This is a genomic window from Corynebacterium sp. LK26, assembly GCF_014335085.1.
GTDB classification, from domain to species: domain Bacteria; phylum Actinomycetota; class Actinomycetes; order Mycobacteriales; family Mycobacteriaceae; genus Corynebacterium; species Corynebacterium jeikeium_D.
Window position 1 is genome coordinate 1 of the sequence record NZ_PDHB01000004.1, and the last position, 115,343, is coordinate 115,343.

Sequence of the window (115,343 nt, forward strand, 5' to 3'; positions counted from 1 at the left end):
AAACCCCCGCCCCGCATCCCCACCAACGGCCCCTACAAAAAAATCACCGCGAGAAAGTTCTCGCGGTGATTTCACTGTGCCAGATGATGGATTCGAACCAACGAAGGCAATGCCGACGGATTTACAATCCGCTCCCTTTGGCCGCTCGGGCAATCTGGCGTGCACTCTTAAACGGTGCGAATGGAATGCTACCCACTACTCTGTCATTTACACAAATCGGCAGGTCGAGAGGATATTTCCCTACCTGGATTCACCCCTCAGCAGAGCTCAGCCCAGAGGAGAGCTCACCTCAGAGCAGTGCTCGCCCCTAGGCCCATCTCGCCGATGGAGCTCAATCCACTACCCCACGCGCTCCACGGTGTAGCGAGCAACGTGACGCAGGGCCTCCTTGGCCGCGCAGTCAGGAAGGTCAGCGATGACGCGGTCGGACTCATCCAGCAGTTCATTGACCTTCTCCATCGCGCGAGCCACACCGTTGGTCTGAGCCAGGAGCTCGAGGGCCTCGTCGACAAGCGCGTCGTCGGAGACTGGGCCGACGAGAATCTCACGGAGGCGGTCAGCGGCTGGGGTGTCCTCCTGCAGCGCGTAGAGAACCGGCAGCGTGAAGACGCCCTCGCGCAAGTCAGTGCCCGGAGTCTTGCCGGACTGATCGGTATTGGAGGAGATGTCGATAATGTCGTCGACAATCTGGAAAACGATACCGATTAGTTCGCCATAGCGGCGCAGTGCGTTGGAAATCTCGGCCGACGCACCGGCGTGATAGGCGCCGAGATAACCGGCCGATGCGATGAGCACACCGGTCTTTTCGGCAATGACCTTCAGGTAGCGCTCGATGCGCTCTTCTATCGGCAGGTCCAAGTCGTTGAGGCACTCTCGCATCTGACCTGTGACAAGAACACCGAAGGTCTCAGCGAAGTGAGCCACGCTCTCGGAGCCGAGCTCTGCCAGCAGGCGGGACGCAGCAGCGAAGAGGTAGTCACCGGCCAGAATGGCGACGGTGTTGTCCCAGCGCGAGTTTGCGGAGGGCACGCCGCGGCGCTTATCCGCTTCATCCATGACGTCGTCGTGGTAGAGCGTCGCCAGGTGCGTCAGCTCCAGCACCGTCGCGGCGGTGATGACCTTATCGCTCTCCGGGTTCTCCCCGAACTGCGCGGCCAGCATGGTAAACATCGGGCGGAAGCGCTTACCACCAGCGTGAGCTAGGTGGGAAACCCGTTCGACTAGGAAGTCCTCGCCGCGCCCCAGCTCGGTAATCAGGAGGTCCTCGCTCTTGCGCATTCCCTCGGTGATTGTTGCTTCCAGCGCCTCATCAACGAAGTGAGAACTAGTGGCGGTGTGCTCACCAGTGCCCTGAGCACTTCCGGAACTAAGCCCGGAGTAGTCTCCAGTACGCATTCGAGACCTGCCTAACTGACGATAAAAGATAAGAAACTGCTAAATAAACTACCTTACGAGCATAGTGGCTAGCAGACCAGTTCCCATATTTGTTTCAACGTCGTTATACGCTGGGGCAATGACCTCAAGCCCGATTTCGCGAGTTTCCCCCACGTTCGACGGCACCGTCGCTCTACCCAGCAGCACTGACGTGCTCATTGTTGGCGCAGGCCCCACCGGCTCCGCAGCCGCAATTCACGCCGCCCGCGCCGGTTTTTCGGTCACTGTGGTCGACTCCCAGCGCTTCCCGCGCGACAAAACTTGTGGCGACGGGCTCACTCCTCGTGCCATCGCTGAGCTACGTCGTCTAGGGCTTGACGACGAGCTCCTGCGCCGCAACCGCAACCGCGGACTCAAGCTGCACGGCTTCGGCGGCTCCATCACCGCACCTTGGCCAGATGATGCCTCCGGCACTTTTCCCGCTGTCGGATCCGCGATGCCGCGAGTTGAGCTCGACACCTTCTTGCTCAATGCCGCCGCCGATGCCGGTGCACAGGTCTTCGATGGGGTCGCTGCGCGGAAGGTAATTCTCGGAGCGCTGAACACTGGCGGCACGCGAGGGCACGGTGTGCGCGCGGTGGAGCTTTCCGACCGCGAGGGCAAGCCTCACACCATCTCGGCCCGTTGGTTGCTCGTGGCCGATGGGGTCCGAAGTACCGTCGGCAAGCAGCTGGGGCGCGCGTGGCATCGGGATAGCGTCTTTGGCGTGGCCGCACGGTCGTATGTCAGCTTCGACAGCGCAGACGTAGCGGATGACTGGATTCACTCGCACCTGGAACTGCGCGACTCCGATGGCCAGACGCACCCGGGCTATGGCTGGATCTTCCCCCTGGGCGAGGGCCGGGCGAATGTGGGGTGTGGGGCGCTGGCGACGTCGGCACGCCCGGCGCGCACGAATGTGAAGAAGTTGCTGCGCGAGTACCACGGACAGGTGCGCGATCAATGGCAGATGAGCGAGCCGGAGCACGTGACGTCGGCGCTGCTGCCGATGGGCGGTGCTGTATCGAATGTGGCGGGGCCCAACTGGGCGTTGCTCGGTGATGCTGCGTGCTTAGTCAACCCGCTCAACGGTGAGGGCATTGACTACGGCATGGAGTCGGCGCGACTGGCAGTGGAGCTGATTAGTTCGATTGGTGCGGGCCGCGATGGGCTGACGCACTCCTGGCCCGCCCTACTTCGCGAGCACTACGGCACCGGCTTCTCGCTGGCTCGCAAGTTGGCGCTGACGCTGACGTACCCGAACTTCCTTCCCACGGTCGGCCCGCTGACCATCGGCGCCCCGTGGGGAAGCCAGCTCATGGGTGTTGCCGCACGCCTGATGGGAAACCTGGTCACGGAACACGACCGCGACGTAGTGGCGCGACTCTGGCGCGCTTCGGGGAGAGCAGCGCTGGCCTCCGATAAGTGCTTCGGACGCCAGCCCTGGCAGTAGGAATCGCTTTACGACGGGCCCTGCGACCCAGCCCGATTGCGAGCTAGCGAGCTACTCCACGGGCTTGGTTGCCGAGTGCAGCGCTGCGATACCGAAGGTGAGATTCTGCCAACCGGCATCCTCCCAGCCAAAGGCATTGATGTCGCGGGCAAGCTGCGGCTGGTTTGGCCAGGCGCGAATCGACTCCGCCAAGTACACGTAGGCCTCCGGGTTCGAGGAGACAACCTTGGCGATCTGCGGCAGTGCCCGCATCAGGTATTCCTTGTAGAAGGTGCTGAACACCGGCATCACGGGGGTGGAGAACTCACAGACTGTTAGCTGGCCTCCGGGCTTGGTCACGCGAGCTAGCTCAGCGAGGCCCGCCTTGTAGTCCACGATGTTGCGCAGACCGAAGCTGATGGTCACCGCGTCGAAGGTGTTGTCCGGGAATGGCAGCTTCATGCCGTCACCGCAGACCTTGGGAACATCGCGGTGTGCACCGGCCTTGAGCATGCCTCGGGAGAAATCACAGGCAACGACGTATGCGCCAGACTTTGCCAACTCCACTGATGAAACAGCCGTACCGGCGGCCAGGTCGAGGACTTTCTGGCCAGGCTGCAGGTTCAGGCGCTTTGCCGTGCGCACGCGCCAGTAGTGGTCAATGCCACCGGTGAGCACGGTATTAGTGATGTCGTAATTCTTCCCCACGCCGTCGAACATCGAGGCGACTTCGCTGGGATTTTTCGTTAAATCAGCCCTAGACACGATGTCCAGATTACGCGACCGACTTCTGACGCGTAGCAGCACCTGCATGGGAGGCATCAATCGCATCTGCTGCGACCTTGCTTGACGTCTCGGCCGCGGAAACCCCAGAAACCTCCTCATAGTGGCGAACCAGGTCTGCACACAGTGCTTCCCAGGTGCGTTCGGTCACGGTGTCGCGGCAGCGGTTGCGCAGCTGCTTGCGTGCCAGCTCATCGTCGACGAGCAGTAGCTTGTCGACCGCCTCAGACAGATCGCGGGTGAAAGTCTTGGGTTCCAGCAGGTAGCCGTTGACGTCGTTGGTAATCAGGTCGCGCGGGCCGCCTGCGTTCGGAGCGATGGCCGGCACACCGGAGGCGTGGGCTTCCTGTACCGCCTGGCAGAAGGTTTCAAAGTCACCGGTGTGGACGAACACGTCCAGACTGGCGAATGCCGCTGCCAACTTATCGCCGGTGAGCTGTCCGGTAAAGACGGCATTCGGCATCTGCTTCTGCAGCTTCTGCAGCTCCGGGCCATTGCCGACAATGACCACCTGGATATCATCGCGGCCGTTCAGCGCTGCCAGCCGCTCCACAGACTTCTCCGCCGCGAGCCTGCCGACATAACCAACAATCGGCTTGCCCTCCGGGCTCCACTGCTTCCTGAGCTCTTCACTACGCTTTGTCGGAGTAAAGCGAACCGCATCAACACCGCGGCCCCAGCGGTAGACATCACGAATCTTGTGATCCTGCAGGTCCTCAATAGTCGGCGACGACGGCGCCAGCGTTCGGGCGCAGGAGTTGTGAATCACGCGCGTCCACAACCATGCGGCCGTGGAGAGCCCCGCCAACTTGTAGTTCTTGGCAAAACCCGCAACGTCCGTCTGATAGATGGCCACAGCCGGGATGCCCAGTGCCTTGGCAGTCAGCGCGCCCGCACCACCGAGCACAAATGGCGAAGCCAAGTGGACAACATCCGGCTTAAACTGCGTCAGCGCCGACGCTACCCGACGGTTCGGCACACCAATCGGTAGCGAATCAATCAACGGCACCATCACAGTGGGCACACGCTCAATGCGGTAGTCGCAGTAGAACTCTGCCTCTTCCTGCCAGTCCCGAGCACCCGGCGCAATCACCAGCGCCTCGTGTCCTTCACGGCGTAAGTGTTCCAACACCCGCAGCACGGAGTTTGTCACTCCATTGATGTTGGGCAAGAAGCTTTCAGCAATGATGGCAACGCGCATGGTGCTAGTTTTCCATCTCGTCGGAAAGCGAAAGTGACCCTCTGTTTACCTTTTGGGGATCTCTTTGTAAACGACGGGTTGCGCGCAACGACAACCACCACAACGGCGCGACGACGAGAAATGCAACCACAGCGATACTGGTCGCCGGGAGAAGTGACAGCGTCCATGTGCGTCCGGCGACGCGGACGACATTGGGATCAGTGCGGTCGTATTCGACGCGGACGCGCTGCCCCTCTTCCAGACCAACGGGATAGAGCAAACCGGTTGGCGGCGACTGAAAATCACCATTCTCGTCGACGAAATCAACCGTGGTGCGAAGGAGCTCGACCGAGCGCACGTTGGCTACGGACTGCCCCATGTTCGACTCGATATTGCGGTCATTAATGAAGCAGCCAACCACCATGGCCAGGCACGACAGCAACAGGCAAATCATTACAAAGAGCAGTACCTGACGAAGGAAGCGCGGCCAATTGGCCAGGGCAGTTTTCCACTGCATGGCGGTCGCGACCTCCTATTTTTCTGTCTCTGCTTGTTTCCAGCTCTGATCGGATGCTGCCGGCCGGCTAGTACTTGTCCAGCACCCCAATCTCCGCATTGTATGCCAGCTTGTGATGCAACTGCCGACGCGTCGCACGCGTGGTCGCCACCTCAATGACGCGGATGCCATCGACGTCGGTATCCGGGTGCAACTGCGCGAGCAGATCTGGGAGGCGGTCAACACGCACGTGCTCGACCCCGTAAGCCTGGCAGATGCCCTCAAAGTCCACGTCCTGCGGCGTGCCGAAGATGCGCTCAAAGCTTCCCCGCAGGGTCGGGCTGCCCGCCTCCAGCGTCTCGAAAATACCGCCACCGGCATCATTGGCCACCACGATGGTGAGGTTTTCCGGCCTCGGCTCCAACGGCCCAATCGCCAGCGCTGCAGAGTCGTGCTGGAACGTCAGGTCACCCATGAGCGCAATCGTCCGCGGCGGGCGAATCTCGTCGGCATGTTCGCGGTCGGATGCCAGCGCAATACCGATTGCCGTCGCCACCGTGCCGTCGATACCCGCGGCACCTCGCCCCGCATACGTGTTCACGCCCGGGAAAGGCAGGCCCGTGTACGACGCATCGCGCACCGGGTTCGACGCGCCCAGCACCACGTTGTCACCCGTGCGCAGGCTGTCCGTCAGAGCCGCCGCCACATGAAATCCGGTCAGCGGTTCCTCCGCTTCAATCGACTCGGTAAGCGTCTCTCGCACGGACTTCACCGCCAACTCGCTGGCGGCCTCACAGATTTTCGTCCACTGCGGGTCCTGCTCCCCCACAGTCTGCACATGCCTAACGACGGCCCTTGCGTTCGCCGTCACATCCGGGAACTCCACCCCAAAACCGTGGTTTTCCGCTTCGGAGACAACGGTCAGCTCGATATCCGGATTGGCCAGCAGCTTAGAGATACCTCGGTGCAGCGTCGGCCTGCCGACCAACACAATCTGCTCCGGCGGAATCTGCGCGAAAGTGCCCGCCGCGAGCGGGTGCACCGGGTGCGCCGGCGCATACGCATTCGGCTCAGCGATGGTTGGCAGATCCTCCAGTTCTGGCAGGTGCGAGGCATTCGAACCCGCAATCACGAGTGTGCGGCGGCTGATGTCAATTGTGGCTGTGCTAGCCGCGTTGGCCGGGCCGGTTGCGGTGGCGGCCACGCCGACGTTGTTGCTGTTGGTAGGCGCAATCGTGGTCCAGGGGCCGCCATCGGCGCGGCCCTCGGGGATGTCGGTGACGGAGTCGTCGTCAGGCACGAGCGGTTCGACAAAACGGACGTTAAGGTGGCCGGCGCCGGATGCCATGGCGGCGACAACGCGATCAATGCGAGCGCGGATCTGCGCGGCGGTGGCCTTCGTGACCGGGGCGGTGCCGTCCAGATCGAACTCGACGACGGAGGCATCAGCGAACAGGCGGTCCTGGACGATGGTCTGGTTCGCGCCAGTGCCGCGATAATGCGCGGGGCGGTCGGCGGTCAGTGCCAGCAGCGGAATGCCCGACGCGGTGGCTTCCACCATGGCGGGCACGAGGTTCGCCACTGCTGTACCGGACGTTGTAATTACCGGGGTCACCTTGCGGGTGCGCGAGGCCAGGCCGAGGGCGAGGAAGGCGGCGGAGCGTTCATCGATACGTACGTGGAGGCGAACCTTCGCCGCGTCGGCGGCCTGGACCAGAGCGCGGGCGAGCGGGGCGGACCGGGAACCCGGGCACACCACGGCATCGACCATGCCGAGACGCAGCAGCTCATCGACGATGAGGCCCGCTACCACTGCGGATGGGGCTTGTGTGGACTGGACGGCGTGAGTGGTTTCGACCGCGCCGGTGTCCGGGTCTTGAGAGGTGTCCTGGTTATTGTTCACACTCAATAGGCTACTTGCCGGGAGTTACTGACTAGGTTTATGTCAGTTTGGAAGCCGTTTTTCGGGCTCAAAGTGTCATAAACCTAGTCACTTTCTTGGCGTTATAGATGGGCATACGCCGCGCGGAGGCGGTCGAACCACCAATCGCGGCGGGGGCCCGGCGCGGCGAGCTCGGCCAGGCGGGAAGGGTCGGGAGCGGGGTTGGTGACGGGCAGTCGGCCATCGATAAGTGGCCGGGGCTCGATGACGTCCTCGATAAACAGCGAGGACGTGGCCAAACCTGCCGCGTTCGGCTCCGGCTGCAGCTCGGTAGCAGGCAGGGCCGCCGCCGTGAACAAACCGGCGGCCATACCAACGCCGGTGTCCAAGGCGCTGGCGACGGTCACCTTCATCTCCAGTTCCTCGGCCAACCGAAGCAAACGGCTTGGCCCGCCAAGCGGCGCAACCTTCATTACGCCCACGTCAGCAGCCTGCTCGCGCGCAACCAAATACGGATCCTCGGCCTTGCGGATCGACTCATCGGCAGCAATCGGGCAAAACTCCCCCACTGTGTCGCGGACCGCGCGGAGCTCGGCGACAGTCGCAACGGGCTGCTCCATGTACTCCAGCGGACCCAACTCATGAGCGGCGCGGATGGCCTGCTCCACCGACCAGCCACGATTCGCATCCACCCGCACCACAGGTTCATAGCCATAGGCTTCCGCCACCGCGGTGCGGACGGCGGCTCCGCGCTCGATGTCGTCGTTAAGCGATTGGCCGCTCTCTGCGACCTTGACCTTAAACGTGCGGCACCCGGGGTAGCGCGCCACGACCTCCGGCACCTGGTCGGGTGCGACGGCGGGGATGGTGGCGTTGACCTCGACAAACTCGCGCTTCGGGGTGGGCAGGCCGACGTATGCGCATTCGATGGCCGAGCGCAACCACGCAGCGGCCTCGGGTGCCTCGTACTCCAGGAAGGGCGCGAACTCTCCCCAGGTGGCGGGGCCGTCGATGAGGAGTGCCTCGCGGGTAGTGACGCCACGGAATTTCACTGCCATGGGCAGCGCGACGACGTGGGCGCGGTTGAGGATGTCGTCGATTGGCGGAAGCTTGATGTTGGGCGCAGCGGACACAGACATACCCCTCATGCTAGAGACCTTTATGCTGGAAGCCATGACTGATACCGCGAAGTACTCGACCGATACCCCTTTCCGCCCCGAGCAGTGGAAGACGGTTGATGGTTTTGAGGATTTGACCGACATCACCTACCACCGGCACGTCGGCGAGGGCCGCGAGAACGGTATTGTGCGTATTGCGTTTGATCGCCCGGAGGTTCGTAACGCATTCCGCCCGCATACCGTCGATGAGCTCTACCGCGCGCTCGACCACGCGCGCCGCACCCCGGATGTCGGCGTAGTGCTGCTGACCGGTAACGGCCCGAGCACCAAGGACGGTGGCTGGGCATTCTGTTCGGGCGGTGACCAGCGCATTCGCGGTCGTTCCGGCTACCAGTACGCAACGTCCCACGAGCATGACGACGCTACCGCGGACGCATCCACCATCGATACCGCGCGCGCCAAGGTCGAGGGAGGTCGCCTGCACATCCTGGAGGTGCAGCGCCTAATTCGCACTATGCCGAAGGTTGTCATTGCCGTGGTCAATGGCTGGGCCGCAGGTGGCGGACACTCCCTGCACGTGGTGTGTGACCTGACGCTGGCATCACGCCAGGAGGCTCGCTTTAAGCAGACCGACGCTGACGTGGGATCTTTCGATGCCGGCTATGGCTCGGCCTACCTGGCGAAGCAGGTTGGTCAGAAGTTTGCCCGCGAAATTTTCTTCCTCGGCCGCTCCTACGACGCTGAGACCATGCACCGCATGGGTGCTGTCAACGAGGTCGCGGACCACGCTGAGCTGGAAGATGTCGCGGTCGAGTGGGGTCGCATGATCAACGGTAAGTCCCCGACAGCGCAGCGCATGCTGAAGTTCGCCTTCAACCTGACCGATGATGGCCTGATGGGTCAGCAGGTCTTCGCGGGTGAGGCTACTCGCCTGGCGTACATGACCGACGAGGCCGTCGAGGGCAAGGAAGCGTTCCTGGAAAAGCGCGACCCGAACTGGGACGAGTTCCCGTTCTATTACTAGGCCTGTTGGGACACTGCTAGGGCTGGCTTAGCGGCGTGAGCCCCCAGCCCTACTGCACCCCAGCCCTACTGAACCTTCGTAACCTCAAAACGCTGCTCCGGGTGAACGTAGGCCTCCTGCGCGCGCACGAGCTCCAGCTCGCCAGAGCCGGACTCGTGCGTGACCTTCAGCAGCTCAAAGATGCTGGCCGCGGTGTTGCCCAACGCGACCGACAGGTCACCGTCAATACCGCGACCGCGCAGCAGGTTGCCCGCAAACAGCGCAGCCGTGACATCGCCGGAGCCGTTGCGCTTTAGCGGCAAGTATGGCGTCGCCACCAGCCATGCGCCCGAGCCGTTGACGGCGAGCATCTCAATCTCGCCCTCCTTGCGCTCCGGACGCAGCACGCTGGTGACCAGCACGGCCTCCGGGCCCATCTCACGAGCAGCATGGGCTGCCGCAATGGTGGACTCCAGGTCGTTGACCTCGCGGCCCGTCAGGTATCCCAGCTCAAACTGGTTCGGCGTAATCACGTCTGCCACCGGCACAACCTTGTCGCGCAGCAGCGGCGGAATGTCATCCGAGACGTGGCAGCCGCTCTTGGCATTTCCCATCACCGGGTCACACGAGTAAATGGCCTTCGGGTTGCGCTGCTTGGCCATCGCCACGGCCTCGATGATGACATCCGCAATATCGCTACCGCCCTGGTAACCGGAGATAATCGCATCGACGTCGTCAAGCTTGCCCAGCTCATCGATACCCTTGATAACCTCGCGCACATCCGTGGCCGGAATCATCGGGCCGCGCCACTGGCCGTAGCCGGTGTGGTTGGAGAAATCGACGGTGTGGACCGGCCACACTTCAAAACCTGCGCGCTGCAGCGGGAAAACGGCAGCGGAGTTACCCACATGGCCGTAGCTCACATGCGACTGGATGGACAGGATCGAGGGCACGCGGTTGAACTCCGCGACGGCTTCAGCTGCCTTTTCGGTAGGGACCTGATTTTCGTTCATTCCTCTATATTGCAACGGATGCGCGAAAATCCCATATTCCCTAGTAGGCGCTGGGGCGACGTCGGCTGGCTTTGAGCTCGGATCTGCGCTGCTTCTGTGCTTTACGACGGGCAACCGAGGCTCGACTCGGTCGAGTCCGCCGGCGCCTCGGAGGCGGTGGCTGCACGGCTTCCCGGATGAGATCGGCCAGGCGACGCCGGGCTTCCGCACGGTTGCGTACCTGGGAGCGCTGCGTGGTGACGGACACGGTGAGTGTCGTGCCATCGAGTCGGTGGCTGAGGTTCTGGAGAGCGCGGCGGCGGTGGACGTCGGAAAGCATGCTGAGCTCGGCAATATCGACCGATAGCTGCACCTTGGAGTCCGTGGTGTTAACGCCCTGACCGCCCGGCCCTCCGGAGCGCGCGAAGCGTTCGGTGAGCTCCGCCGCGGGGATGACGAGGCCCTTGGGGATGCCGGGACCTGGTGGGATGTTCAGGGGTTGCATGGTGGCCAGTGTAGCCAGGGCGCGTTTGTAATCGGGGCGCGTTTTCTCTAATCCGCGGTTAAACAACAAATACTCACCTAAGCTGGCAAATAACATTTATCCACTTATAAAAACAGCAAGAAAAGGCAGGATTGAGACACCATGGCCACTTCTGATTCCCCGTCCATTTTCATCTCCGGCGGCGCGCAGGGCATTGGCCGCGCGGTGGCCGAGAAGTTCCTGGCTGCAGGCTGGACCGTCGGCGTCTACGACATCAATGAGGATGCCCTGGCGAAGCTCAAGGCTGAGCGCCCGGAGGTAATCGTCGGCAAGCTGGACGTGACGGACTTTAAGCAGTGGGAGGACGCGCTTGCGGACTTCACCTCCCACACCGGCGGCAAGCTGACGGTGCTGGACAATAACGCGGGCATCATCGGCGATGGCGATATCACTGACCAGTCACCGGAGATTATCCGCGCGCAGGTGGACATCAACTGCACCGGCCTGACACTGGGCGCGAAGGCGGCGCACCCGTACCTGAAGCGCACTAAGGGGTCTCACCTGGTCAACATGGGTTCGGCTTCGGGCATTTACGGCCAGCCGCACATCGCGCCGTACTCCGCGTCGAAGTTCTACGTCTCTGGTCTGACGCAGGCTCTGGATCTGGAGTGGCGCAAGGACAAGATCCGCGTCGTCGCAATCATGCCGCTGTGGGCGAAGACCAAGCTGGCGGACGTTTCCGCCGGTTCCACCCGTCGTCTTGGCGTGCGCATTACGCCGGACCAGGTTGCGGATGCCGTGTGGAAGGCAACGCACCCGCAGAACTTCATTGAGCGCCAGCGTCACTTCTACTCGGTGTCGGCAGCGGACTTTATCCTGCGCTACCTGGGCAAGATTGGTCCGCAGTTCCTTTCACGCCCGGTTAACGCAATCATCGCGGGTTAAGAGGCAAACTAGACCTATGCTCTTTGATCAACTCCCGCGCGACGATGCCCGCATCACGCCGGGAGTTGTTCATTTGCCGGGGTGGCTTACGCTGGAGCGGCAGGCGGGCATCATCACGCAACTCCGCGACATCGCCCGCGACGTTGCCGGCACTCCCCTGGCCATGACTCGCCCGCAGCTCAAAAGTGGTCAGATGCAGGTCTTTATGCTGCATCTCGGCCGCATGTGGGCCACAAATCCCTACCGCTACGTCACGCACGCAGGCGGCGTTCGCGTCCCGCCCGTGCCTGACAATCTGCTACAGCTCGCCACCGAAGCACTTCGTGCCGCCGCGCTTTACGACGAATCCCTCAACCAGTGGCCCACCACTTTTCGGCCCGACATGGCGTTGGTCAACTACTACCCACCCGGGGCCACCATGGGGATGCACCAGGACCGAAACGAAAACTCCCCTGCCCCGATTGTGTCACTCTCTATCGGCGATGAGGCCCTGTTCCGCATTGGCGGGACTGAAAACCGCAACAAACCCTGGGATGACGTGACTCTCACCAGCGGAGATGTGATTGTGTTTGGTGGTCCGAAGCGGCTTGCGTTTCATGGTGTGCCCAAGACTCGTCGCGGCACTTTGCCGGAGGGGTGCGGGCTTAAAGAAGGCCGCATCAATATCACATTCCGGCAAGTGGAAAACTCACACTAAACCGCGCAAGCCACCGACCGCTAGCCTAGACACATGCAGCGCACCGCTTCCTCCATGCACGCACAGCCTGCCACCGCGCAGACCCCTGCCCCACTCGACTGGCGCAGCCGGGTACGTTTCTTTGTCGGCTCGTTCCCAACTGCCGATCTCGCTATTGCGACTGCTTTCCTGCTGTGCTGCTGGTTGAGCATGACGCCGCTACTTACTTATGGCCCGAGCTTTACTTATGTCACCAATGTGATTCTGTCCGCGATGATTGCCGGGGCCGCAGCGTTTCGTCGTAAAGCAGTGCGCGCATCGTTTGTGGTTACGTACAGTGCCCTAGCGGGTCTCGCCCTGCTGGTGTGGCTATCCCCAGTGAACCTTGGGCTAGACCCCATTATTGTTGCTGCCCCACTATCTCTATGGGCTGTGACCAGGTGGGAACCGAATCGCACCTGGGGCATCGTTGGGCTGTTTTTAGGGTTGATTGGCAGCTTCCTCAACCCGGCAGTTCCTGCCTTCGGCTTTACCCCGGAACGACTGTTGGTCTTCGGTCTGCCGGCGGTGCTCATTACGGCGAGCGCGTACGCAGTGCCCCTGTGGCTCCGAATCAACGCCGAGGAACATGCCGCGGAGTTGGAAAACGTCGTAGCGCGCAACAAACTGGAGTTGTCCCGGGAGCTTCACGACGTCGTGGGGCACGGACTCACCTCTATCAAGGTTCAGGCCCAAACCGCGCTGTACCTGGCGGAGATGGATGACTCCCGAGCGAAATCCGCCGCTGAAAAGACCACGCTGGAAGGTATTGCCCAGACCGCAGAACAATCGTTGCGGGATGTGCATGCGCTTGTCGATGCATTACGTGAAGGCGGCGAGATTAGCGCTGACCCGAATGAGATTCCGCGTCTAGTTTCGGCTGTTTGTCCGCCGGGTCGCGATGTTTCGGTGACTCTGCCGGAGTCTTATGGGGACCTGGCGGATTGGCCACTCGCGAAGCGTTTGACTTTGGTGCGGGCAGTGACGGAGTTGGCCGCGAATATGGCCAAGCACTCATCGGGCGCTGGTCAGCTGGCACTGACAATCGATCCACCTGCCGATGCTGATGACAGCCCGGCGCGGGTTCATTTGGTGACTGCAAACCGGGCTGAGAGCGAAACTTTGGAACCCAGGAAGCGAGCTGGCGCTGGCCTGATTGGTCTGGAAGAACGCGTGGCTCAGCTCGGTGGCGAGATGACTTATGGTGAAAGCGACGGCATGTTCCGCGTCAGTATTCGGCTGTAAGCGGTTCGACCGAAGCAGGGCTGACTGTCAATCCTGTTGAGAAAGACGAGCAATGGATGTAATTCGAGTATTAGTGGCTGAAGATCAGGCTTTGATTCGGCAGTCTTTCGCGCAGCTTATTGATGCCCACCCGCAGATGAAAGTCATTGGTGCCGTGGGCGACGGCGCCGAGGCTGTGCGTCGTGCCTCCGGAGCCGATGTGGTCGTCATGGACATTCGAATGCCCGTGATGGACGGTATCGAGGCCACACGACAGATTGTGCAAGGCGTGCCGTCCGGAGGTGCGGCTCGCGCTTCCACTCCAAAAGTCTTGGTACTGACCACTTTCCGCGAAGAAGACCTGGTGCTCGGCGCTTTAGAAGCTGGGGCCGCAGGCTTTTTGCTCAAAGACTCCAATCCCCGTGAGCTGCTTTCGGCCATCATGCGTATCCACCGTGGTGAAGGAGTCATCGATCCGAAGGTGACGCCGATGGTGTTGCGGCATGTTTCACCGCGCGCACCGCACTCAGGACAGCCAGCGAGAGCGTTCTCGACACATGGCGCTGACTCAGACCCCACTCACACAGGAACCCAATTCACACCCCGCGAACAGGAGATTTTGAACCTCGTCTGCCAAGGGCTTTCCAATGACGAAATTGCTCGCAGGTTGGTTGTCGCCACGACGACAGTGAAAACCCATGTGAAATCCCTGTTGACCAAGACAGGCTCACGCAGTCGCGTGGATCTTGTCATTTGGGCTGCGAAAAACGGGCTGCTGTAGCTTCTCCTCGCTGGTACCGTCATCCTCGCTATCGCCTCCTCCCTAGGGAGGATATTTCCGCCACCTCATCCTCAGGGAGGGCGCGAACCGTGCCAAACACTCCTATTACTTAAGGCATGAACGCACCAACCCCCACCTCAGGCCCTTCCGCAGACGCCGCCGCTCCCCTCCTCCAGCTGCGCGGCATCACTGTCTCCTACGGCAAGAACGAACCTGTCCTGAACGGCCTCGATATGAACGTCCGCGCCGGCGAGGTCTACGGGCTATTGGGACTCAACGGCGCAGGTAAATCCACGTTGATGAGCACGGTGCTTGGGCTAATTCCCTACTCCGGTGAAATCAGCATCGCGGGACACCCGTGGTCCGTTGTCGACCTGGACCGCATCGGCGCCTCCATCAATGGCCCGGCGTTCTACCCACAGCTCTCAGCCACCGACAATCTCAAAGTGCACGCACGTCTGACCGGCACGGACAAGAGCCGTATCGCCGAAGTCCTCGACTTGGTCGGGCTTCATGCTGGTAACAAGCGTGGCCGCGCTTTCTCAACGGGCATGAAGGTTCGTCTTTCCCTGGCGATGGCGCTGCTCACCGACCCCGACATTGTGCTTCTCGACGAGCCCACCAACGGCCTCGACCCCGAAGCTATCGTGGGCCTGCGCACCTTGTTGCGAAATCTTGCCGCTAGCGGCAAGGCCGTCGTGGTGTCCTCCCATCAACTCGGAGAGGTTGAAAAGAGCGTTGACCACCTTGGCGTCCTTGCTGGTGGCCGACTGGTCTACGAAGGCCCGCTGGCTGACTTTGCGGCAGCTGGTCAATCCCTCGAGCAGGCTTTCTTCACCGCAGTAGGTGTTGCCCGATGAGCACTCAACCGCACACTCGCCCCCTGTACACGCGCACTGTTCCTTCTCGCCGCTACTTGCGAGCCGAGCTACTGCGGGCAAAGTGGTCGCTCACCATGTTTCTGCCCATCATCATGGTGGCAATCGCGCTGGTCAGCATGGTCTTTTCTACAGGTGTTGACGCCACCGCCATGGCGAGCGCCCACATCTACTCGCTTATCCTGCTTCCTCCCCTGGCTGCTGTTACGGCCGTCGTCGGCCAAAACCGTGAAGAAAAGCTCCGCCAAGGCGGCCTAATCTGGCGCAATATCTCGAGCACTCGAGTGCTCCTCGCGCGCGCCGCTACTGTCATCGCCTCCGCGGCCCTCGGTCACGCATTGATGGCTGCACTCCTTGCCCGGAGCGTGAGCACCGCATCGCAATTCACGCTCTTTAGCACGTTGTCATTCTTCGTCTTCTGGGCATTCGGCCTTGCCCTATGGCGCCTTGTGCCACGCGCAGCTCTCTTCCTCGCTCCGCTCGCTTCCATCGCTTGGGCCATCGCAGGAACACTGGACGCCATGAGCCCAAACTGGAAAGTTCTCCCGTGGACCTGGGCAATCCGCCCAACGTTACCTATCCACGGAGTGCAGGCTAATTCCATCTCGGCTCCCGCCGACAGCGAGATCTGGAACATCGCCATCCTGCCGCCCGCGTTGCTGCATTTACTCCTCGGGCTAGGTCTATTTGCCATCGCATTGCTTGCGCACGGAAAATCTCTCAGCTTGCCGACGGGCCGGGAACGCAGCACTTCGTCGTTAAGCCATGGCATGAGCGCGACCCTTCCCTGGCGCACCTGGTGGAGTCTCGCAGCGCTGATGCTTGCCGGACTTGCGGTCGTGCGTGTGGTGTGGAACCCGGAGTATGCGCTGGGGCTGCTGAGTTTCGTCTGCGTGCCGACGGCCGCAACCGTGGTGGCCATCATGACATGGACTTCGCAAGCCGATGCCTGGCCAGCACTGATGTATCGGCGTGCGCGACGCAGCATCACGCTCCGACTGTTTGCCTTGGATATGGCGTTTCTCCTGCCGGTGCTGGTGGTTGCGGTGGTTATCAGTGGTGCAGGCGGCGAGACCAATAGCCAGACGGGCATTAACCCCTGGCCGTACCAGGCGATAATCGCGTCTCTTGTGGCCGCGATGATTGTGGCCGTGACCGGCTTAATTGCGCGTCGAAGTGTGGCGGCCGCAATCTTTGTCTCGGTCGCGCTCGGCGGTTGGGCGGTGATGGTTGGCGGTGATGTCCTCAGCGCCTCACCGCTGTGGTGGACCTCGGAATGGGGATGGACCTGGGTGGTACGTGATTACCCCGAGCGGTGGCCGTCGATGGTTCTCGTATCCGCCATTGTGATCGTGGCTTTCGCGGCTTGGGCTCGGGCGACATCGCTAAAGGCCATCCGATCCCAAGATTGACAGCGGTGCCGCGAGCACCCCACCTACTCCTCGATCGCCTCGCGGACCTCTTCGACACTGAGGTTGGAGTCTTCAATCTCCTCGCGGGCCTCCTTGTTCCGGCCACGGCGGACCAGGCGGAAGATGCGCTTGCGGCGGGAAGTCTCTTCACTGATGCGCTCGCGGCCGCGCAACCAGGCAACAAGCATGACAGTAATGAGCAGCAGACCGATGTAGCCCAGGATTGGGTAGACCCAACCGATTAGGTTCTGGAAGCCCATGAAGCTCAAGGCGAAACCGAGCAAGACCAGCGCGACGTAGACAATCTTGAATTTTTCCGGGTGATTTGCGGTGACGCGACGCCCCAGTGCGTAGAACATGCCAAGTGCCGTGTTGAAGATCATGCCAAGGATTACCACGGCCATGGCCTGGCCTAGCCACGGGTGCAGTCGATTAATGACGGTGAGCATTGGCACGGCATCGGTGGCGACGGTACCAACAGTGTGGAACAACGTGATGGTGGTGATCAGCAGCATCGCGGAGTAGATCAAACCACCGGTAAACCCACCGGCTCCAGCGGCGCGGGGATTGAACAGGCTACCGCCAATAACAATCGCCATGGAAACCGCAACCATCAGGTTAAAACCGACATAGTTCACTGCGGCGACAACCCAGTTCGGCAGAGTGGTCGGGACTTCCGCAACGGCAGCTGCCTGCTCCGCGGCTGGGGTGGCATCGGTGAACGCCAGCGTATAAACACTGGCCAGCAGAATAAAGCCGACGATAAACGGCGTGATGGAACCGATCACTGTGGTCACTCGGTCAACATCGAGGAAACCGGCTGCAATGGTAACCAGCACCATGATTACGGCACCGATCCACACGGGGATGCCCCACTGCTGCTCCATGTTGGCACCGGCACCGGCGAACATGACGAACCCTGTGGCGAAGAGCGTGATAATCACGCCAATGTCCAGTACTCGCGAGAAGATGGGGTGCGATACGCGTCGGAAAACTTCGCCGTGCTCGCTGGCCTGAAAGTAGCTTCCCAGCTGCAAAATGATCATCGCCATCAGGCTCATGATCACCGCTGAGAGAACGGCACCCCAGACACCATTGATGCCAAAGGCGACGAAGTATTGCATGATTTCCTGACCCGTCGCAAAGCCCGCGCCGACGACCACGCCGACGAAGGCAAATGCAACGCGCAGTACTTGCTTCACCACAAGGGTTCACTCCTATTCGACTATCTGATTGATATAACCACCTTACTTTTCTCAGTGAGTTTTACTAATCGCGACTGACCGTTCTAAAAAGCTTCGCCTTTAAATTCCGCAGGCCACGCCGGTCGAATGCACTGGGCAGTAGCCGTTCGGATTCTTAAACAAGTACTGCTGATGCTCATCCTCGGCTCGGTAGTACTCCCCTGCCGGAGTCTCCGCGAGTGGCTTAATCTCCGTGGTGATGGCCCCCAGGCCAGCGTCGGCAAGCTTCGGCGCGTAGGCATCGGCGATCTCCTGTGCCCGGCGCGCTTGCTCGGGCGTCGTCGTGTAGATCGCGGAACGGTACTGCGTGCCGACATCATTACCCTGGCGGTAGCCCTGCGTGGGATCGTGGGCTTCGAAGGCCTTGGCGATCAGCTGGTCGAAGCTAATCTGCTCCGGGTCGTAGACGACCTCCACAATCTCGGTGTGGTTGGTGCGTCCGGTGCAGGACTCGCGGTAGGTGGGATTTGGCGTCACGCCACCGGCGAACCCGACCGATGTGCTGAGCACGCCCGGTGTTTCCCAAAACAGCTTCTCAGCGCCCCAGTAACAGCCAATCCCGATGTAGACGACCTCCTGGCCTTCCTCCCATGGGCCGGTGATCGGCGTGCCGAGCACCGCATGCGGCTTCGGATTTTCCAACACCGGGTGCGAGCCGCCCTTGAGCGCCTCATCTTCCGGCACCAGCTCTGCGGACCTGCCAAAAATCCAACCCATCTTCTACGCCTTTCTATCTATGACTGTCTTTGGTCTGCGCAACGCGCCCGAGGCCACGATTGTTCCGACCTCGCCACCAGAAACTACGGCACAACACGGGCTATGGTTTGGGTTGTGCGTACGCTCAGCCTGCTTTCCGTCAATCCCCACGACCCGACCGCCATCCTGCCCGACCTCCGCGCCGCGCTGGACGGTGAGGTCTCTCTTCTTCCCGTTCCGCTTCACGACGGCACGCGCGCCTCAATCTTGCGGAACTCGCAACGCGCAGGTGAGCCGATTGATGAGTCCATCGCGCTTGTTGTCGGCACTTCCGGTTCCACCGGCACACCGAAGGGTGCACAGCTGACGGTGGATAACTTGGTCTCCTCTGCTACCGCTACACATCAGTGGCTCGGCGGTGAAGGACAGTGGATGCTGGCGATGCCGGCCTACCATATCGCTGGCCTGCAGGTTCTCATTCGTTCGCTGCTCGCTGGCACGGATCCGGTGTGTGTGGATGTGACCGACGGTTTTGATGTTGCCGCATTCGCCGACGGCGCCGAGACCCTCACCAGCGATCGCGCCTACACGTCGCTGGCTCCGATGCAGCTGGCCAAGGCTATGGAAGAACCCTTTGGTGCGGCAGCCCTGCGCCTGTTTGATGCCGTCCTTGTCGGCGGCGCAGCTTTGAACCCGCAGGTGGCAGCGCGGGCCGAAGAGCTCGGCATCAACGTCGTAACCACCTATGGTTCCTCCGAGACAGCCGGCGGCTGCGTCTACGACGGACAGCCCATCGAGGGTGCACAGGTCGCCATCGAAAATGGTCGTGTTTGGCTGGGCGGGCCGATGATTGCACACGGTTACCGCAACGCGCCCGGTCACGAGGCTTTCCATAAACCAGGTTGGTTCGCCACCTCCGATGCGGGCGAGATCCGCGATGGCCGACTGGTCATCACGGGCCGCTTGGACACCATCATCGACTCCGGCGGGTTGAAACTGCACCCGGAAGTTCTCGAACGTGAACTGCTCGCCATCGACGGAGTAACAGGTGCCTGCGTGGTGGGCGTGCCGCACCCACGGCTCGGCCAAGCCATCGTCGCAGCGTATGAAGGCACGGCTGAGCTCGGCGATATTATGGACGAGCTCGGCGATGCTGAAGACGCCGGGCGAATCAATCACTGGATGATTCCGAAGGACCTGCGTCGTGTGGAGGCTCTGCCACTGATTGGTCCGGGCAAGGTCGACCGGAAGAAAGTCGCGGCGCTCTTTTAGCTCATTCAGACACGCATTAGTTCAAGGCATTTGGTGTCACGTCCTATTATTAATTCATGTCTGAAGCACCAAAGAGTCCTGCAACGGCGTCGTTAAGCGATTGGCTGGAAGGCGCGCGCCCCCATACCTGGGCGAATGCGTTTGCGCCGGTCATCGTCGGTGTCGGAGCGGCATCGACGCACGCGCCGATTATCTGGGGACGTGCGGTGCTCGCGCTGGTTGTCGCGTGGGCGTTGATTGTGGGCGTGAACTTCGCCAACGACTACTCCGATGGCATCCGCGGCACTGACGATGACCGCTCGGGCCCGCTGCGCCTGACGGGTTCTGGTCTGGTCGAGCCGAAGGTTGTGAAGTACGCGGCGTTCGGTTCCTTTGGTGTCGCCGGTCTTGCCGGTGTGGCGCTGTCCCTGATGAGCGCGTGGTGGCTCATTCTGGTCGGTGCACTGTGCATCGCGGCTGCGTGGTTCTACACCGGCGGTAAAAATCCCTACGGTTATCGCGGACTTGGCGAGGTCTCGGTCTTCGTCTTCTTCGGTCTCGTCGCGGTGCTCGGCACGGAATTCACCCAGACGGGCTCGCTGTCTTGGGTCGGCCTGGCCTGCGCAATCGGTATTGGTTCGGTGTCTTCTGCCGTGAACCTGGCGAACAACTTGCGCGACATCCCCACCGACGCCGCCACCGGCAAGATCACGTTGGCAGTTCGCCTGGGCGACTTCCGCACCCGCATCGTCTGGCAGATTCTCTCACTCATGCCCGCGCTGGCCAGCATCTTTATCGCTTTCTGGCGCCCATGGGCGCTGGTGGGTCTGCTCATCGTGCCGCTGTGGGTGAAGGCCTCCGAGCCAATTCGCATGCATCAGAAGGGCAAGGAGCTCATCCCGGTACTGGGGCTTACCGGCAAGATGATGCTTGTCTGGTCCGTCATCACGGCACTCGCGCTCGCTCTCAGCTAAGGGGCACCGATGGATTTCCGCACACTGATGCACAAGGCGCTTGACGACGTCCAGGAGGCCGCAACCCGAGTTGGCGACACAGCAGCCAAGGCTCCAGCTTTCGCCCGCAGCGCTGCTCTGCGTTTGACCAAATCGGGACGCCGCCGACTGGCGCTGGAGCACGGTGCGCTGCATTCGCAGACCCGTGAACCGGGACTCACCGATCTCACGTCAACCGGCGTGGTGCATATCAAGACCGCACCGGTCACGGCCGAGATTGCGGCCAAGGACGACGAGCGGAAGGCCAGCGACAAGCCGGATGCTGTCACCACCGATATTCCGGTGCACTGGTACGAGGTTGAACCTAGCGAACCCGCCAAAGAACCCGTGACCATCGTCTTCGTCCACGGCTTCACCCTGGCTGGTGAGTCCTGGTACCGGCAGTTCAACGCGCTGCGCAAGTCGCACCCGGAAGCACGCCTGTTGACTATGGATCTGCGCGGCCACGGCCAGACCGGAGCGGTTCCGGCTTCACTCTGCACGGTCGAAGGTGCTGCGGCCGATGCGCTGGCCGTGATCGCCGAGCGTGCCACGACCGGAAAACTCATCGTGGTTGGGCATTCGCTAGGCGGTTTGATTGCACTGCACATGGTGCGGGCTGCCGAGGAGAGCATTCGCCGTCGGATAGCAGGCGTAGTGTTGATTTCCACGTCTATCGACAAGCTGGCCGCCCAGGGTGTGCCGCAGATTCTGGCGTCCCCGGTGGCGGATGCGGCGCGCAATGCGATTGAGTCCTCACCGAAGGAGATTCGCAAGTTCCGCGAGGCAATCGCGTCACTGATGGCGCCGTCGTTGGCAGTTGCGGTGTTCGCCCGGCGCACGGACTACGAGATCATCGAGTTCCACGCGGCCATGATTAATGAAACACCGCTGGAAACTTTCGTGGGATATCTCGACGACCTGCAGGATCACGACGAGTTCGCAGCCGGGCCTTACTTGGAGGGCTTGCCAGGAGCGGTACTGGTGGGCACGAAGGACGATGTCACTCCGCGCAAGCAAGCAGACCTAATTATGGAAAAGTGGCCGGACGCCGAACTGGTTGAAGTCGACGGGGCCGGCCACATGTTGCCGCTCGAGGCTCCGGAAGCGGTAAACCGGGCAATCGAGCGAGTGTTAGAGAAGGTGCGCTAGTTTTCCTCGCGGTCCTTAATCTGCTGCGCAATGTATTCCTTGTGCGCGCGGCGGTTCTCCGACCACACTGCAACCGACTCATTGGCCTGGACGCGCAGCTTCGGAAACACAAAAACCGACAGCGGCATCGCAATAATCAACGCAAACACAGCCGTAATTGCGGCCGGAATCTGCACATTAACGAGGTAGATAATCACGAGCAGAATGAAGAACAGCACCAGGAACAGCAGCAGACGCGCAAGGCCGTACCAGAACAGACCCTTCATGGCATTGCCGCGACCAGCATTCTTGGAGCTAGGAGCTGACTGCTTCGGAGCTGCTGAAGCCGGAGCCTGAGTCGACTCCACTTCAGCCTCAGAAGCCAACTTGTCCTGCTCTGCTGGATTGGTCATTAAACCCTCACCTCTACGTGTTACGCCTGTACTGCGCCCCGGGCGTTGTTAGCGTCCATGGCTGTTCGTGTCCAACGTTCCTTTGTACCCTAACGAACTCTGTACGCCGTACCGCATGCAGTGCGATACCCCTCGTGGGCACTACGGGACTCGTTGCGTATTCTAGTCGGTAAATCCAGGAGGTTAGCTATTACATGGGTCGGCTCATTCTGCTGCTGTTCATCATCCTTGTCGTAGTCATGCTGTGGAAGGCATTTGGCCCCGGCAGTCGCGGCAACGGCATGCGACGTATTTCCGCTCCGCAACCGGAACCCCGTCCGCTCGCTCCCGACGATGATCCGGAGTTTCTCTGGAAGCTCAAGAAGGCCGAATTCGATCGCCGTAAACGTGAGCAGGAGCTGCAGGAGCGGCGCGAACGGGAGCAGGACGACAACCCCGATAATCCCGGCGAAACTGACTAAACGTCCTTGCCACGCAGCAACAACTGCTGTAGATATTCCCCGTAGCCACTGGCGCTGAGGGCGTCGGCACGCGCGCTAAGCGCAGCATCGTCAATGAATCCCATGCGCCACGCCACCTCTTCCGGCGAGCCAATCTTTAGCCCCTGCCGCTGCTCAATCGTGCGCACGAAATCACCCGCGGCCATCAGATTGTCCACCGTGCCCGTGTCCAGCCATGCCGTGCCGCGCGGCAGCACCTCTACCTGCAGTTTCCCGCGCTCCAAGTAGGCGCGGTTAACATCCGTGATTTCCAATTCGCCGCGTGACGACGGTTGCAGCGAGCGAGCTATTTCTACAACCTCGGCATCATAGAAGTACAAACCAGGCACCGCGAAATGGCTGCGTGGTTTCTTCGGTTTCTCCTGGATCGCCACGGCTTTGCCGCTTTGGTCGAAGTCCACGACTCCATAGGCTGTGGGATCTGCGACCCAGTAGGCGAAGATCGCTCCGCCATCGACGTTATGGAAGCGGCGCAGCTGCGTGCCCAAGCCAGCACCGTAAAAGATGTTGTCGCCGAGGATGAGGGCAACGGAGTCATCGCCGATGTGGTCCGCACCGATGATGAACGCTTCAGCGAGACCACGGGGCTCGTCTTGGGTGGCAAAGGTGAGGGTGAGGCCCCACTGCGAGCCGTCGCCAAGCAAGCGTTCAAACTGCGGGGCATCATGTGGCGTGGTGATGACGAGGATGTCCCTGATTCCCGCTAGCATCAGCGTGCTCAGCGGGTAGTAGATCATCGGCTTGTCATAGACGGGAACCAGCTGCTTGCTTACGCCAAGTGTGATGGGAAACAGCCGAGAGCCCGTACCACCTGCGAGGATGATGCCCTTCATAGTGCTCGCGCCTTTCTGCCTTACTGCCCGGCCGCTTCGTTGGCGATTGCCCACTCGTCGCGAGCCATGTTCTCAAGATCCTTGCAGTCAAACTCACTGGGGAGCTTATTGCCCTCGGCCTCGAACTGCTCGATAGTCGGAGCCTTCTGATCGCGCTCGGAGAGAATCATGTCCGCGTCGGTGAGACCACCCTTGGCCAGCAGCGCAGCCAGGTCAATTCCGAGAGTCGGGTCCTGGATGCTAACAGCACGCTCTGCCTCCGGGTTGTAACCGGTGGAAGTGAGGTAAGTGAGCACAGAGTCGTCGGCAAGCGAGACGAAGCCATGTCCGATGCCGTTGGGCAGATAGACCACTCGGCGGGTCTTGCTGTCGAGCTCGAAAACCTCGACCTTGCCGAAGGTATCGGAGCCGCGACGCAGGTCAACCGCAATGTCGAGGATGTGGCCCGCGGGACAAGTAACCAGCTTCGCCTGGCCGGGGTGGCCATCTGGCGCGGTGCTGACGTCAGCGAAGTGCAGGCCACGGACAACGCCTGCGGCGGAGACACTCATGTTGGCCTGCTCCGGGAAGAACGGGTAGCCCGTGGCCTCGGCGAATGCGTCGAGGCGATACCACTCGTGGAAACTACCGCGGCTGTCGCCGTGGATGACCGGTTCGAAGGTGAAAACGCCGTCGATAGAAGTGGGCTGGAATGTGCTCTTAGGGCTCATGGGTAACAAGTGTAGACGGGGCGCCCGGGCTGAGGCTGTGGCACGCGTTGAGTGTGCACTGAGTGTGCGTTGAGGGTTCGCTAGGCATGCCCCAGCAGCGAACTACAACTCCTGCTCGCGCTCCGCGTAGCCAGCCTCAGCGGCATCGTAGGCCGCCGCCCACCAGGACTCGTTGGCGCGATACCAGTCGATGGTCTCGGCGAGCCCCGCGGAAAAGTCTTGGTAGCGCGGCTGCCAGCCAAGGCTGCGGATGGATGCGGGGTCAATCGCATAACGACGGTCATGCCCCGGGCGGTCAGTGACATGGACAAAGTCGGACCGCTCACGACCGAAGCCCTCCAGGATGTCTCCGACCACGTCGAGGTTGGAACGCTCGCCATCGGCACCAATCAGGTAGGTCTCCCCCACCTCGCCAGAATCCAAGATTGCCCAGACCGCGTCGTTGTGGTCATCGACGTGAATCCAGTCCCGAACATTCTCGCCAGTGCCGTACACGCGAGGGCTACGACCGCGCAACAGACCACAGATCTGGCGGGGAATCAGCTTCTCCGGATGCTGCCTCGGCCCGTAGTTGTTCGAGCAGTTACTAATCGTCGCAACCAACCCGAAGCTGCGCACCCACGCCCGGACAAAGTGATCCGCTGAAGCCTTGGAGGCCGAGTAGGGGCTGGAGGGTTTGTACGCGGTGGCCGTCGTAAAGCGTGCTGGATCGTCGAGAGCGAGATCGCCGAAGACCTCGTCGGTGGAGATGTGGTGAAGGCGGACGTCGTGGGTGGCGCAAGCCTTGGCCAGATTCACGGTGCCCATGACATTAGTGGTGACGAAGGGATCGGCATCCACCAGCGAATTGTCGTTATGGCTCTCTGCGGCGAAGTGGACGACCACGTCGAAGCGGGGCACGAGGCGATCGATCAGCTCCGCGTCACGAACATCGCCGCGGATGATTTCACAGTCCGCGCCATCCAAGCTCGCAGGGTTCGCGGCATAGGTGAAAGCGTCCAGCACCGTGACATTCACATCGGGCCGTGTAGCCAGAGTGCGGAGAACGAAGTTGGAACCAATAAAGCCGGCACCACCGGTGACGAGAACGCGCATGGAAGCGATTCTAGTTCACCCGGCGATGCCGGCTTTGTACAAGTGTGAAGACTTAGTTCAGACCAGCGTAGGAGTGCAGGCCCGAAACCACCTGGTTGATGAAGAAGAGGTTGAACACCATGGTGGCAAAACCGAAGATGTTGATCCACGCGGCCTTGGTATTACGCCAACCCGAAGTCGCGCGAGCGTGCAGGTACAGGGCGTAGATAATCCAGGTAATCAGCGCCGTGGTCTCCTTCGGGTCCCAGCCCCAGTAACGACCCCATGCGGACTCGGCCCAGATAGCGCCCAGCACAATGCCCAGACCGAACAGTGGGAAGGACCAAATAGCGGTGCGGTAAGCAATCGCATCCAGCTTTTGAGCATCCGGCAGCGGCGCGACCAGTTTGCCCAGGAAGCCCTTTTCCTTGCCCTCGCGGTTGTACATCCGCAGCATGTAGAGAATCGAGGCAACACCGGAAATCAGTGCGATACTGCACCCGATAGAAATAATCGAGACGTGAACCGGAATCCAAATCGACTGCAGTGCCGGCACCACCGGAGCAGCCTCAACATATAGGTTCTTACCACCGTAAAACATCAGCGCCAGAATCGGAGCCAACAGCCACGGCCAGAACACACGCATGGTTTCACGATGCAGTACGCCAGCTGCAATTGCCATAGCAAAGAGGATTGAAACTGATACGTACTCGTAGAGGTTGCCCCACGGGAAACGCTGCACGGCCAGGCCACGCAGCAGCACCGATGCAAAGTGCACGGCCACCCCGACGTAAATCAGCATTTCCGTCACAACGCCGAGTCGGTTCGTCAGCACCTGGTTCTTAGGCTCGCTTGCCGACGACTTCGTCGCCGACTCCCCCGAGTCAGCAACACTAGCGGTGGTAGCTCCCTCACCCGCACCGGCGGCTACCAGCTCGCGTTCCGCAACCTGGCTTTTCGCTTCAGCGGCCGCGATACGACGACTGTAGTAGGCAATGGAAATAACAAAGGCCACAAGATAAAAGGCGAAGGCCGTGAAGTACGACCAGTCCGAAAACTGCGCCAGTGTCTTATTGACGAGCATGTACTTGGCTCCAAAGTGTGGAATTAGCGGAATACTTCTTCAAACCCTAGTCCTAAAGTGGGGCTAAGCAAAAGGGGGCCAGACACGAGGGACGCAAAAAAGTTGCGCGGAGGCGAAATTTTCGCCCCCTCGCGTTCACCCTGTGGCAGGGATGGGCCGGACTTAGTGGTCAGTTAGCTTTTGGTCTCATTGTCCGTGCTGTCCTTATCGGCATTGTCATCCTTGGCAGCATCGTTTCCTTCGCTGTCCTCGTCATCACTGTCGCGCTCCAGGATGTCGTCAACGATGTACTGGAACTCCTCGCCCCAACCTGCCTTGTCTGTGCGGGCAAGGCCACCGAACTCAACGCGAGTGCGGCCATCCTCCAGCGGGAACATGCGCACCCAAACACGCCGGCGCTTAATACCCAGCGACATCACCATGCCCGCCAGTGCGGCCACAGTAGCCACCAGCACCCAGAACTGCGTGGGATCGTGCGAAACCTGCAAGTTGACGAATTCCTTCGCACCGAGGAATTCAATCTTGGTGCCGTCGGCAAGCTCTGTGGATTCGCCCTGCTTGAGGTTGACGCGGGCCTCCTTTTCCAGCTGACCCGAGTGCATCAGGTCGCGGTCGAGCGAGAACAGGCCCTGCGAACGGCCAGTGTCCAAGCCAGCGTCGCCTCGGTAGACGTCGACGGCCACAGCCGGGTCTTGCATCGCCGGGTAAGAGGACTGCAACAGGGCACCCCCTTCACCAGTGAACTCGGCGGTCGGGGCGAACAGGCCCTCAATCGCAATCTGGTTCTGGCGGCGCTCGAACAGGTCCGGGTACATGCCTGCAGGCGGGTCAAAACGCAGAGCACCCGAAGACAGGAAGTACGTCAGGTCATCTGGTCGGAACTGAACAATCGAGGTACGCGACTCACCATTCGGCCAGGTCACCTTGAACGCCGGGGCAAAGCCGTGGCCCTGTAGGTACACGCGGTCACCTGCGATGCGCAGTGGGTGGTTGACCTGCAGCGTGGTCTTCTCCCACTCATCGACAGGCTTGCGCATGTCCTTCTCTTCCGCATAACGGATACGAGAGGTAAACATCTTGGCCTGGCCATTCGGCAGGTAGTCGGCGAAGAAGTCATCGACCTGAATACAGAACGGGTTCAACGTCGTACCGTCAAAGGTGTTGCCAGCGCGCAGCGAGTCAAAGTTCGCCGCAGCAGTATTACAGAACGGAACGCCCACCGCGCTGTTGACGTTGTCGTCAGAAATTTCGGTGCCGGTGTTGGTCAGCAAAATGACCTGACCTTCGTAATAAGTCATGCGACCCCAACCGACGACAATAATCAGCACCGCAATGCCCAGGTGAAACACCAAGTTGCCGAACTCACGCAAGTAACCCTTCTCCGCGGAAAAGGAGCGCGCCCCAGCGCGATCTTCATCTGCTGGAGTCTCGGTCAACGCCCACTTGTTCAGGCGCTCACGCACCCGCTCAGAAACCTCGTCCGCGGAAGCATCGACCACAGCTTCGTCGTGAAGCGGAAGACGCGCTAACCGTTTCGGCGCCTTGGCCGGTGGCGTCTTCATGGCCTTGTAGTGGTCGATAGTGCGCGGAATAATGCAGCCGATCAGGGAAATCAGCAGCAAGGCCACGATGGCGACGAACCAGACGGACGAGAAGACATCGAAAAGCTGCAGCTTATCCATGATCTCGGCGGTCTTGCCATTGGCGGCAAGATACTGGTCGACCTTGTCCTTATTCAGCGAGCGCTGTGGCAACAGGGCGCCCGGAACCGCTGCGAAAGCGAGGATGAACAGCAGAATCAGCGCCGTGCGCATGCTGGTCAACCAGTTCCAGACCTGCTGGAAGGGCTGTCGTACCTTATTCCAATTCACCGACATTGAAAAAATCTTTCATTAAATTGGCGTTACCGTATCAGTAATAAAAGCGGCCTGAACCCAGGCAACAAAAACATCCCACAGTCCCGTGACCAGGGCAATTCCGACCAGCACCAGCGCCACACCACCGATGATCTGAATGGTTCGCGAGTGCTTGCGCAGGAATTCCACTCCGCGCATCGCGCGTGCCGACCCCAGCGCCACCAAAATGAACGGCAGCCCCAGCCCCAGGCAGTAAGCAATAATCAGCGCTACTCCCCTAGCCGCGGTCATTCCCTGTGTACCTGCGGACACCGAAATAATTGCAGTCAGCGTCGGACCCAGACACGGCGTCCACCCCAGCGCGAACACCGCGCCAAGCAGTGGCGCTCCCAGCCACGTGGTCCAGCGCTTCGGCGCCATGCGGGTGTCCTTCTGCAGCGCCGGCACCATGCCCATGAAGGCGAGTCCCATCACGATGGTCACCACGCCACCGACAATCGTCAGCGTGCGCGCCTGCAGACGCAGCGTGGACACGAGCCCGAAAATTGAGGCCGACCCCAGCACGAAAATGACAGTGAAGCCCAGCACGAACAGCAACGCAGCCAGGCCGACGCGGGCAGTTGCGGAACGCTTGCCACGCCCTCCATCGCCGTCACGCTTATCGACGGCGGTTGCGTCCGCAGTGCCCGTCGTCAAGCCCTGGCCCTGCGCCCCCGATGCTCCGGAAATACCGGTGAGATACGAGACGTAACCGGGCACGAGCGGAATGACGCACGGGCTGGCAAACGAGACGAGACCAGCCAGCGCAGCAGCGAGCAGGCCTAATAGGATGGGACCGCCGGTGGCGGCGTCGGCGAACTGCTGGCCGATGCCATCGGCAAGATAAATCGTGTCCATGGCAAGAGTTCCCATGCTGGGGCCTAGCCCTCCGCCTTCACTTCATTAACAGCCTTCATCAGCATGGTGTGATCGACCTCGCGGAGGAAGACCTTGGCCGGGCGGTGCTGCTTGTCCAGAATGATGGTTGTCGGAATCACCGAAGCCGGGATGCCGCCGAGTGCGCTGGCGTTGACGAAGGCCGGGTCATAGATGGACGGGTAGGTGATGCCGTTGTCCTTCACAAAGTCGATGGGAGCCTGGCGGACATTGTCGCGGACGTTGATGCCGAGAACGGTGCCGATACCTTGCTCTTCCATCTGTTCCTGGACATACTGCAGGTCATCCGATTCGGATCGGCACGGTGCGCACCACTGCCCCCAGGCGTTTAGGACCACAATCTGGTCCTTGAAGTCATCGAGGGAGATTTTCTTGTCGTCGTCCTCTAGAGAAGGACCGAACACCTTGCCGACCGGTTTGCGCTCCTCGGGTGCGTAGTCAATGATCTGCTGACCCCCTGGAGAAACAAACTCGAACTGACCGCCGACGGCAACGGCATCGTGTCCCACTGAATCTCCGGGGTTACATGCTGCGAGCGACAGAGACAGAGTTGCTGCCGCTAGCGTTGCTGCAATTCGGGACGATGAGACCTTGGCCACTTGGGGTGCCACCTTCCGGGGGTCAGTGAAACTTCAACAAAACTATCTATTCACCTTACAGGTGACCGGCCGGTTCACTGTAGCGCACGTCGACAATGGTGTCGCCGACGAAGACCAAGGAGGTCACGCTGGCCAGATCGCACTGCCTAGTTGCCGGGTTGTGGGCGAGCTTCAAGTACCGCGCACGACGCTGAGCTGCAATGATGCACAGCTGGTGCGTCACCAGCACCGCTTCCGCTCCTTCGGCGGCCTCGCGGGCTCGCTCGATGGCGTGGAACATACGGTCCGCGATCTCCTCGTAGGGCTCGCCCCAACTGGGCACGCTCGGACGACGCAGCCGTGGCCAGTACTTCGGATTCCACAGTGCGGAGTCAATGCCCTTGATGTGCAAACCCTCAAAGGAGTTGCCAGCCTCCAGCAAATCTTCATCCAGGGTCGGCTTCATGCCGATTATCTCGGTGAAGGGCCGTGAGGTTTCCTGCGTGCGCTGTAGCGGGGAACAGGCGAAGTAGCGGATGTCGTGGCCTTCGAAGGACGAGGCCGTGGCCGCTGCCTGACGCTGACCGCGCTCAGACAAGTGCCAGCCGGGCAGGCGACCGTAGAGAATCTTATCCGGGTTATAAACCTCGCCGTGGCGGACGAGATGTACGACCGTGGTCTTGGCGTGCTTTGTTGCACGCTTAGACGCCTGGTTTTCCGGCTGTGTCGGCTGCGATTCCTGCTGTGCTGCCTGCGAATTGGTCTTGTTCGGCACGTGTCACCTACTCCGGCTTGGCGGTTGCCGCCGCCTCGGCCGCGCGGGCTGCTGCACGCTCGATAATCTCGAAGTCGGCGTCGGTCAGCGCAGCGGAGACGAACCAGGTCTCGTAGCAAGAAGCCGGCGGGTAGACACCATTGGCCAGTAGGGCGTGGAAGAAAGCCGGGTAGCGGAAAGTATCCGCTGCCTGCATCTGCTCAAAGTTATGGCCCTCGCCCTCAGCGAAGCGTGGCGAGAGCATCGTGCCCGCACGCTGAATGTGGTGGGCCACGCCCTGCTTGGTCAGGGCGTCGGACAGAATCGTGGCCAGGCGATCTGCATTGGCTGCGACGGTGTCATAGACATCCTTCGTGGCATTCTCCAGGTTGGCCAGGCCAGCTGCCATAGCGACCGGATTACCGGAGAGTGTGCCTGCCTGGTACACCGGACCGTTCGGAGCCAAGTACTCCATGACGTCGCGGCGACCACCGAAGGCAGCTGCCGGCAGACCACCGGAGACGACCTTGCCGAAGGTGGTCAGGTCACCGGCCACACCATCAATGCCGTACCAGCCGTTGTAGGAAGCGCGGAAGCCAGTCATGACCTCATCGAGAATCAGCAGTGCGCCGTCTGCGTGGCAGACTTCCTTCAACTTCGCGTTGAAGTTGTCCTGCGGTGCGACGGTACCCATGTTGCCCGCTGCCGCCTCAGTGATGACACAGGCAATCTCGCCCGGGTTCTCAGCGAATGCGGCCTTGACGGCCTCAATGTCGTTATAAGGAACAACAATGGTGTCGGCAGCCGATGCACCGGTGACACCCGGCGAATCCGGCAGACCAAAAGTAGCGACACCGGAACCGGCCGATGCCAGCAGCGCGTCCACGTGACCGTGGTAGCAGCCGGCGAACTTGATGATCTTGGAACGGCCAGTGAAACCGCGAGCCAGGCGTACTGCGGACATAGTGGCCTCAGTGCCGGAGTTGATCAGACGCACCTCATCTACCGACGTGCGCTCAACGATGTGACGAGCCAGGTCGGTCTCAGCCGTCGTCGGAGCGCCGAAAGACAAACCGCGAGTGGCGGCGCTCTGAACGGCCTCCACCACTGCCGGGTGCGCGTGGCCCAGAATCATTGGACCCCACGAGCAGACCAAGTCCACATATTCGTTACCATCAACATCCACGAGACGAGAGCCCGCGGCGTGGTCAATGAAACGTGGGGTGCCACCGACGGAACCGAAGGCGCGGACCGGCGAGTTCACGCCACCCGGCGTCACTGCCTGAGCCTGCGTAAAGAACTCTGCCGAACGATCGGTGAGCTCAACGTTTTCTGGGACATGAGGAGCATTAATGTCTTGAGTCACGGTGACCATCGTAGACGGCCACTCGGATGAAGGGCTACCCTGCCCTACCAACGTCCCAGCTTCACCCTGAATAGATGCTTGCGGCGAGAGGACACTCGACGGGATCGCCAGTCGATCCACAAGCTGGAGAAAATCATCAAAAGCGATGCCAGCAGCGGGTGAATCATACCGGTCATACCCAGCAGGATGACCGCAACGTTGTAGAACCACGCAAAGTAGATGTTGGAGTCCATCATCCGCACCACAGCACGTGCGATTTCAATGGCCTCCGGAATCGACAACACGTTGTTCCGCAGTGCCACGACATCGGCGTAATCAACATCAAGATTCTGATTGCCTTCGGTGTTGTCCATCAAAACACCCACGTCAGCGGCACGCAGAGAGTCCCGGATGTCCTTGTCGCCAACCATCACGACAGTCTCGCCGTCACTGTGGACCGAACGCACCGCAATGGCCTTGCGGGAGGCAATGATGCCCGCGAATACTCGTGAGATATTCAGCCGGTCAGCAAAACGACGGGCTACTGGATACGGATCTCGCGTGATCATCATGGTGTCCACGCCCATATCCTCAAGCTGGTCAATGCTCTCGACCGCATCGGGCTTAATGTCCTCACCAATGGTGATGACACCACGGACCTTGCCACGCCACGACACCACCATCGGAGTACCGCCACTGAGCGCAGCCACGGCCATTTTCTCGCTGAGTGCAGTGAGATCACGCGGACGCCAAACACGCCCCTCAACAAAGCGCATCTCCAACTTGTCGTCCGAGTCCTTCACCGGGATCTCTACCTGGCCAACGAACGCACCGTCTTCCGCAATTGCGACGTGTACAGTCTCAATCCAGTGCGGCACCTCGCCACCGCCGGAACCGGCGTCGCGGGATACACGGCACGCGCGCACGATTGCCGCTGATGCCGGGTGGTTGCTCTCCATCATGAGAGCGCCCGCCACACGCAGAACCAGATCCGGATTTTCATTGCGCTCAGCGGCGACACCGAGCACGTGGGTGTCACCCTCGGTCAGCGTTCCAACTCGGTTAAAAATCACCACATCGGCAGCGGCCAGCTTTCGGAAAGTCTCATTGCCACGAATCAAGATTCCGTTACTAGCACCGGCCAGAATCCCGATGCGCTGCACGGTCGACGTAGACATTGCCAATGCCACCGGCGCGATGCCCGAGAGCATAGCCAGCGCCACCGCGAGGGCACCGCTCATCGTGCCAGTCGCCAGCCACCAGCCGCAAAAAGCCACGCCCGCCAACGACAGCGTCCATGGCACCAGCTCTGATGCCGAGTGCACTGCGGTCTGGTGCATCACCGTTTCTTCTCGAACCGCTTGACGAAGCCAGCGCGCTATCGATGACGCCCGGGTCTTGAAACCGGTGCGTTCCACGCGCACCTTGAGCTCCGAATCCAGGTTGATTGCACCGGCCCAAACCTTGGAATTGACCTTGACCTTCTGCGGTTCAACGCCGATACCGAGTAGCTGCGCATCCATCGTGGACGCACCACCGATGACTGAGCCATCAACCGGAATCACCGAGTGCGGTGGAACCACGATGTCATCACCGATATTGAGCTCCGCGACCGTCACCTCCACCCGTTTCGGCTCCGCGGATTTAGCGCTCTTGCGCACGACTGTCACGTTTCGCTCAGCTGGAATGCGCAGGTTGCGCAAGATTTGTCCAGTACGCACCTTGTTGTAGCGCGTAAACATGCGACCTGTTAGCAACAGCACAGTCAGGCCGCACGCAACGTCGAAAAACACCTCTGCCGAGGCGCTTTCCCGGTAGTTGAAAGCAAACCAAGTGGGCGCAGTGGTATATCCAATCTGTCCCGCGGGACCAAAGATAAGCTGCGCTAGCGACCACAGCCACGCCAGCAGGATGGCAATGGAGCTCGCCCCATCCAGCGCCGACATCCGCCGACGCAGGGACGCCGCCATTGCCCGGTGGAACGGCCAACCACCCCACCACACCACAATCGTGGTCAGCACAAGACACATCCACTGCCAACCCGGGAACTGCCAGTTGACGTTCAACGACGTCACCAGCACCGGAATCGATAGGAACAGGCTTCCCCAAAAGCGTTGCTTGGTCACCAGTTCACGCGCCGTGAACAGTACTTCCGCGCCACCGCCGCTTCGGCGCAAGGCCGCTTCACGACGGCGAATGCGCTCCTCCTCATTCTGTTGAGCGGCAGCCGGAACAGCGGGACGGCGATGTTGTGACACATCCAGCCGAGTTGCACGACGCCGAAGCGTGCTGCGCGTGAGGTACGACTCGACCCCAATTTCGCGGAGAGCTTCGATGAACTGATTCGGATCGATGGTATCGGGCGCTGTAATCCACGCGCGTCCGGGCTTGTAGACCACAGAGGCCGTCACATCTGGAAAGGATTCCAAAACATGCTCAGCACGCTCAGCACTCTCGGCGTTTTCCAAGTTTTCCAGGATGAGTGCGAAAGCTGTGTTGGACTGGCCTCTGCGGTGTGCAAGCCGCTGATGGGCACTTTCTTCGTCGATGTCCTGACGGCTTCGTGGCAATGCCTTACGAGCAGCGACCTTGGCATCCACAATCGCTTGTTCAACGCGATTGTCCAGAGAGAAATCAAACTCACCGGTGTCACTCATAGCCTTTGAAACTTTCCGTCTAATCCTGTGGCTGGTTGGCGCGCGTGAGCGCTAATTCACGATAGAGCAACAGTAGTCCACACGCCATCGCCAGGCTGGGCGCGATAACCCATACAGTCAGCGCTCCAGCCATAATGGCAAAGAACATGGCGAGAGCCGTGATAATCACCATGATGAGCAGGCAGTTCCGGGAGAGTTTGAACTCAGTGGCCGTCGGCAAGCAGCCGCTACCAATAAGCGAGCAGACCAGCGTCACACCGGCGACGATGTAGATATCGCGGCCAACGGCGGCGGGAGCCTGCGAATAGTCGCCGGTGACCAGTATCAAGCTCAGGACAATCTGGGCGATGAGCGCGACAAAAAGCACCCACTGCCAGGGCCGACTCGGCAGGGACATCATCGCTTGGACTCCTCAGGCTGCTTGGATTGCTTGGGCTGTGACTGGCCCAGCTGCTGTTGCCGCTTTGGATCAGCGCCATGCTTCGACGCTCTCGGCAGATGCGATTCCGGAGCGGACGGCGTCCACGGTTTCGACGGGCGCTGATGATCGAAGTAGTCCTTGGATTCCTTCGAAGCGGCGAGCACTAGACCCGCTACCGCGGCAGTGGCCGAGGCGATTCGCACAATTCCGCTGATAAGAACGAGGGATGCCGGCACTCCCGATTCTGAAGCCGTAGAAGAGAAGAAGGACATCAGCGCCGACAGTGCCAGGTAAAGCGAGCCGATAACCAGCACGGTGCGAGCACCTTCGCTCCCCTTGCGCATTCGCTCGATAATGGCGAAGAACGCGATGCAAAGCCCCACTGCGAAAAAGAACGCGATAACGATAGTCGCCTTCATGGCAGCATCAATCTGGCCCTCGCTGAAACCCGGGAAATTCTCCTTAGCGGTTGAGGGGCTCATCAGCATTTCCGGATGCAGCCAGTAGGTCACCGTAGCTACCGCAGCGACGAGCAGCTGCAACACGGCCGTAACCCGCCACGCCTGCCTAGCTCCCTCGACCTGCTCGGGAATTGCGGGCTTCTTCTCTTCTTTAGTCATCCGTCCACTTCTCGATATTTACTACTGCACGTTCACCCGAGCGAATTAGAACTGGGCGCGCAGCTTCTTCGCCAAGTCCACCGCTGCGTAGGTCAAAATCTGCTCCGCACCGGCACGGCGAATGCTCAGAACTGCCTCCATCATCGCAGCATCCAGGTCAATCCACCCGTTGGCGGCAGCGGCGTGAATCATCGCGTACTCACCAGAGACCTGGTAAGCGGCAACCGGCACCGGCGACATATCCGCGACCTCGCGCAGAATGTCCAGGTAGCTCATGGCCGGCTTGACCATCACCATGTCCGCACCTTCGTCAACATCGAGCTGCACTTCAAGCAGGGACTCACGACGGTTTGCAGGATCCTGCTGGTAGGTACGGCGATCACCCTGCAGCGAGCTGCCCACAGCTTCACGGAATGGACCGTAGAAGGCGGAGGCGTACTTTGCCGAGTACGCCATGATGGAGACATCCTCATGGCCAGCGGCATCCAAGCCCTCGCGAATGGCGGCAATCTGGCCGTCCATCATGCCCGAAGGGGACACGATATGTGCACCGGCGTCGGCCTGCGCAACGGCCATCTTGACGTAGTTAATCAGCGTGCGGTCATTCTCAACGACCGTGTTGCCGAAGCGATCCGTGCCCAGCACGCCACAGTGGCCGTGGTCAGTGAACTCATCCAGGCAAGTGTCGGCCATGATCAAAATGTCATTCCCGAACTCGTCGCGGAGACGACGCAGAGCGCGGTTGAGAACGCCCTCCGGATTCCAGGACTCAGAGCCCTCGCCGTCCTTGTCCGCATCCAGCGGGACACCGAAGAGGTCAACTGCCGAGATACCTGCCTCAACAGCCTCGCGCACAGCTTCTACCAGGGAGTCCTCGGTATGCTGCACTACCCCGGGCAGGGAGCTGATTGGCTTCGGCTCATCAATCCCATCTGCAACAAACATGGGCAGGATGAGATTCTTCGGAGTCAGTGTCGTCTCCGCCGTCATCGCACGCATCACCGGGTTGGTGCGCAGCCTGCGTGGGCGACGAATCGGGAGAGGAAATCCAAACTGTTCGAGATCGATTTCGCGGGATGATTCAGAAGCTCCAGATGTAGTCATAAAGACAACCTTAATCAAAACGCGAACTCGCTCCGGTACGCCCCTGCTCAGTCCTTGGTTTTACGCGAACGACGACGCTTCTTGCGCGGTGGTGGCAGCTGCCCTGCCGCCCGCAGTTGCGCAACATGCTCTGCCAGCGCATCCACCAGCTCCGGGATGCTTGCGCGCTCCGGCACGACATCTACCCGCAGGCCGTACTCGCGAGCCGTGGCTGCGGCCATCGGCCCGATGCAGGCAATGATGGTGCGAGCATGCGGCTTACCCGCGATGCCGACCAGGTTCTTCACCGTCGACCCCGAGGTAAAGCACACTGCGTCGAAGCCACCGGACTTAATCATGTCGCGGATATCCGCACTCGGTGGCGCTGCCCGCACGGTACGGTAAGCGACCACATCATCAACTTCCCAGCCCAGATCAATCAGACCGTCGACAAGCACGTCAGTGCCGATATCGGCGCGCGGCAGCAGCACGCGGTTGACCGGATCGAGATCCTCGATGTACTCCGGGAACACGTCGACAATGCCCGCGGCATTTTGACGAGTGTCATCCGGAAGCAGCTCCGGAGTGATGCCGAGATCGCGGATGGCAGCGGCGGTGCGATGGCCGACTGCTGCGATGCGGACCCCGGCGAAGGAGCGCGCGTCCAAGCCGAATTCCTGGAACTTCTCCCACACTGCGGTGACGGCGTTGACGGAAGTGAAGACAACCCACTGGTAACGGCCGTCGACAAGCCCCTTGATGGCGCGTTCCATCTGCGCCGGGCTGCGCGGTGGCTCGATTGAGATGGTCGGGACCTCAATCGGGATGGCGCCGTGCCCAACGAGACGGGCACTCATCGGCCCTGCCTGAGCCTTGGCGCGTGGGACCAGCACCTTCCATCCGTAGAGAGCGCGGTTTTCCCACCATGAGTACTTCGAGCGATTGTCCACGCCTTTGCCAAGCGTGACCACCAGCGGACCGGTCAGGTCACCTGAGAGCTGCGCCAAGGTGCCCAGCGTGACGTCGTAGGTGCGCTGCAGACGAGTCGTACCGTTGACAGTCACCGACACCGGCAACGACGACGGCAGGCCGCGTTCGCCGAGCTCAGTTGCAATGGCGGACAGGTCGTCCTGCACGGCCTGCAGCACCAACGGCTGCGGTGCCTGGGCCAGCTCGTCCCAGTCCACATCGGCGCGATCGAGATCGGTCTCCGTGTACGTCGAGCCCAACGCGATACCGGCAAATGCCGGGACGGTGGAGGGCACGGACATGCCAGGGACGATCTGGAACTCAACATCGGCGTGCGAGACCTCGTTGATTTCGGCCAGCAGCGAATCGTTGGTCAGCGGATTGCCTGCCACCAAACGCACCACGTCATTGCCTTTAGCGGCTTCCTCGACGAGCAATTCTGCCATCTTCTTGGGATCGTCGATAGGCGTGCGCAGATCTGCGGCGGTCGGTGGTGCCGGACGCGGCGGCTTACGACGAGATCCCTTGGCCTTGGCTGCGGCGCACATGCGCTCGTACTCTTCCTCGGCTTCCTTCAGCAGCTCGGGAGGAACAGGCACATCGGTTGCGACGAGCTCTCGAACCCCCGGCATGACATCGGCGTCGACGTAGGCGATAGCGGTGTCTGCGAGAATCTCACGGGCGCGAAGCGTCAGCAGGTCGGGATTTCCAGGACCAGCGCCGACGAACAGGATGCGTCCCGTTGCTGAGGGGAGGGAGGTGTTCATCGTTGCGGAGTGATTTCTTTTCTATTGGTTGTTCACTTTTCGTGCCGATGAGTCTCTAAGGAAGAAAGCGGACATGCGCCAACGCATGTGAGGGGCAGGTAGATACCTGAATCTCACATGCGAGCACACGAAGGAAACCCTTATCCCAACGGCATGCATACAGGCCTATTAGCATAAAGGGTTTGAGCCAAATTAACTAACCGGCTACTTTTGAGATTCCCGCAGGGTATCGCCCATTACCTCATGAGCACCCCGTTCGAGCAGGGCCGCCGCAACCTTCCGGCCAAGCTCATCGGCCTTATCCACGTTTGCGGTAGCGGTCTCGAGCAACTGACGCGAACCGTCGAGTGCGAACACCCCCGCCTGCAGGGTGAGTTCACCACTGTCGCTCACGGTTGAGTAGGCCGCGACCGGAGCGGTGCAGCCCGCTTCCAGCTCATTGAGTACCGCGCGCTCAGCGACAGCCCGGGCATGGGACACCGGGTGGTCAATCTTGCGCAGAATATCCACAATTTCGCGGTCAGCAGTGCGGCACTCCAGCGCCAGGGCGCCCTGAGCCGGGGCTGGCATGAGGACATCCACATCCAGGGATTCCGCAATCTCTCCGAGGCGACCCGTGCGCTCCAGCCCAGCGCGAGCCAGAATGACAGCGTCCAAGTCCTCAGAGACGCGCCCCATGCGGGTTTCGATGTTTCCACGCAATGGTACAAGTTCCAGATCGGAGCGCAGCGCACGCAGCTGAGAGACACGACGCGGCGCGGAGGTACCCACACGAGCCCCCTCAGGCAGGTCCATCAGCGGCGTGGCATCGCGGGAAATCAGCGCTTCTCGCGGATCGACGCGCTCCGGCACGGCTGCGACCATCATGTCGTCTTCCGGCAGGGTCGGCAGGTCCTTAAACGAGTGCACGATAATGTCGCACACCCCCTCGCGGAGTGCATGACGCAGCGCCTGGGTGAAGACACCGATGCCAATCTTTTCCACCGGGTCGTGGCGGTTATGGTCACCGGCGGTCTTTACAATCACCAGCTCTGCAGGCTGTCCCAGCTCAATCAGTGCATCACGGACGTGACCGGCCTGTGTCGTGGCCAGTTCCGAGCCCCTGGTACCGATACGAATAGTCGCTGGGTCAGGCATGTTTCCCTCCGGGTGTTAATTTTTGGTGGTTTCAGCAACGCCTTCAATGATGGCACTACTGTCAAGACCATACTGCTCAAATCCCTGCATCCGCCCAATTCGGCCCTCTACCATGAGATCTGCGGGGATATCGGTGTCAGCATACAGGCCAGAGGGGGTGGATAGGGGCAGGTCGAAGAGCTTCTGCAGGGCAAGCGCGTAGTTGCCACCACCCTGCTGGCTAGAAAGCTTCTTGACCTGCACCGTTGGCGCGTGCAAGAGCTTATCGACGACGCGGCGAACCGTGGACTCGACCTCGCGACGTTCCTTTTGAGTAAGACCCGGTGTCTTCGCCTCCAGGCGAGCGAGCTCAGCCGCCGCCACATCCGCCGCGCGCTCACGCAGAGCGCGAACAGTCGGTGCTACCTCGCTTGCGCGCTGCGCCGTGAGGTAGGACTCCAATTCTTCGGCCACAATGTCGCGCGCTGCAGCCTCATCATCACGACCCGGAACCTCCGTGCGAGTCATCTGCAGCAATTCGATGTTGAAGAGTGCGATCCCCTCAAGCCCGGAGACATCCTCCGCGACGTCGCGAGGCATAGACAAATCGACGATGGCGAGCGGGCCGTGGTCGACAACATCTGCAGCTGAGACCACTGGCGTCATGGCTCCGGTGGCACTGACGAGAATGTCCACATCATCGAGGACATCAGCGAAATCATGCAACGCAATAGCAGTAGCGGGGATGCCCGCTTCGATCGAGTGGTTAGCCAGGTTCTGCGCCCGGTCAACGGTGCGGTTGGCAATAATCAGACGATCAATGCCGCAGCGCCCCAGGTAACTGGCGGCCAGCGAACTCATCGCACCGGCGCCGAGGACAAGGGCCGAACGTCCGGCCAGAATATCGGTACCCTCAGCGACGTCAACACCAGAGTTGAACCCAGGATGCAGCGCAGCAATCGCCTCGTCGATGGCCACGGAGACCATCGATGCGCCCGCATTATCGATCAGTGTTTCGCTGTGGACTCGCTTGCCTGTGTGCAGCGCCTTCTGCGCCAAGTCATGCAGCATGCGACCGACGGTGCCGGCTTCGTCCGCTTCCTGGTAAGCATTGCGAAGCTGACCGATAATCTGCTGTTCCCCCAGCACCATCGAGTCAAGACCAGCACACACCGAGAAGGCATGCTCCGCTGCGGCCTGTGCGTACCGCACATAGAGGTGCGGTGTCAGTTCATCGAGTTCGAGCCCAGTACGACCGACAATTTCACGGACCACGGCCGATAGGCCAGAGTGGAAGCCGTTGGCCACCACGTAGTACTCAACGCGGTTACAGGTCGACAACAGCATCGCTTCGCTGATCGCTTCATCCGCGACCAGCCGAGCCAAAATGGCCTCTCGCTCAGTTTCACCGACGGAGACCTTTTCAAGAAGGGTCACCGGTGCAGACCGGTACGACATTCCGACGAGAAGCACACTCACCGCTCAATCACCGCTCTATTGCTCCTTCACAGGCCCCGCTACGGGCTTTTTCACACAGCTATGACTGTTAACGCTAGACAACTCCGCCATCTCGTCACAACAAAGGCATACTTTACTTAGTCTCTACCTCGATGTTCGCAGCACTCCCCTACTTCTTTGCCGCTACTCCACATTCTGCCATGTCTCCGCAGCTCCTAGCAGTTCGGCAGAGTTGTCTCCCGAACTTATTCGGCCTCCGCTATCGCTTCCAGGAGTTCATCATCATCGATTTCCCAGCAAGCGATCTCCTCATCATTGACCAAAATCACCGGCACGCGATCGCCAAATTCCATGGCCAAGTTCGGATCGGTATCGACATCTTCCACCTGGAACTGCGCATTTTGGTCCCGAACTAGCGGCTCAATCTGCGCAATCACTCGGGCGCACGAACCGCACGTCTTCCTACTCATCACCGTCACAGTCACCATAACGGCCAGTCTAAAGGTCGACTGTTTCGCTTTACGACGTCCCCCTCCCCACACTTCCCCTGCAAAAGTGAGTCTTCTTATCCTCGCCCCATCCGCTCCTTGAATCTCAGCGCGCAGCTTTGCCTAAAGAGCGGATACTATTCAACAAGAGCTTCCGATAACGGATGTCGGTTGCATACACCGTGGAAAGAGATTTTCGTGCCGTGAGTGAGTTCAGTGCCGACAACCGCTCCCCCTTCCCCATCGACATGCTGGGTGACCTTGCGTCCTCGCAGGGTAACGTCCGCAACTTCCTCGAGCAGGTAGTTCTCGCTCCGCTCAATGACGAAGCACAGGAGGAAGCTGGTGCTGCAGCGGCTGCCAATGCACTGGAAGCTCTCGGCGAGGTCTACGACGTCGGCGGCGAAGAACTGGCTACGGGATTTCGCAGTGTAGCTGGTGCCGAAGATGCCGCTGGCGGTGCACGTGTGCTCTCGCAGCCCATTCCAGGTGTCGAACGCGATCAGGGCGCAGCCGCTTTCTTCGATGTGGACAACACGCTTGTCCAAGGCGCATCAATCTTCCTCTTTGCCATGGGTTTGGTCGAGCGCGGCTTCATCAAGAAGCGTGATTTGGCCGGCATGATTTGGAAGCAGCTGAAATTCCGAATCTCAGGCGCGGAAAACGCTGCCGACGTAGCTAAGGCCCGTGAACAGGCATTGGAGTTTTTCGCCGGCCACGATGTGGATGAAATGGTCAAACTCGGCGAAGAAATCTTTGAAGAAAAGATCAGCGACCGCGTTTACCAGGGCACCCGCGATCTTGCGGAATTACATATCCAGGCTGGCCAAGAGGTCTGGCTGGTCACCGCTACCCCGGTGCAGCTGGCCCAGGTTATCGCTAAGCACATCGGACTGACCGGCGCCCTTGGCACGGTCGCCGAGGTCAAAGATGGCAAGTTCACTGGCCGCCTGGTAGGCGATATTCTCCACGGCCCGGGCAAGAAGCACGCGGTGGCAGCTCTGGCGGCCTCTTCCGGGTTGGATATGTCTCGCTGCACGGCATACTCAGATTCCGCCAACGATATCCCCATGCTGTCCATGGTAGGCACCGCCGTGGCCATCAACCCGGACCGCAAATTGCGGAATTACGCCCAAAAGATGGGGTGGACTGTCTACGACTACCGTCACTTCCGCTCCGCAACCTTCGCCACGATGCGGTGGCTCTCGATCGGAGCACTGCTGGCAGGAGCTGTCGGGGGCGCGGGACTCGTCGGCAAGCGACTGTGGGACGCGAACAAGGAAAGTTAAACGCTGCTAGGCGCACTCGAGAGTTAGTGACTGCGTTTATGACAAAAATGGCTCGAAAAATGGCATGAAAGTGTCATAAACTCCTACAGTTTCACATTTGCAGCCCGTAATCGGCAGCCCGTGATTAGCCCCCAACGACAAAACCCGCCCTATCTCAACGAGACCGGGCGGGTTCTGCTTTTAAAACGTGTACGCGACGCAGCACGCGCGCTCCTGCGATAACGGCAGGAATGCTGGCTTACTTGCCGAGCTTACGACGCTGCACGCGGGTACGGCGAAGCATCTTGCGGTGCTTCTTCTTCGACATGCGCTTGCGACGCTTCTTAATGACGGAACCCATCGGCTCGACCTCGCTATTCGTTGACGGAAATTTCTTTTCTTGCACAATGGCGGCGTACTCAATGCGGCCTTACAACCGCCGAGATGTCACGCCCTTTTTCCTTCCGCCTTCACAGCTAGATACTTCATGACTTGAAGACGATAGGAAACAGGGGCGCAGCACAGCACCATGTACTAATCGGATTAATCATAGCGGGGACATATGCGTTCAGGTCAAACAGCCCCACTTAAAGGCAGAAAAAATTAACCCGCGTTGTAGAAGGAGGAGTCCAGGTATTCCTTGACTGCGGACTCATGGACGCGGAAAGAACGGCCAACGCGCACTGCCGGCAGCTCGCCAGCGTGAACCAGGCGGTAGACGGTCATCTTGGATACGCGCATGATGTCAGCAACTTCTGCAACGGTCAGAAAGGTGCCTTTATCTGCATTCTGCATTAGTAAATATTCCCTTCAGCGCACGCGACGCGCTGCAGGCTTCCCCTCCTGCAGAAAATCGTGACACGCACGTGCTTTTCATATCCTACCGGTAGGCAAGGTGCCGGTGCGATTTTTGATAAAAAATAGGGGCATTGGCGAATGGTGTGACAGTTGTGACTAACCCATCGTCCCTGCGTATCGGATTAGCTACTGCCGCTGACCATTTCCAATGCCCCAAATATTGGGGTTACTTGTACACCCGCCTCTACTCGGCGAAATGCTTATTTACCCATCTCGTTGGCCTTGTCATAGCAAGCCTGCAGCGCACGATGCACCGCGCGACGAATGCCTTCTTCCTCGAAAACTCGGGTGGCCGCAGCGGTTGTACCGCCCGGAGAGGTGACATCGGCACGCAACGCAGTCGGGTCCGCGCCTTCCTGCATCATCATCTCGGCTGCACCAGCAGCCGTAGCCGACGCCAGACGCTTAGCCTGATCACGCTTGAGGCCCAGATTCACACCCGCGTCGGTCATCGCCTCGACGAACTGGAAGAAGTAAGCCGGACCGGAGCCCGAGACTGCAGTGACTGCAGACATCAGCGACTCATCGACAACCTCAACGCTGCCGACCTTCTTCAACAGTTCGACAACCTCGTCGGTCTGGCTCTCCGTGACAAAGCGGCCCGGCGCGACTGCACAGACCCCCTTGCCCACCAGCATCGGGGTATTCGGCATGACGCGGATCACCGGAGTACCGACAGCACAGACGCTTTCCATCTTGTCCAGCGTGATGCCAGCCGCCATCGACACCACAATGGTGTCGACCTCAGAGTCATCGAGCACGTCGGCAATCTGCTCGAGCATGTCGATAATCAAGTACGGTTTTACGCACAAGAACACCACGTCGGCACCGTCGACGGCCCCTACTGGGTCGTCGGCATCGACAATGCCGTAGGTCTCCTTCAGACCGGCCAGGCTCTCCTTGGTGCGCCCCACCACATAAATCGAGGAGGGCGAGACACCACCGTCGATGAGACCACCGACGAGTGCGCTACCAATCTTTCCGCCACCAATTACAGCAATTCTTGTCATGGACGCTAAGTGTGCCAAAACTGGCCCACACATGCGAATGCAGGGACCGGAAAACTACGCTTCCGACCCCTGCATCAGGTGATGATTATTCTGTTGACCCCACTACAACTGGAAGAGAATCCAGGGGCCAAATGTCAGCGCCAAACCGACAAGTCCTGCGAGAATCGGTGTCAGTTTGTCCTTCTCACGGCGCAGGTAGTTCGCCATTCCCGCGAAGCCACCAGCGACCACGAGAGCCATGATGACAACCACAATCTTTGGCAGCGACGACCAGGCCATGGTGAAGCCCAGGAACACCAATGCACCAGCAATCAGACCCACGAAGACCTGGATTAGCAGCAACGGCACCGAGAGGGAATTGTCCTCGGCGTAGCCATCGCGCGCGACGGCCTTGCCCTTGGAGCTCTTGGATTCTTCACGCTTAACGACGTCCCGGGGCTCCGCCTGCTTCTCGTCAGCTGCGGCCTGGGTCGGTGTGGTCTCGACCTGTGCAGCCTCAGTGGGGGCGTCCTCGGCCTGCTCGATATCGGCCTGTGCGTCTTCTGCCTGTGCAACTTCAGGAGCGACAGCGGCTGCCACTGCCGCCTTGGAAGCGGCACCGGTATCGGCGTCAGCGTCGGCAGCCTCGAAGGTAGCGGTTTCCTGAGCAGCTTCAGCCTCAGCAAATTGTTCACCGTCGACGTCATCCGATTCAGCGGATGCCTCGGACTCTTCGTCGACATTGTCCTGGACAACCGGAATGGAGGCAGTCGGACGGTCGTCGTAAGCGTTGGAACCGGTGAGTACCGCACGAGCGACTGGCCCCGGCTCCCCAAGCTGCTGCGACTCGTCTGCCATGTCACGCAGTTCGGTGAAGGTGTAGGTAATCTCCGAACGCTCGGAGTTGACCATGACCGGACGGGGTTCCATCGGAATTGCCAATGGCACCGCAGGGGCTGCTGGCTGCGCAGTTGGTGTGCTCTGCGCGGCTTGCTCCTGCTGCGGAGCTGCCGGTGCAACCGGTGCAACCGGTTCTTCAGCAACTTCGGCAACCTCGTCAGCTTCGGCCTCAGCGACCTCGGCGTCAGCTACTTCGGCGTCAGCCTCAGCTAATTCCGACTCCTCTTCTTCCTGATCAGCAGCTTCAGCCTCGGCCTCAGCTTGAACCTCATGCTCCGACGAATCCGCCCCTTCAGCAACTACCACTGGCTCAGCGACAGCCTCCGAGTGCTCCGGAGCTTCTACCTCCGGTTCGGTTGCCTGCGCTTCTTCGGCGGCGTTGGCCGCAGCTTCGTCGGCAAGCAAATCACTCGTAGTCGTCTGATCGTCGTCTGCGTTGGAAAGAGCGTGAGCACCACGTCGCGGTTCGTCGGCCTTTACACGAGGGATTGAGCCGGTGAGCTCCTGAACAGACACACCGCCTTCTTCAAGGCTGCGTCGACGGCGGCGCCGCGGTGGTTCAGAGGGGGCTCCCTCCTTCTGCCGCCGCGCCAGCAGTTCGGCAACGGTGAGCTTTTCCTCGCTCATCTCAACCCTTTCCGTATAGGTCACTGTCCAGTCGTCGGAAGATAATGCCCTCACGCAGCGCCCAAGGACAAATCTCGACCTTCTCTAATCCCAATGCTCGCATACTAGCCTCTGCAACGAGAGCACCTGCGACAATTTGGTGAGAACGATTCGCACTAACACCCTCAAGTTCAGCACGGTCAGCCGCCGTCATGCGGGAAATAAACGCAATCAACTGGCGCAAACCAGCGGCAGTCAGAGTGCGCTTAACCCGGGGACCAGCAGCGGAAGGCGCCGCACCGGTCAGGCGAGCGAGAGTGCGGAAAGTCTTCGAGGTGGCGACAGCCAAGTCCGGCTCACCAAGCGTACGCAGATGACGAGCTGGCTCAGCGAGCTCAGCATCAATGTAATCGCGCAGCAGGTCAATCTTCTTGCGCTCCGGCGGATCGGTCTCGAACCACTCGTGGGTCAACCGTCCCGCACCGAGCAGCAGCGAGTACGCGGCCTCCGGATCTTCATCAGTACCCGACGTCAGCTCAAGAGAACCGCCACCGATATCCAGGTTGATTAGACGACCAGCAGACCAGCCGTACCAGCGCCGTACTGCCAAAAAGGTCAGACGAGCCTCATCCTCACCGGAGAGAATCTGCAGCTTAATGCCAGTTTCTTTCTCAACGTGGGCGAGAACCTCGTCCGCATTCGTGGCATCGCGAACAGCTGAAGTGGCGAAGCTAATCATCTCTTCGCACTTCATCTGCTCAACCAATTCCTTGGATTCAGCGACGTAGCCCGTCAGCTTGTCAATGCCCTTCTTGGACAGGTTGTTGTCCTTATCCAGGTACTCGACCAGCTTCATCGTCGACTTGGAATCGCTCATCGGAGTCGGATGTCCGCCCCGGCGGGCGTCCACCATCACCAAGTGGACGGTATTACTACCTACATCTAATACACCTAATCTCACTCTTAGTAGGTTAGACGGTCTACGGTGTATTGGTGTGAATCAACCCCACCCCCGCCCCGGTCGTGGACCGCAACCGTCTCCCGCTGAAGTCGCCTATGACTTTCCCCGCGAGTGGTTCGAGTTCGCCCACCCGGAGGACCCAGAACATATCATCACCTGCGACCTAACCTGGTTGATGAGCTCCTATCAATGCGCTTTCGGCACCTCCGCTTGCCAGGGCATCGACTCCGCGAACGCGGATGTCGGATGCTGTGGCCATGGCGCCTTTATCACCGACGAAGAAGACCGCGAGAGGGTTATTGACGTCGTAAAGCGAATGGAAGGCGACTCCGCAGAGCCCCAGTGGTGGCAGAACCGCCCCGAACAAACTCTGAAGTGGCTTGAAACCTACGAAACCGACCCCTCCGAACCGTTGGAACCGTGGTTAGTGTGGGACGAGCTTGACGACGAAAACGGAGAGCCTGAGCCTGCTCTGAAAACGAAGGTCGTGAAGAATGCCTGCATTTTTGCCAACCGTGACGGATGGCGCAATGGTGCGGGCTGTGCCATCCACCAATGGGCGATGGCCAACGACATTGACCCCGTAAAGGTCAAGCCGGATGTGTGTTGGCAGGTGCCGCTGCGCCGACTGGAGGACTGGGAGGAACGCCCGGACGGCCAGGAGATTCTGCGCACGACCATTACCGAATACGATCGTCGTGCCTGGGGCGATGGCGGCGAGGACTTTGAATGGTTCTGCACGGGCGCGCCGGCCACACATACCGGTGGCGAGCCGGTGTGGCGCACGCACAAGTCCGAGCTAATAGAGCTCATCGGCGAAGAGTGCTACGAAATTCTGGCGGAGCACTGCCGTGCCCGAGAAATAGCGGGCGCGGCCAAGGCTTTCGGGCCGAGTGGCTACCCACTGCTGGCGATTCACCCGGCCACACGCGCAGCGGCCGAGGGGCTGGCGCCGGACGAGGTTTAAGTCGGGGTTTCTCAGACCGACGGCGGAGATTGTCGGCAGCAGTCTGCTGAGCTAGTCCTCGAACTTGTAACCCAAGCCGCGAACGGTGACCAGGAACTCCGGCGAGGAAGGATTGCGCTCGATCTTGGAGCGCAGGCGCTTGATGTGTACGTCCAGCGTCTTGGTGTCGCCGACGTAGTCGGAGCCCCAGACGCGGTCGATGAGCTGGCCACGGGTTAGCACACGACCACGGTTGCGCAGCAAGTACTCCAGCAGGTCGAATTCCTTGAGCGGCATTGCGACATCATCGCCGTCAACGGTGACTACATGGCGCTCGACGTCCAGCACGACCGGGCCGCCGCGCAAGACCTCCTCGTAGATATCCTCGACATCGTCGGAGTCGTCGTGGCGACCGCGGCGCAGCACAGCCCGGATACGGGCAATAAGTTCCCGAGAGGAATACGGCTTGGTCACATAGTCATCCGCACCAATTTCGAGGCCGACGACCTTGTCAATCTCAGTGTCACGGGCGGTCACCATAATCACTGGGACAGAGGACTTTAAGCGGATGTTTTTGCAGACCTCGGTGCCACTCATACCTGGCAGCATGAGGTCCAGCAGCACAATGTCCGGTTCTGCCTTGGAGAATTCTGCAAGTGCTTCCTGGCCGTCAGCGGCCATCCGCACCTCGAATCCTTCGCGCTGCAGCAGAAACGCAAGCGGCTCCGCCAAAGCCGTCTCGTCTTCGACAATAAGTACCTCAGTCACGGATTACTTCATTCCTTCCTTGGAATCCTTGTTCTGGGAATCCTTATCCTTGCCACGGGTTTTGCCCGTACCGCGCTGCGCGTTTTTCTTAGCCGCAATTTTACCCGCAGGCTGGGTGTGGCCGATTGGCAAACGTGCAGATACATCGCCATCATTCGACGCGGAACCGTTCTTTTCCATCAGCGGGAGCTCAATGGTGAAGGTCGATCCTGTGCCCAGCCGACTCCACAGCTTCACGGTTCCCTTGTGATTCGCTGCGACGTGCTTAACAATTGCCAAGCCCAGACCGGTACCGCCTGTCGCCCGCGAGCGTGCCTTATCCGCACGGAAGAAGCGCTCGAAGATACGCTTCTGATTCGCCTGGGAAATGCCGATACCGCGGTCAGTGACGCGGATAGCGACGGTGTCGTTATCCTCCTTGACCGCAGTCACAGATACAGGCGTGGCCTCTGGCGAGTAGTTGATCGCATTTGAAATCAGGTTGGACACCGCGGTGATCAGCAGGCTGCGTTCACCTTCAACCACCAAATCCGGCTCACAGTCAACGGTGATTTCAATACCCGCCTGCTCCGAGAGCATCTGGTTACGACGCACAGCTCCTTGGACAATCTCTTCAACCTTCACGGGAGACATGTCCGGCAGCGGCTCTGCCCCCTGCAGCTTCGACAGCGAGATGAGTTCCGTAATCATGGTCGACATCCGCTTGGACTCCTGCGTCAGGCTCTCACTAAAGTGACGCACGGCAACCGGGTCGTCGGTAGCTTCATTCAGCGCCTCGACCAAGAGGCTGATGGCCCCCACCGGAGTCTTGAGCTCGTGGGAAACGTTAGCCACAAAGTCACGTCGCGCGGCCTCCATACGGGCCTGTTCGGAGACATCCGCCGCATAAATCACCACAAAACGGTCGTCCACCAGTGACAACGGAGTTAGCTGACAGCGGACAATTGTGTCCGGCGCCCCCGCCCGGCGCGACGGCAGCACCAGCGTTAGCTCCTGGTCCTCCTGCGAGTCAAAGACCTTGAGCGCAGCTTCCCAGCCCACGTCATTGAGGCGGCGCTCATAGACCAGCCCTAACTTGTGCGCCATGGAGTTCGACAAAATCAAATCACGTGAGATGTCAACGACCACCACACCCGTCGGAGACTTCTGAATGGCCAGGTGCATGACCTGCGCCATGGTGGTTATTGAACTTTCCTCGTCGCTCTTCTGACGCCGAGCGGCGTTATAGGCACCCGAGACAACTCCACCAAGAATCAGCACAGCTGCCATAACCGCAGCACCTAATAGAGCGGCGATAATGATTTTTGACACGGGTCTTACCCTAAGCTCTTTTCACAATCCGCGCGCGCTGAAAATCAGTGCGCTAGCTAGCTCTAAATAGACCAAGGAGCACAGCCCCACTTGGCTGCGCCCCTTATCGGCCTATCAAACACCTACATTTTTACTTGTTGCCCTGAGCAGCAACAGCAGCAGCACCTGCAGCTGCAGCTTCCGGATCCAGGTAGGTGCCACCCGGGTTCAAAACCTTGCCCTCAGCATCAAAGTCGTAAACCAGCGGGATACCGGTCGGGATGTTCAGAGCGGCAATGTCCTCGTCCGAGATGTTGTCCAGGTGCTTGACCAGTGCACGCAGGGAGTTACCGTGAGCTGCCACCATGACAGTCTCACCGGCCTTCAGACGCGGCAGGATTTCCTCTTCAAAGTAAGGAATGAAACGCTTCACGACGTCCAGGAGGCACTCCGTGCGCGGAACCTCATCCAGGTTGGCGTAACGCGGGTCATTAGCCTGCGAGAACTCGCTGTCATCCGACAGCTCCGGCGGCGGAGTGTCGTAGGAGCGACGCCAGGACATGAACTGGTCCTCGCCGTACTTCTCCTTGGTCTCTGCCTTGTTCAGACCCTGCAGAGCACCGTAGTGGCGCTCGTTCAGACGCCAGTCACGGATAACCGGAATCCACAACAGGTCAGCGGTATCCAGGGCAATGTGTGCGGTGTTAATTGCGCGACGCAGCAGCGACGTGTAGAGAACCTGCGGCTTCAGGCCTGCCTCTACGAGCATCTCACCGGCACGTACTGCCTCAGCGCGGCCCTTGTCGGTCAGTGCAACGTCGACCCAGCCCGTGAACTGGTTGGATGCGTTCCACTCACTCTGGCCATGACGGACAAGAATCAGTTTTCCATTGCTCATACCCCTAATTGTGCCCCAAAACGGGAAAGCCCGCCGTTCGTTGCCCCGCTATGTGGGTTGCTACCCCCGGCTACTCAACCATGTGGCGGAACTGCTCCAGATTGGCCAGGTTTTCCCCACGGTCAACCCGCCACTCCCACTCGCGCTTAATTGCCGATGCAAAGCCGCGTTCGAGGATCTGGTTGAAGTCCCCATCGGCCGTCTCGAGCAGCTGACCGAGGAGGCGGTCGAGGTCATCGTCGGAAATCTGAGCCGGCAGTTGACCAACCAGGTAGATGTCGCCGGCGGCGTCAATGGTGTAACCGATGCCGAACAGCCGACGATTGCGCTGCAGCAACCACTTGTAGACGGCCTCGTGGTTTTCTTCGACAGCGCGACAAACGAAGGCTTCGACACGCAGGGAGTCAGGCGCCGGGATGAGGCCAACGACGGTCTTCAGCTTCTTCTTACCAGGCAGAACCACCACGGCGGCATTGTCTGCAATACCATGCTCGACACCGAGGCGTTCCAGCTGCTCACCGAGGGATTTCAGCTGTACTTGGATGTCCGTGCTCATCGTGAATCATCTCCCTGCTTTTGTGGCTACGGCTCTGGCGGTACTGAAGCTAACGAAACCTACCGGGAGCCGCCCGCATCCCGGATAGAGCCGGGACAATTTTCCTTTTGGAGTTCGGTTCGATGATAGACATCGGCCAACCGATCCACGGTCTTTTGCCAGGAAAACTCCAAGGAGTGCTCGCGCGCCTGGGTGGCCAACTTAATGCGCAGCTCGTCGTCCTCCACCAGGCGACCGAGGGCATCGGCCCAGGCTGCGGGCTCGTGACCGTCGACAAGCAAACCGCTGACCCCATCGTCGACAGCGATGGAGAGCCCGCCAACATTCGCCGCGACAACGGGAGTGCCGGTGGCCTGAGCCTCCATCGCCACCAACCCGAAAGTTTCGTTGTAACTGGGCACGGCGACGATGTCTGCGGCCTGGTAGAGCTTCGCCAGGTCCTGCGGCGGGCGCGGGGGCATGAAACGGACTAGGTGATCGATCCCCTCTTCCGCGGCGAGATTGGTGAACTCGTCGGGCGCGTGCACCCCAGAACCGGACAGGCCACCGCAGATAATCACTCGGACATTAGTGGCGGGATGGCGACGCATGAGCTCGCCAACACCGCGCAGCAATACCTGCGGCCCCTTCAGCCGCTGCAGCCTACCAACGAACAAAATGACCTTAGTGTGCAACGGGATGCCCAGCTCACGACGGGACCGCTCGGTGGCACGATCGCTGCCCGGCGAAAAGAGCTCCACGTCCACTCCGGGCGGCACGACATTGATGCGCCACGGGTCGGCATCGTGGAGATCCGCGAGCTGCTTAGCTTCGGCATCTGTATTGACGATGAGCCGGCACGCATTGTCCACAATCTGCTGCTCACAAATACGACGCGACTCAGGCTCTGGCGTATCCCCCTCCGCCAGATGGAGGTTCTTCACCGCCGCCAGCGTGTGCGCCGTGTGCACAAACGGAATATCAAGCAAATCCGACAGCAACCACCCCACCTGGCCAGAGAGCCAGTAGTGCGAATGAATCAGGTCGTATTCAATCCCCTGTTTGCGGGCGAACTCAATAACCCCGCCAGCAAAAGCCGGCATCTGCGTAGCCAGGTCTGACTTCTCCAGCCCCTCATATGGGCCAGCCACTATGTTGATGACACGGAAATTCTCACTGACCTGAATCACCGGCCCATCGCTGGAACGCGTGGCGCGGGTGAAAACATCCACCTTCACACCGCGTCGCGCCAGCTCCTCGCAGGTGCGCAGCACGTAGACATTCATGCCACCAGCGTCACCGATGCCCGGTTGCTCCAGCGGAGAGGTATGCATGGAGATCATCGCGATGCGGTTCGGCCACGCCGGGGTGTTAGAGGTGGCCGCGTCTGCGCCCGCCGTTGCCGCCGGAAATGTTTCGCTCATACTGCCCAGAGTGCCTATGCCAGGGGCAACCCCGCAAATGAGTACCTCAAATACGTGTATAGGAATTCCGGCATCGCAGTGCGACGTACGGCACAATAGAGGTCGATACCTACTACGTCGTAGGTTATTATCACCTCACGACATAGTCAGGCGATAAACAAAAACCTAGGAGGATCCCATGGCCGATACATCCAGCTCACACGCTGCAAATGACTCTGCCCCAGCTCACGGTTCCACACCCAACGCTGCGGCCTCCAAGGCCTGGCTGAACCTGTATCCGGAGTGGACCCCACCCCACATCGACTACAACTTCGACACCCTCCTAGACGTCTACCGCCACACTCTGAGCAACCACCCGCGCCGCAAGGCATTGACCTTCTTCGGTCGCTCCACCTCCTACGCCGAGCTGGATGCCAAGGTTCGCAGCGTTGCCGCCGGCCTGCGCGCACTTGGCGTACGCAAAGGCGATCGCGTGGCACTGCTCATGCCGAACTGCCCGCAGCACGTCATCGCCTACTGGGCAGTTCTGCACCTCGGCGCTGTTGCCGTAGAGCACAACCCCCTCTACACCGCCCACGAACTGCGCCACCCATTCAACGACCACGGCGCCCGCTTTGCCATCTGCTGGGACAAGATCGTCCCCGTACTTGAAGACCTTCGCAGCAACACCCCGCTCGAGACCATCATCGCGGTCAATATGCTGCAGGACCTGCCGTTTGTCATGCGCACCGCCCTGTCGATCCCGCTGCCGAAACTCCGCGCCGCCCGCGCTAAGCTGCACTCCTCCGCACCGCAGGTCATGGGTTTTGACGCTTTGCTTCACGACGCCGTCGGCGGAGACGGCCACGACCTCCAGGCCGATGAATCCATCATTGCCGATGACACTGCAGTGATGATGTACACCTCTGGCACCACGGGCTCGCCAAAGGGCGCGCAGCTGAGCCACCGCGGGCTGGTCGCCAACATTCTGCAGGGCAAGGCCTGGGTGCCGGGCCTTGGCAAGGAGCGGGAAATCTCCCTCGGCATCCTGCCAATGTTCCATGCCTACGGCCTGACCATTGTCACCAACTTGTCCATGCTGATTGGCGCTGAACTGGTGCTGGTGCCGGCACCGGAGATTCCGCTGATTATGAAGGTGATGAAGAACAATCGCCCGACATGGGTGCCTGGTGTGCCGACTCTCTACGAGAAGATTGTCGAAGCCGCCGAGCGCGATAATGTCGACCTCTCCGGCGTGAAGTTCGCCTTCTGCGGTGCTGCTACCCTGCCGGTTTCCCTTGTGCAGAAGTGGGAGAAACTCACTGGCGGGCGCCTTGTCGAGGGCTACGGCCTCACCGAAACGTCACCGATCATCGTCGGCAACCCGATGGACGGTAACCGCCGCCCCGGCTACGTTGGCCTGCCATTCCCGGACACCGAGGTCGCCATCGTTGACCCCGAAGATCCCACCAAGCTCCGCGCTGACGGCGAGGAGGGCGAGGTCATCGTCCGAGGCCCACAGGTTTTCGCCGGTTATCTCAACCTCCCGGAGGCAACGGAGAAGTCCTTCACCGATGGGCCTGCTGAGCTTCCCGCTGGCGATCGTTGGTACCGCACCGGCGATGTCGGAGTCATGGAGTCGGACGGCTTCATCAAGCTGGTTGCCCGCATCAAGGAGGTCATCATCACAGGTGGCTTCAATGTCTACCCGGCCGAAGTCGAGGAAGTACTGCTCTCCCACCCGGACATCACCGATGCCACGGTCGTCGGCCTCCCGAAGAGTGACGGCTCCGAGATGGTCGTGGCCGCCATCACCCTTGCTGACTACGCCCGACTGGATTCCGACGCCTACCGCGACCACTGCTACGACAACCTGACCCGGTACAAGGTGCCGCGCGCATTCTTCCACCTGGAGGAACTTCCTCGCGACCAGATGGGCAAGGTCCGCCGCCGCGATGTCCGCGACGTGCTGCTCACGCAGCTGGAGCAGAAGGGCCAGAGCGTCGATTCGCTTTCCCACCGCAAGCACCATTAGTTCACGGTGGTTTTGTAGTTGGGATAGGGGCCTGAGTAGAGCGGGCTCCTATCCCTTTAAGGCGGACCCCGGCTCCCCCCCAGACTTAGTGACTAGGTTTATGACAAAAAACTGAGGGTGAATAATATTCACATGTCATAAACCTAGTCACTTTCTCTATCCCCGACCCTGAGAGAAGGCCCGGGAGCGCAAGCTGAGGACTACTCAGCGGCTCCAGCGACTCCAGCGCCCCCCCATCAAGCCCGCCAGCCCCAGCAGTCCCGCCAGCCTCTCCAGTCCGCCCCCCACTGGCCATCAGCCACCCGCCGCGGGCCTAGTCGATGCTCACGCCGACCCACACCGGCTCGGGCACCAGGGTCACGCCGAAGGCCTTTTCCACACCAGCGCGCACATCGCGCGCTAAAGCCACCAAGTCGGCGGCGGTCGTAGGCGTACCATCGCCGGACTCCCCGCGGTTGGTCAGGGCAAGAGTGTGCTTAGTCGACAGTCGCGCGGGCGCACCGTCACCGGGGTAGCCCTTGGGGAACCCGGCGCGCTCGATAAGCCACGCCGCCGAGAGCTTCACGGCTCCCTCGTGGCCGGGGCCAGCGGGGAATGCGGGCATATTCGCGGCCTCATCGGCCCCACGCAGCGCGGCAACCTTTGCACGCACGGCCTCCACCGAGTTCTCCGGAATGATCGGGTTGGTAAAGAAAGAACCCGCCGACCAGGTATCGCGGTCAGCATCTTCGAGCACCATGCCCTTGCCCCAGCGCAGCTCAAGCACCTTTTCGCGCACCAACTCAGCCGGCCTGCGAATCTCGCCAGCCGCAGCCTCGGCCTCGTCGACGCCCAGGCGCCGCGCCAGTTCGCCATAGCGAAGTGGCGCGGACATGCCATCCACACTGAGCTCGAACCGCACGGCCAGCACCACTGCCCGTGCGGTGAACTTCAGGTTCGAGTAGCGGTAGGAAAGGTCGAGAGACTCCGGTTCCACCCACTCGACCGAGCCGGTTGCGCGATCGTAAAGCTGCACCGAGTCCAGGACCTGCGACACCTCAGCACCGTAGGCGCCAACGTTCTGCACCGGAGTGGCTCCGGCCGATCCCGGAATACCCGACAGGCATTCAAGGCCGCCAAAACCTGCGTCGACACTCATCTCCACGACCTCGTCCCAGACCGCACCGGCCTCGGCCTCCACGATTGCCGACACGGACTCCAGCCCGTGTCCGCGAGTGCTCATGGTCACGTTGTCGGCCTCGATCACCACGGCCACCAGCGGCTCGAGTTCATCGGCTACCACCAGGTTGGATCCGCCTCCCACGATGAGGAGGGGCACGTTAGCGTCGTCAAGCGCGCGTACAACATCGACCACAGCGTCCGTCGTGCTACACCGGACGACGGCACGCGGCACCCCGCCGAGGCGGAGCGTCGTCAAATCCGCGAAAGCGGTATGCGTGCTGAGCTCCACCCCCTCTAGCCCCGCAAGCCCATCGATGGCTTCTTCCATGTCGGAGGTCAGGTGAATTGGGTTCGGCGATTGGTCGAGATTTTCCACGCCCCTAGCGTAGTGCAAATTACGTATCATCAAGCGCATGACTACGACTAACACGCACACCGTCAACTTCGACCAGCCGATTGAGAAGGTTTACGAGGCCCTCACCGACGCCGGTTTCTGGGAGAAGGTCGCAAACCGTTTCTCGGCGGCTGACGGCAAGGTGGAAAAGTTCGAGACCACCGACGCTGGCACCACCGTCGTGATTCGCCAGACCGTCTCTGCTGACAAGATTCCGGCGCAGGCACAGAAGTTCGTCAAGTCCGGGGTCGGCATGACGCGCACGTTCGTCATCAGCCCGCTTAACGACGACGGCGCGACCTCCACCGTGACCACAGAAGCTTCGGGCGTACCGGCGTCCTTCAGTGCGTCCCAGAAGCTCACCGCCCAGGGTGAAGGTTCAGTGCTGACCACCAACTCCGAGTTCTCCATCAACGTGCCGCTGCTCGGCGGCAAGCTCGAGGAGAAGGCAGCTCCGTACCTGGAACGCGTCCTCAACGCTGAGACCGCTGTGCTGGCGGACTACGTCGCTAAGTAGGTTGCGCACTGGGGGGGGCACTCCGGGGCGACACCGAGGGGACGGATACCGGGCGAAGATAAGTGGTAGCGACGGAGCCGTCGTTAAGCAAGACTGGGAACCATGAGTTCTGCTAAACGCTCGTCGAGCGTCAAAGTCCTGCCCACCGTCCTCGGTGTCATCATCGTGGTGGCGCTCATTGCGATCGCCGGCGAAATCGGCGTCCGGATGTTCGTGAGCAAGGAGATTTCCGACGGCTACCGCACCTCCGCCGAAGAGCGTGGTGCGACGGTCACTGAAGACCCCAAGGTTTCTTTCGGCACCCGCCCGATACTGCTCGCCTTGGCCACCAAGTCAGTGCCCTCGATGGATCTGTCCACTCCGAACACACTGGAGGTCAAGAACCCGGAGGCGCTGGGTGGCGCACCGGAGATCAACGGTGACCCGGCAGCGGAAGTGCACCTGGAAAACGTGGATCTGAGCAATCGTGCGGATCCGACGGCAGAGTCGCTGCGAGTAGACGTCACAATCCCACCTCAACTGCTGCAGGCGCTAATTAACCGGGAAAGCGGTGTACGCGCTTCCACAATCACGCCGTTGCCGGACGAAGGCCTGTTCAACATTGAATTCGCCTCCGGATTTGCGACCTCCAAGTTCCGCCCGATTGCCAACGGCGGTCATATCGAAATCAACTTGGAGGGCGGCTCAATCCTCGGCTTAAACCTCGATGGCCTGGCCGGCTGGCTGGGAGAAGCGAGCGGTACGCTGTTGAGCTACGACATCGGCCACGGTATGCAGGTGGAGGAAGCGCACGTCACCGGGGAGGGCCTGGCGTTGACGCTGACGGGCGCAAATCTGCCTTTGTCGACCGTGAGCGAACTTACCTTTAGCTAGCAGGTAAGATACCGAGAATGACTCGCTCTCTCATCACCGCAAATAGCGGTACTCCCACCGAGCGCCAGTACATCTTCTCGCTCGGCTGTCCAGACCGTACCGGTATCGTTTCCACCCTGTCGACCTTCCTGTCCGACATAGGTGCGTGGATTACCGAGGCGGACTTCTTCTCCGACCCGGAGACCGGATGGTTTTTCACTCGCCAGGCGGTCCGCGCCGACGCTCTCGACCTGACGGTAGAAGAGCTGCGCGAGAAGTTCGCTGAGCTCGTCGGTGATTGGGGCCCTGAGGTCCGCTGGAAGGTCACCGACAACGCTGTCCCGAAGCGCGCTGTCATCCTGGTGACCAAGGAAGGCCACTGCCTGCAGGATCTGCTCGGCCGCGTCGCACAGTCCGACTATCCGATGGAAATCGCTGCAGTAATTGGTAACCACCGCGATCTGGAGCCACTGGTCGCAGCGTATGACATTCCCTTCCACCACGTGCCCTTCCCCAAGGATGCCGTCGGCAAGCGTAAGGCATTCGATGAGGTCGCCGAGATTGTCGATGCCGAAAACCCGGATGCCATCGTGCTCGCACGTTTCATGCAGATTCTGCCGCCGGATCTGTGCGAGAAGTGGGAAGGCCGCGCAATCAATATCCACCACAGCTTCCTGCCGTCGTTCATGGGCGCGCGCCCGTACCTGCAGGCTTATCGACGTGGTGTGAAGCTCATCGGTGCCACCTGCCACTACGCCACTGAGGACCTCGACGACGGCCCGATTATTGAGCAGGACGTCATGCGTGTCTCCCACAAGTACACCGCTGCGGACATGCAGCGTGAGGGGCGCGATGCGGAGAAGCAGGTCCTCGCCCGCGGTTTGCGCTGGCACCTGGAGGACCGTGTGCAGGTCTACGGCAACCGCACCGTGGTGTTCCAGTAGGTTACCGTGGTGTTCCAGTAGGTTTTCGGGGAGCCAGACCTATCCCTATCCCCTCCCCCAGAAAGAAAGTGTCTGGGTTTATGACAAAATCACCGGGTTTTTCACCCAGAAACTGTCATAAACCCAGACACTTTCTCAGTTGTGCGGGCTAACACCCGCCCTGGACTAACACCCGCCCGGGACTAATAACCGCCCTGTGCGTTCGACAAAATGTCCTTGATCTGTGGGCGAACATCCAGCCAGTAAATCCCCGTGATGACTAGTCCGGCAATCAGCGGGATGCCCAGCATTGCCCAGCCCAGCCACGGCAGGAGTAGGAAGATAGCCGAACCGACCAGCATGCCGGCCCAGACGTTGCGGCTCTTGCGGTCTGCAGCGTCAAAGGCATCCGCGCGGGTGGTGATGACAAGCACCGCACCGAGTAGCGCCAAGATGCCGATGACAAACGGAATGGCGAACTGAAACAGGACGTCCACATAGACGGAAATTGCCATCAGCGGCGAATCCGCAAGACTGGGCAAAGATGGTAACAGGCGCACCGGGGGAACAACTCCTTTAACAGGGATGCATTGCTTTTTACATGCTAACGCACACGGTCTGATGTGCTGGGTTGTGCTGCTAAATAGCCCCAAACACCAAGGTCGACAGGGTGTAAATAGCCAAACCGGCCAGTGATCCGACAACAGTGCCGTTAACGCGAATGAACTGCAGATCGCGACCGACCATCAGTTCAATCTTGTCGGAAGCCTCATCGGCGTCCCAACGCTCGACGGTCTCGGAAATGATCGAGGTAATCTCGCCCGCGTAGTTCTCAGCGATGAAGACGACAGCCGCTTCCAGACGGCGGTCCATTCGTTTGCGCAACTCAGGATCAGACTGGATCCGCTCGCCGTAGCGGGCGGCCGTTTCCGAGACCTTCCGACGGAGCAGGGAGTCCGGGTCGCGGGCAGCGTCGACAAGCTTTGCGGATGTCGATGCCCAAATCTTCGCCGGTGCCTGTGTGACGGTGGCGGACGAAAGAATGTCAGTCTTAATTTCTTCGACCTTGGCGATGGTCTTCTCGTCGTTCTGCAAATCAACGGCGAGCTGCGTGAGGAAGCGGTGGAGCGCCAGGCGCGCGTCGTGCTTAGGGTCATGCTGCACCTGCCAGGTCCAGTCAACCAGCTCGCGATAGACCTTGTCGCCGATGAGATCGTTGACAAAGCTCGGTGCCCAGGAGGGGGCGCGCTCTCCGACAAGTCGGTCGATAAGATTCTGCGAGCCCAGCGACTTCCGGTGCAGCCACTCAGCCATCTGCTGGACAATAGGCTCGGTGCGCCCCTCTTCGATGAGCTGCTCGAGAACCTTACCCGCTGGTGGCCCCCACTCCGGGGCTGCAACTTCGTCGATGACTGCTGACTTCAGCACTGCGGCGGCATCGTCAGGATTAATCGCCTCCAGCACATTTCCGGTGAACTTACCGACCTCTGCGGACACTTTGTCGGCGTTTCCCGGCGCTACCAGCCATTCGCCGATACGCTCAGGAATCTCGGCCTTACGCACCTTGTCCACAATCAAAGCGGGGTTCAGGAAGTTATCACCGACGAACTGCGCCAGGGACTCACCGACTTGGTCCTTCTTGCGGCGGACGATAGCGGTGTGTGGGATAGGAATGCCGAGCGGGTGGCGGAACAGGGCTACGACTGCGAACCAGTCGGCGAGGGCACCGACCATGCCGGCCTCAGAAGCAGCGCGAACGTAGCCCACCCACGCGGGCACAACTTCGCCTGCGGATAGGTGTGAAGACTCAATACCGCGGCATGTGAAATACACAGCGGTTGCGATGACCAGCAGCATCGTAGCGAAGGCCTTGGCCTTACGCAGTTGCGCACGTTTTTCCGATTCAACCTCAGGTGATGGCCCGGGAACTTCGAGACGGTCCGAGACCGAATCGACAGCTGCCGGGAGCTTAGCGGGGTTGTTATCCATGTGTATAGATTAGGCGCCGAAAACGCGAAAATGCCACCGCGCCGCAGTCCGCTGTTGGTGAGAGAAGTACTTCTCAGTACTTCCCTACCTCAGCACACTGTGCACGGTGGCATCAACTGTGGAGGTGCTAGTTCAAAAGGCTAGCGTTGCATCCGACTAGAGGCGAGCCCCTTTAAACTGGGGCGAGCCTTTAGTGGTGAGTGCCGAATTCCTTTCGGTAAGCCTTGTAGTCACGACGACCGATGGAGATGCAGGCCACACCCGCAATAACCATAACCAGTGCGACTACCAGGCCAGCCCACATGAACACGCTGCCGTCGAAGTTCCAACCACCGGTGTAGTCGGTGTAGTTGGCGGCATCCTTAGCCAGGAAACCATTGCTGTGAGAGGCAGCAGTCTGGTCGGCAAAAACGGTCGTTGCGAGACCGAAAATGAAGGTACCCCAAGCCGCCAGAGAGGCGAGCATGAGTCCCATGCCAATCCAGGTAATGCTCTTGTGAAGCGAGGAGTATTCGGCATTCATGCTCTGAGGCACGTAACCGTCGACGAAGTGCTCTTCGCCCTGGTAACGCTTGACTGCATTCGCCATAATCTATGTCCCTTCTGGAAAACTCTAATCGAGAAAGAGTTTAGTCGTCCTTACCGCGGAAGAACGAACGAGCTCGTTCCTTGGTAACGGCGGCAACCGCAGTCAGCGGGATACCGGCCGGGCAGACGTCAGCACATTCACCATAGAGGGAGCACGGACCGAAGGTGCCTTCGACCTCGTCAACCATCTTGCGGGCACGCTTGCCACGCTCTTCCTTACCCAGCGGGACCAGGGAGAGGTGAACCAGCTTTGCGCCGGTGAACAGATGTGCAGCACCGTTCGGGCAAGCTGCGACACAAGCACCACAGCCGATGCAGGCTGCGTGGTCAAGTGCGAACTCAGCGGTCTCGTGGTTCAGGTGCAGAGTATCTGCATCCGGAGCGGTACCAGCGTTGATGGAGACGTAGCCACCCTGCTCGAGGACACGGTCCAGAGCGGAGCGGTCAACGACCATGTCCTTGATGACCGGGTATGCGGCGGAGCGCATCGGCTCGATCTTCAGGGTGTCACCATCGCTGAACTGGTGCAGACGCTGCTGACAGGTCGGGGTGTTCTGGCCCGGGCCGTGCGGACGACCGTTGACGTTCAGACCACAGGTACCACAGATACCCTCACGGCAGTCAGATGCGAACGCGAACGGCTCCTTGCCGGACTCGACGTACTTGGAGTTGACGTGGTCAAGCAGCTCCAGGATCGACATCTCTGCGACGGCGTCGTCAACGTCAACGGATTCAAAGTGTCCCTCGACGTTCGGACCTGCTTGGCGCCAGATTTCAAGGTGCAGTTTCATTACTTGTAGTTCCTTGTCATGAGCGGGACGGCTTCGAAGGTGAGCGGCTCGGCGTGGCGAATGAATTCGTGACCGGACAGATCCCATGCAGGACCATTGTTGCCTCGCTCCCATGCGGAAACGAAGCACCAGTTAGCGTCATCGCGCTCTGCCTCGCCATCTTCGGAGATGTGGTCATCGCGGTAGTGAGCACCGCAGGACTCATCGCGGTCGAGGGCGTCGACACACATGAGCTCACCGAGGTCGATGTAGTCAGCAACACGGTTAGCGTACTCGAGCTGCTGGTTCATCTCATTCGGCTCACCCGGGATAAACAGGTCAGACCAGAATGCCTTACGCAGTTCGCGGATCTCCTCGATACCGCGAGCCAGGTCTTCCTTGTTACGGGCCACACCACAGTCGCGGTAGAGAATCTCACCGAGCTGGCGGTGGAAGTACTCAGCACCGTGCTTACCCTGGATGCTCATCAGCTTGTCCAGGCGAGCCTGAGCGCGGTCCAGTGCTTCCTTGGCCTCCGGGGCATCCTCAGCCAGGCGGTCGGTACCGAGCAGCGGGCCAAGGTAGTTCGGAATGGTGAACGGCAGGGTGAACCAACCGTCGACCGAACCGGACAGCAGGGAGTTTGCACCCAGGCGGTTTGCACCGTGGTAGGTCCAGGATGCCTCGCCACCGGTGAACAGACCCGGGATGGAGGTCATCTGGTTGAAGTCAGACCACAGACCACCCATGGTGAAGTGGCAGGTCGGAGCAATGCGCATCGGAACCTTGTACGGGTCCTCACCGATTGCCTCTTCGTACATCTGAATCAGGTTCGAGTAGCGTTCCTTGATGACCGGCTGGCCCAGGCGCTCAATTGCGTCACGCAGATCCAGGTAGACGGAGTTCTTCAGCGGACCAACACCGTAGCCGGCGTTAATCTGCTGAGAGTTGGCACGGGAAGCGACGTCACGCGGGACGAGGTTACCGAATGCCGGGTAGCGACGCTCCAGGAAGTAGTCGCGCTCGTCCTCCGGGATGTCGTTGGCCGGGCGCTCGTCGCCCTTCTTCTTCGGGGTCCAAATACGTGCGTCGTTACGCAGCGACTCGGACATCAGAATGGTCTTCGACTGCCAGTGCGCGTTGACCGGAAGACCGGTCGGGTGGAACTGGATGAAGGACGGGGATGCGAAGTAAGCACCCTGGTCGTATGCACGCATGATGGCCGAAGCGTTGGAGTTCTTGGCCAGCGTGGACATGTGGTAGACGTTGCCGTAACCGCCGGTAGCCAGAATAACTGCGTGAGCAGTGTGAACGGTCAGCTCACCATTGATGAGGTTACGCATGATGGCACCCTGGCAACGGCCGTCGGCGACGATGATGTCAACCAGCTCGTTGTGGGTGAAGATCTCGACGTTGCCGAGACCAATCTGGCGCTGCAGAGCCGAGGTAGTCGACAGCTGCAGCTGCTGACCCGTCTGACCACGGGTGTAGTACGTACGGGAGACCTGCACACCACCGAAGGAACGGGTTGCCAGGGTACCGCCGTACTCGCGAGCGAACGGAGCACCAATTGCATTCAGGTGGTCGATGACGCGGACGGACTCTACAGCCAGACGCCAGCAGTCGTTCTCGCGGCAGCGGTAGTCGCCGCCCTTAACGGTGTCCTTGACGTGGCGGTAAGCGCCGTCGTTGTCGACCTTCTTACCGCGAGCGGAGTTCACACCACCCTGTGCAGCAATGGAGTGCGCACGGCGCGGAGCGTCGTGGTAGGTGAAAACCTGCACGTCGTAGCCGAGCTCACCGAGGGCAGCAGCGGCAGCGCCGCCAGCCAGGCCGGTACCGACGACCATGACGCGGAACTTACGACGGTTCAGCGGCGAAACCAGGTTGGCGTGATCCTTCTGGTACTGCCAGTGGTCCTTCATGGAGACCTTGTCACCCGGGGAGTTATCGGACAGAACCTTGCCGATCTTGACCCCGTCGACAACGCTTTCCGGCGCGCGGAAGTCCGCAGCGGCGGTTGCTTCAGTGTTAGTCATAGTAAATTTCCTCCTCGACCTACGAGACCAGACCGGTCAGGACGGCGACTGGGATGAAGATGTTGCCGACAACAACCAGCAGCGGCAGCAGGCCGGACAGGAACAGCAGAACCTTGCGCCAGCGCTTACCGGTGATACCGAGGTCGGAAGTAGCAGTCCACAGACCGTGGGACAGGTGCAGCAGCAGAGCGAGCTGCGCAATGATGTACCAAACAACAACACCCGGACGCGAGAAGGACGCAACCACGTTCTGGTACGCCTCACCGTGCTCGAAAGAAGACGGAGCAACGCCAGCACCGATGGTCAGGTCCAGCAGGTGGAAGATGATGAAAGCCAGCAGTACGATGCCGGTGATCACCATCGAACGTGCAGTAAAGGTGTTCCAGCTGGACACCATGCCCTGACGGCGGAACTTGCCGCGGGACTGCTTAGCACGTGCAGCCAGGGTGAGGCCACCGAAAATGTGCAGGACAATAGCTACCAGCAGGACAATGCGGAAAACCCACAAAATGCCCTCGTTCGGAACTGCCGGAGCACCGACAGTGCGCAGGAAGGTCGCGTATGCGTTGAAGTCTTCCGCGCCAGCGAAAATTTTCAGGTTACCCAGCATGTGGACAATAACGAAGAGGCCAAACAGCACGCCAGTGACGGCCATGGTCAGCTTCAGAGCCCATGAGGGGTATTTAGGCTGCTCGCGCAGCGGTTCTACATTAATTTTGCCGTGCGCGATTGCGTCACGGTTTGAACTTTTAACAGTCATGGCACCTCCAGTGTCATATTCACTCTAAAGTCACACAGCGCCTGGTAAACATTTTTCCCCCTTTTGGGTGGGGATTTTCACAGGTTACCTAGGTCTTTTCTCCGCCTTTTCTCAGGTTATCGCATTTTAGCCACTTCTGATGTCGTCGCTGTATAAATCCTCTTCCCCACCATAAAAACGCCCCTACCCCGACTTTTGCCGATTTTTTACCTGCCCAAACCAGCTAATAACGCAACATAAATAGCACGAAAATAAAAAAACCGCCCACTTTTCTCAGGTGGACGGTTTTAATACTCAATAATTATGTTGCGAAATTCTTTATTTTTACCCCTGCCGAATTCCCCAAAGAACCCAAACAGCCACCCCCAACAGGCAATCCCCCCCCCATTGGCACCGTGTACAGCCGAAGCCGTCCGACTAATCCTCGCTCTGATCCGAGTTCGCCATCACCACGGTCAACGGCTCCGGACCAACGATCACCTCATGGCCCGCGACCATAATCGGTCCAACCTGGTGGTCGCCCTCCTCCAGGACGACTTCCACCGTGCGGCCACGCACCGTCACCCGGATACGACAACCATGAATAGTGACTCGGTACGTCAGACCACTCCAGTCTTCCGGCAGACGCGGATCGATACTGTAGCGGCCATCGTGGTCGCGGAAACCACCGAAGCCATAGACCAGGGACTGCCACACTCCACCGGCAGATGCGACGTGGACACCATCGGCAGCGTTGCCATGCAAGTTCGCCAGGTCCACATAGAGTCCGCGGAGGAAAAAGTCCATTGCCTGCTCCTGCAAGCCCAACTCGGCCGCAACAATGGACTGCACAACGGCGGACAGCGAGGAATCACCAGTGGTGAGCGGATCGTAATACATGTAGTCTGCGCGCTTTTGTTCCGTCGTAAAGCGATTGCCCATGAGGAACAGTGCGAGGACGACGTCCGCCTGCTTAATGACTTGGTGACGGTAAATCGTCAGCGGGTGGTAATGCAGCAGCAGCGGGCGCAGCGGGCCAACCTCGGGGTCGTCGAGATTCCAGCGCTTGCGCAGCAGGAACTGGTCATCCTGAGGGTGAATGCCGAGCTTCTCATCGAACGGGATGTACATCGCCTCAGCGGCCTGCTCCCACTCTTCAACCTCGCGCTCGGTGAGGTCGAAGCGGTTGGTCAGTTCGCGATAGGCAGCAGGGCGATCACGCTTCATCTGCTTGACGACGTCCGCAGCAACCCGCAGGTTATACTGCGCCATCACGTTGGTGTACAGGTTGTTGTTCACCACCGTGTTGTACTCATCTGGACCGGTGACGCTGTGAATCTGGAACTCTCGATGCTCGGCATCGAAGAATCCCAGCGACATCCAGAATCTGGCCGTGCCGAGCAGCAGATCCGTGCCCTCCTTGAGCAGGAACTCCTCATCGCCGGAGGCATAGACGTACTTCATCATCGCGTACACGATGTCCGCATCGATGTGGTACTGCGCCGTGCCGGCCTCAAAGTAGGCCGAGGACTCCTGACCATTGATAGTGCGCCACGGGAAGAGGGCACCGTCGTGCGCCAGTTCGTCGGCACGCGCCCACGCGGCTTCGAGCATGTCCCAGCGGAAACGCATGGCATTGCGCGAGAATTGCGGCGACGTATAGGTAAGGAATGGGGTCACGTAGATTTCCGTGTCCCAGAAGTAGTGGCCGCCGTAGCCGGTGCCGGTCATTCCCTTGGCCGGGACGCCTTGGAATTCGGCGCGGGCGGCGGCCTGGATAATCTGCCAAATGTTCCAGCGCACTGCCTGCTGAATCTCCGGCTGATTGTAAATGACCACGTCAGAGCGCTCCCAGAAGCGTTCGAGCCACTCCTCCTGGTTCTCCATCAGCCCCAGCATGCCGATGCGGCCGACGCGGTTCAGGGTGCGCTCACAGCGGAATGCCAGCTCTTCGGCACGCACCTTACGGGAGGAGTGGTACGCGACCAGCTTCTCCAGGCGTATGACAGTGCCGACCGGCGCATCCAGGTTGAACAGGGAGCTGGCCACATCCGGCTCGGTCGACTGCGAAATCTCTACGAACGGCTCCGTGCCGTCGGGAGTGCGGACAGTAAAGGTGTGGTCCATGGAGGTAGCCACGGTCATACCGGAGTTCGCGCAGCGGTAGCCCAGCGTCGAGCGCTGCCCGTGCGCCGATTCCGACTGAAATGCCGGAATGAGAACGCGGTCTTCCAGCGCCTCGGCGCGACGGGGATCCAGTTCGGTGCCCTGCGCCTTAGCGGCATCGTGGTATTCGTCCTCGCCGTCCTGGCGGTTGAGGATCTGCGAGTTAATCATCACCGCAGCATCCGCATCCAGCAGCTCGACTTCCAGACTCATCGCGGCGACATGCTTTTCCTGGAAAGACACCATGCGCTCAGAGGTGACGCGAACGCGCTTGCCACCCGGGGTGCGCCAAATGAACCGACGACGCAGCACGCCCTCGCGGAAATCCAGGCTACGTTCGTAGTCGCTGACCTCAGCATTGCCGAGACGCAGGGGCTCATCGTCAATGTAGAGACGCATTGCCTTAGCGTCCGGAGCATTGACAATCGTCTGCCCCTGGCGGGCTAGGCCGTAGGCGTCCTCGGCGTGCCTAATCGGCCAGGTCTCATGCAGACCGTTGATATAAGTGCCGTGCTCACTGGAGTCACGGCCCTCCGGCGGGTTGCCACGCATGCCGATGTACCCGTTCGACAGCGCAAACAGCGTCTCGCCCAAACCGAGCGGGAGGCCGTTCGGCTTCGTCTCAATCAGACGCCACTCATCGACCGGAGTGATGTCTCGGTCCATGAGTCCCTCGGCATTTACAAGGTGGTGGTGCTTATCCGCACGATCCGCCGGGAAGTTACGACGCTGCTTACGACGAACTGGGGACACCGTCTCCTCCTGTTTTTCAGCCTCTGCGGTCTCCGCGTCGTGACCCTGCCCCTGCGGAATCACACGCTCAGTCTCGTCGACTGCTGCCGTGGTCGAATCGTTGGCCATGATGCCTTCCGGTTTTGTCTCAGCCATTTGTCACGAGCCAGCCTAGACGAGTGCCGCCAAGTCACTGACCACAACGTCGGCGCCCGCTCGGCGCAGCGCTTCCGCACCAGCACCGCGGTCAACACCAATGACCAGACCAAATGCGCCGGCTGCACCCGCTTGCACACCACTGATGGCATCCTCGACCACCACAGCATCGCGCGGCGCCACCCCCAGATTCTTCGCCGCGTACACGAAAGTATCGGCGGCTGGCTTACCCGGCAGGTTGTTCTCATGCGCCACCACGCCGTCAACAATCTCCACGAACCGCTCACGCAGCCCAGCGGCCGTCAGCACCGGCACCGCGTTCTTCGACGAGCTAACCACCGCCAACTGCGGTTTTTCGCTTGCCGACGAGTCCCTCGCGCCCTGTAACTCGTCGAGCAGCGCAACCGACCCCGGGTAGGCCTCAATTCCCCTCTCGACTCGCGCCAAGAAGTCATCATTTTTGCGCTTCCCGAGCCCGACAATCGTCTCGTCTTTCGCTGTGTCCTCATCGCTACCGTGTGGCAGCGAAATGCCGCGAGATTCCAGGATTGCTGCGATGCCCTCATCGCGGCGGCGGCCATCGAGGTAGGTGAAGTAGTCCTCCTCTGTGTAGGCCGAGACACCCTTGTGCTCGAAGTAGTCGCTAAACATGTCCGCCCACGCCTGCTCGTGAACATCGGCAGTAGGGGTAATTACCCCGTCGAGGTCAAAGAGGATTGCGCCCGCGCTATGGAGGAATTCTTTGGCCTTGGCGAGGTTGGTAGCACTGTCGGTCGTGGAATTAGTCATGGGGGGTCGCAGCTCCTTGGACGTTGCAGACTGCATATTCTCAATTAACTTCCCAATCAACGCTAGCAACGTTGCCCCTACCCCGCTTGCGAACCCGGGTATCTCGAATCCGAGAATCATGGTGCGCTTCCCCCAAAAACAAAACTGCCGGCGCGCATGCGGAATTGGCATCAGAGGTTAGCCAATACCACCTACACACCGGCAGTTTGGATATCTATTTTGTTATTTCAGGCTCGGCAGCCGCAGCCCGACCAAGAATTAATCCTGGTCGATGCCCTCGCGCTTCTTGAACTCCAGGCGACGGCGGTGCAGGATCGGCTCGGTGTAACCGGACGGCTGGTTCACACCATCGAGGATGAGCTCCTTGGCGGCCTGGAAACCAATGGACTTGTCGAAGTCCGGAGCCATCGGCAGGTATGCCTCATCGCCCTCGTTCTGGCGGTCAACGACCTCGGCCATGCGCTCCAGCGAATCGATGATCTGCTCCTCGGTGACAACACCGTGCAGCAGCCAGTTAGCCAGAGTCTGGGAGGAAATACGCAGGGTAGCGCGGTCCTCCATCAGGTCAACATCGTTGATGTCCGGCACCTTGGAGCAGCCAACACCCTGCTCAACCCAGCGGATAACGTAGCCCAGGATGGACTGGCAGTTGTTATCCAGCTCGTTGGCCTTGTCCTCATCGGACCAGTCAGCGCCCGGCTCGCCAGCCTTAGCTGCCGCTACCGGGATGGTGAGCAGATCACCGAAGGTGTCGCGGCGACCGTCGGTAAGCAGCTTGTCCTGAACGCCGAAGACGTCAACCTCGTGGTAGTGGGTAGCGTGCAGGACACCACCGGTCGGGGACGGAACCCACGCGGTGGAAGCACCCTGCTTCGGCTGACCGATCTTCTGCTCCAGCAGCTCGGCCATCTGCTCGGTCATGGCCCACATGCCCTTACCAATCTGAGCCTTGCCCTGCAGGCCGTGTGCCAGACCGGAGTCGACGTTGTTGTCCTCGTAAGCCAGCATCCATGGAGCGGTCTTCTGGACAGCCTTGCGGAACATCGGACCAGCCTGGATGGAGGTGTGGATCTCATCACCAGTGCGGTCCATGAAGCCGGTGTTAATGAAGACGACACGCTCGGAAACAGCCTTGATGGCGGCGTCCAGGTTGACGGAGGTACGACGCTCCTCGTCCATCAGGCCGACCTTCAGGGTGTTGTGCGGAAGACCCAGCAGCTTCTCAACGTCTGCGAACAGCTCGTTGGTGAATGCAGCCTCATCCGGGCCGTGCTGCTTCGGCTTCACGATGTAGATCGAACCGGTACGGGAGTTCTTACGTGCGTTGTCCTGGTCCAGGCCCGGGATTGCACACACAGCGGTGACGACGGCATCCATGATGCCCTCGAAAATCTCCTCGCCGTCGCGGTCGAGGATGGCCGGGTTCTGCATCAGGTGGCCGACGTTACGGACCAGGTTCAGGGAACGACCGTGCAGGGTGACCTCGGAACCGTCAAGAGCGGTGTAGGTGCGGTCGTCGTTGATGGTACGGGACAGCTTCTTGCCGCCACGGGTGAACTCGACTGCGAGGTCACCGACGTTCAGGCCCAACCAGTTGGTGTAACCCAGGGTCTTGTCTGCAGCGTCAACTGCGGCGACAGAGTCCTCGAGATCCATGATGTTGGTGACAGCGGCTTCCAGGATGATGTCCTTGACGCCAGCCTTGTCGGTCTTGCCAACCGGGGACTCCGGGGCAATCAGCAGCTGGATGTGCAGACCGTTGTGCTTGAAGTAAATGGACTCCGGCGCGTCCTTGTCACCGGTGTAGCCGACCAGGGTCTCCGGCTCGCGCAGACCGGAGGTAGCGCCGCCTTCCAGGGTTGCCTGCAGGTGACCGTCGACGATGTCGTAAGAGGTGACGTCCGCGTGGGAACCGTCGACCAGCGGCAGAGCCTTGTCCAGGAAGTTACGACCCCATGCGATAACGCGGTCACCGCGGACCTTGTTGTAGCCCGGGGTGTCCTTCTCCGCACCGCCATCTTCAGGAATAGCGTTGGTGCCGTACAGCGCGTCGTAAAGCGAGCCCCAGCGTGCGTTCGCAGCGTTGATGGCGAAACGGGCGTTGAGGACCGGCACAACCAGCTGCGGGCCAGCGGTGGAAGTGATCTCGGTGTCGACGTTAGCGGTAGTGACCTGGAAGTCACCCGGGTTGTCAACGAGGTAGCCAATTTCCTTCAGGAATGCGACGTACTCATCCTGATTCTGCTCGCCCGGGTGTTCCTTGTACCAAGCGTCGAGCTTTTCCTGCAGCTCATCGCGCTTGGCCAGCAGCTCGCGGTTGCGCGGAGTGTACTTAGCGACAATGTCACCGAAGCCGTTCCAGAACGCGTCCTTGTCCTCAATGCCGGCGGCGGGGAGTGCGGTGTCATTAACGAAGTCGTAAAGAACCTTCGCGACCTGCATTCCACCTGCCGAAATACGCTGTGCCATTGCTCTCCTCAAAACTATTGATTGCAATTTGCCCATCCAGCCACGGCCACGTCAGCGGCTCACACTGGATGCGTTGTTCCCCTACTGTATGTGATTCGGCGCACTTATGAACCGCCTTTTTCCATAACCGCCAACCGCCAGCCCGGTATAGCGCCGCTCACATTTGCCATTTCATTCGCTTTACGACGAGCACCCTGCGAACAGACCCCACCCCTCCCCAATGACCATTCGGGCATTCAATCCTGACGCCACAACCAGCCCTCCCCCACCCGCATTGACTGCAGCATCCCCGGCACTCTTTCCTCCAGCCACAGAACACCACACACAATGGGAAAGTGTCGCGCCTCACAGACATTTACTATTGCGACCTGCGTATCAACGGCCAGCGACCAATCACGTCGCTACAGCCTCGGCCTTCAAACCAGACCATAAAAGCGAGATGACAACCGAGACCCTGGCCACTACCCAGGGATGCTCCGGCGGGGTACTGACGGTGTAACGGCAGTGTATTTAGAAGCCCGTTTCCACCTTTACGGCCATAATTTCGGGGGTAGCGAAACACCCCCTAAACCCCAAACACTGTTAACGGCCGGCTTTGATAAATACCAAAATATAAATCACCCCAAAGCGGGGGGAACATTATTCGCGAGCCCGCCATAGGGAAATAACAGTACAAATGTACCGGCCGGTCACAGGCGAAAATTGTTAAAGCCAAGCTACACATCACAATGTTTGCAATCTTCACAAGTGTTATCCGTATTACATACTTGAATTCACATCGGAAGCTGCTTGACGAACGTAGCGCTATGCCCCAAAATGTGAGACATGGCACGCGGAAGCGGACATTGTTTTTGTTCGCGTGTTTGCGTGCAGGGGTACAGCACTCTGCTAGCGCCCCCTGCATTCACGTGACACCGCGGTCACTATCGGGTCAGCCTGTAGATCGGTTCTGTCGGAATTGTTCTTAAGTCAGCACCCGGAGTTCAAAAAGCAAGCAAAAGGAAGTGACTCCGTTTATGTCTAACGTTGGTAAGGCACGTACCGCCGCCGAAATCCAGAAGGATTGGGACGAGAACCCGCGCTGGGAAGGTATCACCCGCGACTACACCGCTGAGCAGGTTGCTGAGCTCCAGGGCTCCGTCGTCGAGGAGAACACCCTCGCTCGCCGCGGCGCTGAGATCCTGTGGGAAGGCGTCAACGTTAAGGACGACTCCTACATCAACGCTCTGGGCGCACTGACCGGTAACATGGCCGTTCAGCAGGCTCGCGCTGGCCTGAAGGCTGTCTACCTCTCCGGTTGGCAGGTTGCTGGTGACGCTAACCTCTCCGGCCACACCTACCCGGACCAGTCCCTGTACCCGGCCAACTCCGTGCCGAACGTCGTTCGCCGCATCAACAACGCTCTGCTCCGCGCAGACGAGATCGCTCGTATCGAGGGCGACGACTCCGTCGACAACTGGCTGCTGCCAATCGTCGCTGACGGTGAGGCTGGCTTCGGTGGCGCTCTGAACGTCTACGAGCTGCAGAAGGCTATGATCAACGCTGGTGCCGCTGGTACCCACTGGGAGGACCAGCTCGCTTCTGAGAAGAAGTGTGGCCACCTGGGCGGCAAGGTCCTGATCCCGACCCAGCAGCACATCCGCACCCTGACCTCTGCTCGCCTGGCTGCTGACGTCTCCAACACCCCGACCGTCATCATCGCCCGCACCGACGCTGAGGCCGCTACCCTCATCACCTCCGATGTTGATGAGCGCGACCAGAAGTTCATCACCGGTGACCGCACCTCCGAGGGCTTCTACCACGTCCAGAACGGCCTGGAGCCGTGCATCGAGCGTGCAAAGTCCTACGCTCCGTACGCTGACATGATCTGGATGGAGACCGGTACTCCGGACCTCGAGCTGGCTAAGAAGTTCGCTGAGGGCGTCAAGGCTGAGTACCCGGACCAGCTCCTGGCTTACAACTGCTCCCCGTCCTTCAACTGGTCCGCTCACCTCGAGAAGGACGAGATCGCCAAGTTCCAGAACGAGCTGGGCAAGATGGGCTTCAAGTTCCAGTTCATCACCCTGGCTGGCTTCCACGCCCTGAACTACGGCATGTTCGACCTGGCTTACGGCTACGCTCGCGAGCAGATGTCCGCATTCGTCGACCTGCAGAACCGCGAGTTCGAGGCTGCCGAGAAGCGCGGCTTCACCGCTGTCAAGCACCAGCGCGAGGTTGGCGCTGGCTACTTCGACCGCATCGCCACCACCGTCGACCCGAACTCCTCCACCACCGCCCTGAAGGGCTCCACCGAGGAGGGTCAGTTCTAAGTCACTCGACTTAGGGCTTAGGTCAAGGACCTAACTTCAACACCCAGCGAGGGTTGCACTTACAGCCCTCGCTGGGTGTTTTTGTGTGTTCATCGACGTGTCGACTCCGGGCCGTCGTGAAGCGTGCAACCTTTCAACGAGCTTGACTATTGCCAGCTACCCCGCAATGCATCTGATTTCATAAATGCCTTCCCACCTGGATTAATGTGGTTACCCCCGTGGCATTTTTACAACATGTGTCACAGTAGTCACACTGGTAACATCTGTATCACCCTTTGTGGTCACGGGTACAGCTTCCTGTGCGTATCCCATGCCCCCGTGGATAGTTTTCGGAGCTTTTCAATCCTTCCTCGCCAACCCTTCGGGATTTCAGTTGCGCGTGGTTGCCACGGGGAATATTCACTTCTCCACGAAAGATACGTTTATGAAATCCGGACTCTTCTCACGCATGTCCAGTACGCTTTCCCCCAAGAACTCAGTCAGGCCCGCCACTGTCATTGCAGTAGCTACTGCCGTAGTTTTCGGATCCGCCTCCGTAGCCTCGGCGCAGGACATGAACAGCCTTCTGCCCGGCGCATCGTCTGACGGCAACGTTGTCGTCACCGACAGCCCACGAATCCAGGTCATTGTCGGGGAAAACAAGGGTGAAGACACCGTCACCGTCGAAATTAAGAACAACTACGACAGCAACTTCTCCTGTTTCGCTCCGGGTGTTTCTACCGATGCGAAGAAGCCAGCTCAACTGCCTAACACGGTGACTGAAGCCGAAATCGTCGCGCAGGCTGTGGATTACTACCGCACCTGGCCAAATGTCCCTTCCGATGGCATCAACGTACCTCTCCTGGGTGTCATCCCCACCAACGGACTGTTGGAATTTGTTCCGGACGGGCTGCTGGGCTCCGCCCTGGGCAAGCAGCTGAACACTCGCGCGCAGCTTTTCCGCGCCTGGGAGCAGGCAAAGTTGGCCGGCCATACTGGCGAGATTCCCGTCTTCGAGCTCAAGCCTTTCGACACTTCCACTCACGAAGTCGTTCTGAATAAGCCAGGTTCTGGCGAGCGAACAGATTTCGAGGCCGCCGCTCTCGTCTACTGCACGGACAACGATGATCCGCATAAGCAGCAGTACGTCTTCGCAGGCTACGAATCCGGCAAGGCTCCCAGGGTCGGCGGCTTCGGCGGTTCACTCGGCTCGCCTGGCCTCCCGTCTCCCTCACTAAAGATGTCGTAGTAAACCACCGCTTTACGACGCCCCCTCCCCGGCCCCTTATCCCTTCGCCTCTAAGGACCTGGATTCCATGACTTTCTCTCTGTCTCGTGTAGCTAAGGCCGCCACTCCTGCAGTGGCTCTAGCCGCCACCGTTACTCTGCTTTCCACCACTCCCGCTCTTGCAGATACCCACAGCAATGTCGTGCCCGGCGCGGATCAATCCTCGATTGTCGTGCACACTGACACGAAGCTGCTGACCGTTACCGTGGATGCAGCTGATGCTGCCGCAACTGAAATTTCCGGAAAGGTCACCAACACCTCAGATAAGAAGTTCACCTGTGCTGGCCCACGTGGCTCCGGCAAGGTCGCAGGCGACGTCACCACGTCAAAGCTGGTGGCGGAGTCTGAGGATTATTACCGCAAGAACACCTTCCGCGAACTGCCCAAGGTGCCAATCCAGATCGGTGGCATCCCCATCATTGGCAACATTCCACTGGGACAGCTGGACCTGGGAATGCTCGGACCGCTCCTACAGGGACTCGGTGGACTGCTTGGCGACCCGAATGCCCAGCGCAACCAGATTGCAAAGGACTACTCCACTGAGCGTGTGAAGGGTCACGCAGGTCTGATTGACGCGTTCACCATTGAGCCTGGTGCATCTCACGACTTCTCCGTCTATCTGAACAACCCGAGCTCAGGTCCGCGCACGGATTTCGATGCTGCCGCCTTCATCATGTGCACCGATGAGAGTAATGCCGCATACGCTTTCACCGGCTACGAGGAGGGAACTCGCACACCAGGCAGCGCATTCTTCGGCTCCCCAGGCCTGCCATCGCCACAGAGCCCGGGCTTCCAGAGCCCAGGCTCACAGGCCCCTGATAACCCCGAAACAGTACCGGCAGCAGAAACTGCCGGTACCGAGGCCGAGGCCTCAGAGTAATTCCGCTGCCCGGGTCTCCTCAGATCTCCCGGTCCCTTCTCCAGGTAGCTGTCCTTGAGTGACCGCTCAGCGGACAGACGTACGACCCTTTCGATAGAAAGCAATGCCATGACCTCTCGCAAGACCCTGCGCATCACCACGGCAGTAGCCTGTGCCTCCGCATTTGCCCTCTTGTCTGCTCCGGCTGCTATGGCAGACAGCGCAACTGCGACCCATACCGACAGCCAATCCATTTACAGCCGCACTGTCAGCAACACGACACCGGCTCCAGGTGAAATCATCACCTACGCCCAAACCTTCACCACAACCTCTGGAAATGACTACATCTACGATTGGAAGAACAACGTAGACTCCTGCCTCGAGTACCAGTCGGGTTCTGCAACACTCCAGATCGGCAACGCTTCCGCAATCACACTCCCCGAGGACAAAGTGACTGCTACGCCAGGTGCCACCGCCATCAGGTCCAATGATGCCTCCGGCTACTGGACCTTTAACAAGGACGCCCCGCACACGTTTACTCTGCAGTACAAGGTGAGTGACGCATGCGCACAGGGCAAGGAACTCACTTCTGGGTTTTACTACAAGTACGGAAGCTTTCTGAGCTCAAAGACCTACGGCAGTGACAAGTTCAATGGCGGCCCAGGAATTACCGTTGTCGACGCTAACCGCGTCCGCACGTCCGTAGAGCTGGTTGACACTCCGGACACAGCAGTGGTGGATCGCCCGCTCACCTTGAAAGCAAAGGTTACTGCCAGTGCAAACGACGGCGTGGACGCTCCTTCCCTGGCAGGTAAGAAGGTGAGCTTCGTCAGTGGCAGCCGCACCCTCTGCACTGCCGATATCGCTGCCATCACCGGCACAGCCACGTGCGATTGGACCCCAACCAACACCGGAAACTTCGAAGTCAAGGCAGTCCTCGAGGACTCCGCTGAGATCCTCGGCAGCAGCTCGGCCGCCAGGTCCATCACCGTTACCGTCGCCCCGCCCGAGGCTCCCTCGGAGCTAAAGGCCGAACCCGCCAACGCTTTTGCCAAGGCACAAACAGTCATCAGCGGAAAGGCTGAGCCGGGCACCACTATCGAAGCACTGGGCCCTGGCGGCGCCCGCTGCGTAGCTAAGGCCGACGACGAGGGTGCGTTCTCATGCAACCTCGGATTCCTACCGGCTGTCCCGGGCACTGTCTCCGTCACCGCAGCCCGTGGTGACGCAAAGTCGGAACCACGCCAGATTTTGGTCAACACGCAACCTAGCTTCTTTGATTCCTTGAGCTCGCCTGGCCTGCCGAAGTTCGAGTTTCCGACCTCCGGCAACTAAGCGTGCCTGAGAACCTCAGCACCTACACACGCAAGCAAAGGTTGCAACGGTTTTCTACACAAGTTCAGCAAAGCCCGCGATATGCTGGGCAGTATGTCGAAAACCTATGTCGGATCCCGCCTCCGCCAGCTACGCCGCGAGCGCGACCTCAGCCAGGCTGCGCTCGCGCAGGCGTTGGGCCTCTCGGCTAGTTACGTCAACCAGATTGAGCACGACGTCCGCCCGCTGACTGTGCCCGTGCTGCTCCGCATCACGGACACATTCGGCGTTGACGCGACTTTCTTCTCCCGCGATGACGACTCCCGTCTCCTCGCTGAGGTTCAGGACGTGGTGATGGACAAGGAGATCGCTAAGTCCCCCATGGATCTGCAGGAGATCTCGGAAATGGTTCGCGACCACCCTGATATCGCCCGCATCATGGTGGACATCCACCGCCGCTACCGCAACGTCACCGACAAGCTCTCCCTGGCCACCGAGGAGCGCAACTTCGGCAACAGCACCGACACCGCCTCCGGCTCACAGGCGCTGACCATGCCACATGAGGAGGTCCGCGACTACTTCTACGCCCGCCAGAACTACATCGCTTCGGTCGACACCGCCGCTGAGGAGCTGGCCCGCGAGCTGCGCATCACCGACGAGACCACCGATGTGGTCTCTGTGCTGGCCGACAGGCTGTCCAACGACCATGGGATTCGGATTGCGCTGGAATCGTCGTTAGGCGATGTGCAGCACAGCCTTGATCGGCGGACGAAGACGCTCTACCTCGCGCGGCACCTCTCGCCGGGACAGCGGGCCTTCCGCATGGCCACGGAGCTGGGGTTTTTGGAGCAGGGCGAGACCATTTCCGAAGCCGTCGCGTCCGGGCATTTCATGTCGGAAGAGTCGCGGAAGCTGGCGCAGCGCGGAGTCGCGACGTACTACGCGGCGGCCCTGATTCTGCCGTATGAGTCGTTCCATGCGATGGCTGAGTCGAAACGCTACGACATCGAGCTGTTGTCGCGCACTTACGGCGTGGGCTACGAGACCATCTGCCACCGACTGTCCACGATGCAACGCCCCAGCTTGCGCGGTATTCCATGGACATTCGTGCGCGTCGACCGCGCGGGTAACATGTCCAAACGCCAATCCGCCACGGGCTTCCACTTCACGCATTCGGGCGGTACCTGCCCGCTGTGGAACGTCTACGAGACTTTCTCCTACCCCGGCAAAGTCATGCGGCAGGTCGCACTCATGCCGGATGGTCGGCCGTACATGTGGATTTCGCGGACCGTGGAGCATCACGCGGCCCGTTTCGGCAAGCCAGGTAAGGTTTTTGCCATCGGTTTGGGCTGCGAGGCCCGTCACGCTGAGCGCACCGTGTACGCCGATGGTCTCGATCTCGCGGACCTCGACGCCGCCACTCCGATCGGTGCCGGCTGCAGGGTCTGCTCCCGCGAGGCCTGTCCGCAGCGCGCGTTCCCGCCGATCCATCGCGATATCGACATCAACATGCACCGCTCCACCGTCTCGCCGTACTAGTTCGCTTTACGACGGGCGCAGGGCCGGCCTGTTTGCGGGGGGCTTGGTTCGCGCAGGATGCCCCCCCCCAAAAAAAAAGGAAGACCCCAAAAAGAAAGTGCTTAAGTTTATGACACTTTCGCACCGATTTTCACGGTCAAACTGTCATAAACTTAAGCACTAACTCGTATTTGCCTGAACCGGAACCAGCCCAGTGAGAGCCAGGACCAGCGAAAACTGGCCCCAGGCCAAAGCCACAACCTCTTACAGGTTGATCATCTTGCCCATAACGCCCTCAGCTGCTTCCTTCATAGCCTCGGACATGGTCGGGTGAATGTGGACGGCGCGGCCGATTTCCTCAGTGGTCAGCTCGTACTTCTCAGCCAGAACCAGCTGCGGCATGAGCTCCGAAACGTTGGCGCCCACCATGTGACCACCCAGCAGCTCGCCGTACTCAGCATCTGCAATGAGCTTCACGAAACCAGCCGGCTCCGCCAGACCCTGGGCCTTACCGTTGGCAGAGAACGGGAAGGTGGAAACCTTAATCTCGCGGCCGTTCTCCTCTGCCCACTTCTTGGCCTGCGCCTCGGTCTTACCGAAGGAACCAACCTGCGGGTTACAGAAGGTTGCGCGCGGCATCATGTTGTAGTCCGGGATGGTCTCGGTCTCGTGTCCCGCCATGTGCTCAGCTGCGATAACGCCCTGTGCCTCAGCGACGTGTGCCAGCTGCAGCTTCATGGTGACGTCACCGATGGCGTAGATGTTGTCGACGTTGGTGCGCATGTACTCGTCGATGACAATCTCGCCGCGCTCGCCCAGCTCAACACCGGCCTTGTCCAGGCCGATGCCCTCGGTGCGCGGTGCGAAGCCGATGGAGACCATAACGCGGTCGACGGTCAGAGTCTGCTCGTCGCCGCCATCCTTGGCCTCGACCTTGACCTCAACCGAGTCACCATTGTCCACGATGGAGGTGGTCTTGTGCCCGGTCATGAGCTTGACGCCCAGCTTCTTGTATTCCTTGGCAATAACCTTGGAGACGTCTGCGTCCTCGTTCGGCAGAACGTTGTCCATGAACTCGACGATGGTGACGTCCACGCCGTAGTTAGCCAAGACGTATGCGAACTCCATACCGATGGCGCCAGCGCCGACGATAACCATGGAGTCCGGCAGCTCGTCGGAGAGAATCTGCTCTTCGTAGGAAACGATGTTGCCGCCGACCTCAACGCCCGGCAGGGAACGGACGACAGAGCCGGTTGCAATAATCGCCTTGTCGAAGGTAATTTCCTTGCCCTTGTCATCGCCATCAGTGATGGCCATGGAGGTCGGGCCAGTGAATTCACCGAAACCGTTGATTTCGGTGATCTTGTTCTTCTTCATCAGGAAATGAACACCCTTGACGATGCCCGCGGACACCTTGCGCGAACGCGCGTGTGCGGCACCGAAGTCAAAGGAGACATCGCCGGAGATACCGAAGGTCTTAGCCTCATGGTTGAAAATGTGCGCCACCTCGGCGTTCTTCAACAGAGACTTGGATGGAATACAGCCAACGTTGAGGCAGACACCGCCCCAGTATTGCTTCTCCACCACAGCGGTCTTCAGACCCAGCTGGGATGCACGGATTGCTGCGACGTATCCGCCAGGACCGCCGCCGAGTACTACAAGATCAAAATGTTCAGCCACGTGCACAAGTCTACGCACGACTTGTCTTTACTTCACGCGCGAGTCCCGGTTTTACCTACTGCGGTCGGCTACGGTGGTGGGCATGGGCACCGACACGGACACCGACTTGGGCAACAATCTCTCCTTCCTCTCCACTGATCTTGTCCCCGATTGGCTGGACGATATCGACGGCTCCCAGGCGCTGGCGTGGGCTCGCGCGCAGTCGAAGGCCACCGTCGCAGGTGTCGATTCGCTTGCCGACGACACCAGCGACCGCACCAACCTGGAACAACGCATCCTGGCTGCGCTCAACACCGATGCCCGGATCGCATACCCGGTGCGGCGCGGCGAGTACCTCTATAACTTCTGGCGGGATGCCGAGCATCCTCGGGGCCTGTGGCGGCGCACCTCGTTGCAGAGCTATCTGGCTGGCCAGGAGGATCCGCAGGCGACCGAGTGGGAAAATCTCATCGACCTCGATGCGCTGGCGAAAGCCGAGGGAGAAAACTGGGTCTGGAAGGGCACGGTGTGCCGTTATCCGGAGTATGACCGCGCGTTGATTCTGCTCTCTCGCGGCGGGGCCGATGCCACTGTGGTGCGGGAGTTTGACCTCGTCAACTGCACTTTTGTGGAGGATGAGCCGTTCTACCTCCCGGAGGCGAAGTCCGATGTCTGTTGGTTGGGTCGTGACGAAATTCTCGTTGGCAGTGACTTTGGTCCGGGGTCACTGACGGATTCGGGCTACCCGCGGCAGGTGCGGAGGTGGCGGCGCGGCATGCCGTCGTCAAGCGCGGATGTGGTTTTCTCGGGCCACAGTGATGATGTGGCCGTGGGCGGCTGGTTCGACGCGACGGAGGGTTTTGAGCGGCTGTTTGTCGAGCGTGCGCATGATTTTTATAATTCGCAGCGGTTCGTGGCAGCGGAGCGTCCGGGCAAGTTGGCGGCGCAGCAGAATGGGGACTTTTCCCTGCAGATCCTGGAGGTACCGCAGGACTGCCGGACGAGTGTCCATAGGCAGTGGTTGGTGCTGATGCCGCGCACGGAGTTCAATGGCATTCCGGCTGGTGGCGTGGCCGTTGTGGAGCTCGATAAGTGGCTGGCGGGCTCGCGTGAGGTGGAGGTGATTTTCACCCCTAATGCGCACACCTCGTTCCAGCAGCTGGCGTGGACGAAGAACTTCCTGGTGCTGACGCTGTTGGAGGATGTCGCGACGAAGTTGGTCGTCATGCGGGAGGGCTCGTGGGAGCCGGTGGAGGCTTTCGGCGAGTTACCTGCGCAGGCCACTGTGAGCGTGATTGATACGGCCTCTGAACGCGACGATGAGATCTGGTTGGTGTCGACCTCGGCAACGCAGCCGGCAACCCTCTGGTACGGGCAAGTCGGCAACCCGCTCACGGAAGTGCGGCGTGCTCCGGCGCTCTTCGACAGTGAGGGGATGGAGACGCGGCAGCACTGGGCGACCTCGGCCGATGGCACGCGGATTCCGTATCGCATCACCGGCCGCTTCGACGCAGGCGCTAGTGCAGAGACAACCACAGCCACACCCACTCCGAACCCAGCCCCTACCCTCGTGCACGCCTACGGCGGTTTCGAGGTCTCACTGGTCCCGCAGTACTCGGCGATTCGTGGCCTGACCTGGCTCGAGCGAGGCGGGTACTTCGTGGAGGCCAACCTGCGTGGCGGTGGCGAATTCGGCCCGACCTGGCACTCCTCGGTGGTCAAGACTGAGCGGATGAGGGTCTATGAGGATCATCAGGCCGTGCTGCGCGACCTGGTTGCACGCGGCTACTGCACGCGCGAGCAGCTGGGCGTGCGCGGTGGTTCCAACGGCGGGCTGCTGACCGCTGTCTGCCTAACCTCCTACCCGGAGTTGGTGGGCGCAGTGGTGTCCCAGGTGCCACTGGCGGACATGATGCGCTATCACAAGCTGTCCGCGGGAGCCTCCTGGATGGCCGAATATGGAAACCCGGACGACCCCACCGAGCGGGCTGCGATTGCGCAGTATTCGCCGGTCCAGCGCGTCGTCAAGCGAGAGCAGCGCGCCTACCCACCAGCGTTGATTACGACGTCTACCAGGGACGACCGCGTCCACCCAGCACATGCGCGGAGCCTGGCGTGGCTGCTGGAGGAAGCGGGACAGCCGGTGGATTATCACGAAAATACCGAAGGAGGGCACGCCGGTGCGGCGGATAATTCGCAGGTCGCGTTCGTCGAGGCACTCATATCTACGTGGCTGTGGAACAAGCTCAAGTAAGGTAACAGCCGTGAGTAGCGCTGATTTCACTAATCCTTATACCGGTATTGCGTTCAACCTGGGTTTCCGGGTGAACAAATACGAGCTGGACCTCGACTATCGGGTCGGGCCGAATCGTCTGAAGGCGACGGCGACTCTGCATATCGAAATCAATGCTTGGACCTCACACATCACGCTCGACTTTGCGGATGCGCTGGGGGCCGATTCGGTGGATGCGATTTCCGATTCGCAGGCACACTCAATCGATGTAAAGCGCTGGCGCCATTCGGGACGCAAGCTGCGCGTCACCTTTGACCGCGAGTTGGCTCCCGACGAGACGCTGCGGCTGATTGTCACTTACTCGGGCACGCCACGTCCGGTGCGCTCGAAGTGGGGCGAAATTGGCTGGGAGGAACTCGAAAACGGCGCACTCGTGGCATCGCAGCCGGTGGGCGCGGCGTCGTGGTACCCCTGCGATGACGATCCCGAGGTCAAGGCGTTCTACGAGTTCACAATGGTCACCGACGCTCCCTACGAGGTCGTCGCACCAGGGCTTGCCGACGCTCCGGTGAACGTGGGCGGATCGCGCCGCCGCTGGCGGTTTATCACCGAGGAGCCCATGGCCTCCTACCTGGCCACCATCAATGTCGGCCAGTTTAAGAAGGTCGAGCTGCCGTGCCAGACCTCGACCGTAGTGGCCTGGGTGCCCTCTGAGTTGGTGGCAAATGCCCGCCACGACTTCCGCGACCAGGGACGCATGCTCGATGAATTCGCCAAGCTCTTTGGCCCTTACCCCTTCCGTGCCTACCAGGTGGTCATTTGTGAAGACGACCTGGAGATCCCCATCGAGGCACAGGGTCTGTCCATCTTCGGAGCCAACCACGCCGACGGCAAGGACACGTGGAATCGACTGATTGCCCACGAGTTGTCACACCAGTGGTTCGGCAACAGTGTCGGCATTTCGCAGTGGCGCGATATCTGGCTCAACGAGGGTTTTGCCTGCTATTCCGAGTGGGTGTGGTCCGAGGTCAGCGGCGGTGCCAGCGCGGATGTGCACGCCCGCAAGCACTACCTGGACCTGCTTGAAGATGATCAGGACATCGTCATCGCCAACCCAGGGCCCAAGCTGATGTTCGACGACCGTCTGTACAAGCGCGGCGCGCTGACTGTGCACGCTCTGCGTCTGCTGCTGGGAGACGAGGTGTTCTTCGACCTGGTGCGCAAGTGGACCACCACCAACCGCCACAGTGTGGTCGATGCAGTGGACTTCCGCGCACTGGCCAACCGCGTATGCCGTGAGCGTGGCATCACCACCTCGCACCTGGATGTCATCTTTGACTCCTGGCTGTCACGCAGCTCCTTGCCGGACTTCCCCACCGACCCAACGCGTTCCCCTGCTGACCAGGGCATCGACGATAATGGTGCTCCAATCGTGGACGAGGAACTGGCCGCTCAGTTTGAAAAGCTCGGCTACTCGAAGGCCAAGGACTAGAGAGCTAGAGGCACGTCAATGTCCGGTTTCAAATGGTTGTCGCTGGCCACGATTGTCGCGGCGATAGGCAGCTTCGCGGTGCTGATTATTTCGGCCCGCGCACTTCCCAATGCTATAAACCTGCAGTTCGTGGCGTTTTGGGGACTGTTCTTCGCGCTCACGGGTGTTCTCGGCGGGTTGATGCAGGAGACCACGCGCGCGATTGGTGCTGCGGAAGCGCGGAACCGGAAGCGGGAGCGGCCCCGTGAACAGACCCCAGAGCAGAAGCCGGAGCAGGAACAGGAGCAGACAGCTACCGAAACGGGTCAAACTCTCGGCGCTCGTCCCATCACGGTTTCGCTGGGCGTCGCCGCAGTTACTTTCATCACCATGGCAGTGACGGGTCCGCTGTGGGCCCCACTGGTCGTGCAGGATGACGCCGGCACTGCAATTCTGCTCATGGCCTCTGGCCTTGCTCTGTACTCGATGCAGGCCACCACCTCGGGTCTGCTCAGCGGCCGCCAGCTGTGGGGCCCCTACGCCGCCCTAATCATGATCGACATTCTCGTGCGCGTAGCACTGGCACTCGTCGCCTGGTACTTCGGCTGGGGTCTGCTGGCCTGGCTGATTATTACGGTGTTCGGGACAGTCAGTTGGCTTATTCTCGCGCTGTTTTCCTCGGCAACCCGCTCGGTCATGTTCGCGCGTGCCGACGTCCCGGTGCGCCGCTTCATCACTCTCATGGTCACGGCCATGGGCGCATCTGGCGCATCTGCTGTGCTGGTCACAGGTTTTCCGACAATCGTCAAGATTGCCGGCGAAGCGGTCACCACTGGCGCCGGGATAGCCGAGTCACTTACCCCGCCGCATGCCAACAACTTCACCGCAGCAGTGACCATTGCGGGAATCGCCTACGCCGTAACGCTGACCCGCGCTCCACTGCTCATGCCCTTGGAGAAGTTCCAAAACGCCATCATTGTGAGCTTTGTCCGGCATCGCTCCGAGGGCGTGCTGGCAGCGCTGGCCAAGCCGTTGGGGGCGCTGGCTGCTTTCGGCACCTTCGGGGCGGGCCTGGCATGGCTCATCGGCCCGTGGATCATGACTCTCATCCTGGACGATAGCTATCACGTGTCCGGGCCGGTGCTCGCGGCGCTGACGCTCGGTGCGACGTTGACCGCCATGTTGATGATTACCGGCTCGGTCACCTTGGCAGTGGAGAAGCACCATATGTATCTGATCGGTTGGTTGGCTGCGACCACGATCGCCGTTGCCATTCTTTTCCTCCCTGGGCACCTGTCGGTACGCACGGTCGCCGCTATCGCCGTAGGCTCTGCAGTAGGTGTTGCCATTCACCTGCTTGCGCTGCGCACACTTTCCCCACGTGCTGCCAGGTCAGCCGTATCGGAGGCTTTTGCGGTGGAATAACACCACCCGCATCCGATGCCGTCCCAAAAAGCACCGTCCATATCTCCCTGCAACTCCCAAGGTTCGAGACTCACATGTCCACCATCACTGACCTCACGGTTCTCATGACCGTCTACCACCGCGTCGTCCCCGACCAGCTCGATACTGCGCTGCAGTCGCTGTGGAACCAGACGCGTCCGGCCGCGCACGTCATTGTGGTCATCGATGGCCCGATTGGGCAGGAACTCGACCGGGTCGTCGTCAAGCATGAGCAGGCGCATTCGGAGATGACCGTGCTGCGTTGTGCGGAAAATGGCGGCTCGGGAGTGGCTTCGCAGGCGGGTCTTCAGCTGGTGGAGACCCCATGGGTGGCGCGGCTGGATGCGGACGATATTGCGCGTGCGGACCGATTTGAAAAGCAGTGGGACACGCTGACCGCTGACCCGGAGTTGGATGTATTGGGCAGTGCAATGGCGGAGTTCGAGGGCACGCCGGACAATGTGGTGCGCGTGCGGACTCTGCCGCAGACGCACGCCGAAATTGCGCGTTATATCAAGATCAATTCGCCTGTAAATAACCCCTCCTCGATGCTGCGCACGGCGAAGGTGCGTGAGGTCGGCGGATATCGCGACATCCGTCTGATGGAGGACTATGACCTTTGGGTGCGTCTCATGGCCGCTGGCGCGAAGTTTAAGAATCTGCCCGAGCCGCTGGTGTACTTCCGCGCCGACGGCATGTTCGAGCGACGAACCTCGCGCGGCATCATCCGCGGTGAACGCCAGCTCCAGCGCACGCTGGTAGCTGAGGGACTGATTTCCCGGCCGCGGGCGGTATTTAACTTGGCGGTGCGGACACTTTTCCGACTTTTGCCAACTCAGCTCATGTCACGCGCATATCGACGATTGTTTGTGCGGTAGGCTTCGGAGCGATGACTGACAACATGGATTTCTCGGACACCTGGCTGATTGTGCCGTGCTACAACGAGGGCCAGGTTATTCGTGAGGTTCTCGAGCACGCTCGCGAGACCTTCCCCAACATTGTCGCGGTCAACGACGGCTCTTCGGATAACTCCAGCCTGGAGATCCACAGGGCCGGCGCTCACCTGGTCAACCACCCTGTCAATTTGGGTCAAGGTGCCGCTATCCAGACCGGCGTGGAATACGCTCGCGCGCAGGCTGGATCGAAGTACTTTGTCACCTTCGACGCCGATGGCCAGCACCAGGTCAAGGACGTCGTCGCTATGGTGCAGCGACTGCGCACCGAACCAATCGACATCATTGTGGGAACCCGTTTCGGCCGCCCCCGCGCCGAGGATGACCAGGTGCCGCTGATTAAGCGAATTGTCCTCAAGACGGTGGTCATGTTGTCACCACGCACGCGCCGGCTCGGGCTTACCGACGCCCACAACGGCCTACGCGCCTTCAACCGCACGGTGGCAGAGCAACTGAACCTGCGCATGAACGGCATGAGCCATGCCTCCGAATTTGTCGAGGTCATGGACAGCACAGGTTGGCGTACCGCTGAGCAGCCGGTGGATATCCTCTACACGGAATACTCCATGTCCAAAGGGCAATCCTTGTTCAACGGTGTCAATATCCTTGCCGACTCCCTGATTTCGAAGAGGCTGCCATGACCGCATCCATCGTTCAAATTATTTTGCTGCTGGCGATGGTGGGCCTGGTGGCTTACTTCGTCGCTAACCGTCGTAAAGCGCGCGCCAAGGCGGGCGTGAAACTGGGATTCGTCGTTTTCGTCATCGCGTGCCTGTGGGCAATCGTGCGTCCCGACGATCTGACCGTGGTGGCCAACTGGATTGGTGTGACCCGGGGCACCGATTTGCTGCTCTACGTACTGGTGTTGGCGTTCGTGTTTACCACGGTGTCGTCCTACATTCGCTTCCGCGAACAGGAGCTACGCTACGCGCGACTGGCTCGTGCAGTGGCCTTGAAGACCGCTGTGCGTCCGGAAGAAGAAATTGTGATTTCGGGCAGCCAGAACAGCAGCCAAAAAGACAGCGCGACGAACGCCGAGAACAACGCTCCGTCCGACTAGTCGGCACGCTAAGCGCATGTGAATCTGAGGCTGTGGTTCCATAGAAGCCATGAGCGAAGAAAATAAGGACAACATCGCCGCTGACAACAGCAGCGATTCGCAGCAGCCCTCGGCAGACGCAGCGCCGCAGGGGACACAGCAGGAACCCCAGCAGGCTTCTCAGCCGGTACCCACTGAACAGGACTTGGAGTCCTGGTCTGCCGACAGTGATGGAAAAACCAAGTCGTGGTACTCGATTCCGAACGCCGCATGGGCGCTAGCTGTCGTCGCATTGATCGTTGTCGGCGCAGCGGGCTTCTTCGCTGGCTCGCGTTCGGCTAGCTTCAACGGCGTGAGCACCGTCAACATGGCGGGCGTTGCACCAGGCAAGGGGGAAATTGCGCCTGTACCTGGCCCGAATGGCTCTTTCGATGCCAGCATCTACGGCCCAAAGGCGGGAGCGCAGCTGAAGTCCCCGGAGGATATGGACAATGTCCACCGCCGCAATGAAAATGATCCTTTTGCTCTCGGTGCAGTGGATGCGCCGGTCGTAATCTCAATCTACTCGGACTTCGAATGCCCGTTCTGCGCGAAGTTCGCAAACGAAACCGAGTCTGCCCTCGTGGAAAAGTACGTCAATGAGGGACTGGTCCGCCTGGAGTGGAACGATATGGCCATCAATGGTGAGAAGGCCATCAAGGACGCTGAGGCCGGCCGTGCCGCGGCAGCTCAGGGCAAGTTCTGGGAGTTCTCCCGTGCGCTGTTTAAGAAGGCCGGCGAAAAGGGCCAGGGCCACCCGGAGTTCACTGAAAAGGAACTGATTGCCGTCGCTCGTGAGGCCGGTGTGCCGGACATGAAGCGCTTTGAAAAGGAACTTAAGGACGGCAAGTGGACCGAGGCGGTCGAGAATGCCACCCAGTTCGGTTCGATGCTGGGCATTTCCGGTACTCCGGGCTTCCTCGTTGGTACTCAGTTCGTCTCGGGCGCACAGCCTCTCGACGTGTTCGAGGACAATATCGAGCTGGCTCTCATCCACGCCAAGCGCGCGGAGGAAGCTGGCAAGTAACCTGGCTGACTCACGGCTAACCTACGCGGACGACTGCGCGAAGCCGCCCGCGTAAGCTGCGCTAGCCCTGATTCCGGAAGTACTCCACAGTACGAGCAACACCTTCCTGAATACTCATAGCTGGCTCCCAGCCGAGTACCTCACGCGCCCGCGTGGGATCCAACGCCGACCGCGCCACATCACCAGTGCGCGGCGGTGCAAACTCTGGATTATCCTCGGCATCCGCAGCCTGCGCCACCAACGAGTGCAGCTGCCGATCCGAGGTTTCTACGCCGGTGCCAATATTAAAGCGCATTCCACCACCGACCTCGCCGGATGCGCGGTAGAAAGCATCCACCACATCGTCGACATAGACATAGTCGCGGGTATTTCCGCCGTCGCCGAATACCTTGGTTGGCTCTCCCGCCAGCAGTCGCTGAGCGAAAATAGCCACCACACCGGCCTCGCCGTGCGGATCCTGCCGCGGGCCGTACACATTCGCCGGCGCGATGTGCGAGCATTCGAGCCCGTAAAGATTGCGGAACATATTCAAGTACAGTTCGCCCGTTGCCTTTGAGGCGGCATAGGGGCTCATCGGATTGACCGGCACATTTTCCGTCACCGGAAGCTCCTCCGGCGTGCCGTAGATGGAACCGCCCGACGATGTAAACACAACCTTGCGGACACCGTGCTTTCGGGCCGCATCGGCAAGTTTGATTGTGCCAATGATGTTCAGCGTCGCATCTCGCACCGGGTCGGCCACGGAAATCCGCACATCAATCTGCGCTGCGAGGTGGAAAATAACCTCCGGGCCGCTTTGCTCGAGCAGCTCGTCCCAGTCCACCTCCAGCACATCGGCGGTTATGAACTCAAAATCGTCGTTAAGCGATGCCTGCTGGAGGTTTTCCAGCTTTCCGTGGGAGAGATCGTCCAGCGCCGTGACCGCGTATCCTTCGGCCAGCAACCGGTCAACCAGCGTCGAACCGATAAATCCCGCACCGCCCGTCACCAGCGCGCGCGGTTTCGCGCTTGCCGACGATTCTGTCATCGCGGTGGCCGGTGATTCGTTCTTGTGCTTCTCCATAGGAAGAACTATAGGCGCTTAGTAAGGAAAACCGCTTATACGTGTGCCAACCTCACATTGACGGGGTTGATTAGTCTTCCGAGGAATGCGAGATTACTCAGCGCGCTGTGGCAGGTTGACAGTGGAATTGAAGAAAATAACCAAGCCCATCAAGATGGCGATGACCATACCGCCACCGAGCATGACCGGGTAGGTCATCCAGGAGATGGACTCGGAGAGCTTGGTCAGAATTGCCGGGAATGCGAAGCCGATGTAGGTCAGACAGTAGAAGATACCGGTCAGACCAGCCATATCGCGCGGGCCAGCGATGCGCTGTACCTCGTTGAGGCCGGTAAACATGGACAGACCGTAGCCGGCACCCAACACCAGCGCTGCAATGAACGCCGTCACTGCGGTGGGGTTGGTGGACATCCAGGCCGCCAAGCCCATACCGATAACCACAATGCCAATTGCGATTAGCGAACCGCGGGCGTTGTGCTCGGTCACAAAGCGGGGACCAATCTGCTGAATACCAAAACCGCAGAGCAGCGCAAACAGTGTGACCATCGCGGAGTAGAACACTGGCTGGGAGACGTGGTCCTGAAGCAGAGACGGAATGATTGCGTAGGCAACACCGGCTGCACCGAAGACCCACGGCGCTCCCATCGCGGCGACGAGCAGGAAGCGACGGTTAGTTACCGATGGGGTACGTAGAGACTCCCAGAGGGTCTCGCGCGGAGCATTACTGCCGCCCAGGTGCGGCGACTGGCGGGTCTCCGGCACGGCCAACAGACCGAAGATTGTCGGGATAGAAATCAGGATGTGGATGATATAAGCCAGCTGCCCCGGCAGCGGTGCGAACTGCGCCAGCGTGCCGGCAATTCCCGCACCCAGACCAAAGCCCAAGGTCAGCGCCATGGACTGACGCTTCGCACCCGAGGTTGACTTGGCCTTGGGGTCAAAGCGCGGATCAGAGAGCTCTTTTACCCACGAGCCGCCCACGGCCATGACAATGCCGACTGCCAAGCCAGAGATAAAGCGACCAGTGAGAATAAGCGGGGCGGTAGTCTCGCCCAACGCAATAAGAGTCGACCCCAGAATCGAGAGAACCGGCGCGGCGAGCATCACCGGCTTACGGCCGATACGGTCCGAGATTGGGCCGGAAATCAGCAGTGCCGGCGCGATACCGAGGGCGTAGACCAGCAATAGAAGGTCAATAAACACCGGCGCCAGGTCGGCATTTTCGCGGTACATCACCATCAGCGGCGTGAATTCGTTGCCACCCCACGCGACGGCGAAAACTGCAATTGCGGCAAGCAACCACAGCGGCGTGCCCTTATTGGATTTGGCCCTGCCGTGAGGTACCTCATTTTCATTGCCGTTAGTTCCTGCGTGAGAAGACATGTCGTTTACTTTACGACGGTCCCCAGCGCCTTACGCGCAATGGTGGAAATTGAGTTACGGGGGCTAACCACAAAAGATGTGTCGGGGTGGTTTCGGCGCTTGGCGCTACCACCGCCCCAAAATGCCCCTGAAACCTGGGGCCCACACCCCCGTCTCGGGGTGACTTGTTGCCAACCTTGTTTCCCTGCCCCATCCGGGGGCAGTGCCCTTTTCGACACTACATCGTTATTGTTCCGTTACTTCTTCTGTATCTTGAGCCACTTTTGCCACACCATTCACACAACTTCTGAATATATAATTACAAATTAGTTCAATGTGGGGGTAGTCGAACAGCCATAAAACGCAGATTTCCCCTATTTAAGACAATCTCGCACATAGACGGCCGCCAGGTCGCGCAAATCGATCCAGAAACAACCCGTCGTTAAGTAGTGCCCAACCCACCCCCTTTGCACACCCCCGAATCCGCCTTTTTCAGGCATGCGTATAAATAAATCGGTCACAAACAAAGGAAATCTACCGCCATTCACCGACCCCCATTACCCCCGTTGTTCACTTTTTGTCACCGCTCGCTGAAGTTCAAACGCTGGTCGCTACCGGTCTGGCTGTGTAAGAATTCGACACCGTCAAACAATCTGTCCATTCCCCAAACGCTGGCTGAGAAAAACCTGGGGCGATTTCTGCGCGACCGCTGAGATCACCAAGGTCCTCGATGGCCGTGCGGACGGGTATGTAAAGAAAGTCTTGTTTTTTTATGACTACTTCGATCATCGCGAATGATCCCAAGCAGCGCCGTCAGGTGCTCACGGGAACTCTCGTGGGTACGACCATCGAGTTTTATGACTTCCTGATTTACGCTCAGGCCGCAGCTATCGTGCTTGCTCCGCACTTCATCGAGCCTGCTGCACAGTCGAATCCACAGGTGGCCCAGGTCCTCGCTTGGGCAACCCTGGGTATTTCCTTCCTCTTCCGCCCGCTTGGCGCGATCGTCGCTGGCCATATCGGTGACCGTTACGGCCGCAAGATGATTCTGGTCTTCACCCTCATCGGCATGGGTGCGGCTACTTTCTGCATCGGCCTGCTACCGACCTATGAATCAATCGGCATCGCCGCACCTATCCTGCTGGTTCTCCTCCGTGTTTTCCAGGGTATTTCCGCTGGCGGTGAATGGGGCGGTGCAGCCCTGATGTCCGTGGAGTACGCACCGAAGGAAAAGCGCGGTCTCTACGGCGCATTCCCGCAGGCCGGTGTTCCGCTGGGTCTGACCCTCGCGACCGGCACCATGCTGATTGTTATGGCAATCGTCGGCGAGGAAGCCTACATGGACTGGGGCTGGCGTGTGCCGTTCCTGCTGTCCTTCATCTTGGTTCTGATCGGTTACATGATTCGCCGTTCCGTTGACGAGTCCCCGGTCTTCCAGGCTATGCAGACTGAGTCTGCCGAGCGTTCCGCTCCGCTGCCGGAGCTCTTCCGCAACCACTGGGGCAAGGTCATCCAGGGTGCTCTGATCTTCGCTGCTCAGCAGGCTACCGGTTACCTCGTGATCGCATTCTTCGGCGCTTACGCACAGAAGACACTGGGCTACCCCGCAACCGTCGCATGGACCGGTACTCTCGTCGCTGGTATTTGCTGGACCATCTTCATGTTCATCGCCGGTGCTTGGTCCGACCGCATCGGCCGCGCTAAGACCTTCATCATCGGCTACGTCGTGATTATGATTTGGGAGGCCGTCATGTGGAGCATCCTGGACCAGGGTCCGTTCCTGTACATCATGACCGTCGCAGTTCTCACCCTGCCACTGGCCCTGACCTTCGGCCCGCAGCCAGCCATGTACTCCGAGATGTTCCCGGCTGAGGTCCGCTACTCGGGCGCTTCCATCGCTTACGCCATCGGCGCCGTCCTCGGTGGCGCATTCGCTCCGATGATTGCCCAGATGATCATGGACGCCACCGGCAACCCGTTCTACATCTCCATCTACCTGATGGCCATGGCTATCCCGGCACTGATTGCCCTGTTCCTGCTGCCGAAGGGTCTCGAAGACCGAGACCTGATCGAGCACCCGGAAACTAACCTCGACGAAGTTAAGTCGCGCGTCTAGTTCCCACAGCTAAGGGATCTGCCCCACCGAGGGTCTGATTACGCAAGCCGTCGTCAAGCATTGCACAACGCAGCATTTGCTTGACGACGGCTTTTGCGTTTCCACCTTCTTTTTCTCCCGATAACCCGCTTTCTCTTTCCTCGGTCCCGATTTCCTCATGAGTTTCTCAGTCGAAAGCGACTGACAAGCCCCAGATATCCCATTAACGTTGGGTTATGGCACAGAATTCTTCCAGCTCCACGCGAATCCCCCGCCGGCGCTCGACCGACGCTCCGAAGACACTCCCCTCCCGTCCGGAACCGGAAGTGGCACGCGCACTGCAAAAGGTCCTGGACGGCTATTTCCCCGAGGCGCGCGCTGATGTCCGCGCCCTTTTAGAAGACCCCACCCTGCGGCCCACCTCTGGGCTGACCGTGGAGGAGGCCAGGCAGCACACCACCGAGGCGTTGTCCAAGGTGCTTAAGACCGGCATGCCCTATGGTGCTTTCCGCACTGACCAGGGAGGCACAGGAGATACCGGCGGGACACTCTCCGGGATTGAAATGCTCGGCCACACCGACTTGTCGTTGATGGTGAAGTCCGGAGTGCAGTGGGGCCTTTTCGGCGGCGCTGTCAGCAATCTGGGGACTGAGCGTCACAGCGAGTTGGTGCGTGACCTCATTGAGCTGCGGGCTCTCGGCTGCTTTGCGATGACCGAACGCGGCCACGGCTCGGACGTGCAATCACTCGAAACCACGGCACATTACGACCCCGAGACGGAAGAATTCATCCTCAATTCGCCGACAGCTTCCTCTGAGAAATGGTTTTTGGGCAACGCCGCGCGCGATGGGCGCTGGGCTGCGGTTTTTTGCCAGCTCTACACACCAGGACAAGAAGAATCCCATGGTGTGCACTGCATTGTTGCCCGGATCCGCAATGATGACGGTTCGCCTGTCGACGGGGTTGCGATTGGCGACCACGGCACCAAAGGTGGCCTCTTGGGCGTGGACAACGGCACTCTCATGTTCGACCATTACCGCGTGCCGCGGGAGAACCTGCTTAACCGTTTCGCAGATGTCTCGGCCGCTGGCGAGTACAGCAGCGATATTGGCAGCCCCAATGCACGGTTTTTCACGATGCTCGGTGCCCTCGTGCGCGGCCGCGTGACAGTCGGTGCGGCCGCTGGTGCGGCAACCCGCACCGCACTGACCATCGGCACCAAGTACGCACACTTGCGGCGCCAATTTGCTCCCGACGATTCGCTGCCGGAAAAGAAACTCATTGAGCACCGCCAGCACCGAATCCGACTACTCCCCCGCATTGCGCGTTCGTACGGTCTGCAATTTGCCACCAACCTGCTGATCAAGCGGATTCACGACCTCGAAGCGGAAGGGCTGGACCGTGCGAATCTAACCCCGGAGCAGGCTCGCGATCTACGTGAAGCGGAGGCACATGCCGCCGCATTGAAGGTCGCCAACACCGCGCATGCCACCGATGCCATCCAGGAGATGCGTGAGGCCACCGGTGGAGCTGGCTACATGGCGGAGAACCTGTTGACCATTCTCAAAGAGGACTCTGACGTATTCACTACCTTTGAGGGCGACAACGTGGTGATGTTGCAGCTGGTCACCAAGGAACTTTTGGGTGGTTTTGCCCGGGAGGTACAGAGTTTTTCCAACCTGGAAATGGTGCGCTTCGGCCTCGACAATTTCAGTGGCATTTTGCGCCGTCGCACCGGTGCGGACGCCGTCGTTCAGAACCTCTTGGATGCGCTGACTGACGCTGATGAGTCCTCGCTCTTTGACCCCGCCAGCCAGATGCAATTGCTCATCGAGCGCGAGAATCGACTTCTCAAGTCCCTTGCTCGCAGGCTGCGCCCGGCGCGGAAACTGCCTGTGGAAAAGGCCGCGAAGCTGGTGGACAAGGTCCAGGACCACATGATTTCCTGCGCGTGGGCGCATATCGATCGCATGATTTTGGAAGCGTTCTTTGAAGCTGAATCCACACTCACAGATGAGCGCTCTCAAGAGGTGCTCGAGCAGGTTCGCGATGTGTTCTTCCTGTCGGTGGTCTGCGATAACGCCGGCTGGTTCTTGGAGCAGTCACTGCTCACCGGTACTCGCACCAAGGGCGCGCGGGCGGGCTTGGCCGATCTTGTTGATTCCCTTGGCCCCTGGTCTGAGGTGCTTGTCGACGCCTTCGGTGTCCCCAGCACCATGCTGGATATCCCCATGATGGAGCCTTACGACGCGATGACACCGAAAGCTAAGGCAAACCCGGCTAGTTAGCGTGTTGGCCGGTTGGCCGCTGTGGTGGCTGCTGTGGCGGTGACTGGTGTGAGGTAGCTACGGCCTGGATGCGCAGGTTGGCTACTGCGCCAAGAAACCTTCCAACCCAGCCACAGTGGCCTCTGCCAAGCGCTGACGGCCTTCGTTGGAGGTCAAGAGGGCAATGTCGCTGCTATCACGCATGTTGCCGTATTCGACCAGTGCCTTTGGTTTCGTCGATAGGTTGAGTCCGGTGAGGTCAGCGCGCGGATTCAGCCCCTGGCTACCGAGGTAGTTGGATGGAGCAAAACCGGCTGCGACAAAAGCATCGCGCAGCGCGGTTGCCAGCGCGGTAGATCCCTGCTCGTCATTATTGGCGAGCGGCTGCGAAATCGCAGACACATGGAATCCGCGGTTGCCCTCTCCAGCACCATCTGCGTGAAGGCTCACCACGGCATCGGCGTTGGAGGCATTTTCCTTCTCTGCACGGGCATCGATGCAATCTGCACGACCGGTGTCATCGACGCGGCTGAGCAGCACCTGAGCACCGCGCTGTTCGAGCAGCTGCTTAATTTCCTGCGCCATCAGCCAATTGAACTCATGCTCCGGGAAGCCGTCATTGGAAGCGGTACCGGAGGTATTACATGGCTTCTGGCCACCGCGGCCGTCAGTGACCATCATGTCCGCTGGTGGTGGGGTGCCGGCGTGTCCCGGGTCGAGGTAGATGACCTTGCCGGCTACAGCGCTGGAGCCGTCGGCACGCGAAGTAGCGCGATTAGCTTGCTGTTGTTGTGCATCGCCAGAAGCGACTGCGTCGGGGTTAGCAGAATCAGACATTGCAGACTCCTCATTCGGCGGAGTGGGGTTCGGCATCTGCATAGCCTCTTCTTCAGCTGCCAACGACGTTTGCGTTTCTGTCGACGCAGCTTGCTGAGCGCTTCCTGCTTTGGAAGCCTCCGTGTCGATGGTGCAAGCTACAAGACCGGCTGGCAAAATTGCCGCAGCCACCAAAGCCACAGCTAGTCGTCTTGCTGATCGCTGCACTGCTAGTCCCTGGTGTCCGGGCTGCCGCATAGTGCGTTCTCCTAGTTTCCGCGTACCTGCTATGTGCTGAGTAACAGTAGCAAACACTCGATTGAGAGTCGCCGGCTCCGAGATTTCCTCCCCCTTCGTTTCGGGGAATCACCGCACGTCGGGACGTGTGCAGGATTTTTCAGGACTTATCACCGAGGGGTTTAGTGATTCCCCTTCGCCTGTGCTGCCAAACCCGTAAGCATTAAGTCCACAAGCTTTTCTTGCACACCGGGAAAGTACTGCTCGACCGCTGCAGAGTTAGGAAGGGGACGCGACACCACAGCGAGCCCAAGGTGGAAATCAAGCGGTGCAACGTCCTCCGGGCATAGCCCAGCTGCTTTTGCCTTATCCAGCAGTCGCGTATAGCTCTGACGCAACTCCGTCATTCGCTTTTCGATAATGCCATCAATCTTTTTCGCCTCGCTCCCCAAACTGGTATTGAGATCGCTGAATAATGCCTGGGCAAGTGCCGCAACACTTAATTTCGCGATCGCGTGGACTGCTTCGTGCCAAGCGCCGTCCGGATCGTCGTCAAACTGAGCTACGGCTGCCTCAGTAACCCTGTCGATATCAGCTGCAACACGAGCACTGACTGCGCCGAGAAGCTCAATCCTGCTGGGAAAGTGCCTGCTTGCCGTAGCTAAACCGACACCGGCCTCCCTGGCAATCGCACGCATGGATACACCGGCTCCTTGCTCTATCAAGAGTTTTCGCGCTGCTTCCACGATGGCATCACTGTTCATCACTGCATCTTGTCTCACACTTGCATCCTAACAAACGGAACACTATGCTCCACTTTGTAAGTGAAACACTCTGCTCCAGTTAGGAGATAGGCCATGTCAACAGCTACGACTGAGACGAAAAAAAGCCTCACCCGCCCCCAAAGCAGTAGCCGTGATCTTCGGTATTCCGCTCGTCATCGGGCTCATGCTCTTCGCGTTCCTGGCACCGACATTTGCCTCCGGCCCGAACGATGTCCCCATTGCGCTGACTGCCCCCGCCCCAATATCCGAACAAATCACCCAAGCCATCGAACACAAAGCTGGCGACGATGCTCCTGATATCCAGGTGATGGACACCCCTGACGCCGTACGCGAGTCAATCCTCAATCGCGAAACTGTTGGCGGCATCGTCATCTCCCCGACGGGCGCTACCGCCTACACCGCTTCAGGCAACGGCGCACCTTACTCGCAGCTTATCGACGGCATTGCGACGACCCTCGAGTCTCAAAACATCCCTGTAGAGCGGGAGGATTTGGCTCCAACCACACAGGATGACCCACAAGCTTCCGGTGTCGCGCTCCTCGGCTTGCCGCTGGCTTTCGGCGGTATCATCTCGGCAGTTATAGCCACCTTCCTCTTCCGAGGTAAGAAGTGGACGAAATTGGGTGTCCTCGCTGGCATCGCAGTCTTCGGAGCCCTCGTGGCAACGTGGATGCTCCACTCTGTCTACGGCACGCTTTCGGGCAGCTTCGGCATGGAATGGCTGGCTATTTCTCTGGGAATCCTGGCTACCTCAATGCTTACCGCCGGGCTTGCGGCCATTATTGGCACTCCCGGTGTGGGCATCGGCGCCATTTTGACGATTTTCTTGGCGAACCCGCTCTCTGGACTGTCCACCGGCCCCTGGCTGCTTCCGGCCGGTTGGTCCACCCTTGGCCAGTGGATGCCCATTGGGGCGACTGGCTACCTAGTCAGGTCACTGTCATTTTTCGATGGCAACGGTGCTGGGGCAGCGTGGTGGGTTCTCATCGTCTGGGTTGCCGCTGGATTCGCTCTCCTCATGTTTGACCGATCCAAAAAATAAAAAACGGGACCCTTTTTAAAGGATCCCGTTTCAAACCGAGCCGCCTGCGAGAATCGAACTCGCGACCTTCTCATTACGAGTGAGACGCTCTACCGACTGAGCTAAGGCGGCACGCACATTGCGCCGAGCTTTCAAGCAAGCAGAAATAACCCTGCACAAAATGTACAAGCGGTAATACTACTGTACTGCCCCCATCGCTACCAAAATGGGGCCTGCAGTCCGCTGCATTAGGCGCGGCTACCGGCTTACCTACGACCAACCTGCCCCGCGATCTGCAATTTAGCCATCAATTCATCCATCAAGACCGTCAACTTCACTGCAGTCACGAGCATGCCGCGCACCTCGGTGACAGCATCGATGGAGGCCAATATCGCCTCCGGCGGAAGGCGTCGGGCTAGCTCCGTGGCTGTCCGACGACGGTCTGGATTTATGAGGTAGACCGCGCCATCGCCAAACTCAGAACCAGCACCAAAGCCCGAATCCCCCGAAGCAGTCTCACCACCACGTTCCGCCCCAAACGCCAGCACCAGGGCGTCACGGTAAAGCCCCATAATGTCGGTCAACGACAGGTCGATCAGATCTGACTCCGCGCGCCTGCGCCGCCGCTTCTGATTTTCCTCCAGCTCCTTGATAACCCCCTTAGAGCCGCGCAGTGCCGCCTGCGCACCCTTGCCGGACGCACCTACGCCCAGTGAGCGCTCGAGGTTCTCCAGCTCCTCAGCCTCTAGTGGCTCCATCCGCCGCTTGACCTCGCCTGCTACTTCGTTGGCCAGCTCACGCGCCGCCACGTATGACTTCGCCGGATCGAACACAGCCTCCACGAAATCCAGGGCCTTACCCCGCCAAGCACGCGAGCCCTCATCGGAGACAAAGCCACGCGCACGCCCAATGTGACCGTTGGACACCGTCGCGGCCCAGACCGCTTGCTCGTCGGTAAGCTCTGGCCGCTCGGCGCGCAGGAGGTTTGTGACATCGTCGATATGCGGCGTCGGCACATAGACATGGCGGCAGCGCGAACGGAGCGTAACGGAGAAATCCTCCGCGTTTGTCGTTGGTGCGCACATGATGATGACGGTGCGCAGAGGCGGCTCTTCCACCACCTTGAGCAGCGCATTTGAGGCGGATTCGTTGAGACGGTCGGCGTCTTCGATGATCAGCACGCGGCAATCCGCCGTCGTGGGCATCTTGTAAGCCCAGGGCCGCAGCTCGTCCCTCACCGTCGCCACCGAGATAATGGTGCCCTCCGGGCGCACGATTTTGATGTCGCCATGCGTTCCCGCCAGCGCCGTCCGGCAGCCCTCGCACTCACCGCATCCGGGGTTGTCATGCCTCGTGCACAGCAGCGCCGCCGCAAACGCCGTCGCCGTCACCGACCGCCCCGACCCCGCAGGACCAGTGAACAGCCAGGCGTGCGTCATGTCCGAGTCGCGTGGCACATCGCTTAACGACGACCCCGCGTCCCCACCTTCCGGCGAAACCTCCGCCCCATCGCCTGCCAGCGGTTGACCATTGGCAAAGCGATAATGCGCAGCGCGCACAGCAGCCTGCAGCCGCTGACGAACCCCACCGGTTTCGGGCATACGAGAAAACACGCTGCGCTCTGTCATGGGCTCTGTCATGGCCACAACTCTAGCGCGCCCCACAAGACTCTTGTGAGGTAACTACTCCCTGCAATCCGGGGTTGCCACTAAGGTAGTAGTCATGCAACGGCTCTGGCGAAATCTGAAATGGCTAAGCGGGACAATGTGGCCTGCTTATGCCTCATTTATCTTCGTCTGCAACCTTGTCGGAGCCATGATTGTCGGCTTGTTCCTCGGCATGCTGTTGCCACTGAACCAAGAAACTCACTTGCCACGGTTGGCCAATGGTGTCATTTATGCCCTGGCTGGGTACCTGGTTCTGGCGATTATCGCGGGCATCGGCACCACGTGGATCCTGTTCAAACCGCTGGTGAAATGGCAGCGTCATCCGGATATGCACGATCCGCGGCGGGTGCGATATCTGGTCATGCGCGTGCCCGTCTACCAGGCACTTTTGGGTACCGTCATCTGGTCTTTGGGCGTGATTGTCTTCAGCGGAGTCGCGTTCGCCTATGACAGCAAGATTGGCATGATGGTGCTGCTCACCTCGGTGCTCGGTGGCGCCATGGTGGCGCTGTTGACCTATCTGATTGCGGAGCGCATGGTGCGTCCAGTCGCCGTGGAGGCGCTGGCGCGTCGGGCTCCGGATTCCTCGCTGGAGCCACCGATTGGTCACCGCCTGCGCCAGACATGGGTGTTGACCAGCGGTGTTCCAGTGGTGGCAATCCTGCTTGTGCTGATTGGTCAGCGCCGTGGCCTATTCACAGATGACGCGGCAGATTTGCTGCCCACCATCACCGCGCTGGCAATTCTGGCTCTGATTACCGGCTATTTCGGCACGATGCTGGCCAGCATGTCCATCGTTGACCCGATTCGGGATCTCACGGGCGCAATCAACAAGGTTCGCCAGGGCCAGGTGGAAACACGCGTGCCTATTTACGACGGCTCCGAGATGGGCGTTCTCCAAGCGGGCTTCAATGAAATGATGCGTGGCTTGCAGGAGCGTCAGCGGGTCCGTGACCTCTTTGGCCGTTACGTCGGCTCTGAGGTCGCCCGTAAGGCTCTGGAAGAAAAGCCAACTTTGGGCGGCGAGAATCGCCTCGTCGCGGTGCTGTTTGTGGATGTAATTGGTTCAACCAACTTCGCGGAGAAGAACTCGCCAGAGGTCGTTGTCCGCGAACTCAATGCGTTCTTCGACCACGTTGTCGACTGTGTGCACCGCAATAAGGGCATTATCAACAAGTTCCAGGGTGACGCAGCTCTGGCTGTCTTCGGCGCTCCCCTGCCCCTCGACGACACGGCTGGTCACGCCCTCACCGCCGCCCGTGAACTGCGCGAGGAACTGCTCGACCTCCAACTCAGCGCTGGCATTGGCGTCTCCGCCGGTCATGTCGTCGCGGGCCACATCGGTGCTCGTGACCGTTTTGAGTACACGGTCATTGGTGACGCGGTTAACCAGGCCGCTCGTCTGACCGAGTTGGCTAAGGACACCCCGGGCCGCGTGCTCGCCACGGCTTCCACTATCCGCCTGGCCAACGAGGACGAGCAGGCTCGCTGGACCACCCTGAAGTCCGTGGAGCTGCGCGGCCGCACGCACATGACGCAGCTTGCGCGCCCGGTGCGCCCGACGCTTGCCGACGAGGCCTAGGGGGCAGCGGACTCGTCGGTCTCGCCAACCTGCGTACCCTCCCGCAAATCCTTTACGTTGGAGGAATGACTGACAGCCGCTCCAGCTCTAGCACCAGCCCCAGACCTCGCATGCTCGTCCCCGATGCCGCTCGCGGATTCGCTCTCCTCGGCATCGCAATCGCGAACATTGCCACTGCCTGGCTGGTTGCAGATCCCGAACTGCCCGCAGCATTCTTCGGAGGCGTCATAAACGACAGCATCGCCGACAAGGCCACCGTGCTGTTTACCGCTGTGACCGCACATAGCCGCGGGCTGCCGATGTTCGCAACGCTGCTCGGCTTCGGTGTCGGACTCATTGTCCGCAGTTTGGCCAGGAGGAACTTTCCACGGTCGCGGGCGCGGGTGGTCGTCGTAAAGCGATATGCGTTCCTGGGGCTGTTCGGCATCGCGCACATGCTGTTTCTGTTCTTTGGCGACATCATGTTTCTCTACGGCATCTGCGGCATCATCCTGGGGCTGCTTATGGGGCTTAGCAACAAGGTGCTGACTATCCTCGCATGGATTGCGCTGACAGTTAATGCGGTATTGAGCCTGCTGTTTTTGGTTTTCACAATTGCGATGCCCGACGTCGGGTTGGACGGTTCCGACATGACCGAGCTCGTCAACGGCGGTGCGATTGAAACAAGTTACCTGGATATGCTCGCCGCGAATCTCGAGGCCCTGACAATGAGCATCACTACTCTGCCGCTACAGCTGTTCCTCTACCTGCCGGTGATGATGATTGGCTTCGTGTGGGCGCGCAAAGGCGTGCTTGACGACGTTGACGCGCACCGTCCCCTGCTTATTCGGTGGCTCGTGGTGGCCGTGATTGTCGCCTTCGGTGTCGGTATCCCTATGGGGTTGGCAGCGATTGGAGTTCTTCCAGCCGGACAGCACATGGCCTTCTTGGTAATTAATAACTTTGCCGGAGTGTTCGCCGGTCCTGGCATCCTAGCCGGGCTGGCGTTGGCGCTGCAGCCGCTCCAGCGACGCCTGAACGAGGGCGCCGCTGTACCAGGTTGGCTGGTGCCGATTGTGGCGCTCGGCAAGCGTTCGATGACCGGCTACCTGATGCAGTCGGTGATCTTCTTTGTGCTGGTGTACCCGTTTATGCTGGATATCCCGCGCGACATGGGCGCGTTCGTGCAAACGCTCATCGCTGTAGGCGTCTGGTTGGTGACACTGTTGGCCGCGTGGGCGATGGAGCGTCGCGGCATGCAGGGGCCGTTTGAGAAGGTGCATCGCCGGCTGTCGTACGGGCCGACGATGCGGGCGGAGGTGGCCGGGGTCGGTGGCCCCAAGCCAACTCCGCAGGAGGCGCCGGGCGCACCAGCTCCGCAGGGGGCGCCGGGCGCTTAAGTGCTCTGCACCCATTTCGCCCCTGCCGCGGCTAACGGTCAATGCGCTACTTGCCCTTACGCGTTGCCTTCACCACTCGCTTGGTGGTGCGCTTGACTGCCTTCCTGGTGGTCTTCTTCGCAGCCTTCTTCGTGGTCTTGCGAGTCGACTTCTTCGCAGCCTTCTTAGTGCCACCATCGGCGGCTTCCTTCGCGCGGCGCTCAGACAGCAGCTCGCAGGCGCGGGCATCGGTCAGAGTCTCAGGCGTATCCCCCTTGCGCAGCGAAGCATTGGTGACACCATCGGTGACGTACGGACCGAATCGGCCATCCTTCACCGACATCGGGCGACCGGAGACATCGTTGTCGCCCAGCTGCTTCAGCGGCGGCTTCGCAGCAGCGCGACCGCGGCGCTTCGGCTCAGCGTAGATACGACGCGCCTCGTCCAATGTCACGGTGAAAATCTGCTCTTCGTTAGCCAGTGAACGCGAGTCCGTGCCCTTCTTCAGGTACGGACCGTAACGGCCATTCTGAGCAGTAATAACCTCGTTATCGACCGGGTCGACACCGACCTCGCGCGGCAGGCTCATCAGCTTCAGAGCCTCTTCCAGCGTGACAGTCGACGGCTCCATGGAGGAAAACAGCGAGGCCGTCTTCGGCTTCAGAGTTTCCTCGATGATTTCCGCGGTGCGCTTTTCCTTCTGCTTGGCAGCGGTCTTGGTTTCCCAGTTCTTCTTTCGCTTGCCCTCGGCAGCGCGCTGAGCGTCCTCTTCGGCGCGCTCAGCTGCGATGATCTCCTCAGCCTTGGCTACGACACCTTCGCGCTCTTCATCGGTAACCAGCTCGGTGACGTAGGGGCCGTAGCGGCCATCACGAGCAACAATCATGCGACCATTGGCCGGGTTAATGCCCAGCTCACGTCCGCCCTGCGGCATCGCCAGCAGCTTCTCGGCAGCGGCCAGATCCAGCTCGTCCGGAGTCATGGCCTCCGGGATGTTGGCGCGCTGCACCTCGTCGGCACCGTTTTCACCGGCCCCCGGGCGCGTACGCTCCAGGTACGGCCCATAGCGGCCAACGCGAACGATGATCGGGTTGCCCTCGGCATCGTCGAAAAGGTGGAGCGAATTGACCTTCCGAGCATCAATCGATTCCAAGTTCACATCGATGATGCTCTTCAGACCACCGTGGGTCGCAATAGCGTCGGCTCCCTTGTGGCGGTGATCCTTGTCATCGCCGAAGTAGAAACCGGTCAGCCAGGTCGTGCGATCCTTATTGCCCGCAGCAATGCCGTCGAGCTCATCCTCCAGCTCGGAGGTGAAGTCGTAGTTGACCAGATCGGAGAACGCTTCCTCCATCAGCCCCACCACGGCAAAGGCCACCCACGAGGGCACCAGAGCGTTGCCGCGAGGGTAGACGTAGCCGCGATCCTGAATGGTCTTGATAATCGACGCGTAGGTCGACGGACGCCCAATTCCCAAGTCCTCCATCTTCTTCACCAAGCTGGCCTCGGTGAAGCGCGCAGGCGGGTTGGTGGAGTGGCTGTCGGCACTGAAGTCCGTGGCCGTCAGGCCCTGGCCTTCCGTCAACTGTGGCAGCCGCTTCTCAGCGTTGTCGGCGACCTTGCGGCCGTCGGAAAGCGCGGAGACCTCGACGTATGCCTTGAGGAAGCCCGGGAAGCGAATCGTGCGTCCAGTGGAGGCGAACTCGACGGCGTGCGTGTCGGTGGCGCCGGCGATGGTGACCTTCATGGACGTGCCGCGTGCGTCGGCCATCTGCGAGGCGACCGTACGCTGCCAAATCAGTTCGTAGAGCTTGAACTCCTCGGCATCCAGCGATCCCGCCAGCTGCCCCGGCGTTGCGAACGTCTCGCCAGCCGGACGAATTGCCTCGTGAGCTTCCTGCGAGTTCTTCACCTTGCGCGAGTACTGGCGCGGCGCATCGGCGACGTACTCCGAGCCGTAGAGCTCCAGCGCCTGCTTACGCGCGGCGTCAATACCGGCCTTGGACAGCGTCGTGGAGTCGGTACGCATGTAAGTAATGTGACCGTTTTCGTACAGACGCTGCGCCACACGCATCGTGCGCTCAGAGGTGTAATGCAGCTTGCGGCCCGCCTCCTGCTGCAGCGTAGAAGTCATGAACGGCGGGTACGGGCGGCGCGTGTACGGCTTCTCCTCCACCGACGCGACCTTGAGCTCAGAGCCCACGAGGTCCGCCGCCAGGGTTTCGGCGAGCTGCTTATCGACGACCCGGATGCCATCGGACTTCTTCAGCTGGCCACGGTCATCGAAGTCTCGGCCCTGCGCTACGCGCTGACCATCAACGCTGGTCAGGGTTGCAACGAATTCCTTCGGCTGGTTGGCGTCAGCAGAAGTCGAGCCGGTGTCCAGAGTGGCGGCGACATCCCAGTACTCAGCGGAGATAAACGCCATGCGCTCGCGCTCACGCTCGACGATGACACGCGTTGCCACCGACTGCACACGGCCTGCCGACAGGCGCGGCATGACCTTCTTCCACAGCACCGGGGAGACCTCGTAGCCGTAGAGGCGGTCGAGGATACGGCGACCTTCCTGGGCATCAACCAGGTTCTGGTCCAGCTCACGGGTGTTGGCGGCGGCCTCCAAGATGGCTTGCTTGGTGATCTCATGGAACACCATGCGGCGCACCGGCACCTTGGGCTTCAGAACCTCCAGCAAGTGCCAGGCAATAGCCTCGCCCTCACGGTCGGGGTCCGTTGCGAGATAGAGTTCGTCGACTTCCTTGAGCTTGGCCTTCAGGTCGGCGACTTTCTTCTTCTTATCAGCGCTGACGACATACAACGGAGCGAATCCGTTGTCGACATTCACGCCCAGACGAGCCCAGGGCTCCTTCTTGTAACGAGCCGGAACATCGGCTGCGCCACGGGGCAAGTCGCGAATGTGGCCCACCGACGCCTCCACGATGTAATCATCGCCGAGATACGGCTGAATCTTGCGAGCTTTCGTCGCCGACTCGACAATTACAAGGCGCTTGAGGCCGTCTGAATTCGCCATAGAAGTTTTTCTATCCTGCAACGTTGAATGTTTTTGACTGTTTAGATTCTTGTTTTCGTTTAAATCTTGGGGTTCTTGGCCGGACTCTGGCTGGGCTTCAGCTGTGAGAAGCCCGCAATCGGTTCCAACCGGTTCCGATCAGTGCAAATCAGTTCCCGGCCGCGTTCTCCCCGGAAGATTATCTGGAAAGAATATGAAGAATATAAGGAATACCGTACACACAATCTAGTTTGTCGCGTGGATTCCTCAAGTATCGGGCGGATTTTGGGTGTGACTGAAGGGGCTGCTGTGGGGGATCCCGGTGGCCGGCAGTTGCCGACCCGACGGCTGCTGTGCGGCTGGCCATGATCATCCCCGTGGCTGTCAGTGGCTGGCCACGACAGGCCGCAGCGGGCGCAGCCGCCGCAGCGGCCGCGTGATCGCGGGCTGCAAATGTGAAACTGTATGAGTTTATGACACTTTCAAGCCATTTTTCGGGCCATTTTTGTCATAAACGTAGTCAGTAACTCGGATTGACCCACTGCCACCAGAAATGCAAAAATCCCACGCAGAAATTACTTTCCGCGTGGGAGAATCAAGGCTCACCCCATGAACACAACATGGGCCTTGAAAAGCCAAAAAATTCCGCGCGCCAAACCAGACAAAAGCCCAGTTCAACCTGGAAATGATTGACTTACAGAGGCTTCACATCCAGAGCCTGCGGACCCTTCTGGCCCTCACCAATCTCAAACTCGACTGCCTGGTTCTCTTCCAGCGTCTTGAAACCAGTGCCCTGGATCTCGGAGTAGTGAACGAACACGTCGTTGCCACCGTCAGCTGGGGCGATAAACCCGAAGCCCTTCTCCGAGTTGAACCACTTCACAGTACCCTGTGCCATTACAAAACTTCCCAACTTCAGGATTCGATAAAACAAGTATTCGCCACGCACATCCGGCCACACACGATGGGGTAAACACGGCCAAAGCACCCTTTCGCCTCGTGCGAGTTTTTGCTGGGTGCCCGTTGGCGGGCGATACACTCAAAAAGTCTGCCACGTTTGGGGCGCGAGCGCCGATTAGGAACAGCTTCTTGCCACCCCCGTAAACCCGTGTTCGGAGTCCGGAGAAACTGGGGTGTCGAATAGCGAGAATGTGGCTGATAGGAAGCGTCGTCAAGCATATGAAGTGCGCGTTTACAGGAAAGGGTGGTGTCGGTGGAGTCGTTTGGGCGGGAGCTGCTGGGGCCGGTTATTCGTGCGCATCCGCGGGCGACAGTGACGCACATTGCGGACCTTCCTGCGCGCGCTGGCGTGACTGCGCCTTGGCCTGAGTGGGTGCCAAGTTGGCTGAGAGAAGTGCTGGTAGATCGCGGAATTGAGAACCTGTGGACTCATCAGGCGATAACCGCGAACCTCGCCCGCGAGGGCGTGCACTGCGTCGTCGCGACGGGCACGGCGTCGGGTAAATCGCTCGGCTACCTGCTGCCCGTGCTCACAGAACTGTCCGCCACCCCCGCGGCCACCGCGCTGTACCTCTCCCCGACCAAGGCGCTGGGCGCCGATCAGCTGGACACTGCACGCGCGATGGCACCGGCGTCACTGAGTTCGCTGATTTCGCTTTACGACGGCGACACCCCACAAGACGCCCGGCGCGCCATCCGCGACCACGCCCGTTGGGTGTTTACCAACCCCGATATGCTGCATGTTTCGGTGCTCGGCAACCATGTTCGGTGGACGCGGATGCTGCGCAACCTGCGCTATATCGTCGTCGACGAATGCCATGCCTATCGAGGCGTGTTCGGCGCCAACGTCTCTCAGATTCTGCGTCGCCTCCTGCGGCTATCCCGCGAGTACGGCGCCTCGCCGACCGTGATTTTTGCCTCTGCGACGACCAACGACCCCGCTGACCAGGCTCGTCGCCTCATCGGCGAGCCTGTCGAGGCCATCACCGAAGACGGCGCCCCGGTCGGCGAGCGAACGATCGCCCTGTGGGAACCCGGCCTGCTCCCCGACCTCCAAGGCGAGAACGGCGCACCCGTGCGCCGCCCCGCCCCGACCGAGGCCGCGGATATCATGGCCGACCTGCTTGTCGAGGGCGCCCGCACCCTGACCTTCACCCGTTCGCGAAGCAGTGCTGAGAAGGTAGCGCTCGGCGTGCGTGAGCGCCTGGAGAAGCGCCACCGCAGCGATATCGCCGAGCGCATCGAGTCTTACCGCGCCGGCTACCTGGCCGAAGAGCGCCGCGACATCGAGCGCATGCTCGATGACGGCACCCTGCTAGGTGTGGCCACCACCAATGCATTGGAGCTGGGCATTGACGTCGGTGGCCTCGACGCGGTGGTGCAGGCCGGTTTCCCGGGCACGGTCGCTTCATTCTGGCAGCAGGCCGGCCGCGCGGGTCGTCGTGGCCAGGGCGCGCTGGTGGTGCTGGTGGCTCGTGATGACCCCATGGACACGTACTTGGTCCACAACCCGTCCGCACTGCTGGGCAGGCCGGTGGAAAAGACCGTCTTCGATCCCCGCAACCCACATGTGGTGTGGTCACACCTCTACTGCGCGGCTGTGGAGAAACCCGTCACCACCAGCCAGCTTCAAGCGTGGGGAACCATGCCCGTAGCCGAAGACATGGTGGCCGCAGGCTGGTTGCGCAAGCGCACCTGGGAAGGACAAGAACCTGTCTACTACCCGACCGACCGCGATGAGGGACCGCGCATTGCCACTGCCCACGATGCCGTGAACGTCCGTGGCGGCGATGGTCAGGAAGTGGCTATCGTCGACCAGACCGATGGTCGCCTGCTTGGCACCATCGATCTTGGCCGTGCGATGCAGCAGGTCCACGACGGTGCCGTCTACTTGCACCGCGGTGAGTCCTATCTTGTCGACCAGCTGGACTTCGACAGCCTCGTCGCCCTGGTCCACCCCGAGCAGCCGCGCTATTCCACCAGCTCGCGCATGGACACCACCATCCGCATCCTCGATGTTGACGATATGCGCCACTACCAGGGCTTACAGGTCGCTTCCTGCCAGGTCGAGGTCTTTCACCAGGTCACCTCCTATCTTCGTCGTCTGGATACCGGCGAGATTCTCGACAGTGTTGAACTTGACTACCCTCCGCAGCGTTTGGTCACGCGCGCCGTGGCTTACACAATGCCCGAGTCCACCCTGCGCTCGTGGGGCGTGGGCTCCGACATCGCGCCGGGGGCTCTCCACGCAGCCGAGCACGCGGCTATCGGCATGCTGCCGCTGATTGCCACCTGCGACCGCTGGGATATCGGCGGTGTTTCCACGGTCATGCACGCCGATACCCAGCAGCCCACCGTTTTTGTTTACGACGGGCACCCTGGTGGTGCGGGGTTTGCCGACCGCGGCTACGAGGCCTTCGCTCAGTGGGTTCGCGCGACCCGCGATGCCGTCGCCGCCTGCGAGTGCGAATCCGGCTGCCCGTCGTGCATCCAGTCGCCCAAGTGCGGCAATGGCAACGATCCGTTGGACAAGGCCGGCGCAATCAAGGTGCTCAGTGGGGTGTCGCGTGCGCTTAACGACGGCCAGTAGCAGCATCCTCCACCGCTTCCGGCCCTGCTCTGGACGTTGCTTTTCTCTCCTTTCGTTGGACGCTGACCTGCACGTCCTCCCCATCAATCTCGCAAGCCACAAGGCGTGCGTGGTTAGCTTTTGCGATTGACCCCGCAGCTTTGCAGGCGTCGTCGCTCTCTTGCGCAGCCACGGCGCCGGCCACCGCGGCCAGATCCGCTGCTACCGCTGCCTGCCGCGCCTGCACCACCCTCACCCCGGCCGTAACTCCGACCAAAGTCAGAACGACGAAAGCGGCGATGAACAGTGCGGCTGCGACCGTGGTGGAACCTTCTTCTTCGCGGAGAAGGCGGGCTGTCACGTTTCTCATGACGATGCCGCTCTTTCCCGCAGTGCGACCGCGCGTGCTTCCAGCGAAAATGGCCCCGCTGAGCGCCGAATGGTCACGCGCACGGTACCGGAGGTTTCCGATATCGCGACCTGCCCATCCGCGTCGGCGCGGAGCTCGGCTACTGTCTCCGCATCGCCCCGCGCCTCAGCCCGTGCGATGGCTCCGGCTGCGTCGGTAAGCCCTAGGTACATTGCGATGGTGACCAGCCCGGACAGAGCCGTGGCCATGACCGTGACCAGTGCCGCGAGACCGAAAGCGGTTTCTACCGTGGTTTGGCCTTCGTCGCCGACGCACAGGCGATGAAGCGTAGAGCGGATGCGGCTAGACATCGGTGTTGAGCGCCCTTTCGATGATGTCGGTGAGCGCCTGGGTGATATCGCCGCCGGTCACGACGGTGTAGAGCAGGGCTCCGAAAGCGGCGGCCGCAATAGTTCCGAGAGCATATTCCACGGTTGACATGCCGTTTTCCTCAGTTGCCAGAGCGTGCAGACGCTTGTGCAAATACGAGCGCAGCTGGGACTGCGCAGCGGTCAGCGGATTGGTTGAAGAGTTGGTTGGAAGGTTGGTCGGATGGTTGGAGTTTTGAGCGGTCATGAGTGTTTCCCCCTGTGTGGATGTCGAGTGACAGGTCAGTTGTGAGGTGTGATGTGCATTGATGCGGGTTGATCCGTGTTGATGCGGGTTGATGCGTGTTGGATTGCGGCGCGGCAGGCGGACCACGCGCACAACCGAAGCCACAGCTGAGAGCGCAACCAGCACTGCATCCGGCGCGTGCCAGCGCGCGAGGCTGGGCGCAGAAGTGTCCACGCTTCATGACGGCATCAGTCCTGCAAACATTTCGTCGGCAAGCCCAGCGATGGTGGGCACCAAACCCAGCACCACAAACGCGGGTAGAAAGCACAACGCCAGCGGCCCGGCAATGAGGACACCAGCCTTTTCGGCGACGGCTTGCGCCGCATCGTGCGCTTGACTGCGGTACGTGGCAGCGGTGTCCTCCAAGGCCTGCGCCAGAACGGTGCCGGATTCGCTTGCGCGGCGCCCAGCCGTCGCCAGAGGCACGAGCGCGGGTGTGGCAGCAAGGCTGTCCCAAGCTGAGTGCGCGCCCACGGACAACCTGGCGGAACACTGTCGAAGGGGCTCGGCCAGCTCAGGGTTTGCACCATCGGCAGCTGCTGCCATGGCCTGCGACAACGGCATACCGGAGCTCAAACAAGCGCCAATGATGTCGAGGGCCGCTGCGGCATCGAGCAGCACAGCCGGGCTGATGCGCTCACCGCCAATGACAGTTCGCACACGTTCCCGCACCTGTGCGGCAATTTGCGCCACCCGATTGGCCACCTGCCGGCGTACGCCTCCTCGCGTACGAACATCCGATTCGGCTACCAACTCGGGCAGTCGGCTGCGAACGGGATTGAACGTCGGCAAGCAGAGGTAGACGGCGATGAGAAGTGCGGCGGCAATCATTGTCCGGCCTCCGCACGATCGATGATGGCGACCGCCCATTCGATGCCCGCGCACACCAGCCCGACACCGATGACCAGCACAATTCCTCCGATACCGCGACTGAGGAACTCGAATGGGGACGCTCCGAAAGCTTGCCCCATGACCAAACCGAACACCGGCAGTGATGCCAAGATGGCGATCGTCATGCGCGGTCCCGCCAGCGCGGCAGACGTCTGTGAGCGATGCGCCTGACGAGCCTGCAGATCACCCCGCGCGCAGTCCAGCAACCCAGCCAAACTCAGACCGTGTTGCTGCGCCACCGTCCACATACGCCCAATCCGGCGCAGTTGCTCCGAAGATTCTTCGCCCTCCCACGGGTCGGCGAAGTGCGCGCGATGCGCCGCGTGCGCGAGATGATCAGCCAACACAGTCTCATCCTCTGACCTGCGCAATTCCGCTGCTGCCGCGTTGAGCGCTCGTGAAGCCGCCGCTCCTACGCGCAACTGCGCGGTCAAGGTCTCCAGCGCTACCGCAGCGCTGTCCGCTTCCCGACGTTCACAGCGCCTCTCCCCCACAGCGCGCACTACTGCCGCTGCGGTGCGGCCCAGCAACAGCCCGGCTACAACGCCTGGAATCCCGGCGAGCCACAGCAACACGAGTGCTGGGCCTGCAACGATGAGGATTGATAGTCCTGCAGTTCGATTCGCACTGCCAGTGGTTGCTGCGCTCGACACCGTGGAACCAGCACCAAGTCCAACCATGCGCTGCAACCACTTCAGCCCGCTGGACACCTCGCGGGCACGGCCTGCCAGTGCTCGCGAGCGCACCGCCGCCGAGCTGTCCGGCCAGATAGCGACTGCCGCAGCCGCTCCCCCAATGAGCATCGCCACGCTAAACTCTTCCCCCATAGCTGTTAATCTCCCCGTCTAATCCCCTGACTTTTCCTCTAGTCATTCCATCGGGTATTCCACCGGTTATTCCCCGCCGACCAGCAACTTCTGCAACGCTTCCCAACCCGGCCCAGGCCCATCCCGAGCAGTCCAGACCTCCACCACCTCCGGTGGGTTACCGCGTAGCAGCCCGATCTGTGCCAGCCGGCGAACATCAGCGCGTTCGACCACCAACACCACCTGCACCGCAGAGACCAACTGCGCATGCAGCCCGGCGCGACTAAGGCCACCGATCAACCCCAAAGCCTCAAAGCGCGCGACGACATCCCCAATCCGGTTGGCGTGAATTGTCCCTGCCCCACCGCGATGCCCCGTGTTCAACGCAGCCAGCAGATCCACCACTTCGGCGCCACGAATCTCACCGACGACAATGCGGTCGGGACGCATGCGCAACGCCTGCTTCAGCAACTCCTGCTGCCCAATCGCACCGGCCCCCTCCAAGTTGGCGGCTCTGGTCACCAGCTTCACCACATGGGGATGCTGCGGTTGCAACTCCGGAGTGTCCTCGATGCACACAATGCGCTGGTCAGGATTAACTTCTGAGAGCATCGCCGCCAATAGCGTCGTCTTTCCCGCACCCGTGCCTCCGGCGACAATAAACGACAGCTGTCCCGCCACGATTCCCCGCAACACCGGCAGAATCTCCGGTGGAAACAGCCCGATATCGCACAACTCCGCAAGCCCGCGACGAGCCGGACGAAGCACTCGCAGGCTAATCTGAGTGCCGGTCGCTGACGGTGGGGAAAGCACCGCATGAACTCGCACACCACAGCCGCCGACACCACCAGGAATATGGCCGTCGGCCCAAGGTTGCGCGTCGTCAAGCCTTCGTCCGCACCGCGACGCGAGCCGCACCGCATACGCGCGCACCTCGCCCTCGTCCGCGAAGGAAATCTCGGCCCGCTCCAGTCCGTTGCCGGCGTCGACCCAGACCTCGCCGGGCGCGGTGACCAGCACATCGCTGACACCCGGGCGGCGCAACAGCGCATCCAACACGCCCGCGCCCACTGTTTCCTCACGAATCGTGCGTAGAATCTCCAGCACCTTCACATCGGAGACAACCCCCGAGGTCTCTGCGCGAATGATGTCGGCGACCTCGCTATGCGATGCCACCCCAGGCCGCTCCGCAAGCGCCGTCCGCACCGCCGCCAACAGCCTGACATCATCCATCGCCACCACCGCCGACAAGGGCAAACATCGCTCCCAATCCCCGCGTCAGCTTGCCGACGGCCCCAGCGAGCCCGCCCACATCTATCTCGTGAGCTACTTTCTTGCAGTACTCAATCTCACCAGCAATGGGCAGATCGAGCGCGTACTCAATCTCTTCGACACTGATATCGCGGTGCTGCTGGTGCCGAACCGCGAGACTTGGCGTGAATCCTGCCTGTGCACAGACTCTGGCCAGGTGTCCACCGGCTGCGATAGCTCGGACAGAGGCGGGCAGGATGATGACGGTGTCATCGGCAAGCGCGCCGAGAGTGGTGACGTACTCCACTTGCTTCGGGCAGTCCACGATGACCGTAATTCCGGCATGAATAAGGCAACTAATGGTGCTGGCAATGTGCCGGACATCGTCGGGCCTGTCGGTTCTGCCGGGTCTGTCGGCGCTGTCGAATTTGTTGTTCGCCGAGGCGTGGTTGTAAGCCGTCTCGGGCGTGCGACTGCGAGTCCACGTCAACACTTTCAGCGCGGGCGATCGCGGGCAGGATGGCAGTGCTTCGTAGAGTGCCGCCCCGTCAAGACGGCCATCAGCAGCCGAGAAGTCTTGCCACCTCAGTCCCGGTTCCGTTTCCATCCCGAGCACCAGATCAATACCTCCCGCCAGCGCATCTGCGTCCACCAAGCAGATGGGCCTTTCGCGGGAAAGAACCAATGCACTCGCTGCCGCCGTAATGGAAGCACCGGCACCGCCGACCGCAGGAACCACCATCAGGCACGTTGCCGTGGAATCGGTTGTAGTTGCTGGCACGTTCGGTGCGGGTTCTGTACCTGGTGCTGTAATCACGTCTGCGCTCGCAGGTGACGCTGGGGTGCGTTGGTGGTTCAGGAGGCTCGAGCCGTGTTGGAAATCGGAGAGCCTCGGACCATCCGGGCGTACCTCGGCTCGGCCGAGAAGTTCGACAATATCGACGTTATCCGCGGGCAAACTAGCGCTGTAAACAGGAGCTAAAACCTTCGCCACCTGCGTATCTTCCGCCTCAGTATCACTGCGGACCAGAAAGATTGCTCCCTCACAATGAGGCCGCCCGGCTAATCTTCGGGCTGCCGACGCATCAACGAACACCGCTGGTGCCCGACGCCACAGGGCCGATGAAACTCCCGCTCCGGTCGATGCGGGCACTGACGCTGTGGCTGATACTGGTGGTGATGCTGGCGACGATGTCAATGCTTGTGCGGCCACTGGCGCTGTAGCCACAGGTGGCACGGTCTCTTGCACACAGTCACGACCGGTAGCAGCGACTATGAGTGCAACCTCTTCACGCAGCGCTTCATCATCGACAGCGTTGACTACTGGATTTGCTGGAGCCCCGGTTCGCTGAGCCATGGACAGTTGCTTGATTGCCATGGCCATAGCGTGCACTAAAAGGCGGATTCAATGATGCTCGCAAGGAGCCAAAACCTCGCTGTCTGTGGATAATTTTCAGACTGTGGATAACTGCAGAACGCCATGTCGCCTTTGCCTTATGGCTACTGCGCGGCCTGGCCAATGCAAGTTAGTGACTGCGTTTATGTCAAAAATGGCACGAAAAAAGGCCTGAAAGTGTCATAGACTCGCACAGTTTCACATTTGCAGCCCGCATTTTTACTACATGCCCCTCAACATTGGGCCAAAAAAGGGGCGACGCCCCGCGCCGGGGGGGGATTGGCGCGAGGCGTCTTTAACCGGCTCGGGGGGGGGATTGAGCCGGGGCGGCCTCGCAGTCTGTTTCTAAAAAGAACTAGAAGGGGCCAGCCACGTCCAAGTATTACATATCACGAGGAATCTGCAAATACCTTTTAAAGGATTTAATGCCCAATATGTTCGATGTCACGATATTCGATGTCACGTCTCCCCGAGCCCGACATCCCACGTCTCCCCGAGCCCGACATCCATGGGTAAGCTCGGAGTCTATGAACACCGGCGAGAACAAGGCTTCAACAACGCCGCAGCCGCGCGCTTCTACGGACACGAGCAGCTCTAAAG

General features: G+C 60.3%; 100 protein-coding genes and 2 tRNA genes (1 of these 102 running past the window's edge). 37 read left to right on the forward strand and 65 right to left on the reverse strand.

Annotation, left to right across the window (positions count from 1 at the left end):
* Positions 1 to 77 precede the first annotated feature (77 nt).
* Positions 78 to 159 (reverse strand) — tRNA-Tyr (locus tag CRD13_RS04865).
* A gap of 180 nt (positions 160 to 339) precedes the next feature.
* Entirely contained in the window at positions 340 to 1,395 is a 1,056-nt protein-coding gene (locus CRD13_RS04870) for a polyprenyl synthetase family protein (RefSeq protein WP_049172333.1), read from the reverse strand.
* 118 nt (positions 1,396 to 1,513) lie between these two features.
* Between CRD13_RS04870 and CRD13_RS04875 the strand changes: the two genes are divergently transcribed.
* Positions 1,514 to 2,866 (forward strand): geranylgeranyl reductase family protein, encoded by a 1,353-nt coding sequence (locus CRD13_RS04875; protein ID WP_222866655.1) that lies wholly within the window; start codon positions 1,514 to 1,516, stop codon positions 2,864 to 2,866.
* Between the two features lie 51 nt (positions 2,867 to 2,917).
* Here the strand turns inward: CRD13_RS04875 and CRD13_RS04880 are convergent, their stop codons facing one another.
* The 5 genes from CRD13_RS04880 to CRD13_RS04900 all read right to left on the reverse strand — a co-directional run bounded on the left by CRD13_RS04880 (position 2,918) and on the right by CRD13_RS04900 (position 8,334).
* A complete protein-coding gene (locus CRD13_RS04880) occupies positions 2,918 to 3,610 on the reverse strand; it encodes a demethylmenaquinone methyltransferase (RefSeq protein ID WP_187401351.1) in 693 nt (230 codons plus the stop codon).
* A 10-nt stretch (positions 3,611 to 3,620) separates the two neighbouring features.
* On the reverse strand, positions 3,621 to 4,829 hold the full coding sequence (locus CRD13_RS04885) for a glycosyltransferase family 1 protein (RefSeq protein WP_049172337.1): 1,209 nt from the start codon (positions 4,827 to 4,829) through the stop codon (positions 3,621 to 3,623).
* 4 nt (positions 4,830 to 4,833) lie between these two features.
* Entirely contained in the window at positions 4,834 to 5,325 is a 492-nt protein-coding gene (locus CRD13_RS04890) for a DUF3592 domain-containing protein (protein WP_016422033.1), read from the reverse strand.
* 67 nt (positions 5,326 to 5,392) lie between these two features.
* A complete protein-coding gene (menD, locus tag CRD13_RS04895; protein WP_370549611.1) occupies positions 5,393 to 7,207 on the reverse strand; it encodes a 2-succinyl-5-enolpyruvyl-6-hydroxy-3-cyclohexene-1-carboxylic-acid synthase in 1,815 nt (604 codons plus the stop codon).
* Positions 7,208 to 7,308: 101 nt separating this feature from the next.
* Positions 7,309 to 8,334 (reverse strand): o-succinylbenzoate synthase, encoded by a 1,026-nt coding sequence (locus CRD13_RS04900; RefSeq protein ID WP_187401352.1) that lies wholly within the window; start codon positions 8,332 to 8,334, stop codon positions 7,309 to 7,311.
* Positions 8,335 to 8,347: 13 nt separating this feature from the next.
* Between CRD13_RS04900 and CRD13_RS04905 the strand changes: the two genes are divergently transcribed.
* The gene (locus tag CRD13_RS04905) at positions 8,348 to 9,328 is read left to right on the forward strand and encodes a 1,4-dihydroxy-2-naphthoyl-CoA synthase (protein ID WP_187399989.1); all 981 of its coding nucleotides are present in this window, start codon (positions 8,348 to 8,350) and stop codon (positions 9,326 to 9,328) included.
* 65 nt (positions 9,329 to 9,393) lie between these two features.
* Here the strand turns inward: CRD13_RS04905 and pdxY are convergent, their stop codons facing one another.
* Entirely contained in the window at positions 9,394 to 10,320 is a 927-nt protein-coding gene (gene pdxY, locus CRD13_RS04910; protein ID WP_232250834.1) for a pyridoxal kinase PdxY, read from the reverse strand.
* Between the two features lie 40 nt (positions 10,321 to 10,360).
* Complete coding sequence (arfB, locus tag CRD13_RS04915) at positions 10,361 to 10,804, reverse strand: alternative ribosome rescue aminoacyl-tRNA hydrolase ArfB (RefSeq protein WP_101738934.1); 444 nt, start codon at positions 10,802 to 10,804, stop codon at positions 10,361 to 10,363.
* Positions 10,805 to 10,945: 141 nt separating this feature from the next.
* Here arfB and CRD13_RS04920 point away from each other — a divergent pair, with 141 nt between their 5' ends.
* The 6 genes from CRD13_RS04920 (at position 10,946) to CRD13_RS04945 (ending at position 16,738) form a co-directional block, all read left to right on the forward strand.
* Entirely contained in the window at positions 10,946 to 11,728 is a 783-nt protein-coding gene (locus CRD13_RS04920; protein WP_048759274.1) for an SDR family oxidoreductase, read from the forward strand.
* A gap of 16 nt (positions 11,729 to 11,744) precedes the next feature.
* The gene (locus CRD13_RS04925) at positions 11,745 to 12,425 is read left to right on the forward strand and encodes an alpha-ketoglutarate-dependent dioxygenase AlkB (RefSeq protein WP_187401353.1); all 681 of its coding nucleotides are present in this window, start codon (positions 11,745 to 11,747) and stop codon (positions 12,423 to 12,425) included.
* A gap of 33 nt (positions 12,426 to 12,458) precedes the next feature.
* Positions 12,459 to 13,688: a sensor histidine kinase gene (locus tag CRD13_RS04930; RefSeq protein WP_187401354.1), complete on the forward strand. Its 1,230-nt coding sequence runs from the start codon at positions 12,459 to 12,461 to the stop codon at positions 13,686 to 13,688.
* Between the two features lie 73 nt (positions 13,689 to 13,761).
* Positions 13,762 to 14,448, forward strand: coding sequence for a response regulator transcription factor (locus CRD13_RS04935; protein WP_246815967.1), 687 nt, complete (start codon positions 13,762 to 13,764; stop codon positions 14,446 to 14,448).
* Between the two features lie 116 nt (positions 14,449 to 14,564).
* The gene (locus CRD13_RS04940) at positions 14,565 to 15,308 is read left to right on the forward strand and encodes an ABC transporter ATP-binding protein (RefSeq protein ID WP_070604626.1); all 744 of its coding nucleotides are present in this window, start codon (positions 14,565 to 14,567) and stop codon (positions 15,306 to 15,308) included.
* On the forward strand, positions 15,305 to 16,738 hold the full coding sequence (locus CRD13_RS04945; protein ID WP_070429277.1) for a hypothetical protein: 1,434 nt from the start codon (positions 15,305 to 15,307) through the stop codon (positions 16,736 to 16,738). Before CRD13_RS04940 ends, CRD13_RS04945 begins: the two co-directional genes overlap by 4 nt.
* A gap of 23 nt (positions 16,739 to 16,761) precedes the next feature.
* Here the strand turns inward: CRD13_RS04945 and CRD13_RS04950 are convergent, their stop codons facing one another.
* Both CRD13_RS04950 and msrA read right to left on the reverse strand, forming a co-directional pair.
* Positions 16,762 to 17,943 carry a hypothetical protein gene (locus CRD13_RS04950; protein ID WP_016422008.1) on the reverse strand — a complete coding sequence of 394 codons (1,182 nt, stop codon included), beginning with the start codon at positions 17,941 to 17,943 and terminating at the stop codon, positions 16,762 to 16,764.
* Positions 17,944 to 18,042: 99 nt separating this feature from the next.
* A complete protein-coding gene (gene msrA / locus CRD13_RS04955) occupies positions 18,043 to 18,699 on the reverse strand; it encodes a peptide-methionine (S)-S-oxide reductase MsrA (protein ID WP_016422007.1) in 657 nt (218 codons plus the stop codon).
* Between the two features lie 102 nt (positions 18,700 to 18,801).
* Here msrA and menE point away from each other — a divergent pair, with 102 nt between their 5' ends.
* The 3 genes from menE to CRD13_RS04970 are packed head-to-tail and all read left to right on the forward strand — an operon-like array spanning position 18,802 to position 22,073.
* A complete protein-coding gene (menE, locus tag CRD13_RS04960; protein ID WP_070546365.1) occupies positions 18,802 to 19,950 on the forward strand; it encodes an o-succinylbenzoate--CoA ligase in 1,149 nt (382 codons plus the stop codon).
* A 56-nt stretch (positions 19,951 to 20,006) separates the two neighbouring features.
* Positions 20,007 to 20,903, forward strand: coding sequence for a 1,4-dihydroxy-2-naphthoate polyprenyltransferase (locus CRD13_RS04965; RefSeq protein ID WP_049190557.1), 897 nt, complete (start codon positions 20,007 to 20,009; stop codon positions 20,901 to 20,903).
* 9 nt (positions 20,904 to 20,912) lie between these two features.
* Entirely contained in the window at positions 20,913 to 22,073 is a 1,161-nt protein-coding gene (locus CRD13_RS04970) for an alpha/beta fold hydrolase (protein ID WP_187401355.1), read from the forward strand.
* Here the strand turns inward: CRD13_RS04970 and CRD13_RS04975 are convergent.
* Positions 22,070 to 22,465 (reverse strand): DUF4229 domain-containing protein, encoded by a 396-nt coding sequence (locus tag CRD13_RS04975; protein ID WP_049172358.1) that lies wholly within the window; start codon positions 22,463 to 22,465, stop codon positions 22,070 to 22,072. The two genes, CRD13_RS04970 and CRD13_RS04975, sit on opposite strands and share 4 nt — an antisense overlap.
* 194 nt (positions 22,466 to 22,659) lie before the next feature.
* On the opposite strand from CRD13_RS04975, the gene CRD13_RS04980 reads away from it, so the two are divergent.
* Positions 22,660 to 22,926, forward strand: a complete 267-nt coding sequence (locus CRD13_RS04980) for a hypothetical protein (protein WP_016422002.1) — start codon at positions 22,660 to 22,662, stop codon at positions 22,924 to 22,926.
* Here the strand turns inward: CRD13_RS04980 and rfbA are convergent.
* The 17 genes from rfbA to CRD13_RS05065 all read right to left on the reverse strand — a co-directional run bounded on the left by rfbA (position 22,923) and on the right by CRD13_RS05065 (position 41,714).
* Complete coding sequence (rfbA, locus tag CRD13_RS04985; RefSeq protein WP_016422001.1) at positions 22,923 to 23,798, reverse strand: glucose-1-phosphate thymidylyltransferase RfbA; 876 nt, start codon at positions 23,796 to 23,798, stop codon at positions 22,923 to 22,925. The genes CRD13_RS04980 and rfbA overlap by 4 nt on opposite strands.
* A gap of 20 nt (positions 23,799 to 23,818) precedes the next feature.
* The gene (locus CRD13_RS04990) at positions 23,819 to 24,508 is read right to left on the reverse strand and encodes a dTDP-4-dehydrorhamnose 3,5-epimerase family protein (protein ID WP_016422000.1); all 690 of its coding nucleotides are present in this window, start codon (positions 24,506 to 24,508) and stop codon (positions 23,819 to 23,821) included.
* A gap of 102 nt (positions 24,509 to 24,610) precedes the next feature.
* Positions 24,611 to 25,603 (reverse strand): dTDP-glucose 4,6-dehydratase, encoded by a 993-nt coding sequence (gene rfbB / locus CRD13_RS04995; RefSeq protein ID WP_016421999.1) that lies wholly within the window; start codon positions 25,601 to 25,603, stop codon positions 24,611 to 24,613.
* 52 nt (positions 25,604 to 25,655) lie between these two features.
* Positions 25,656 to 26,666, reverse strand: a complete 1,011-nt coding sequence (gene ccsB, locus CRD13_RS05000; RefSeq protein WP_016421998.1) for a c-type cytochrome biogenesis protein CcsB — start codon at positions 26,664 to 26,666, stop codon at positions 25,656 to 25,658.
* A gap of 173 nt (positions 26,667 to 26,839) precedes the next feature.
* Positions 26,840 to 28,543, reverse strand: a complete 1,704-nt coding sequence (locus CRD13_RS05005) for a cytochrome c biogenesis protein ResB (RefSeq protein WP_187401356.1) — start codon at positions 28,541 to 28,543, stop codon at positions 26,840 to 26,842.
* A 15-nt stretch (positions 28,544 to 28,558) separates the two neighbouring features.
* Positions 28,559 to 29,419 carry a cytochrome c biogenesis CcdA family protein gene (locus CRD13_RS05010; protein ID WP_187269916.1) on the reverse strand — a complete coding sequence of 287 codons (861 nt, stop codon included), beginning with the start codon at positions 29,417 to 29,419 and terminating at the stop codon, positions 28,559 to 28,561.
* A gap of 23 nt (positions 29,420 to 29,442) precedes the next feature.
* Positions 29,443 to 30,057: a TlpA disulfide reductase family protein gene (locus CRD13_RS05015; RefSeq protein WP_016421995.1), complete on the reverse strand. Its 615-nt coding sequence runs from the start codon at positions 30,055 to 30,057 to the stop codon at positions 29,443 to 29,445.
* Positions 30,058 to 30,112: 55 nt separating this feature from the next.
* Positions 30,113 to 30,811: a histidine phosphatase family protein gene (locus CRD13_RS05020; RefSeq protein ID WP_076772585.1), complete on the reverse strand. Its 699-nt coding sequence runs from the start codon at positions 30,809 to 30,811 to the stop codon at positions 30,113 to 30,115.
* A gap of 7 nt (positions 30,812 to 30,818) precedes the next feature.
* Positions 30,819 to 32,165 (reverse strand): glutamate-1-semialdehyde 2,1-aminomutase, encoded by a 1,347-nt coding sequence (hemL, locus tag CRD13_RS05025; protein WP_187401357.1) that lies wholly within the window; start codon positions 32,163 to 32,165, stop codon positions 30,819 to 30,821.
* Between the two features lie 35 nt (positions 32,166 to 32,200).
* Positions 32,201 to 34,792, reverse strand: a complete 2,592-nt coding sequence (locus tag CRD13_RS05030) for a cation-translocating P-type ATPase (RefSeq protein ID WP_016421992.1) — start codon at positions 34,790 to 34,792, stop codon at positions 32,201 to 32,203.
* Between the two features lie 19 nt (positions 34,793 to 34,811).
* Complete coding sequence (locus tag CRD13_RS05035) at positions 34,812 to 35,192, reverse strand: hypothetical protein (RefSeq protein WP_016421991.1); 381 nt, start codon at positions 35,190 to 35,192, stop codon at positions 34,812 to 34,814.
* Entirely contained in the window at positions 35,189 to 35,833 is a 645-nt protein-coding gene (locus CRD13_RS05040) for a hypothetical protein (protein ID WP_016421990.1), read from the reverse strand. The genes CRD13_RS05035 and CRD13_RS05040 overlap by 4 nt, the downstream gene beginning before the upstream one ends.
* A 45-nt stretch (positions 35,834 to 35,878) precedes the next feature.
* Positions 35,879 to 36,937 (reverse strand): porphobilinogen synthase, encoded by a 1,059-nt coding sequence (gene hemB, locus CRD13_RS05045; RefSeq protein WP_070438168.1) that lies wholly within the window; start codon positions 36,935 to 36,937, stop codon positions 35,879 to 35,881.
* Between the two features lie 47 nt (positions 36,938 to 36,984).
* Positions 36,985 to 38,652 (reverse strand): bifunctional uroporphyrinogen-III C-methyltransferase/uroporphyrinogen-III synthase, encoded by a 1,668-nt coding sequence (locus CRD13_RS05050; RefSeq protein WP_187401358.1) that lies wholly within the window; start codon positions 38,650 to 38,652, stop codon positions 36,985 to 36,987.
* A 204-nt stretch (positions 38,653 to 38,856) separates the two neighbouring features.
* Positions 38,857 to 39,789 (reverse strand): hydroxymethylbilane synthase, encoded by a 933-nt coding sequence (gene hemC / locus CRD13_RS05055; RefSeq protein ID WP_049190547.1) that lies wholly within the window; start codon positions 39,787 to 39,789, stop codon positions 38,857 to 38,859.
* A gap of 15 nt (positions 39,790 to 39,804) precedes the next feature.
* A complete protein-coding gene (locus CRD13_RS05060; protein WP_187401359.1) occupies positions 39,805 to 41,247 on the reverse strand; it encodes a glutamyl-tRNA reductase in 1,443 nt (480 codons plus the stop codon).
* A 224-nt stretch (positions 41,248 to 41,471) separates the two neighbouring features.
* Positions 41,472 to 41,714, reverse strand: a complete 243-nt coding sequence (locus CRD13_RS05065) for a glutaredoxin family protein (RefSeq protein WP_016421985.1) — start codon at positions 41,712 to 41,714, stop codon at positions 41,472 to 41,474.
* Between the two features lie 164 nt (positions 41,715 to 41,878).
* Between CRD13_RS05065 and CRD13_RS05070 the strand changes: the two genes are divergently transcribed.
* Entirely contained in the window at positions 41,879 to 43,003 is a 1,125-nt protein-coding gene (locus CRD13_RS05070; protein WP_187399976.1) for an HAD family phosphatase, read from the forward strand.
* A 238-nt stretch (positions 43,004 to 43,241) separates the two neighbouring features.
* Here CRD13_RS05070 and CRD13_RS05075 read toward each other — a convergent pair whose 3' ends face one another.
* From CRD13_RS05075 to CRD13_RS05095, 5 genes are all read right to left on the reverse strand, one after another.
* Positions 43,242 to 43,343, reverse strand: a complete 102-nt coding sequence (locus CRD13_RS05075; RefSeq protein ID WP_003855542.1) for a 30S ribosomal protein bS22 — start codon at positions 43,341 to 43,343, stop codon at positions 43,242 to 43,244.
* A gap of 242 nt (positions 43,344 to 43,585) precedes the next feature.
* Positions 43,586 to 43,777 (reverse strand): helix-turn-helix domain-containing protein, encoded by a 192-nt coding sequence (locus tag CRD13_RS05080; protein WP_005509751.1) that lies wholly within the window; start codon positions 43,775 to 43,777, stop codon positions 43,586 to 43,588.
* Between the two features lie 263 nt (positions 43,778 to 44,040).
* On the reverse strand, positions 44,041 to 44,850 hold the full coding sequence (gene proC / locus CRD13_RS05085; protein WP_016421983.1) for a pyrroline-5-carboxylate reductase: 810 nt from the start codon (positions 44,848 to 44,850) through the stop codon (positions 44,041 to 44,043).
* A gap of 102 nt (positions 44,851 to 44,952) precedes the next feature.
* Positions 44,953 to 46,356 carry a hypothetical protein gene (locus CRD13_RS05090; protein ID WP_016421982.1) on the reverse strand — a complete coding sequence of 468 codons (1,404 nt, stop codon included), beginning with the start codon at positions 46,354 to 46,356 and terminating at the stop codon, positions 44,953 to 44,955.
* 1 nt (position 46,357) lies between these two features.
* Positions 46,358 to 47,296: a Ppx/GppA phosphatase family protein gene (locus CRD13_RS05095; RefSeq protein WP_161798518.1), complete on the reverse strand. Its 939-nt coding sequence runs from the start codon at positions 47,294 to 47,296 to the stop codon at positions 46,358 to 46,360.
* Positions 47,297 to 47,330: 34 nt separating this feature from the next.
* Between CRD13_RS05095 and CRD13_RS05100 the strand changes: the two genes are divergently transcribed.
* The gene (locus CRD13_RS05100) at positions 47,331 to 48,263 is read left to right on the forward strand and encodes a hypothetical protein (protein ID WP_016421980.1); all 933 of its coding nucleotides are present in this window, start codon (positions 47,331 to 47,333) and stop codon (positions 48,261 to 48,263) included.
* 51 nt (positions 48,264 to 48,314) lie between these two features.
* On the opposite strand, the gene CRD13_RS05105 is transcribed toward CRD13_RS05100, so the two are convergent.
* The 5 genes from CRD13_RS05105 to mshA form a co-directional block, all read right to left on the reverse strand.
* Positions 48,315 to 49,010 (reverse strand): response regulator transcription factor, encoded by a 696-nt coding sequence (locus tag CRD13_RS05105; RefSeq protein WP_016421979.1) that lies wholly within the window; start codon positions 49,008 to 49,010, stop codon positions 48,315 to 48,317.
* A gap of 3 nt (positions 49,011 to 49,013) precedes the next feature.
* Positions 49,014 to 50,321 (reverse strand): cell wall metabolism sensor histidine kinase WalK, encoded by a 1,308-nt coding sequence (locus tag CRD13_RS05110; protein WP_016421978.1) that lies wholly within the window; start codon positions 50,319 to 50,321, stop codon positions 49,014 to 49,016.
* Positions 50,322 to 50,451: 130 nt separating this feature from the next.
* Positions 50,452 to 51,198: a phosphoglyceromutase gene (locus CRD13_RS05115; protein ID WP_016421977.1), complete on the reverse strand. Its 747-nt coding sequence runs from the start codon at positions 51,196 to 51,198 to the stop codon at positions 50,452 to 50,454.
* 70 nt (positions 51,199 to 51,268) lie between these two features.
* Positions 51,269 to 51,754, reverse strand: a complete 486-nt coding sequence (locus tag CRD13_RS05120) for a YbjN domain-containing protein (protein WP_049192977.1) — start codon at positions 51,752 to 51,754, stop codon at positions 51,269 to 51,271.
* A 59-nt stretch (positions 51,755 to 51,813) separates the two neighbouring features.
* Positions 51,814 to 53,076: a D-inositol-3-phosphate glycosyltransferase gene (mshA, locus tag CRD13_RS05125; RefSeq protein WP_187401396.1), complete on the reverse strand. Its 1,263-nt coding sequence runs from the start codon at positions 53,074 to 53,076 to the stop codon at positions 51,814 to 51,816.
* Between the two features lie 259 nt (positions 53,077 to 53,335).
* Between mshA and CRD13_RS05130 the strand changes: the two genes are divergently transcribed.
* Entirely contained in the window at positions 53,336 to 55,171 is a 1,836-nt protein-coding gene (locus tag CRD13_RS05130) for a long-chain-fatty-acid--CoA ligase (protein WP_187401360.1), read from the forward strand.
* A 313-nt stretch (positions 55,172 to 55,484) separates the two neighbouring features.
* Here CRD13_RS05130 and CRD13_RS05135 read toward each other — a convergent pair whose 3' ends face one another.
* The gene (locus tag CRD13_RS05135; protein ID WP_187401397.1) at positions 55,485 to 56,660 is read right to left on the reverse strand and encodes a UDP-N-acetylmuramate dehydrogenase; all 1,176 of its coding nucleotides are present in this window, start codon (positions 56,658 to 56,660) and stop codon (positions 55,485 to 55,487) included.
* A gap of 85 nt (positions 56,661 to 56,745) precedes the next feature.
* On the opposite strand from CRD13_RS05135, the gene CRD13_RS05140 reads away from it, so the two are divergent.
* The 3 genes from CRD13_RS05140 to purU all read left to right on the forward strand — a co-directional run bounded on the left by CRD13_RS05140 (position 56,746) and on the right by purU (position 59,039).
* Complete coding sequence (locus tag CRD13_RS05140) at positions 56,746 to 57,243, forward strand: DUF2505 domain-containing protein (RefSeq protein ID WP_049189515.1); 498 nt, start codon at positions 56,746 to 56,748, stop codon at positions 57,241 to 57,243.
* Between the two features lie 102 nt (positions 57,244 to 57,345).
* Complete coding sequence (locus tag CRD13_RS05145) at positions 57,346 to 58,116, forward strand: LmeA family phospholipid-binding protein (RefSeq protein ID WP_049189514.1); 771 nt, start codon at positions 57,346 to 57,348, stop codon at positions 58,114 to 58,116.
* A gap of 17 nt (positions 58,117 to 58,133) precedes the next feature.
* Entirely contained in the window at positions 58,134 to 59,039 is a 906-nt protein-coding gene (gene purU / locus CRD13_RS05150) for a formyltetrahydrofolate deformylase (RefSeq protein WP_016421970.1), read from the forward strand.
* Positions 59,040 to 59,221: 182 nt separating this feature from the next.
* On the opposite strand, the gene CRD13_RS05155 is transcribed toward purU, so the two are convergent.
* The 9 genes from CRD13_RS05155 to CRD13_RS05195 all read right to left on the reverse strand — a co-directional run bounded on the left by CRD13_RS05155 (position 59,222) and on the right by CRD13_RS05195 (position 71,455).
* A complete protein-coding gene (locus tag CRD13_RS05155; RefSeq protein WP_370545760.1) occupies positions 59,222 to 59,578 on the reverse strand; it encodes a DUF2516 family protein in 357 nt (118 codons plus the stop codon).
* Between the two features lie 79 nt (positions 59,579 to 59,657).
* The gene (locus tag CRD13_RS05160; protein WP_076773258.1) at positions 59,658 to 61,007 is read right to left on the reverse strand and encodes a DUF445 domain-containing protein; all 1,350 of its coding nucleotides are present in this window, start codon (positions 61,005 to 61,007) and stop codon (positions 59,658 to 59,660) included.
* A gap of 190 nt (positions 61,008 to 61,197) precedes the next feature.
* Positions 61,198 to 61,596 carry a hypothetical protein gene (locus tag CRD13_RS05165; RefSeq protein ID WP_049172374.1) on the reverse strand — a complete coding sequence of 133 codons (399 nt, stop codon included), beginning with the start codon at positions 61,594 to 61,596 and terminating at the stop codon, positions 61,198 to 61,200.
* A gap of 40 nt (positions 61,597 to 61,636) precedes the next feature.
* Entirely contained in the window at positions 61,637 to 62,386 is a 750-nt protein-coding gene (locus CRD13_RS05170) for a succinate dehydrogenase/fumarate reductase iron-sulfur subunit (protein ID WP_016421966.1), read from the reverse strand.
* Positions 62,386 to 64,404 (reverse strand): fumarate reductase/succinate dehydrogenase flavoprotein subunit, encoded by a 2,019-nt coding sequence (locus tag CRD13_RS05175; protein ID WP_049172376.1) that lies wholly within the window; start codon positions 64,402 to 64,404, stop codon positions 62,386 to 62,388. Before CRD13_RS05175 ends, CRD13_RS05170 begins: the two co-directional genes overlap by 1 nt.
* Positions 64,405 to 64,423: 19 nt before the next feature.
* On the reverse strand, positions 64,424 to 65,164 hold the full coding sequence (locus CRD13_RS05180) for a succinate dehydrogenase cytochrome b subunit (RefSeq protein WP_049172378.1): 741 nt from the start codon (positions 65,162 to 65,164) through the stop codon (positions 64,424 to 64,426).
* Between the two features lie 417 nt (positions 65,165 to 65,581).
* Positions 65,582 to 68,197, reverse strand: a complete 2,616-nt coding sequence (locus CRD13_RS05185; protein WP_187401361.1) for a glycoside hydrolase family 65 protein — start codon at positions 68,195 to 68,197, stop codon at positions 65,582 to 65,584.
* Positions 68,198 to 68,212: 15 nt separating this feature from the next.
* Positions 68,213 to 68,986 carry an HAD family phosphatase gene (locus CRD13_RS05190; RefSeq protein ID WP_172620228.1) on the reverse strand — a complete coding sequence of 258 codons (774 nt, stop codon included), beginning with the start codon at positions 68,984 to 68,986 and terminating at the stop codon, positions 68,213 to 68,215.
* A 258-nt stretch (positions 68,987 to 69,244) separates the two neighbouring features.
* Positions 69,245 to 71,455, reverse strand: coding sequence for a malate synthase G (locus CRD13_RS05195; RefSeq protein WP_187401362.1), 2,211 nt, complete (start codon positions 71,453 to 71,455; stop codon positions 69,245 to 69,247).
* Positions 71,456 to 72,471: 1,016 nt separating this feature from the next.
* Here CRD13_RS05195 and aceA point away from each other — a divergent pair.
* The 5 genes from aceA to ramB all read left to right on the forward strand — a co-directional run bounded on the left by aceA (position 72,472) and on the right by ramB (position 78,743).
* Positions 72,472 to 73,764 carry an isocitrate lyase gene (aceA, locus tag CRD13_RS05200; protein WP_016421960.1) on the forward strand — a complete coding sequence of 431 codons (1,293 nt, stop codon included), beginning with the start codon at positions 72,472 to 72,474 and terminating at the stop codon, positions 73,762 to 73,764.
* 448 nt (positions 73,765 to 74,212) lie between these two features.
* Positions 74,213 to 74,992, forward strand: coding sequence for a hypothetical protein (locus CRD13_RS05205; RefSeq protein WP_141698009.1), 780 nt, complete (start codon positions 74,213 to 74,215; stop codon positions 74,990 to 74,992).
* Positions 74,993 to 75,059: 67 nt separating this feature from the next.
* Positions 75,060 to 75,911 carry a hypothetical protein gene (locus CRD13_RS05210; RefSeq protein WP_187401363.1) on the forward strand — a complete coding sequence of 284 codons (852 nt, stop codon included), beginning with the start codon at positions 75,060 to 75,062 and terminating at the stop codon, positions 75,909 to 75,911.
* 108 nt (positions 75,912 to 76,019) lie between these two features.
* Positions 76,020 to 77,225 carry an Ig-like domain repeat protein gene (locus CRD13_RS05215; RefSeq protein WP_187401364.1) on the forward strand — a complete coding sequence of 402 codons (1,206 nt, stop codon included), beginning with the start codon at positions 76,020 to 76,022 and terminating at the stop codon, positions 77,223 to 77,225.
* A gap of 93 nt (positions 77,226 to 77,318) precedes the next feature.
* On the forward strand, positions 77,319 to 78,743 hold the full coding sequence (gene ramB / locus CRD13_RS05220) for an acetate metabolism transcriptional regulator RamB (RefSeq protein WP_038629316.1): 1,425 nt from the start codon (positions 77,319 to 77,321) through the stop codon (positions 78,741 to 78,743).
* Between the two features lie 243 nt (positions 78,744 to 78,986).
* On the opposite strand, the gene lpdA is transcribed toward ramB, so the two are convergent.
* Entirely contained in the window at positions 78,987 to 80,402 is a 1,416-nt protein-coding gene (lpdA, locus tag CRD13_RS05225) for a dihydrolipoyl dehydrogenase (RefSeq protein ID WP_049189521.1), read from the reverse strand.
* 82 nt (positions 80,403 to 80,484) lie between these two features.
* On the opposite strand from lpdA, the gene CRD13_RS05230 reads away from it, so the two are divergent.
* The 7 genes from CRD13_RS05230 (at position 80,485) to CRD13_RS05260 (ending at position 88,586) form a co-directional block, all read left to right on the forward strand.
* The gene (locus CRD13_RS05230; protein WP_187401365.1) at positions 80,485 to 82,635 is read left to right on the forward strand and encodes a prolyl oligopeptidase family protein; all 2,151 of its coding nucleotides are present in this window, start codon (positions 80,485 to 80,487) and stop codon (positions 82,633 to 82,635) included.
* Between the two features lie 10 nt (positions 82,636 to 82,645).
* A complete protein-coding gene (locus CRD13_RS05235; RefSeq protein ID WP_150963547.1) occupies positions 82,646 to 84,106 on the forward strand; it encodes a M1 family metallopeptidase in 1,461 nt (486 codons plus the stop codon).
* 18 nt (positions 84,107 to 84,124) lie between these two features.
* Positions 84,125 to 85,510, forward strand: coding sequence for a hypothetical protein (locus tag CRD13_RS05240; protein ID WP_088611890.1), 1,386 nt, complete (start codon positions 84,125 to 84,127; stop codon positions 85,508 to 85,510).
* Positions 85,511 to 85,584: 74 nt separating this feature from the next.
* The gene (locus CRD13_RS05245) at positions 85,585 to 86,406 is read left to right on the forward strand and encodes a glycosyltransferase (RefSeq protein WP_088611889.1); all 822 of its coding nucleotides are present in this window, start codon (positions 85,585 to 85,587) and stop codon (positions 86,404 to 86,406) included.
* Positions 86,407 to 86,417: 11 nt separating this feature from the next.
* Positions 86,418 to 87,122, forward strand: a complete 705-nt coding sequence (locus CRD13_RS05250; protein ID WP_255462124.1) for a glycosyltransferase family 2 protein — start codon at positions 86,418 to 86,420, stop codon at positions 87,120 to 87,122.
* The gene (locus CRD13_RS05255) at positions 87,119 to 87,541 is read left to right on the forward strand and encodes a DUF2304 domain-containing protein (protein WP_049172389.1); all 423 of its coding nucleotides are present in this window, start codon (positions 87,119 to 87,121) and stop codon (positions 87,539 to 87,541) included. Before CRD13_RS05250 ends, CRD13_RS05255 begins: the two co-directional genes overlap by 4 nt.
* A 49-nt stretch (positions 87,542 to 87,590) precedes the next feature.
* On the forward strand, positions 87,591 to 88,586 hold the full coding sequence (locus tag CRD13_RS05260) for a thioredoxin domain-containing protein (RefSeq protein WP_049172390.1): 996 nt from the start codon (positions 87,591 to 87,593) through the stop codon (positions 88,584 to 88,586).
* A gap of 61 nt (positions 88,587 to 88,647) precedes the next feature.
* Here CRD13_RS05260 and CRD13_RS05265 read toward each other — a convergent pair whose 3' ends face one another.
* Positions 88,648 to 89,613 carry a GDP-mannose 4,6-dehydratase gene (locus tag CRD13_RS05265; protein WP_038629306.1) on the reverse strand — a complete coding sequence of 322 codons (966 nt, stop codon included), beginning with the start codon at positions 89,611 to 89,613 and terminating at the stop codon, positions 88,648 to 88,650.
* 129 nt (positions 89,614 to 89,742) lie between these two features.
* Positions 89,743 to 91,032, reverse strand: coding sequence for an MFS transporter (locus tag CRD13_RS05270; RefSeq protein ID WP_016421949.1), 1,290 nt, complete (start codon positions 91,030 to 91,032; stop codon positions 89,743 to 89,745).
* Between the two features lie 751 nt (positions 91,033 to 91,783).
* Here CRD13_RS05270 and CRD13_RS05275 point away from each other — a divergent pair.
* Positions 91,784 to 93,127, forward strand: a complete 1,344-nt coding sequence (locus tag CRD13_RS05275; protein ID WP_147765978.1) for an MFS transporter — start codon at positions 91,784 to 91,786, stop codon at positions 93,125 to 93,127.
* 215 nt (positions 93,128 to 93,342) lie between these two features.
* Positions 93,343 to 95,394, forward strand: a complete 2,052-nt coding sequence (locus CRD13_RS05280) for an acyl-CoA dehydrogenase family protein (protein ID WP_016421947.1) — start codon at positions 93,343 to 93,345, stop codon at positions 95,392 to 95,394.
* 81 nt (positions 95,395 to 95,475) lie between these two features.
* Here the strand turns inward: CRD13_RS05280 and CRD13_RS05285 are convergent, their stop codons facing one another.
* Both CRD13_RS05285 and CRD13_RS05290 read right to left on the reverse strand, forming a co-directional pair.
* On the reverse strand, positions 95,476 to 96,447 hold the full coding sequence (locus CRD13_RS05285) for an N-acetylmuramoyl-L-alanine amidase (protein ID WP_016421946.1): 972 nt from the start codon (positions 96,445 to 96,447) through the stop codon (positions 95,476 to 95,478).
* Positions 96,448 to 96,608: 161 nt separating this feature from the next.
* Positions 96,609 to 97,208 (reverse strand): TetR/AcrR family transcriptional regulator, encoded by a 600-nt coding sequence (locus CRD13_RS05290; protein ID WP_048732292.1) that lies wholly within the window; start codon positions 97,206 to 97,208, stop codon positions 96,609 to 96,611.
* Positions 97,209 to 97,341: 133 nt separating this feature from the next.
* Here CRD13_RS05290 and CRD13_RS05295 point away from each other — a divergent pair, with 133 nt between their 5' ends.
* On the forward strand, positions 97,342 to 98,253 hold the full coding sequence (locus tag CRD13_RS05295) for an SNG1 family protein (RefSeq protein WP_241482050.1): 912 nt from the start codon (positions 97,342 to 97,344) through the stop codon (positions 98,251 to 98,253).
* A gap of 38 nt (positions 98,254 to 98,291) precedes the next feature.
* Here CRD13_RS05295 and CRD13_RS05300 read toward each other — a convergent pair.
* Positions 98,292 to 98,364: transfer RNA gene (locus CRD13_RS05300), tRNA-Thr, on the reverse strand.
* A 134-nt stretch (positions 98,365 to 98,498) separates the two neighbouring features.
* Positions 98,499 to 99,872 carry a DNA polymerase III subunit delta' gene (locus CRD13_RS05305; RefSeq protein ID WP_016421943.1) on the reverse strand — a complete coding sequence of 458 codons (1,374 nt, stop codon included), beginning with the start codon at positions 99,870 to 99,872 and terminating at the stop codon, positions 98,499 to 98,501.
* 82 nt (positions 99,873 to 99,954) lie between these two features.
* Between CRD13_RS05305 and CRD13_RS05310 the strand changes: the two genes are divergently transcribed.
* Both CRD13_RS05310 and CRD13_RS05315 read left to right on the forward strand, forming a co-directional pair.
* The gene (locus CRD13_RS05310; protein ID WP_187399971.1) at positions 99,955 to 101,481 is read left to right on the forward strand and encodes an adenylate/guanylate cyclase domain-containing protein; all 1,527 of its coding nucleotides are present in this window, start codon (positions 99,955 to 99,957) and stop codon (positions 101,479 to 101,481) included.
* Between the two features lie 65 nt (positions 101,482 to 101,546).
* A complete protein-coding gene (locus tag CRD13_RS05315) occupies positions 101,547 to 102,860 on the forward strand; it encodes a DUF418 domain-containing protein (RefSeq protein WP_370549619.1) in 1,314 nt (437 codons plus the stop codon).
* 46 nt (positions 102,861 to 102,906) lie between these two features.
* On the opposite strand, the gene topA is transcribed toward CRD13_RS05315, so the two are convergent.
* Positions 102,907 to 105,867: a type I DNA topoisomerase gene (gene topA / locus CRD13_RS05320; protein ID WP_187401366.1), complete on the reverse strand. Its 2,961-nt coding sequence runs from the start codon at positions 105,865 to 105,867 to the stop codon at positions 102,907 to 102,909.
* Positions 105,868 to 106,540: 673 nt separating this feature from the next.
* A complete protein-coding gene (locus CRD13_RS05325; RefSeq protein ID WP_005511370.1) occupies positions 106,541 to 106,744 on the reverse strand; it encodes a cold-shock protein in 204 nt (67 codons plus the stop codon).
* Positions 106,745 to 107,059: 315 nt separating this feature from the next.
* Here CRD13_RS05325 and CRD13_RS05330 point away from each other — a divergent pair, with 315 nt between their 5' ends.
* Positions 107,060 to 109,396 carry a DEAD/DEAH box helicase gene (locus tag CRD13_RS05330; protein ID WP_187401367.1) on the forward strand — a complete coding sequence of 779 codons (2,337 nt, stop codon included), beginning with the start codon at positions 107,060 to 107,062 and terminating at the stop codon, positions 109,394 to 109,396.
* Here the strand turns inward: CRD13_RS05330 and CRD13_RS05335 are convergent.
* From CRD13_RS05335 to CRD13_RS05365, 7 genes are all read right to left on the reverse strand, one after another.
* Positions 109,380 to 109,745, reverse strand: coding sequence for an Rv3654c family TadE-like protein (locus CRD13_RS05335; RefSeq protein WP_187401368.1), 366 nt, complete (start codon positions 109,743 to 109,745; stop codon positions 109,380 to 109,382). The genes CRD13_RS05330 and CRD13_RS05335 overlap by 17 nt on opposite strands.
* Positions 109,742 to 110,095, reverse strand: a complete 354-nt coding sequence (locus tag CRD13_RS05340; protein WP_016421936.1) for a TadE family type IV pilus minor pilin — start codon at positions 110,093 to 110,095, stop codon at positions 109,742 to 109,744. The genes CRD13_RS05335 and CRD13_RS05340 overlap by 4 nt, the downstream gene beginning before the upstream one ends.
* A complete protein-coding gene (locus CRD13_RS05345; protein WP_187401399.1) occupies positions 110,088 to 110,360 on the reverse strand; it encodes a DUF4244 domain-containing protein in 273 nt (90 codons plus the stop codon). The genes CRD13_RS05340 and CRD13_RS05345 overlap by 8 nt, the downstream gene beginning before the upstream one ends.
* Before the next feature lie 216 nt (positions 110,361 to 110,576).
* Complete coding sequence (locus CRD13_RS05350) at positions 110,577 to 111,230, reverse strand: type II secretion system F family protein (protein ID WP_187401369.1); 654 nt, start codon at positions 111,228 to 111,230, stop codon at positions 110,577 to 110,579.
* A complete protein-coding gene (locus CRD13_RS05355) occupies positions 111,227 to 112,117 on the reverse strand; it encodes a type II secretion system F family protein (protein WP_049189402.1) in 891 nt (296 codons plus the stop codon). The genes CRD13_RS05350 and CRD13_RS05355 overlap by 4 nt, the downstream gene beginning before the upstream one ends.
* 66 nt (positions 112,118 to 112,183) lie before the next feature.
* Positions 112,184 to 113,329, reverse strand: a complete 1,146-nt coding sequence (locus CRD13_RS05360) for a TadA family conjugal transfer-associated ATPase (RefSeq protein WP_187401400.1) — start codon at positions 113,327 to 113,329, stop codon at positions 112,184 to 112,186.
* A complete protein-coding gene (locus CRD13_RS05365; protein ID WP_224784086.1) occupies positions 113,322 to 114,725 on the reverse strand; it encodes a hypothetical protein in 1,404 nt (467 codons plus the stop codon). The genes CRD13_RS05360 and CRD13_RS05365 overlap by 8 nt, the downstream gene beginning before the upstream one ends.
* Before the next feature lie 545 nt (positions 114,726 to 115,270).
* Between CRD13_RS05365 and CRD13_RS05370 the strand changes: the two genes are divergently transcribed.
* A protein-coding gene (locus tag CRD13_RS05370) for an HAD family phosphatase (RefSeq protein WP_083308459.1) crosses the window boundary here: on the forward strand, positions 115,271 to 115,343 show its 5' portion. It continues 827 nt past the right edge of the window; the window shows 73 of its 900 coding nt (coding positions 1–73); it begins with the start codon at positions 115,271 to 115,273; its stop codon lies off the right edge, out of view.

What these genes read in the sequence shown, in the direction of transcription:
- CRD13_RS04870 (WP_049172333.1), bottom strand. Translation starts at nt 1,395, where the DNA reads ATGCGTACTGGAGACTACTCCGGGCTTAGTTCCGGAAGTGCTCAGGGC.
- CRD13_RS04875 (WP_222866655.1), top strand. Translation starts at nt 1,514, where the DNA reads ATGACCTCAAGCCCGATTTCGCGAGTTTCCCCCACGTTCGACGGCACC.
- CRD13_RS04885 (WP_049172337.1), bottom strand. Translation starts at nt 4,829, where the DNA reads ATGCGCGTTGCCATCATTGCTGAAAGCTTCTTGCCCAACATCAATGGA.
- CRD13_RS04890 (WP_016422033.1), bottom strand. Translation starts at nt 5,325, where the DNA reads ATGCAGTGGAAAACTGCCCTGGCCAATTGGCCGCGCTTCCTTCGTCAG.
- CRD13_RS04900 (WP_187401352.1), bottom strand. Translation starts at nt 8,334, where the DNA reads ATGAGGGGTATGTCTGTGTCCGCTGCGCCCAACATCAAGCTTCCGCCA.
- CRD13_RS04905 (WP_187399989.1), top strand. Translation starts at nt 8,348, where the DNA reads ATGCTGGAAGCCATGACTGATACCGCGAAGTACTCGACCGATACCCCT.
- pdxY (WP_232250834.1), bottom strand. Translation starts at nt 10,320, where the DNA reads ATGAACGAAAATCAGGTCCCTACCGAAAAGGCAGCTGAAGCCGTCGCG.
- arfB (WP_101738934.1), bottom strand. Translation starts at nt 10,804, where the DNA reads ATGCAACCCCTGAACATCCCACCAGGTCCCGGCATCCCCAAGGGCCTC.
- CRD13_RS04920 (WP_048759274.1), top strand. Translation starts at nt 10,946, where the DNA reads ATGGCCACTTCTGATTCCCCGTCCATTTTCATCTCCGGCGGCGCGCAG.
- CRD13_RS04925 (WP_187401353.1), top strand. Translation starts at nt 11,745, where the DNA reads ATGCTCTTTGATCAACTCCCGCGCGACGATGCCCGCATCACGCCGGGA.
- CRD13_RS04930 (WP_187401354.1), top strand. Translation starts at nt 12,459, where the DNA reads ATGCAGCGCACCGCTTCCTCCATGCACGCACAGCCTGCCACCGCGCAG.
- CRD13_RS04940 (WP_070604626.1), top strand. Translation starts at nt 14,565, where the DNA reads ATGAACGCACCAACCCCCACCTCAGGCCCTTCCGCAGACGCCGCCGCT.
- CRD13_RS04945 (WP_070429277.1), top strand. Translation starts at nt 15,305, where the DNA reads ATGAGCACTCAACCGCACACTCGCCCCCTGTACACGCGCACTGTTCCT.
- msrA (WP_016422007.1), bottom strand. Translation starts at nt 18,699, where the DNA reads ATGGGTTGGATTTTTGGCAGGTCCGCAGAGCTGGTGCCGGAAGATGAG.
- menE (WP_070546365.1), top strand. Translation starts at nt 18,802, where the DNA reads ATGGTTTGGGTTGTGCGTACGCTCAGCCTGCTTTCCGTCAATCCCCAC.
- CRD13_RS04965 (WP_049190557.1), top strand. Translation starts at nt 20,007, where the DNA reads ATGTCTGAAGCACCAAAGAGTCCTGCAACGGCGTCGTTAAGCGATTGG.
- CRD13_RS04970 (WP_187401355.1), top strand. Translation starts at nt 20,913, where the DNA reads ATGGATTTCCGCACACTGATGCACAAGGCGCTTGACGACGTCCAGGAG.
- CRD13_RS04975 (WP_049172358.1), bottom strand. Translation starts at nt 22,465, where the DNA reads ATGACCAATCCAGCAGAGCAGGACAAGTTGGCTTCTGAGGCTGAAGTG.
- CRD13_RS04980 (WP_016422002.1), top strand. Translation starts at nt 22,660, where the DNA reads ATGGGTCGGCTCATTCTGCTGCTGTTCATCATCCTTGTCGTAGTCATG.
- rfbA (WP_016422001.1), bottom strand. Translation starts at nt 23,798, where the DNA reads ATGAAGGGCATCATCCTCGCAGGTGGTACGGGCTCTCGGCTGTTTCCC.
- CRD13_RS04990 (WP_016422000.1), bottom strand. Translation starts at nt 24,508, where the DNA reads ATGAGCCCTAAGAGCACATTCCAGCCCACTTCTATCGACGGCGTTTTC.
- rfbB (WP_016421999.1), bottom strand. Translation starts at nt 25,603, where the DNA reads ATGCGCGTTCTCGTCACCGGTGGTGCCGGCTTTATTGGTTCCAACTTC.
- ccsB (WP_016421998.1), bottom strand. Translation starts at nt 26,666, where the DNA reads ATGCTCGTCAATAAGACACTGGCGCAGTTTTCGGACTGGTCGTACTTC.
- CRD13_RS05005 (WP_187401356.1), bottom strand. Translation starts at nt 28,543, where the DNA reads ATGTCGGTGAATTGGAATAAGGTACGACAGCCCTTCCAGCAGGTCTGG.
- CRD13_RS05010 (WP_187269916.1), bottom strand. Translation starts at nt 29,419, where the DNA reads ATGGACACGATTTATCTTGCCGATGGCATCGGCCAGCAGTTCGCCGAC.
- hemL (WP_187401357.1), bottom strand. Translation starts at nt 32,165, where the DNA reads ATGGTCACCGTGACTCAAGACATTAATGCTCCTCATGTCCCAGAAAAC.
- CRD13_RS05030 (WP_016421992.1), bottom strand. Translation starts at nt 34,792, where the DNA reads ATGAGTGACACCGGTGAGTTTGATTTCTCTCTGGACAATCGCGTTGAA.
- CRD13_RS05035 (WP_016421991.1), bottom strand. Translation starts at nt 35,192, where the DNA reads ATGATGTCCCTGCCGAGTCGGCCCTGGCAGTGGGTGCTTTTTGTCGCG.
- CRD13_RS05040 (WP_016421990.1), bottom strand. Translation starts at nt 35,833, where the DNA reads ATGACTAAAGAAGAGAAGAAGCCCGCAATTCCCGAGCAGGTCGAGGGA.
- hemB (WP_070438168.1), bottom strand. Translation starts at nt 36,937, where the DNA reads ATGACTACATCTGGAGCTTCTGAATCATCCCGCGAAATCGATCTCGAA.
- CRD13_RS05050 (WP_187401358.1), bottom strand. Translation starts at nt 38,652, where the DNA reads ATGAACACCTCCCTCCCCTCAGCAACGGGACGCATCCTGTTCGTCGGC.
- hemC (WP_049190547.1), bottom strand. Translation starts at nt 39,789, where the DNA reads ATGCCTGACCCAGCGACTATTCGTATCGGTACCAGGGGCTCGGAACTG.
- CRD13_RS05065 (WP_016421985.1), bottom strand. Translation starts at nt 41,714, where the DNA reads ATGGTGACTGTGACGGTGATGAGTAGGAAGACGTGCGGTTCGTGCGCC.
- CRD13_RS05070 (WP_187399976.1), top strand. Translation starts at nt 41,879, where the DNA reads ATGTCGGTTGCATACACCGTGGAAAGAGATTTTCGTGCCGTGAGTGAG.
- CRD13_RS05075 (WP_003855542.1), bottom strand. Translation starts at nt 43,343, where the DNA reads ATGGGTTCCGTCATTAAGAAGCGTCGCAAGCGCATGTCGAAGAAGAAG.
- CRD13_RS05080 (WP_005509751.1), bottom strand. Translation starts at nt 43,777, where the DNA reads ATGCAGAATGCAGATAAAGGCACCTTTCTGACCGTTGCAGAAGTTGCT.
- proC (WP_016421983.1), bottom strand. Translation starts at nt 44,850, where the DNA reads ATGACAAGAATTGCTGTAATTGGTGGCGGAAAGATTGGTAGCGCACTC.
- CRD13_RS05090 (WP_016421982.1), bottom strand. Translation starts at nt 46,356, where the DNA reads ATGAGCGAGGAAAAGCTCACCGTTGCCGAACTGCTGGCGCGGCGGCAG.
- CRD13_RS05115 (WP_016421977.1), bottom strand. Translation starts at nt 51,198, where the DNA reads ATGAGCAATGGAAAACTGATTCTTGTCCGTCATGGCCAGAGTGAGTGG.
- CRD13_RS05120 (WP_049192977.1), bottom strand. Translation starts at nt 51,754, where the DNA reads ATGAGCACGGACATCCAAGTACAGCTGAAATCCCTCGGTGAGCAGCTG.
- mshA (WP_187401396.1), bottom strand. Translation starts at nt 53,076, where the DNA reads ATGATCTCCATGCATACCTCTCCGCTGGAGCAACCGGGCATCGGTGAC.
- CRD13_RS05130 (WP_187401360.1), top strand. Translation starts at nt 53,336, where the DNA reads ATGGCCGATACATCCAGCTCACACGCTGCAAATGACTCTGCCCCAGCT.
- CRD13_RS05135 (WP_187401397.1), bottom strand. Translation starts at nt 56,660, where the DNA reads ATGGAAGAAGCCATCGATGGGCTTGCGGGGCTAGAGGGGGTGGAGCTC.
- CRD13_RS05140 (WP_049189515.1), top strand. Translation starts at nt 56,746, where the DNA reads ATGACTACGACTAACACGCACACCGTCAACTTCGACCAGCCGATTGAG.
- CRD13_RS05145 (WP_049189514.1), top strand. Translation starts at nt 57,346, where the DNA reads ATGAGTTCTGCTAAACGCTCGTCGAGCGTCAAAGTCCTGCCCACCGTC.
- purU (WP_016421970.1), top strand. Translation starts at nt 58,134, where the DNA reads ATGACTCGCTCTCTCATCACCGCAAATAGCGGTACTCCCACCGAGCGC.
- CRD13_RS05160 (WP_076773258.1), bottom strand. Translation starts at nt 61,007, where the DNA reads ATGGATAACAACCCCGCTAAGCTCCCGGCAGCTGTCGATTCGGTCTCG.
- CRD13_RS05165 (WP_049172374.1), bottom strand. Translation starts at nt 61,596, where the DNA reads ATGGCGAATGCAGTCAAGCGTTACCAGGGCGAAGAGCACTTCGTCGAC.
- CRD13_RS05170 (WP_016421966.1), bottom strand. Translation starts at nt 62,386, where the DNA reads ATGAAACTGCACCTTGAAATCTGGCGCCAAGCAGGTCCGAACGTCGAG.
- CRD13_RS05175 (WP_049172376.1), bottom strand. Translation starts at nt 64,404, where the DNA reads ATGACTAACACTGAAGCAACCGCCGCTGCGGACTTCCGCGCGCCGGAA.
- CRD13_RS05180 (WP_049172378.1), bottom strand. Translation starts at nt 65,164, where the DNA reads ATGACTGTTAAAAGTTCAAACCGTGACGCAATCGCGCACGGCAAAATT.
- CRD13_RS05185 (WP_187401361.1), bottom strand. Translation starts at nt 68,197, where the DNA reads ATGGCTGAGACAAAACCGGAAGGCATCATGGCCAACGATTCGACCACG.
- CRD13_RS05190 (WP_172620228.1), bottom strand. Translation starts at nt 68,986, where the DNA reads ATGACTAATTCCACGACCGACAGTGCTACCAACCTCGCCAAGGCCAAA.
- CRD13_RS05195 (WP_187401362.1), bottom strand. Translation starts at nt 71,455, where the DNA reads ATGGCACAGCGTATTTCGGCAGGTGGAATGCAGGTCGCGAAGGTTCTT.
- aceA (WP_016421960.1), top strand. Translation starts at nt 72,472, where the DNA reads ATGTCTAACGTTGGTAAGGCACGTACCGCCGCCGAAATCCAGAAGGAT.
- CRD13_RS05205 (WP_141698009.1), top strand. Translation starts at nt 74,213, where the DNA reads ATGTCCAGTACGCTTTCCCCCAAGAACTCAGTCAGGCCCGCCACTGTC.
- CRD13_RS05210 (WP_187401363.1), top strand. Translation starts at nt 75,060, where the DNA reads ATGACTTTCTCTCTGTCTCGTGTAGCTAAGGCCGCCACTCCTGCAGTG.
- CRD13_RS05215 (WP_187401364.1), top strand. Translation starts at nt 76,020, where the DNA reads ATGACCTCTCGCAAGACCCTGCGCATCACCACGGCAGTAGCCTGTGCC.
- ramB (WP_038629316.1), top strand. Translation starts at nt 77,319, where the DNA reads ATGTCGAAAACCTATGTCGGATCCCGCCTCCGCCAGCTACGCCGCGAG.
- CRD13_RS05230 (WP_187401365.1), top strand. Translation starts at nt 80,485, where the DNA reads ATGGGCACCGACACGGACACCGACTTGGGCAACAATCTCTCCTTCCTC.
- CRD13_RS05240 (WP_088611890.1), top strand. Translation starts at nt 84,125, where the DNA reads ATGTCCGGTTTCAAATGGTTGTCGCTGGCCACGATTGTCGCGGCGATA.
- CRD13_RS05245 (WP_088611889.1), top strand. Translation starts at nt 85,585, where the DNA reads ATGTCCACCATCACTGACCTCACGGTTCTCATGACCGTCTACCACCGC.
- CRD13_RS05250 (WP_255462124.1), top strand. Translation starts at nt 86,418, where the DNA reads ATGACTGACAACATGGATTTCTCGGACACCTGGCTGATTGTGCCGTGC.
- CRD13_RS05255 (WP_049172389.1), top strand. Translation starts at nt 87,119, where the DNA reads ATGACCGCATCCATCGTTCAAATTATTTTGCTGCTGGCGATGGTGGGC.
- CRD13_RS05260 (WP_049172390.1), top strand. Translation starts at nt 87,591, where the DNA reads ATGAGCGAAGAAAATAAGGACAACATCGCCGCTGACAACAGCAGCGAT.
- CRD13_RS05265 (WP_038629306.1), bottom strand. Translation starts at nt 89,613, where the DNA reads ATGACAGAATCGTCGGCAAGCGCGAAACCGCGCGCGCTGGTGACGGGC.
- CRD13_RS05270 (WP_016421949.1), bottom strand. Translation starts at nt 91,032, where the DNA reads ATGTCTTCTCACGCAGGAACTAACGGCAATGAAAATGAGGTACCTCAC.
- CRD13_RS05275 (WP_147765978.1), top strand. Translation starts at nt 91,784, where the DNA reads ATGACTACTTCGATCATCGCGAATGATCCCAAGCAGCGCCGTCAGGTG.
- CRD13_RS05280 (WP_016421947.1), top strand. Translation starts at nt 93,343, where the DNA reads ATGGCACAGAATTCTTCCAGCTCCACGCGAATCCCCCGCCGGCGCTCG.
- CRD13_RS05285 (WP_016421946.1), bottom strand. Translation starts at nt 96,447, where the DNA reads ATGCGGCAGCCCGGACACCAGGGACTAGCAGTGCAGCGATCAGCAAGA.
- CRD13_RS05305 (WP_016421943.1), bottom strand. Translation starts at nt 99,872, where the DNA reads ATGACAGAGCCCATGACAGAGCGCAGCGTGTTTTCTCGTATGCCCGAA.
- CRD13_RS05310 (WP_187399971.1), top strand. Translation starts at nt 99,955, where the DNA reads ATGCAACGGCTCTGGCGAAATCTGAAATGGCTAAGCGGGACAATGTGG.
- CRD13_RS05315 (WP_370549619.1), top strand. Translation starts at nt 101,547, where the DNA reads ATGACTGACAGCCGCTCCAGCTCTAGCACCAGCCCCAGACCTCGCATG.
- topA (WP_187401366.1), bottom strand. Translation starts at nt 105,867, where the DNA reads ATGGCGAATTCAGACGGCCTCAAGCGCCTTGTAATTGTCGAGTCGGCG.
- CRD13_RS05325 (WP_005511370.1), bottom strand. Translation starts at nt 106,744, where the DNA reads ATGGCACAGGGTACTGTGAAGTGGTTCAACTCGGAGAAGGGCTTCGGG.
- CRD13_RS05335 (WP_187401368.1), bottom strand. Translation starts at nt 109,745, where the DNA reads ATGAGAAACGTGACAGCCCGCCTTCTCCGCGAAGAAGAAGGTTCCACC.
- CRD13_RS05340 (WP_016421936.1), bottom strand. Translation starts at nt 110,095, where the DNA reads ATGTCTAGCCGCATCCGCTCTACGCTTCATCGCCTGTGCGTCGGCGAC.
- CRD13_RS05345 (WP_187401399.1), bottom strand. Translation starts at nt 110,360, where the DNA reads ATGACCGCTCAAAACTCCAACCATCCGACCAACCTTCCAACCAACTCT.
- CRD13_RS05350 (WP_187401369.1), bottom strand. Translation starts at nt 111,230, where the DNA reads ATGATTGCCGCCGCACTTCTCATCGCCGTCTACCTCTGCTTGCCGACG.
- CRD13_RS05355 (WP_049189402.1), bottom strand. Translation starts at nt 112,117, where the DNA reads ATGGGGGAAGAGTTTAGCGTGGCGATGCTCATTGGGGGAGCGGCTGCG.
- CRD13_RS05360 (WP_187401400.1), bottom strand. Translation starts at nt 113,329, where the DNA reads ATGGATGATGTCAGGCTGTTGGCGGCGGTGCGGACGGCGCTTGCGGAG.
- CRD13_RS05365 (WP_224784086.1), bottom strand. Translation starts at nt 114,725, where the DNA reads ATGGCAATCAAGCAACTGTCCATGGCTCAGCGAACCGGGGCTCCAGCA.